The 94,336-nt window shown below is 60.7% G+C and carries 85 protein-coding genes; 55 read left to right on the forward strand and 30 right to left on the reverse strand.

Annotation, left to right across the window (positions count from 1 at the left end):
• Position 1: 1 nt before the first annotated feature.
• Positions 2-721, reverse strand: coding sequence for an AzlC family ABC transporter permease (locus LAT62_RS01955; RefSeq protein WP_293378125.1), 720 nt, complete (start codon positions 719-721; stop codon positions 2-4).
• 164 nt (positions 722-885) lie between these two features.
• Here LAT62_RS01955 and LAT62_RS01960 point away from each other — a divergent pair, with 164 nt between their 5' ends.
• From LAT62_RS01960 to LAT62_RS01990, 7 genes are all read left to right on the forward strand, one after another.
• Positions 886-1,506: a LysE family translocator gene (locus LAT62_RS01960; RefSeq protein WP_293378370.1), complete on the forward strand. Its 621-nt coding sequence runs from the start codon at positions 886-888 to the stop codon at positions 1,504-1,506.
• Positions 1,507-1,772: 266 nt separating this feature from the next.
• Positions 1,773-1,895: a hypothetical protein gene (locus LAT62_RS01965; protein WP_293378128.1), complete on the forward strand. Its 123-nt coding sequence runs from the start codon at positions 1,773-1,775 to the stop codon at positions 1,893-1,895.
• Positions 1,896-2,038: 143 nt separating this feature from the next.
• On the forward strand, positions 2,039-2,803 hold the full coding sequence (locus tag LAT62_RS01970) for an outer membrane lipoprotein-sorting protein (protein WP_293378131.1): 765 nt from the start codon (positions 2,039-2,041) through the stop codon (positions 2,801-2,803).
• 25 nt (positions 2,804-2,828) lie between these two features.
• The gene (locus LAT62_RS01975) at positions 2,829-4,073 is read left to right on the forward strand and encodes an ABC transporter permease (RefSeq protein WP_293378134.1); all 1,245 of its coding nucleotides are present in this window, start codon (positions 2,829-2,831) and stop codon (positions 4,071-4,073) included.
• A 5-nt stretch (positions 4,074-4,078) separates the two neighbouring features.
• On the forward strand, positions 4,079-5,302 hold the full coding sequence (locus LAT62_RS01980) for an FtsX-like permease family protein (RefSeq protein ID WP_293378137.1): 1,224 nt from the start codon (positions 4,079-4,081) through the stop codon (positions 5,300-5,302).
• Positions 5,303-5,313: 11 nt separating this feature from the next.
• Entirely contained in the window at positions 5,314-6,045 is a 732-nt protein-coding gene (locus tag LAT62_RS01985) for an ABC transporter ATP-binding protein (protein WP_293378140.1), read from the forward strand.
• Positions 6,042-7,196 carry a hypothetical protein gene (locus LAT62_RS01990; protein WP_293378143.1) on the forward strand — a complete coding sequence of 385 codons (1,155 nt, stop codon included), beginning with the start codon at positions 6,042-6,044 and terminating at the stop codon, positions 7,194-7,196. Before LAT62_RS01985 ends, LAT62_RS01990 begins: the two co-directional genes overlap by 4 nt.
• Here the strand turns inward: LAT62_RS01990 and LAT62_RS01995 are convergent.
• The 3 genes from LAT62_RS01995 to LAT62_RS02005 all read right to left on the reverse strand — a co-directional run bounded on the left by LAT62_RS01995 (position 7,174) and on the right by LAT62_RS02005 (position 10,116).
• On the reverse strand, positions 7,174-8,403 hold the full coding sequence (locus LAT62_RS01995; protein ID WP_293378146.1) for a CynX/NimT family MFS transporter: 1,230 nt from the start codon (positions 8,401-8,403) through the stop codon (positions 7,174-7,176). The genes LAT62_RS01990 and LAT62_RS01995 overlap by 23 nt on opposite strands.
• Before the next feature lie 79 nt (positions 8,404-8,482).
• Positions 8,483-9,055 carry a hypothetical protein gene (locus tag LAT62_RS02000; protein WP_293378149.1) on the reverse strand — a complete coding sequence of 191 codons (573 nt, stop codon included), beginning with the start codon at positions 9,053-9,055 and terminating at the stop codon, positions 8,483-8,485.
• Positions 9,055-10,116, reverse strand: a complete 1,062-nt coding sequence (locus LAT62_RS02005) for a DUF3179 domain-containing protein (RefSeq protein ID WP_293378152.1) — start codon at positions 10,114-10,116, stop codon at positions 9,055-9,057. Before LAT62_RS02005 ends, LAT62_RS02000 begins: the two co-directional genes overlap by 1 nt.
• A gap of 127 nt (positions 10,117-10,243) precedes the next feature.
• Between LAT62_RS02005 and LAT62_RS02010 the strand changes: the two genes are divergently transcribed.
• Together LAT62_RS02010 and LAT62_RS02015 are read left to right on the forward strand one after the other, a co-directional pair.
• A complete protein-coding gene (locus LAT62_RS02010; RefSeq protein ID WP_293378155.1) occupies positions 10,244-11,374 on the forward strand; it encodes an App1 family protein in 1,131 nt (376 codons plus the stop codon).
• A gap of 29 nt (positions 11,375-11,403) precedes the next feature.
• On the forward strand, positions 11,404-13,635 hold the full coding sequence (locus tag LAT62_RS02015) for a patatin-like phospholipase family protein (RefSeq protein WP_293378158.1): 2,232 nt from the start codon (positions 11,404-11,406) through the stop codon (positions 13,633-13,635).
• A 10-nt stretch (positions 13,636-13,645) separates the two neighbouring features.
• On the opposite strand, the gene LAT62_RS02020 is transcribed toward LAT62_RS02015, so the two are convergent.
• From LAT62_RS02020 to gluQRS, 4 genes are read right to left on the reverse strand one after another with little or no spacing between them, the layout of a single operon-like run.
• Positions 13,646-14,671, reverse strand: coding sequence for a histone deacetylase family protein (locus LAT62_RS02020; protein ID WP_293378161.1), 1,026 nt, complete (start codon positions 14,669-14,671; stop codon positions 13,646-13,648).
• A gap of 28 nt (positions 14,672-14,699) precedes the next feature.
• On the reverse strand, positions 14,700-16,094 hold the full coding sequence (locus LAT62_RS02025) for a sigma-54 dependent transcriptional regulator (protein ID WP_293378164.1): 1,395 nt from the start codon (positions 16,092-16,094) through the stop codon (positions 14,700-14,702).
• Positions 16,094-19,051: an ATP-binding protein gene (locus LAT62_RS02030; RefSeq protein ID WP_293378167.1), complete on the reverse strand. Its 2,958-nt coding sequence runs from the start codon at positions 19,049-19,051 to the stop codon at positions 16,094-16,096. Before LAT62_RS02030 ends, LAT62_RS02025 begins: the two co-directional genes overlap by 1 nt.
• Positions 19,051-19,956, reverse strand: coding sequence for a tRNA glutamyl-Q(34) synthetase GluQRS (gene gluQRS / locus LAT62_RS02035; RefSeq protein WP_293378170.1), 906 nt, complete (start codon positions 19,954-19,956; stop codon positions 19,051-19,053). The genes LAT62_RS02030 and gluQRS overlap by 1 nt, the downstream gene beginning before the upstream one ends.
• 119 nt (positions 19,957-20,075) lie before the next feature.
• On the opposite strand from gluQRS, the gene LAT62_RS02040 reads away from it, so the two are divergent.
• Positions 20,076-21,263: an aminotransferase class I/II-fold pyridoxal phosphate-dependent enzyme gene (locus tag LAT62_RS02040; protein WP_293378173.1), complete on the forward strand. Its 1,188-nt coding sequence runs from the start codon at positions 20,076-20,078 to the stop codon at positions 21,261-21,263.
• Here the strand turns inward: LAT62_RS02040 and LAT62_RS02045 are convergent.
• The gene (locus LAT62_RS02045) at positions 21,251-21,568 is read right to left on the reverse strand and encodes a Rieske (2Fe-2S) protein (protein ID WP_293378176.1); all 318 of its coding nucleotides are present in this window, start codon (positions 21,566-21,568) and stop codon (positions 21,251-21,253) included. The two genes, LAT62_RS02040 and LAT62_RS02045, sit on opposite strands and share 13 nt — an antisense overlap.
• A gap of 77 nt (positions 21,569-21,645) precedes the next feature.
• Entirely contained in the window at positions 21,646-22,977 is a 1,332-nt protein-coding gene (locus tag LAT62_RS02050) for a hypothetical protein (RefSeq protein ID WP_293378180.1), read from the reverse strand.
• 199 nt (positions 22,978-23,176) lie between these two features.
• Between LAT62_RS02050 and LAT62_RS02055 the strand changes: the two genes are divergently transcribed.
• Together LAT62_RS02055 and serB are read left to right on the forward strand one after the other, a co-directional pair.
• A complete protein-coding gene (locus LAT62_RS02055; protein ID WP_293378183.1) occupies positions 23,177-23,353 on the forward strand; it encodes a hypothetical protein in 177 nt (58 codons plus the stop codon).
• Entirely contained in the window at positions 23,353-24,600 is a 1,248-nt protein-coding gene (gene serB, locus LAT62_RS02060; RefSeq protein ID WP_293378186.1) for a phosphoserine phosphatase SerB, read from the forward strand. The genes LAT62_RS02055 and serB overlap by 1 nt, the downstream gene beginning before the upstream one ends.
• 9 nt (positions 24,601-24,609) lie before the next feature.
• On the opposite strand, the gene LAT62_RS02065 is transcribed toward serB, so the two are convergent.
• From LAT62_RS02065 to epmB, 3 genes are all read right to left on the reverse strand, one after another.
• Positions 24,610-26,700, reverse strand: coding sequence for an EAL domain-containing protein (locus LAT62_RS02065; RefSeq protein WP_293378189.1), 2,091 nt, complete (start codon positions 26,698-26,700; stop codon positions 24,610-24,612).
• 87 nt (positions 26,701-26,787) lie between these two features.
• Positions 26,788-28,527 carry a hypothetical protein gene (locus tag LAT62_RS02070; RefSeq protein ID WP_293378192.1) on the reverse strand — a complete coding sequence of 580 codons (1,740 nt, stop codon included), beginning with the start codon at positions 28,525-28,527 and terminating at the stop codon, positions 26,788-26,790.
• A gap of 80 nt (positions 28,528-28,607) precedes the next feature.
• The gene (gene epmB / locus LAT62_RS02075) at positions 28,608-29,648 is read right to left on the reverse strand and encodes an EF-P beta-lysylation protein EpmB (protein ID WP_293378195.1); all 1,041 of its coding nucleotides are present in this window, start codon (positions 29,646-29,648) and stop codon (positions 28,608-28,610) included.
• Positions 29,649-29,719: 71 nt separating this feature from the next.
• Here epmB and efp point away from each other — a divergent pair, with 71 nt between their 5' ends.
• The gene (gene efp, locus LAT62_RS02080; protein WP_293378198.1) at positions 29,720-30,289 is read left to right on the forward strand and encodes an elongation factor P; all 570 of its coding nucleotides are present in this window, start codon (positions 29,720-29,722) and stop codon (positions 30,287-30,289) included.
• 22 nt (positions 30,290-30,311) lie between these two features.
• Positions 30,312-31,280: an EF-P lysine aminoacylase EpmA gene (gene epmA, locus LAT62_RS02085; RefSeq protein ID WP_293378201.1), complete on the forward strand. Its 969-nt coding sequence runs from the start codon at positions 30,312-30,314 to the stop codon at positions 31,278-31,280.
• Between the two features lie 6 nt (positions 31,281-31,286).
• On the opposite strand, the gene LAT62_RS02090 is transcribed toward epmA, so the two are convergent.
• Both LAT62_RS02090 and asd read right to left on the reverse strand, forming a co-directional pair.
• Positions 31,287-31,922 carry a ProQ/FinO family protein gene (locus LAT62_RS02090; protein ID WP_293378204.1) on the reverse strand — a complete coding sequence of 212 codons (636 nt, stop codon included), beginning with the start codon at positions 31,920-31,922 and terminating at the stop codon, positions 31,287-31,289.
• 134 nt (positions 31,923-32,056) lie between these two features.
• A complete protein-coding gene (asd, locus tag LAT62_RS02095) occupies positions 32,057-32,923 on the reverse strand; it encodes an archaetidylserine decarboxylase (RefSeq protein WP_293378207.1) in 867 nt (288 codons plus the stop codon).
• 75 nt (positions 32,924-32,998) lie between these two features.
• Between asd and rsgA the strand changes: the two genes are divergently transcribed.
• Genes rsgA through orn form a run of 3 tightly spaced genes read left to right on the forward strand, consistent with a single transcriptional unit; the run spans position 32,999 to position 35,128 of the window.
• Entirely contained in the window at positions 32,999-34,027 is a 1,029-nt protein-coding gene (gene rsgA, locus LAT62_RS02100; RefSeq protein ID WP_293378210.1) for a small ribosomal subunit biogenesis GTPase RsgA, read from the forward strand.
• Between the two features lie 18 nt (positions 34,028-34,045).
• Positions 34,046-34,558: a hypothetical protein gene (locus tag LAT62_RS02105; RefSeq protein ID WP_293378213.1), complete on the forward strand. Its 513-nt coding sequence runs from the start codon at positions 34,046-34,048 to the stop codon at positions 34,556-34,558.
• A 27-nt stretch (positions 34,559-34,585) separates the two neighbouring features.
• On the forward strand, positions 34,586-35,128 hold the full coding sequence (gene orn / locus LAT62_RS02110; protein WP_293378216.1) for an oligoribonuclease: 543 nt from the start codon (positions 34,586-34,588) through the stop codon (positions 35,126-35,128).
• Positions 35,129-35,176: 48 nt separating this feature from the next.
• On the opposite strand, the gene LAT62_RS02115 is transcribed toward orn, so the two are convergent.
• A complete protein-coding gene (locus LAT62_RS02115; protein WP_293378219.1) occupies positions 35,177-36,517 on the reverse strand; it encodes a hypothetical protein in 1,341 nt (446 codons plus the stop codon).
• Positions 36,518-36,637: 120 nt separating this feature from the next.
• Positions 36,638-37,723 (reverse strand): tRNA epoxyqueuosine(34) reductase QueG, encoded by a 1,086-nt coding sequence (gene queG / locus LAT62_RS02120; protein WP_293378222.1) that lies wholly within the window; start codon positions 37,721-37,723, stop codon positions 36,638-36,640.
• Between the two features lie 99 nt (positions 37,724-37,822).
• On the opposite strand from queG, the gene tsaE reads away from it, so the two are divergent.
• The 19 genes from tsaE to LAT62_RS02215 all read left to right on the forward strand — a co-directional run bounded on the left by tsaE (position 37,823) and on the right by LAT62_RS02215 (position 58,228).
• Positions 37,823-38,353 carry a tRNA (adenosine(37)-N6)-threonylcarbamoyltransferase complex ATPase subunit type 1 TsaE gene (tsaE, locus tag LAT62_RS02125; protein WP_293378225.1) on the forward strand — a complete coding sequence of 177 codons (531 nt, stop codon included), beginning with the start codon at positions 37,823-37,825 and terminating at the stop codon, positions 38,351-38,353.
• On the forward strand, positions 38,350-39,678 hold the full coding sequence (locus LAT62_RS02130; protein WP_293378228.1) for an N-acetylmuramoyl-L-alanine amidase: 1,329 nt from the start codon (positions 38,350-38,352) through the stop codon (positions 39,676-39,678). Before tsaE ends, LAT62_RS02130 begins: the two co-directional genes overlap by 4 nt.
• Positions 39,671-41,560 (forward strand): DNA mismatch repair endonuclease MutL, encoded by a 1,890-nt coding sequence (mutL, locus tag LAT62_RS02135; RefSeq protein ID WP_293378230.1) that lies wholly within the window; start codon positions 39,671-39,673, stop codon positions 41,558-41,560. Before LAT62_RS02130 ends, mutL begins: the two co-directional genes overlap by 8 nt.
• Positions 41,561-42,508 (forward strand): tRNA (adenosine(37)-N6)-dimethylallyltransferase MiaA, encoded by a 948-nt coding sequence (gene miaA / locus LAT62_RS02140; protein WP_293378233.1) that lies wholly within the window; start codon positions 41,561-41,563, stop codon positions 42,506-42,508.
• Positions 42,509-42,786: 278 nt separating this feature from the next.
• A complete protein-coding gene (hfq, locus tag LAT62_RS02145) occupies positions 42,787-43,023 on the forward strand; it encodes an RNA chaperone Hfq (protein ID WP_293378236.1) in 237 nt (78 codons plus the stop codon).
• Between the two features lie 15 nt (positions 43,024-43,038).
• Positions 43,039-44,340: a ribosome rescue GTPase HflX gene (gene hflX / locus LAT62_RS02150; RefSeq protein ID WP_293378239.1), complete on the forward strand. Its 1,302-nt coding sequence runs from the start codon at positions 43,039-43,041 to the stop codon at positions 44,338-44,340.
• A 76-nt stretch (positions 44,341-44,416) separates the two neighbouring features.
• Positions 44,417-45,565: an FtsH protease activity modulator HflK gene (gene hflK / locus LAT62_RS02155; protein WP_293378242.1), complete on the forward strand. Its 1,149-nt coding sequence runs from the start codon at positions 44,417-44,419 to the stop codon at positions 45,563-45,565.
• Positions 45,566-45,577: 12 nt separating this feature from the next.
• Positions 45,578-46,471, forward strand: coding sequence for a protease modulator HflC (gene hflC, locus LAT62_RS02160; RefSeq protein WP_293378245.1), 894 nt, complete (start codon positions 45,578-45,580; stop codon positions 46,469-46,471).
• A 163-nt stretch (positions 46,472-46,634) separates the two neighbouring features.
• Complete coding sequence (locus LAT62_RS02165; RefSeq protein ID WP_293378248.1) at positions 46,635-47,819, forward strand: ATP phosphoribosyltransferase regulatory subunit; 1,185 nt, start codon at positions 46,635-46,637, stop codon at positions 47,817-47,819.
• Positions 47,820-47,853: 34 nt separating this feature from the next.
• Entirely contained in the window at positions 47,854-49,149 is a 1,296-nt protein-coding gene (locus LAT62_RS02170; RefSeq protein WP_293378251.1) for an adenylosuccinate synthase, read from the forward strand.
• An 83-nt stretch (positions 49,150-49,232) separates the two neighbouring features.
• Positions 49,233-51,581 (forward strand): ribonuclease R, encoded by a 2,349-nt coding sequence (gene rnr, locus LAT62_RS02175; protein ID WP_293378254.1) that lies wholly within the window; start codon positions 49,233-49,235, stop codon positions 51,579-51,581.
• A 44-nt stretch (positions 51,582-51,625) separates the two neighbouring features.
• Positions 51,626-52,396, forward strand: coding sequence for a 23S rRNA (guanosine(2251)-2'-O)-methyltransferase RlmB (rlmB, locus tag LAT62_RS02180; RefSeq protein ID WP_293378257.1), 771 nt, complete (start codon positions 51,626-51,628; stop codon positions 52,394-52,396).
• Between the two features lie 153 nt (positions 52,397-52,549).
• Positions 52,550-53,002, forward strand: a complete 453-nt coding sequence (gene rpsF / locus LAT62_RS02185) for a 30S ribosomal protein S6 (protein WP_293378260.1) — start codon at positions 52,550-52,552, stop codon at positions 53,000-53,002.
• A 26-nt stretch (positions 53,003-53,028) separates the two neighbouring features.
• Positions 53,029-53,256, forward strand: coding sequence for a 30S ribosomal protein S18 (gene rpsR, locus LAT62_RS02190; protein WP_293378262.1), 228 nt, complete (start codon positions 53,029-53,031; stop codon positions 53,254-53,256).
• Positions 53,257-53,322: 66 nt separating this feature from the next.
• Entirely contained in the window at positions 53,323-53,772 is a 450-nt protein-coding gene (rplI, locus tag LAT62_RS02195) for a 50S ribosomal protein L9 (RefSeq protein WP_293378265.1), read from the forward strand.
• A gap of 220 nt (positions 53,773-53,992) precedes the next feature.
• Positions 53,993-55,363, forward strand: coding sequence for a replicative DNA helicase (gene dnaB, locus LAT62_RS02200; RefSeq protein WP_293378268.1), 1,371 nt, complete (start codon positions 53,993-53,995; stop codon positions 55,361-55,363).
• The gene (gene alr / locus LAT62_RS02205) at positions 55,360-56,454 is read left to right on the forward strand and encodes an alanine racemase (RefSeq protein ID WP_293378270.1); all 1,095 of its coding nucleotides are present in this window, start codon (positions 55,360-55,362) and stop codon (positions 56,452-56,454) included. Before dnaB ends, alr begins: the two co-directional genes overlap by 4 nt.
• A 45-nt stretch (positions 56,455-56,499) precedes the next feature.
• Positions 56,500-57,624, forward strand: a complete 1,125-nt coding sequence (locus LAT62_RS02210) for a sensor histidine kinase (RefSeq protein ID WP_293378273.1) — start codon at positions 56,500-56,502, stop codon at positions 57,622-57,624.
• A complete protein-coding gene (locus LAT62_RS02215) occupies positions 57,617-58,228 on the forward strand; it encodes a DNA-binding response regulator (protein ID WP_293378276.1) in 612 nt (203 codons plus the stop codon). Before LAT62_RS02210 ends, LAT62_RS02215 begins: the two co-directional genes overlap by 8 nt.
• Positions 58,229-58,246: 18 nt before the next feature.
• Here the strand turns inward: LAT62_RS02215 and narL are convergent, their stop codons facing one another.
• Positions 58,247-58,897, reverse strand: coding sequence for a two-component system response regulator NarL (narL, locus tag LAT62_RS02220; protein WP_293378279.1), 651 nt, complete (start codon positions 58,895-58,897; stop codon positions 58,247-58,249).
• 10 nt (positions 58,898-58,907) lie between these two features.
• Positions 58,908-60,359: a histidine kinase gene (locus LAT62_RS02225; RefSeq protein WP_293378282.1), complete on the reverse strand. Its 1,452-nt coding sequence runs from the start codon at positions 60,357-60,359 to the stop codon at positions 58,908-58,910.
• Between the two features lie 183 nt (positions 60,360-60,542).
• Between LAT62_RS02225 and LAT62_RS02230 the strand changes: the two genes are divergently transcribed.
• The gene (locus tag LAT62_RS02230) at positions 60,543-60,845 is read left to right on the forward strand and encodes a hypothetical protein (protein ID WP_293378284.1); all 303 of its coding nucleotides are present in this window, start codon (positions 60,543-60,545) and stop codon (positions 60,843-60,845) included.
• A gap of 16 nt (positions 60,846-60,861) precedes the next feature.
• Here the strand turns inward: LAT62_RS02230 and dctP are convergent, their stop codons facing one another.
• The 4 genes from dctP to LAT62_RS02250 form a co-directional block, all read right to left on the reverse strand.
• Positions 60,862-62,358 carry a TRAP transporter substrate-binding protein DctP gene (dctP, locus tag LAT62_RS02235; RefSeq protein WP_293378287.1) on the reverse strand — a complete coding sequence of 499 codons (1,497 nt, stop codon included), beginning with the start codon at positions 62,356-62,358 and terminating at the stop codon, positions 60,862-60,864.
• Positions 62,359-62,693: 335 nt separating this feature from the next.
• On the reverse strand, positions 62,694-63,650 hold the full coding sequence (locus LAT62_RS02240; RefSeq protein WP_293378290.1) for a biotin-dependent carboxyltransferase family protein: 957 nt from the start codon (positions 63,648-63,650) through the stop codon (positions 62,694-62,696).
• Complete coding sequence (gene pxpB, locus LAT62_RS02245; RefSeq protein WP_293378293.1) at positions 63,647-64,336, reverse strand: 5-oxoprolinase subunit PxpB; 690 nt, start codon at positions 64,334-64,336, stop codon at positions 63,647-63,649. The genes LAT62_RS02240 and pxpB overlap by 4 nt, the downstream gene beginning before the upstream one ends.
• On the reverse strand, positions 64,333-65,070 hold the full coding sequence (locus tag LAT62_RS02250; protein WP_293378296.1) for a 5-oxoprolinase subunit PxpA: 738 nt from the start codon (positions 65,068-65,070) through the stop codon (positions 64,333-64,335). The genes pxpB and LAT62_RS02250 overlap by 4 nt, the downstream gene beginning before the upstream one ends.
• 239 nt (positions 65,071-65,309) lie before the next feature.
• On the opposite strand from LAT62_RS02250, the gene LAT62_RS02255 reads away from it, so the two are divergent.
• From LAT62_RS02255 to LAT62_RS02275, 5 genes are all read left to right on the forward strand, one after another.
• Positions 65,310-66,290 carry a TRAP transporter substrate-binding protein gene (locus tag LAT62_RS02255; RefSeq protein ID WP_293378299.1) on the forward strand — a complete coding sequence of 327 codons (981 nt, stop codon included), beginning with the start codon at positions 65,310-65,312 and terminating at the stop codon, positions 66,288-66,290.
• An 82-nt stretch (positions 66,291-66,372) separates the two neighbouring features.
• On the forward strand, positions 66,373-66,927 hold the full coding sequence (locus LAT62_RS02260; RefSeq protein ID WP_293378302.1) for a TRAP transporter small permease: 555 nt from the start codon (positions 66,373-66,375) through the stop codon (positions 66,925-66,927).
• Positions 66,927-68,231: a TRAP transporter large permease subunit gene (locus LAT62_RS02265; protein WP_293378305.1), complete on the forward strand. Its 1,305-nt coding sequence runs from the start codon at positions 66,927-66,929 to the stop codon at positions 68,229-68,231. Before LAT62_RS02260 ends, LAT62_RS02265 begins: the two co-directional genes overlap by 1 nt.
• Positions 68,232-68,241: 10 nt before the next feature.
• The gene (locus tag LAT62_RS02270) at positions 68,242-68,763 is read left to right on the forward strand and encodes a winged helix DNA-binding protein (protein WP_293378308.1); all 522 of its coding nucleotides are present in this window, start codon (positions 68,242-68,244) and stop codon (positions 68,761-68,763) included.
• 57 nt (positions 68,764-68,820) lie between these two features.
• Positions 68,821-70,713: a methyl-accepting chemotaxis protein gene (locus LAT62_RS02275; RefSeq protein ID WP_293378311.1), complete on the forward strand. Its 1,893-nt coding sequence runs from the start codon at positions 68,821-68,823 to the stop codon at positions 70,711-70,713.
• A gap of 281 nt (positions 70,714-70,994) precedes the next feature.
• On the opposite strand, the gene LAT62_RS02280 is transcribed toward LAT62_RS02275, so the two are convergent.
• From LAT62_RS02280 to LAT62_RS02295, 4 genes are all read right to left on the reverse strand, one after another.
• Entirely contained in the window at positions 70,995-72,275 is a 1,281-nt protein-coding gene (locus tag LAT62_RS02280; RefSeq protein WP_293378314.1) for a TRAP transporter large permease, read from the reverse strand.
• Positions 72,276-72,277: 2 nt separating this feature from the next.
• Positions 72,278-72,859, reverse strand: a complete 582-nt coding sequence (locus tag LAT62_RS02285) for a TRAP transporter small permease subunit (protein ID WP_293378317.1) — start codon at positions 72,857-72,859, stop codon at positions 72,278-72,280.
• A 27-nt stretch (positions 72,860-72,886) separates the two neighbouring features.
• Positions 72,887-73,936, reverse strand: a complete 1,050-nt coding sequence (locus LAT62_RS02290; protein ID WP_293378320.1) for a TRAP transporter substrate-binding protein — start codon at positions 73,934-73,936, stop codon at positions 72,887-72,889.
• 76 nt (positions 73,937-74,012) lie between these two features.
• A complete protein-coding gene (locus tag LAT62_RS02295; protein ID WP_293378323.1) occupies positions 74,013-74,795 on the reverse strand; it encodes a putative hydro-lyase in 783 nt (260 codons plus the stop codon).
• A gap of 114 nt (positions 74,796-74,909) precedes the next feature.
• Here LAT62_RS02295 and LAT62_RS02300 point away from each other — a divergent pair, with 114 nt between their 5' ends.
• From LAT62_RS02300 to LAT62_RS02310, 3 genes are read left to right on the forward strand one after another with little or no spacing between them, the layout of a single operon-like run.
• Positions 74,910-75,815: a LysR family transcriptional regulator gene (locus LAT62_RS02300; RefSeq protein WP_293378326.1), complete on the forward strand. Its 906-nt coding sequence runs from the start codon at positions 74,910-74,912 to the stop codon at positions 75,813-75,815.
• Positions 75,812-77,017, forward strand: a complete 1,206-nt coding sequence (locus tag LAT62_RS02305; RefSeq protein WP_293378329.1) for an NAD(P)/FAD-dependent oxidoreductase — start codon at positions 75,812-75,814, stop codon at positions 77,015-77,017. Before LAT62_RS02300 ends, LAT62_RS02305 begins: the two co-directional genes overlap by 4 nt.
• The gene (locus tag LAT62_RS02310; protein WP_293378332.1) at positions 77,017-78,078 is read left to right on the forward strand and encodes a sensor domain-containing diguanylate cyclase; all 1,062 of its coding nucleotides are present in this window, start codon (positions 77,017-77,019) and stop codon (positions 78,076-78,078) included. The genes LAT62_RS02305 and LAT62_RS02310 overlap by 1 nt, the downstream gene beginning before the upstream one ends.
• 31 nt (positions 78,079-78,109) lie before the next feature.
• On the opposite strand, the gene LAT62_RS02315 is transcribed toward LAT62_RS02310, so the two are convergent.
• Positions 78,110-78,499 (reverse strand): ectoine synthase, encoded by a 390-nt coding sequence (locus LAT62_RS02315; RefSeq protein ID WP_293378335.1) that lies wholly within the window; start codon positions 78,497-78,499, stop codon positions 78,110-78,112.
• A gap of 101 nt (positions 78,500-78,600) precedes the next feature.
• Complete coding sequence (locus tag LAT62_RS02320) at positions 78,601-79,545, reverse strand: Rho termination factor N-terminal domain-containing protein (protein ID WP_293378338.1); 945 nt, start codon at positions 79,543-79,545, stop codon at positions 78,601-78,603.
• Positions 79,546-79,697: 152 nt separating this feature from the next.
• Here LAT62_RS02320 and LAT62_RS02325 point away from each other — a divergent pair, with 152 nt between their 5' ends.
• The 10 genes from LAT62_RS02325 (at position 79,698) to LAT62_RS02370 (ending at position 91,711) form a co-directional block, all read left to right on the forward strand.
• On the forward strand, positions 79,698-80,693 hold the full coding sequence (locus LAT62_RS02325) for a serine/threonine protein kinase (RefSeq protein ID WP_293378341.1): 996 nt from the start codon (positions 79,698-79,700) through the stop codon (positions 80,691-80,693).
• Positions 80,694-80,825: 132 nt separating this feature from the next.
• A complete protein-coding gene (locus LAT62_RS02330; protein WP_293378343.1) occupies positions 80,826-82,052 on the forward strand; it encodes an efflux RND transporter periplasmic adaptor subunit in 1,227 nt (408 codons plus the stop codon).
• A 1-nt stretch (position 82,053) separates the two neighbouring features.
• Positions 82,054-85,155 carry an efflux RND transporter permease subunit gene (locus tag LAT62_RS02335; protein WP_293378346.1) on the forward strand — a complete coding sequence of 1,034 codons (3,102 nt, stop codon included), beginning with the start codon at positions 82,054-82,056 and terminating at the stop codon, positions 85,153-85,155.
• 111 nt (positions 85,156-85,266) lie between these two features.
• Complete coding sequence (locus tag LAT62_RS02340; RefSeq protein ID WP_293378349.1) at positions 85,267-85,977, forward strand: corrinoid protein; 711 nt, start codon at positions 85,267-85,269, stop codon at positions 85,975-85,977.
• Positions 85,974-86,597 carry a DUF1638 domain-containing protein gene (locus LAT62_RS02345; protein ID WP_293378352.1) on the forward strand — a complete coding sequence of 208 codons (624 nt, stop codon included), beginning with the start codon at positions 85,974-85,976 and terminating at the stop codon, positions 86,595-86,597. Before LAT62_RS02340 ends, LAT62_RS02345 begins: the two co-directional genes overlap by 4 nt.
• The gene (locus LAT62_RS02350; protein WP_293378355.1) at positions 86,597-86,935 is read left to right on the forward strand and encodes a virulence factor; all 339 of its coding nucleotides are present in this window, start codon (positions 86,597-86,599) and stop codon (positions 86,933-86,935) included. The genes LAT62_RS02345 and LAT62_RS02350 overlap by 1 nt, the downstream gene beginning before the upstream one ends.
• A 60-nt stretch (positions 86,936-86,995) precedes the next feature.
• A complete protein-coding gene (locus LAT62_RS02355; RefSeq protein ID WP_293378373.1) occupies positions 86,996-87,457 on the forward strand; it encodes a methylenetetrahydrofolate reductase C-terminal domain-containing protein in 462 nt (153 codons plus the stop codon).
• Positions 87,454-88,509: a methylenetetrahydrofolate reductase gene (locus LAT62_RS02360; protein ID WP_293378358.1), complete on the forward strand. Its 1,056-nt coding sequence runs from the start codon at positions 87,454-87,456 to the stop codon at positions 88,507-88,509. The genes LAT62_RS02355 and LAT62_RS02360 overlap by 4 nt, the downstream gene beginning before the upstream one ends.
• Positions 88,506-89,420, forward strand: coding sequence for a dihydropteroate synthase (locus LAT62_RS02365; protein ID WP_293378361.1), 915 nt, complete (start codon positions 88,506-88,508; stop codon positions 89,418-89,420). Before LAT62_RS02360 ends, LAT62_RS02365 begins: the two co-directional genes overlap by 4 nt.
• A 266-nt stretch (positions 89,421-89,686) precedes the next feature.
• Positions 89,687-91,711, forward strand: a complete 2,025-nt coding sequence (locus tag LAT62_RS02370; RefSeq protein WP_293378364.1) for an ASKHA domain-containing protein — start codon at positions 89,687-89,689, stop codon at positions 91,709-91,711.
• Positions 91,712-91,919: 208 nt separating this feature from the next.
• On the opposite strand, the gene LAT62_RS02375 is transcribed toward LAT62_RS02370, so the two are convergent.
• Positions 91,920-94,046: an alpha-galactosidase gene (locus tag LAT62_RS02375; RefSeq protein ID WP_293378367.1), complete on the reverse strand. Its 2,127-nt coding sequence runs from the start codon at positions 94,044-94,046 to the stop codon at positions 91,920-91,922.
• Between the last annotated feature and the right edge of the window lie 290 nt (positions 94,047-94,336).

Below are 94,336 nucleotides of genomic sequence, written 5' to 3' on the forward strand. Positions count from 1 at the left end.
GTCATGGTGCGGACTCTTCGCTGCGCAGGCGCAGCCAGGGACGGATCAGCGCGCCCGAGATCATACCCGTCATCATGGCAACATGCGCCGGGTAGAACAGGCTGCACAGCAGCGTCACGGCCGCAGCCAAGGCCACGACTGGCCACAGTGCTCGCTGGAACGCACTGGCCAGCAGCGCAATAAACAGACCCGGCAGCACGAAATCAAGCGCATGGCTTATCAGACTCTCCCCCTGGCCCAGTCCGACACCCAACCAGGCGCCCAGAGCTGTGCCGCCCACCCAGGCACCATAGGCCCCCATGGCCACGCCAAGCGTCCAGGCCGGGGAAACCGGTGCACGGGCTGACTTTGCCATGGCCGTAGCAAACACCTCATCGGTCAAACCAAACGCCAGCGCCGGCAGCAAGGGGCCGGGCCGATGCTGCAGCCGGGAGAGCAGAGCAGGGCCGTAGAACAGATGTCGCAGATTCAGTACCCAGACGGCGATCAGTGCAGCACCGGCGCCACTGCCGGCGGCGAGCATGCTGACCAGAATAAACTGGGCCGCACCGGCGAACACAATGAGGGAAATCAACAGCGTCTCCCAGGCCGTCAGGCCTGCCTGAATGCCGACAACCCCGAAGGAAAAGGCCATGGGCGCATAGCCGATGGCCAGTGGCAGGCTGGCACGAAGTCCGGTAAGCAGAGAGAAGGGCGCTGGAACCGCAGTAGAGTGAGTCATCGAGCGGATTATCAGAGATAGCACTGGCCACGGCAAGTCTCCGGTCAGCCTGTCAGCATGAGTTGACGGTGCTTTGCTGCTGGCGGTGATGAAAGCGCTTGTCGCAGCGCTCATGCGTGCGCATGATGCCACACCTATATCGCCCTTGGAGTTGCGCGCCCGTGCTGAACCCGGCTCTGTTGTCCGCTTTCATTCCCACCTTCTTCTTCGTCTCCATTACCCCGGGGCTGTGCATGACGCTGGCCATGACATTGGGTATTACCATCGGGGTGCGGCGTGCCTTCTGGATGATGTGGGGAGAAATGCTCGGGGTGGCGACGGTGGTCATTGCGGCGGTCGCGGGCATAGCGGCGCTGCTGCTCACCATGCCCGAACTGTTCACGGTCCTGCGTTGGGCCGGCGGGCTCTATCTGATGTGGCTGGGTGTGCAGATGTGGCGCTCGCGGGGTCGCCTGGCCATTCCTGAAGACCTGGGAGAAGCAAAACAGGCCTCCCGCTGGCAGCTGTTTCTTCAGGGCTATGTGACAGCGGTCGCCAACCCCAAGGGCTGGGCCTTCACCATAGCCCTGCTGCCCCCGTTTCTGGATGCCAATCACCCCCTGGTACCGCAACTGCTGATCTTGCTGGCGCTGATCCTGATCATCGAATTTGTCTGTCTGCTGATATACTCGAGTGGTGGCAAGATGATGCGGGTATTTCTGCTGCAGGCGACCAATGTCAGAGTCATGAACCGAATCGCCGGCTCCCTGATGCTGGGTGTAGGGGTCTGGTTGGCGCTGTTCTAGGAAACAGGGGTGCGCAATGCAAAGCATTCCGATGGCCTATCGGTTGCCTCCGGGCATCCGCATGGAACAGATCGAGAATGACAACGGGCTGACCATGGCCTGTCTGGAAGCCGGCGATGCCTAATGCCGACACAGTTGCGCGTTGTGACTGGTTGCCGGACAGGGACCTGGCGGTTTATGCAGGCTTGCGGATCCGCCAGCTCTGCTGCTTTATTGCCGACGCATAGGACTGGGGTATTCACCAGATCCCCGGCGCGCTGGGCACCATGTCAGAGATCGCCTGTGCGGATTTTCGCGGCACTCGCCTGATCCCTGGAGCCGGCTACTGGGTGCAGCAGGAAGCGCCCGATCAGGTGGTGGCTGAACTGTTCGAATTTCCGGGCCGCTGAGCCAAATGCTGACTGATATTTTGTAAAGTCGTGACAATACTCACTGTTGATGGCCTCACCTTTCTGGTTTATTGATTCAGGTCAGTGCACAGCCTCCAGAGCTATTGCTGAATGGAGGGGTGCTCGCAGAGGGAGCTTTCAACATGACCAGAGCCAACAGATTCGTTCATGCCATCAAGAGAGCCGGCAGCCCTTTTCTGCTGCTGGGCCTGTTGATAGTCGCCACAGCCGCAAAGGCGGACACTTCGGCAGAGTCGTTGCTGGAACACCTGGATCAGTTGTATCAGCAGGATTCGGCACAGGCCACCCTGCGCATGGAAATCATCAACCCCGATTACGAGCGCACCCTGCGCCTGGAGTCCTGGTCGCTGGGCATGGACTTTTCGCTGGTGCGGGTGCTGGAACCCGCGCGTGACCGAGGGGTCAGCACGCTCAAGCGCGAGAACGAGATGTGGAACTACCTGCCCCGGGTCAATCGCACCGTGCGCGTGCCACCCTCCATGATGATGGGCAGCTGGATGGGCTCCGACTTCACCAACGACGATCTGATGCGCGATACCTCCTGGGCGGAAGAATATGACGTCAGCTTGAGCACCACGGACACTACTTATGAACTGACACTGGTGCCGCGCGAGCAGACGGTCACCGTATGGGGGCGGATGGAATTCAGTGTCGATCGGGACAGTCTGTTGCCTCTGGAGCAGCGCTATTTCAACGAACGCGATGAACTGGCCCGGATCATGACCTTCAGCGACGTGCGCGACTTCAATGGCCGGAGTCTGCCCTCGCGTCTGACGCTGGAACCGGCAGACAAGGACGATCAGCGAACCACCGTGATTTATGAGTCACTGGCTTTTGATGTGGACCTGACGCCGGACTTTTTCTCTCTGCAGAACCTGCGTCGCTAGAATAACCGAGGGAGAAGGACCACCCATGCTCCTGCTCAGACTGGCCTGGCGCAATGTACTGCGCAATCGCAGAAGAACGATACTGACCCTGCTCAGCATGGTGGGGGGCTATATCATTGTTACTCTGGTGCTGTCGGTCAATTATGGCTCCTATGATCAGATGCTGGAGCAATACACACGCGACAGCATCGGTCATGTGCAGGTGACCGCCGATGAGTATCTGGACCGACCCCGCCTGCAACGCACCTTACCGGTAGACGAGTCACTGCGCGGGCAACTGGCGCAGGCTCAGGGCGTGCGGATGCTGACACCACGGCTGGAAAGCGGGGCGCTGGCCTATGGTGAAGAACGCAGCCTGCCGGTTGAGGTGCGCGGTGTGGAGCCCGACCAGGAAGACCGCCTGTCACGTCTGGGCAACCGGTTGAGTGCGGGGCGCTACCTGAATGCCGAGCCGGATGAGTACGGACAGCATGAAGCCTTGATCGGTGCCCGAGTAGCGCGGCAACTGGCCCTGGCGCCCGGGGATGACCTGGTACTGATTGCCCAGGGTGCTGACGGCTCTCTGGCCAATGAGCTGTATACCGTGGTAGGCATCCTCGGCGATACCGAGGCGGTGGAGAGCCGCTGGGTGGTGCTGCCGCTGGCCGCCGCACAGGATTTCTATGTATTGCCCGATCAGGCCCATCGCTGGATCATTCTGGGCGCTGACTTCCAGCGCGCCGAACGGCTGGCCGCCTCGGTCAGGGGCAGCCTGGCCACCGACGCCCAGTGGGCCGACAGTGCGCTGCAGGTCAGCCCCTGGCAGGTCGTGGCACGGGAATTCTATGAAACCATGAAGGCTGATCAGCAAGGCGGCATGATCGCCAGCTACATCATTATCTTCCTGGTCTGCATCGGCGTGCTCAATACCATCCTGATGTCGGTCATGGAGCGCATCGGCGAATTTGGCGTGCTGAAAGCCATCGGCACACCGCCGCATCGCCTGTTCGGTATGATTGTGCTGGAGGCGCTGGTGCTCGCCACTCTGGCCTGCGCTCTGGGCTTTCTGCTCGCCTGGCCGATCAACCTCTGGCTGACCCTGGTCGGTATTCCCATGAGCGAACCGATCGAAGTCTCTGGCCTGTATTTCAGCCATTTCCGCGGTCGCATGTCATGGGGCATGTTCGCCATCCCCACCGCTCTGGTGTGGTTCACAGCGTTGCTCGTAGCGTTGTATCCGGCCATCCGGGCCGCCCGGCTGTCACCCCTTGATGCGATGCGGAGGCTGTAATGCAAATGACCTGGCAACTGGCGGCCCGCAACCTGAACCGCAACCGACGCCGCACGCTGCTGACCGGCCTGATTATCAGTCTGAGCACGGCGGCACTGATTCTCACTGATGCCTTCATTCTCGGCTTCACCGATACGGCCGTGCGCTCGGCCACTCGCATGTTCCCGGGAGATGCCCAGATCCATCAGTTGGACTACCTGGCCGAACGGGACGAAGCGCTGGTGATCGAAGCGCCCCAAGCCCGATTGTCGCAACTGGCCAGCGACCCCGAGGTGGTGGGCTACAGTCCGCGCGTAATGGCCTTCGGCATGATTTCCAGCGCCGCCGACAACCGCGCCACCCAGGTCATCGGCATTGATCCGGCGCAGGAGCGCACCGTGTCCCGGCTGGCGGATGCGATGGCCGAAGGCGACTATTTGGCGGGAGACGGTGCCGAGACCCAGTTGCTGATGGGGCGCCGGCTGGCTGAGCTACTGGACGTCGAGCTGGGCGACCGCATCGTCATCTCGGTGCACAACCAGGAATGGGGCGGAGCCGAGCAGGCGCTGTTCCGGGTCAGCGGCCTCTATGACTTCAACGCCCGCATGCTGGACGAAGAGACCGTGTTTGTGCTGCAGGCGCCGTTGCAAACCATGCTCGGGGTCGATGATGCCGTGCACGAAATCGCGCTGGCCCTGCGCACGCCGGCCCTGGCCAGTGATCCGGACCTGCCTTTGTGGCAGCGCCTCAGTGATGAGCAGGTGAAAGCGCAGGGCTGGACTACCCTGATGCCGCAACTGGCCGCCATGCTGGACATGACCCGCGCCAGCATGGCCATCATCGGCATCATGCTGTTCTTGCTCGCCGCTCTGGGGGTCACCAATGGCATCTTCATGTCCATCTATGAACGCACCTGGGAGATCGGTGTTCTGCTGGCCATTGGCACGCGACGTCTGGCCGTGTTCCGGCTGATTCTGACGGAGACGCTGTTGCTGGCGCTGGGCGCCATTGCCGCCGGCCTGGTGCTGGGCTGGCTGGCAACACTGACGCTGGGGGCCATTGGCATCGATTATGGCAGCATGGAATTGGGTGGCGTGGCCATGGCCGAGCAGATCCGTCCCCGCGCCAGCTGGGCCCAGTACAGCCTTTATCCGCCGGTTGTGCTGGCGCTGACCCTGCTGGCCGCCATGTATCCAGCCGCCCACGCGGCGCGGATTGTGCCGTCCCGCGCCCTGCACAAGAGTCTTTGAGGAGAGCCGTCATGCATGCAACCAAGCAGCGCACTGCAAGCGCCGACCCGGCAACCGGTGTGGTGTTCGAGACCCGGGAATTGAGCCGACACTACGGCAGCGGCGATACGCTGGTCAAGGCGCTGGACAAGGTCAGCCTGACCATAGCCCCTGGTGAGTTTACCGCCATTGTCGGGCCCTCCGGGTCAGGCAAGTCCACTCTGCTGCAGCTGATGGGCGGACTGGAGGCGCCGACCGCCGGTGAGGTCTATCTGCGCGGACAGGCCATTTCGTCAATGAGTGGCCGCGAGTTGTCTGACTTCCGGCGCGATCACATCGGGTTCATCTTTCAGGCCTACAACCTGATTCCGGTGCTGACCGCCGCCGAAAACTGTGAATACATCATGTTGCTGCAGGGCCTGCCCAAAGCTGAGCGGCAGGCCCGCGTTGAAAGCATGCTGACTCGGGTCGGGTTGAGCGGCAAGGCCGACCGCCGACCGGCCCAGTTGTCCGGCGGGCAGCAGCAGCGGGTGGCCGTAGCCAGGGCCATGGTCAGTCAGCCCGATATCATTTTGGCCGACGAGCCCACGGCCAATCTGGACTCCCAGACCGGCAGCGACCTGCTGGACATGATGCATGAGCTGAACCGCCGCGAGGGTATGACCTTCGTCTTTTCCACTCATGATCCGATGATCATGGAGCGCGCCAGTCGGCTGATTCAGTTGCGCGACGGCCGCATCGAGAGCGATGAGGTTCGCTCATGACGCGCTGGACAGGACCCGCTCTGGCCGGGCTGCTGCTGGCAAGTCCTTTCGTCGCAGCCGACACCGATGTCTGGATTGATCTCAATCTGGGGGTCGAGACTCTGACCGAGCCCACCGACCCGCTGGCCAACCCGACGCTGCTGCAGACCGCCGGCAGCCGCTTCAACCTGCTGTACAGTGCCGGCCCTGATGTGCGCCTCAATCTGCAGTACGGGCTGGCGCAGCGCTATCGTCTGCGCCAGGGGGCGGTACCCGGTGCTGGTTCAGACACCGCACTCGGGGCTGACTACCGATGGGAGGACCTGCCGGACAATCTGTACAGCTCGCCCGACGATGATCTGGTGCTGGCGCAGAACCTGGACCGTCTGAACGTACAGTATTTCAGCAGCAGAGGTGAACTCATTGTCGGACGGCAAGCCATCAGCCTGGGTCTGTCGCCGCAATTCTCACCGGTGGATGTCATTATGCCGGCGCGCATCAGCGCGCAGGAACGCAGCTATCGCCCGGGTGTCGATGCCGTGCGCTGGCGCCAGCCCTGGGCTTTCTTCGGTGAACTGGATCTGGGTTGGGTGCAGGGGGTGGATCAGGCGCTGTTTGTGCGCGCCTATCAGCAGGTAGACCGCTGGACACTGGAAGCGACGGCGCTGACCGTCAATCGATCAGAACACCTGCTCGGTGTCGGGGCGCAGACGGCGGCGGGTGAATGGGGGCTGTGGCAGGAGTCTGCCTGGCTGTTCAATGAAGACGACAGCGGGCTGCGCCTGACGCTCGGCGCCGACCGGCAGATCTTCGGGGATGTCTATGTGGTCAGCGAGTATCACTACAATCAACTGGGTTCTCGGCAACCGGATATGGCGGCGTTGGCCAGCGACTTCTACCAGCAGGGCCTGGTGGTTCCCTTGGGTCGACACTATGTCGGTGTTCAGGCCTCCGCCCCGGTAAGCGCACTGACTGATCTGCAGGCCGGGACCGTGGTCAACCTGGGCGACGAGAGTGCCCTGCTGACGGCCGGTTTTCAGCACAGCCTGACCAACGACAGCCGGCTTGAAGGTAGGGTGGGTGTGCCGGTGGCAACGCGCAGCGACGCTCAGGCATCGGAATTCGGTCTCTACCCGCTGACGGCGGCGCTCAACTGGTCGGCGACCTTCTGACCGCTTGCTCTGCAAGCAGTCGAGCCCGGTGTCGCGCCAGCAGGGCTGTGGCCAGCAGACCCCCCAGAGTCATGGCCCCGGTCACGCCCCAGGTCCAGTGCCAGCCACCGACCTGACTCGCCACCAGGGCTACCATCGGCGGCCCGATGAACTGACCAATGGAAGACCATTGCTGCATCCAGCCAACGGTCGATGAAATCGATTGTTCATCCGCCGCCAGTCGAACGGCCAGATAGAAGAGTGCGCCGGGAATCAGTCCGCCGCAGGCAGAAAACAACAATACGGCCAGGAACTGTCCCCAGCCCGGTGTCAGCAGGCCGAATCCGACCCAGGCACAGAGGCCCAGGGCAACAAAACCGGCGGCCAGCAATGTTTGCGCATTGACTCCCCGGTGCAGGCACTGGCCCGCCACCAGGTTGCCGGCGATGTTGACCAGTGCCACCATGGCCGTCATCACGCCGATTAGCCCCGGGCCATATCCGGCCTCGGTATAGAGGGTGGGCAGGAAGCCGACAACCGCAATCCACTGCCCGGAGTATAGGGCAAAGGTGATGGCGACCAGCCAGGGGCCGGGCCGGGTCAGTGTGCGTTGAATGCGCGTGCCCCAGGTCTGCTCCGGAAGGCCGGTTGCCGGTGCGTTGTCGGCGCTCCGGGGCACCCGCTGCCAGACGGCCCAGGCCAGCAGCAGCGACAAGGCCCCCAGCAGCAGCCACCAACTCTGCCAGCCAAAGGCATCCAGCCACAAGGGCCCGACCAGTAAGGCAGAGCCGACCCCCAGGCCCATATAGCAGCTCCACAGTGCCAGACGACGACTGAGCAACTCTGCAGGCACCAGGCGGCGTACCAGACCTGGCGCCGGAAGAACCACCAGCAGAAAACCCAGCCCCTCAACCGCGCGCAGCCACAGCAGGTGAGACGGCTGGCTGGCCAGTGCGCCCAGCAGGCTGCCCGCACCCAGCAACACCAGGCCAGTGAGTAAGGCGCGGCGCAGACCCACTGAGTCCGCCGTGGTGCCCATGACAATGCCCAGCGTGACGCCGGCCAGCATAACCATCGACAGCAGGAAGCCGCCGGTCACCAGATCCAGGCTCATTGCCTGTTCCAGTACCGGAATGGCGGGCGGCAGCTTGCCGATATGCAGGGCGGCACTGATGCCGGCCACAATCACGATGATGTCGGGTGGGATGCGTCTTGTCGTCACTGCCACACAGCGCCTGCTTTCGTACTTGTTAGGTCAGACAGGCAGTGTCGGTGCTTGGCGCTCGCAACGCAACAGGCGCCTTGTCTCAGGCCGGACCCAGTTTAAGCAGCTCGACATTGGTCTTCTGGGCCACCCAGATCAGCGAGCCGATCAGCAGCACCAGGGCCAGCGGAATCATCCACTGTATGGCCGTGATCAGGGCTGCTGTGGCCTGTATACCCAGCACCAGCAGCAATGTGGGGGCGCAACAGGCGCCACCGGCGAGCAGGGCGGGGATAAGGCCCAGCGTGCCGGTGGACCCATTGACTCTGCACGCGCGGGGTTGGCGCCAGGCGATCCAGGACAGGACCAGGTTGAGGCCAACCAGCAGCGAAATGATCAGCCCCAGCAGCAGATTGAGCGGCGACAGCAGCCAGGTGAACAGCGGTGTATGGATCACCGCAATGGCATCAAAGAGCAGGTAGCCGGTGCGTCGGAACATCAGCGCCGGGTCGGCCCAGAGCACGGCAAAGTCGGTGCCGGTGGGCAGGGTCAGGTTCTGAATGGCGAACAGGAACGCCACCAGATAAACCAGCGTGACGGCGACCAGACCGGCGCGCAGCCGTCGAATCTGCACCAGCAGCAGACTCACCTGCAACGTTTGCCACAGCCACTGCATTACCAGCCCCGCTCACTGTCCGGATAAACCGCGTTCCAGGCGAACCAGAAGGCCTCGATGGCGATGACCGGCGCCAGCGGCAGCTCATCGGCCGCGAAGTGCTCTCCGGAGTCCGGGTGATAGGCCTGACCGTCCTGCCAGGTGAACGACTGATCGGCAGCGCGCCGATAGATCCGCGCATTACCCAGGTCGGCATCATGGACGCCGACAAAGTGGTCGGTCTTGATCAGGCCTTCTGCCGCCAGTACTTCAAGATCGAAAACCACGGCCTGGTCTCTGGTGCGCGCCCCGGACACCATGTGCTTGGGGTGCAGGCTGTCATCCTCGGTCATCAGCGGAAACATCACCCGGTCACTGTTGTAGTAGCCCTGGGTCGGGTTGTAGCGGCCGTACGGATCACGACGATAGTCGCGCGCGAAACCGGTGCGGTCGCTGAGCAGTTCGGTGTCGGGGTGTTGAGCATACCACTCGCCCCAGGTCGTCCAGGTCAGGTTGATCTCCTCCAGTGATTCGCCCTGGCGCTCACCGGCAATGGCGGTGGCCGAGATCTGGGGCCACAGGCTGCCGGTGTCCCGGTCATACATGACCAGATTGCTGTTGATCAGCCGCCCGGACACACCCAACGTGGTGCTGCCGGTCTTGAATCCCTGCGCGGTGGCGGTCAGCGGACAGTAGGTGACGGCAATGTTCTCGCCACCAATCTCGTGATTGACGATCTCGTGCAGCACCATGATGCTGTGTGGATAGGCACGGACCACACCCTTGTAGGCCAGCCCGATCACCCTGTCATCGGGGTTCATGCTGTGTTCTGCCGCGGCGAGGAACTGTGGTTCGTCTATCGACGGAATGCCATCAGGCGGCGGGCCACCGGACATCATGCTGTCGGCAAAGGCTTCAAGGGCATGATGCAGCACCAGTGTCTGATCATGGACCGGCAACTGACCTTCGCCGGTACGCAATCCGGAAAAGGCCGGACCACTGGCCAGAGAGGCGGCTGAAAAAGTCAGTCCAAGCAGGGCGGCGCCTGCCTTCAGCGTGCGCTGGGTAATAGGGTTCAGCATGATTCAAAGGCCTCGCTTCAGCCGAAATTGAGTCATTGGACATGCAAGCGCTGATGAGGTTCCCTGGTCAGGCAGAACACTGCACTGAATTTGACAGCGCGGCGTCTCTGGGCGAGCCTGTTGCGCAATGCGCCTATTACTCACTGTATTTTTCCTGCTGGCTCTGCCGGCAGTTGCCAGTAACGAGATCGCTGGTGACCCGCCTTTGGGCGACGGTCGGCACTTCCTGACCGCCTATAACACCTATGCCTATCGAGAAACCGAAGCAGATGACCAGGATGGCTGGGTTGCCCCAATGCGGCTTTACGTTCATGAGCGTCGCCTGGTCACCGAGCGGGCAATGACCGCCATGGCCCGAGTCGCCTTCTGGCTGGACTCGCAAGAGGCAGCCATATTTCGGTCTCGCACCCGGGATATTGCCGCAGACAGTGAGTCTGGCCTGCGCCCCGAGATTCGCTTTGACAACGACCCTGAAGAGCGGGTGTACAGCGTGCGGGATGCCGAGGGCAATGCGCGCAGAACCCGGCTGAGCGGCACGGTGGACGGGCTCCTGACATTGCCGGAAGACCATGCCGAAACCCTGCTCTACGCACAGGGCAGCGAGTCTGGCTGGTTGTCGTTCAGGGTTTCCGCGGGACGTCATGAGGGCCGAGGCCGCGTCCAGTTGATTGAGCCGGAGGGTGTTTCGGTGATCTCGGACATCGATGACACCGTCAAGGTGACCGAGATGCCGGCAGGCCGACGCACGGTGGTGCGCAATATGTTTTTCAAGGAATATGAGGCGGCGCCTGGTATGGCTGAGCTATACAGCGAGTGGGATGAGGCCGCCTTTCACTATGTCTCCGGATCACCCTGGCAGCTCTACAACTCACTGTCCGGTTTCCTGTTCTCCGAGGCAGTGGGCTTTCCCAGGGGCAGCTTGCATATGAAAACAGTGCGCAAGAACCCTTTCAGTATCAATACCTGGCGGGATCTGAGTGAGCTGGCGAGCAATGAGAACGTCACCTTTGACCAAAAACTCGGTCAGATTGAACAGATATTGCGCCACTTTCCGGAACGGGAGTTCATTCTGGTCGGTGATTCGGGAGAGCGGGACCCGGATATCTACCGAGTGGTCCGGGAGAACTTTCCGGAGCAGGTCAGGGCCATCTATATCCGCGATGTGGTCAATGATCGCGAATTGCGGCCCGAGCGGCTCGACGGCATGGAAATCATCCCTGCACCTACTGTTCTGCATCGAAGTCTGCAGATTGACTGACCGGACTACACCATGACCAGAGAATTGTAATGCTCCTGAACAACAACAGCCCATCAGCGCGCTGCCTCTGCTGCCTTCTGGGGCTGCTACTGGGTGGATTGGCAACTGCTGAAGAGCGTGCCGATCCAGATCGCCCAGTGGTCGGTCTGGTCCTCGGTGGTGGCGGCGCCAAGGGCCTGGTGCATGTCGGTGCGCTGCGCGCACTGGAAGAACTGCAGGTGCCGGTGGATCTGATCGTAGGTACCAGCATGGGCGCCATTACCGGCGGTCTCTATGCTCAGGGCAATACCGCCGAAGACCTGGCCGAGTTGGTGCTGACGACCGACTGGCAGGCCCTGTTTGTTGACCAGCCCTCGCGCCCGCTGCTGAGCTCTCGGCGGCGTGCCGAGTCACGCGATCTGCCGTTTCAAGGCACGGTAGGCCTTGACCGGGATGGCCCCCAGTTCAGGCTTGGTCTGCTTCGCGGTCAGCGATTGCTGCCGACTTTGCGTTCGCATGGTGCGAACAGACCAGTGCCCCACGATCTTGACGACTTGCCGGTTCCCTTCCGAGCCATGGCCGTGGATATCGAGACAGGACAGACGATCGCTCTAGCGGACGGCGATATCAACAAGGCGATGCGCGCCAGCATGGCTATTCCCGGGCTGTTTTCTCCGGTAGAGATTGATGATCGGTTTCTGGTTGATGGCGGTGTGGTCAACAACCTCCCGATCAATGTGGCTCGCGAGATGGGAGCGGATATCGTTATTGTGGTCGATGCGGTGGGCAATCTGAAGCCGCTCAGCGACCTCAACTCGCCTTTTTCGGTCGTGGAACAGGCGCTGAACATAGTGATCAGGCAGGGGCAGGCCAGTCAGATGGAGGTGTTACTAGAAGACGACATCATGATATTGCCCCAGATCACTGAAGCCGGCGTATCCGGTGTTGATTTCGACCAGGGCCAGGTGGCTATTTCAGTCGGGGAGGCGGCTGCCATGCTCGAGGAGTCGAGATTGCGCGAACTGTCGGTCGATGAGGCGGAATGGGACGCGTGGCGCAGCGAACTGACTGCCTATCGGCAGCCTTTTCAGCCCGATTTCCTGACCCTCGACAATCAGACTGCATTGCCGGACGAGAGGCTTTGGGCCACGCTGACCGCGGAACCGGGTGAACATTTCGATGAGGCCTTGTTTCAGGAAGACCTGGGTCGTCTATACGGGCTGGGCTATTTCGAACAGGTGGACTATCAGCCGATCGAGGTCGACGGGGAGCAGGGTGCGCAGATTGTGGCCCATCCAAGTACCACCGGGCCGGGCTATCTGCGCTTCGGGCTGTCGCTGGAAGAGGGTTTCGAGCGCTATTCACGGTATACCGCAGCCGTCAGCTACCTGGAAACCGAAGTCAATGGCATGGGCGCAGAGTGGCAGGTCGACTTGCAGGTTGGCCAGGAAGCATTGCTGGGCTTTTCCTGGTGGCAACCTTTGCGGCGCGATGGTCGGGTTCACCTGACCCCCAGTGTGGCATTGCAACAGGATAACCTGAATCTCTATGACAGCCGGGGTGAAGCCGGAGGACGCTATCGGATACTCAGGGGTTTAGCGGGCGTGGCTCTGGGGTTCAACTGGGGTAATCGTGTGGACTTGCAACTGGACTATGTGGGCGGTGCCGGCCATGCGCAGACACTGTCACCGGGGCCGGGCCTGCCGGATGAGGGGCGCTTCAGTGTGGGCGCGGTGGGTGCGCAGCTTCTGGCAGACAGTCTGGACAGTGTTGTGTTGCCCCGGAAGGGGCACCTGTTGAAACTGCGCTATGAAGTCAGTGATCCGACAGTGGGTGCCGAGGCAGGCTTCCAGACTCTGGACCTGCAGTGGCAGCAGGCCACGACGTGGCGTCGCAACACACTGGTATCCAAACTGCGCTACAGCACAACGCTGGATGGTGAGTTGCCCTTCTATGCCACCTGGAAGCAGGGTGGTCTGTTGCAATTGTCAGCTTACAGCCCCCAGGAGCTCAGCGGACAGGCCCGCGTGCTGGGGAAGCTTGCCTACTGGCGCCAGTTGAATGACCTGCAGCGGTTTGGTGATCTGCCGTTCTTTGTGGGTGTTGCCGCGGAGACCGGCCAGGTGTGGCAGCAAGTCGAGGACCAGCAACTGGATGACCTGGTGATGGCCGGCAGTGTGCTGGCGGCAACAGAAACGCCTTTGGGCACCGGAGTTGTCGCCTACAGTCGCAACAGCGATGACCGCTCGGCCCTGGTCGTGGCCCTCAACCGGCCTTTCTGATCAAGCGCAATCAGGATTCTGCACCGCGCAGCACGTTGACGGCATTCACCCCAATCTCCTCAACGGCATAGCCCCCTTCCATGACGAACAGGGTCGGCATTCCAGCCTGTCCGATCAGTTCGCCCATACGCAGATAATCGTCATGTTTCAGGCGGAACTGCGAGATGGGGTCGGACTCGAAGGTGTCGACCCCCAGAGAAATCACCAGCGCATCCGGCCCGTAGCCGTGCAGGGTGCGCAAGGCGTCCTGCAGGGCCTGTGACCACTGAGCCCATTCGGTACCCGCAGGCAGCGGGTAGTTGACGTTATAGCCGGTACCAGGGCCGGAGCCCCGCTCATCGGCATGCCCGGCGAAAAACGGGAATTCATGTCTGGGGTCTGCGTGCAGTGACATCACCAGAACATCAGGGCGCTGCCAGAAAATATCCTGGGTGCCATTGCCGTGGTGATAGTCAACGTCCAGAATCGCGACGCGACGAGCGCCATGATCGAGTAGATACTGCGCCGCTATGGCGGCATTGTTGAGGTAGCAGTAGCCGCCCATGAAGTCGATACCGGCATGATGGCCCGGCGGGCGGCACAGAGCGAAAGCCTGCTGATCTCCCTGTTGCAACTGGCGTGCTGCAGATACGCTGACCTGGGCGCCGCTGTAGATAGCCTGCCAGGTCGTAGCGGTCAGGGGTGCTCCGGCATCAAAGCTGTAGTAGCCCAGTTGGCCATCGATATCTTCGGGCCGTTTGGGGGTGGTTCGGCGTGACGGCCAGGCCAGGGGCAGCATGTCGTGCTCCCGACCCAGCGCCTGCCAGCGTTCCCAGGCGCCCTTGAGAAAGTCGATATAGTCTCCCGCATGAACGCGGCGCAGCGGTGCTTCTCCCCAGTCCTCGGGTTCAAAAACCGGGCCAAGATCTGCTGTCTGCACTTGCTGCAGAACCATGTCGGCCCGGGCCGGCTTCTCGAAGCACGGCATCAGCTGGCCGTCGTTCAATTCGGCATTGGCATGATGCAGCCGATGCTGTTCGCTGTAAAAGGTCTTCATGCGGTGTTCCTTCCTCCAATGGGCCAGTCTACTTGCCCTTGCGCCGTGGAATACCCAGTTTCTGCCGGCGTTCCCATAGACTCTTGCGGCTGATACCCAACTTCTGGGCCAGCTCTGTCTCGTTCATGTGCTCTTCGTGTTCCAGTACGAACTGTACAAAATAATCTTCCAGCGAGGGGTCATCGGCCGAGTCGGTGGTCTGGCCAGAGGGCCCCGCTCCACCGCTGCCATTGACGTCCTGGTTCTGACGAGAGCGCACCAGGCGTTCAGGCAGATTGAGCAGGTCAGCGGTGATCGGCTGATTGGGCTCGGCCAGGATCATGGCGCGCTGGATGGCATTTTCCAGTTCCCTTACATTGCCCGGCCAGTCGTAGCTCAAGATGCGCTCACGGGCGGTACCTTCTATCTCGGGCAGGTTGTCGCGTGACATCTCGCGCGAGAAACGCGACAGCAGATACTCGGCAATGAGCATGATGTCGTCTCCGCGTTCGCGCAATGGAGGAATAACCAGTTCAATCACCTGCAGCCGATAGTACAGATCTTCGCGAAAGCGTCCGGCTTCGACCAGAGCACGCAGATCGCGGTGGGTTGCGGCCACCAGACGGATATCGACTTGGCGGGAGTGCACTGTGCCGACCCGGCGTATTTCGCGCTCCTGAATGACCCGCAGCAGCCTGGCCTGTGCTTCGAGCGGCAGCTCACCAATCTCATCCAGAAACAGGGTGCCCCCTTCGGCGGCCTCTACCAGGCCTTGCCGGGCTGCCACGGCGCCGGTGAAGGCGCCGCGTTCATGGCCGAACAGTTCCGATTCGATCAGGCTTTCCGGGATGGCGGCACAGTTGACGGAAACGATCGGTGCCTTGGCGCGGGTACTGTGTTCGTGAATGGCGCGGGCAGCCAGTTCCTTCCCGGTACCCGACTCTCCGTGAATCAGCACGGTTACCGGTGTGGGTGCAATTTTGCGGATCTGCTGATACAGATGCTGCATCGCAGTGCAGTGGCCGACCATGCGCCCCATCTGCTCGCTGGCGGGGGTGTTCGCAGCACCCTCATCCCCGCCAGCCATGTCCCGGTCCGGGCTCTGGGCCAGTATCCGCTTGACCGTCTGTACCATTTCATCATGATCAAACGGCTTGGCGATATAGTCTCGCGCCCCCAGCTTCATCGCCTCCACAGCCGAGCGCATGCTGGCATAACTGGTCATGATCAGCACCGGCACACCCGGCGCCCGGGTAATCATTTCGGTGCCTTCGGCGCCGGGCAGGCGCAAATCACTGATGATCAGATCGAATCCGGTGGCATCGTGCTGGCAGGCTTCATCCACCGACCCGGCTTCCGTGACCTGGAATTCATGGCGCTCCAGCAGTCGCTTCAGGGCGCTGCGGATGATGACTTCATCTTCGACGATCAGAATGCTGGCCATTATGCGCTGTGTTCAACCTCTGTAATAAATCGGGGCAGGGTGATGATGATTCGGGTGCCGCGCCCCTCTAGCTGGAAGGCGGGGCTTTCGATATCCAGGCTTCCGTAGTGTTCCTCGATGATATTGCTCGCCAGAGACAGACCCAGCCCGGTGCCCTTGCCCACCTCCTTGGTGGTGAAAAACGGCTCCAGAATGCGATCCTGAACCTCTGCCGGAATGCCTTTGCCCTGGTCAACAACCTCAACCCTGACCCGGTGGGAATCCGCTTCGGCTGTGACCCGTATTTCATCGCCGTGCTGTGATGCATCCCGCGCATTGGTCAGCAGGTTGATGAACACCTGGCCCAGCCGCTGTGGGTCACAGGGTACCAGAATACCGTCTGGCACTTCATTGAGCAGAACAACGGGTCGGGCACCCTTGCTCAGCTGCAGCAGGTTGATGGCATCCTGCACCACGTCATGGAGCAGATGAGCACTATGGTCGTCCTGGCGCCGTGTCTGCCCGGCATGCGCATAGCTTACCAGAGACTGCACGATGGTAGTGACTCGCGACGCCTGATCACGGATCTGCTCCGCCACTTCCTTGATGTTGGGGTCATTGCTCAGGTAGCGCAGTTCCTGCGCCAGGCTGTCAATGCCGGTAATCGGGTTGCCGATTTCATGGGCGACCCCGGCGGAGAGGCTGCCGATCGCTGCCAGCCGCTCACTGTGGACCAGTTCCTCTTCCAGCAACTTGGTCTGGGTCTGGTCATCCACCAGCACCACCATGGAGGCCGGCTCTCCAAGGCCGCGGCTTTGTGGCGCCGAGGACTTGTGCAGACTGAGCCAGCGCCGCTGCTTGTCTTCGTCCAGTGGCAGCAGGGCAGCATCCTGCTGATTGTTGTCGATAAATCCTTCCAGTACCTGGCGCCAGGGATTGGGCAGCAGGTTGAGGCGCGCACCCAGGGCCTGTTCGGCGGGAATGCCGGTCAGTCTGGCCATCACCTGATTCCAGAGCAGTATTTCACCGTCCTGGGCCAGCGAGAAAACGCCAATCGGCAGGCGCATCAGGGTGTCACGATGAAAGCGGCGCAACTGGTCGAGTTCGCGCGCCATGCCCGTCAACTGGTTGTGCAGACCTTCCAGCCGGTTTTCCACCAGATACAGGTCTTCTGCGGCGGGCTCGATCTCTGTGGAATCAATCGCCAGATACCGCTCAACCAGCGTATTGGCAACACTCGGGCCCATCAGGCCGGACAGGTTGATCTCCAGTCGGTCGCGCAGGTTGCGCAGGGCAAAGGGACGATATTCGGCCAGCGTATAGCCCAGTTCCTTGAGGGCGCGCTCGACTTCCCGTTCTGCCGTGACCTGGCCCAGCGGGCCGGCCAACTGGGCAACGAATTCGCGTGCGTTCAGTGCTCTCAGAGCCCGCCGGCTGGGCGACATGGGCGCGTTCTGGCTGCAGGCCGACGCGGCGGCCTGTTCCGCCGGGGTGGGCGGAAACAGCAAAGAAAACACCACGAACAACACACTGTTGACGACCAGTGCCAGCAGCGTGGTCAGGAACCATTCGTTGGCCAGCGTCTCGAAATACAGCGGCAGGGCGGTTACCGCACGCGTGGCCTCGACGAGCAGAGGCAGGCCCAGCAACATCAGCCATAGCGCAAGACCGGCAATCAGACTCACCATGAAACCGGTGCGACTGGCGCGTTGCCAGTAGAGCAACCCGATCAACCCCGGTAGCAGTTGCAGTGCCGAGACGAAACTCAACATGCCAAGGGAGGTCAGGCTGTGCGAAGCCCGGAGGATGGCGTAAAACGCCAGGCCGCAGAGCAGTATCACCAGCGTCAGCACGCGCCGGGCACCCAGCAGCCAGCGGTAAATGTCGGCGGCTTCCCTGCGCGGCGGCGCATAGGGCAGCAGGCCATGGTTGATCCACATGGAGGCGAGAGCCAGGGTGCCGATCAGCATGGTGCCGATGGCCGCGGAGATGATCACGACAAACATCAGGGCGCTGAGCCAGGGTACCGAAAGCTGGATGCCGATACTCAGGGCAAAATATTCCGGCAAAGACGGGAACCCGAGGCGTATGCCACCCCAAAGAATGGGCAGGATGGGCAGCACGAACAACAGGGTATAGAGCGGCATGCCCAGTTGCAGCCAGAGGCTGGTCGGTTGGGTCGGATGCTCGCGCACCAGAACATGGAACAGGTGGGGCATGATCGCCGGCGTCAGCAGAAACACCAGCACCAGAGTCAGGCCGGACGTCAGCCCGAGGCTGTCACTGAACATGGCCAGGCGGTAACTGTTGTCAGCCTGCCACTGCCACATGTCAACCGGCCCCTGAAAGACCTGCCAACTGATAAAGGCGCCCAGCAGCCCGAACACCAGCAGTTTGACCAAACCATCCGTGGCCAGCGCCATCACCATGCCACCATGGTCCCGCCCCTGACCCAACTGGCTTGACCCGAGCAGCAGAGTGATCAACAGCACCATCAGCACAAAACCGAGCGCTACCTGCCAGTCACTGACCGGTTCCAGCAGCAGGCCGAGGCTGGCGGTAACCGCCTGAATCTGCAATGCGAAAAGCGGCATCATGACCAGGGTCAGGGTCAGCGTCACCAGAGTACCTGCCGACCGGGAGCGGAAGCGGAAAGCCATCAGGTCGGCCAGCGAGCTCAACTGATAATTCTGCGTGATCCGCAGCAGTGGCCTGAGCAGCAGCGGCAGGGCCAGAAACGCCATTGTGATGCCGAGCAGAAAAGTCAGAAACCCACCCTGGAACGCATAGGCCAGCCCGACGGTGCCGAAAAAGGTCCAGGTGCCGAAGAACAAACCCAGTGCCAGAATATAGGTCAGTGGGTGTCCACTGATGCGGCGCGATATCCAGCCGCGGTCAGCGGCAGAGCCAATACCGAAGAGCAGCGTCAGATAGGCCAGCGCAAGACCCAGCAGAAGAGGAAGGCTGAGCACGGGCATCAGACATCAGCTCCCGACAGTTCGCTGGGCTGGACGCTGTGCAGCCGGTGTTGCCGATTGACCCAGTGCTCTGTGCCCCAGGGCAGCAGTTCGGTAGGCAGCAGGTCGGCGGGCGGCGTCAGGCCCAGGGCCAGCAGAGCGGCGCGCAGGAGCCGGTCCGAGTCTCTGGCCCGTATCGCCGGCGCATGGTTCTGTTTGCTCAGCTTGCGCCCCTGTTGGTCCTGAATGACGGGCAGATGCAGGTAGTCGGGTGTGGGCAGGCCGAGACACTGTTGCAGCGCAACCTGCAACGGTGTGGTGTTCAGCAGGTCATTGCCGCGCACAACATGCGTAATGCCCTGGGCACCATCGTCGACCACAACAGCCAGTTGATAGGCCCAGAGACCATCCTTGCGCCGCAGTATCGGATCCGTACCCGTGTCTTTTGCCGCCAGAGTCAGGTCGCCCTGCATTCTGTCGCGAAACCCGGGCAGGGGCTCCGGGGTGCGCAGGCGCACAGCAGCGTGTTTCTCGTCAGGCGGTGCACGACGTGCATGGCAGGTGCCCGGGTAAACCCCTTTGGCGGCGCGCAGCTCGGCACGCGTACAGGTACACCAGAAAAGAAGCGGCTGCAGAGTCTGCAGAGCGGCGGCATAGGCCGCGCTGCGTTCGCTTTGCCAGGTTACCGGGCCATCCCAGTGCAGGCCGTAGGCCTCCAGCGTGCGCAGGATATCCTGTGCCGCCCCGGGCTGCTCGCGTGGCGGGTCTATGTCTTCCATGCGCAGCAGCCATTCACCACCGGCTGCACGCGCATCCAGCCAACTGCCCAGTGCCGCGACCAGAGAGCCGAGATGCAACGGTCCCGAGGGTGAAGGCGCAAAACGCCCCCGGTAGCGGGGTCTGGATTCGGGTGCCGGCCTGTTCATGGCGACAGTTTAACCGCTAAGTGGCTGTTAAGGTACAGCCAGAGGCCTGCGAGTGCTTGTCCTGGGCCCTGATTTAAGGGCACTCTATGCATCACTGAAGGCATTATGAGAGAGCGGGCATGGTAAGACTGGCCAGGCGAGAGCAGCAGGTAGGGGCATTCCAGGTGATGGATCTGATTGCCGAGGCCCAGCGTTTGATGGCGGCCGGCGCCGATGTGATTCACCTCGAGGTCGGAGAACCCGATTTTCCGACACCGGCACCGGTTGTCGAGGCGGCTCATCGCGCCCTTGATCAGGGGCACAATCGTTATACCGCCTCATCCGGCTTGCCCGGGCTGCAACAGGCCCTGTCCGACCTGTATCGCCGCCGCTATGACGTGAAACTGGCTCCCGAGCGCTTTATTCTGACCCCGGGTGCTTCCGGGGCGCTGCAGGTTGTACTCAGCCTGATGCTGGACGCTGGAGAAGAAATCCTGCTGCCCGAACCCGGCTATCCGTGCAATCGTCATATCAGCAGTGTGCTCAACATCAAACCACGCACGGCACCGCTGGAGGCCGCGCTGGGTTTTGATCTGACCCCCGGCTGGCTGGCGCGGCACTGGCATGCGGATACCCGCGCGCTGCTGGTCTCCAGTCCGGCCAACCCGACCGGCAAGGTGCTGGATGAGCGCTCCCTGTCAGTGCTGGTGGACTGGTGCCGGGAGCGTGACGCGCAGCTGCTGGTTGATGAAATCTATCATGGCCTCGGGCATGACCGGGCTCATACGCCGTCAGTGCTGGAAATCGAGCCGGATGAGGTCTGGGTTGTAAACAGCTTTTCCAAGTATTTCGGCATGACGGGATGGCGCCTGGGTTGGGCCGTGGTGCCGGAGGCTGCCGTGGATGCCGCCAACCGGCTGGTGCAGAACCTGTTTCTGGCGCCACCGACATTGTCCCAGCATGCCGCGTTGCGGGCACTGAAAAGCGATATGGAAGAAGAATACGAAGAGCGCCGGGCCGCCTTCCGCGGGCGCCGGGATGTTCTCTTGCAGGGGCTGGAAAAGCTGGGTTTCCACATGCCGGCTGGCGGAGAAGGGGCTTTCTATCTCTATGCCGACATCTCGCACACTGGCCTGAGCGCCATGGAGTTCAGCAATCGGCTGCTGCTGGAGGAGCACGTTGCGACAACACCGGGCAATGACTTTGGCGGAGCCGCCCCGCATCAGTTTGTCCGCTTTGCCTACACCTGTGAGGTGGACCGGTTGCAGGAGGCGCTGTCACGCCTGGAACGCTTTATGGCTTCCCTGCCGCGCGCTCAGAGCAAATAGACTCGCCCGTCGTCCATCTTCCAGGGCAGAGGCTGCAGCGCCTCTCCCTGACAGGGGCCGGCGATGCAGTGGCCGTCGGTGATCTGGAACAGTGCACCATGCATGGAGCACTCGATCAGATCACCGTCCAAGTCCAGAAACTGGTCTTCCTGCCATTCCAGATTCACGCCCAGGTGCGGGCATTCGTTCTTGTAGAGATAGAGCTCGGCATCCTTCTTGACTGCAAACAGAGCGAGACCGTCGACGGTAAACCCTTTGGATTCACCTTCGGGGATGTCATTGAAATGGCACAGTTCGGTTGGCATGGGTGGTTACCTGGCAACTCCTTATTGATTGGGACAAGCAAACTACTGTCCCTCGGGCAAGCAAGTCAAGTGCGGGCTTAAAGTCGCTCGCGCAGCGCCTGCACCTGACGTTCAAGAACTTTCAACCAGTTGTCGGCAAAGCCGGTCAGACGCCAGACCTCCAGCATCTCCGAGCCGGGCAACGAAATGTCCCGGTAGATCTCGGCCTCGACCACAGTGCCCAGGGCGGCATACTGGAACACCGGCTCACCGATCAGAATCTGGGCATCCCGGTTGTGGGAACTGAGTGCTTCCAACTGTGCCAGGGTCTGGCCGAATACCGTCAGCACGGGCAAGCCTCCGCCTGTCTGTATGCCAATATACAGCGGGCCGGCCATGATGGAGACACAGAATTCCGGGTGTGGCCTTACCGTCCAGTCGTCGCTTTCCTGCAGCATGCGATTCAGCACATAGCCTGCACACAGGGTGCGCTGGATAAAGTCTCCTTCATCGGTATGGTCACGCACCAGGAACAGCCAGGGGTCCTGCGTCGTCTCTCCATGGTAGAGCCGCATCACATCCTCGCAACGCTGGCGCGTGCTGTCGAGCAGTTGCTTGATGGTGTCGGCCGTCAGTTGCCCTTCCAGATCATCCAGGTTCAGCAGATCGATTTTCAGCAGCGCGCCTTCCACAATCTCGCCGGCTCGCTGGCTGGCCAGGAAGCGCTCGTGGATGTCGGACAGTTGAAAGTCTTCCAGGTGCTGCTGCAGATCATTGATTACCAGCAGACTGTGCTGATAGTGCTGCTCCAGTTGACTGAGCAGGGCTTCTGCCTGCGCCGCCGGCTCATCAGCCGTGTTCACGTGCAACCCGGGGAAATGCGTCTGCAGGTGCTTGTTGAGCCGCAACTGGGCCTGTTGCTGACGGCTGACGAAGCGCCGCCACAGCAGCACACCCAAGGCTGACATCAGCACGGCAGACAGCCCCAACAGGGCCAGGCCCCGCCAGCGTGCCTGGTTCAGCAGCGCCTGATCCTGCCAGAGGCTGAGGGTGCCCAGCAGCGACTCTTCATAATTCAGCGGTGCCGAAAACTCCGCGTCGGGTGTGCCGCCCGACTGCCCGGATTGCGCAATGGTGCGGCCTTGCGGATCTATGATCTCGACGCCGGTAATGCCGCCCTGACGGGCCCAGCGCTGCACTTCGACCGTCAGGCTGATGCGGTCGTCAAGGGTCAGCAGATTGGTTGCGCGATGGGCATATTCAGTGGCCAGGCGTTCGCCCTGCTGTGTCCACTGCGCCTGCAACTGGCTCTGTGTCGGCCAGAACAGCAGGCTCGCGTTCAGCGCGATGAGCAACAGCAGGCTGCCCACCGCCATCATCAGGGTGGGTGAGCGGAGGAATTGACGCACAACATCTAGCACAGGCCACATCGAAAGTTGTTCCGGATTCGGTCCAGGTCTTGCCGGTTCGCGTCCTGCCGGATGCGTCCCCGGTGTCCTTGTGGTTTACCGGCCCGATTGCCGGTACAATGGCGCCCGATTTCAGTCGGTCGGGAGCCAGCATTAGAGCCGCACCAGTCTATCGACTGAAGGTCATTGACACCACCCCATTTGCCGCCTCAGAGGATAAATGATGAACGATCAACAGCGACAGTTGAAAGAAGAACTGGAAGCCATCGGCCATGGTTTGTTCATGATCAGCCCGGATTGCATTCGTGCCCTGTCAACGCATGAAGAAGAGGAGCTGATAGAGCAATTGCGTGCTCGGGTCGAGAAGGCCATCAAGCTGCTGGACAAGGCTGGCTGATGACTTCCCGGAAACAAGTGCCAGCCTCAGAGGTAATCCTGCTGCGCGTGGCCGGCTCTGATCGCCGGGGGCTGACACTGGCCTTTTCGGAACTGCTGGCACAGCATGAAATCGCCATTCTCGATATTGGCCAGTCGGTCATTCATGACCAGTTGAACCTTGGCATGCTGCTGGAGATGCCGCGTGAGGGTATGGCCAGCGTGGTGCTCAAGGACCTGCTGTACAAGGGTCATGAGATGGGGGTCAGTGTGCAGTTTACGCCGGTCACGGCGGACGACTATGACCACTGGGTCAGCGGGCAGGGCAAGAAGCGGTATATCGTCACGCTGCTGGCGCGCAAGATTACCGCCATGCACTTTGCCCGGATGGCAGAGGTGGTGGCCGAACAGGGCCTCAATATAGACGATATCGTGCGTCTGTCAGGTCGGGTACCGCTGGGCCAGGCAACGGCAGACAGCCGGGCCTGCGTGGAAATCTCGCTGCGCGGCGATCCGGTTGATGGCAGTATCATGCGCTCACGGCTGGTGCAGGCCGCTGGCGACCTGGATGTGGATATAGCCTTTCAGGAAGACACTCTGTATCGGCGTAATCGCCGGCTGATCTGTTTCGATATGGATTCAACGCTGATCGAAACAGAGGTGATTGACGAACTGGCCGCCGCTGCCGGAGTGGGCGAGCAGGTGGCTGCCATTACCGAACGGGCCATGCAGGGCGAACTCGATTTCCAGGAAAGCTTCCGCGCCCGCATGGCTCTGCTCAAGGGGCTCGATGAATCCGTATTGTCAGAGGTGGCAAAGCGCCTGCCGATCACAGAGGGGGCTGAGCGGCTGATTCGCCACGTCAAAGCGCTGGGTTACAAAACGGCCATTCTGTCAGGCGGTTTCACCTACTTTGGTGAATACCTGCAACAGCGTCTCGGCATCGACTTTGTCTACGCCAATCAACTGACCTTTGACGCCAACGGCAAGCTGACCGGTGAAGTGGTGCCACCCATTGTCGACGGGGCCCGCAAGGCAGAACTACTGCGTGAAATCGCAGCGCGGGAGAATATCTCGCTGGAGCAGGTGATCGCGGTAGGTGATGGCGCGAACGACCTGCCCATGCTCAACACGGCCGGGTTGGGTATTGCCTTCAGGGCCAAGCCGATTGTGCAGCAGAATGCCAAGCAGGCACTGAGCACCATGGGTCTGGACGGAATACTCTACCTGCTGGGGTTCAAGGAGCAGCACCAGTTGGACGATGATTGAGCCGAAGGCTTAATCATCGTCGTCCTCAAACGCAAAGTCCATGCTCTGCGCGGGTGCCTGCAGGTAATACCCCTGAACATAGTGGACACCCAGCGGCCAGAGATTGCCCAATATGGATGCGGTCTCGATATGCGGCACAATGGAGGCCGCTTCCTGCTCGTGAATTACGGACAGCAACTTGCCAAGCCGGTCCATATTGCTGTCCTGACTCAGGTCCTGCACGAAACCTGGATCCACTTTGACATAATCGATCTTGAGGTGACGGAACAGGGTGTTGCTGTCGCCCTGATTGCCGAAGTGCACAATGGCCAGACCGGCATGCAGCACGCCAATGCCCTTGGTAAAGGCTTTCATCATCTTTAGATAACTCTGCGCAATGCGCTCCGAGACCTGAAACACGATGGCGTCTCCGGGCAGCTTGGCTTCGCGAAGCACCTTGTTGGCCCAGGGCAGAAAGGTGGGGTCCTGAACGCTGGCCGCTGTCAGGTGCACGAAGGCCCGCGTGCGAGATGATTTGCCCCGGCGATGTCTGGCCAACTGTGCAACGGTATGTTGCAGCACCCAACGGTCAAGACGACTGCTCAGATCGGCAACATCGGCCGCATCCAGAAAGTGCTGTGGCTCGATCAGATCATCGTTGTCGACCAGGCGAACCAGTACCTCGTAATTCTCTTCACTGCCTCGGCGCAGATTCAAAATGGGCTGGAACAGTATCCGCAGGCCATCATTGTCCAGGGCTTCGCGCACCTGGCTGCTGATGGTGTTTTCCTCCGACGAAGCCGCCCCGGGCTGCCATACCTGCACCGGCCGCTTTTCACGGCTGGCCAATTGACAGGTTTCATGGGCGCGGGTCACGACCTCCGAGGCTGTCGCCGAGGTTTCGTCAATGTTAACCAGGCCGGCATGGAGGCGAACCTGGGCGGTCTTGCCGCCAACGTCAAACAGGTGGTCATTGATGCGCTTTACGGTTTTCTCGCAGGCTGTTGCAGATTCTGCCAGCGGACCGGTGCAGATCAGGGTGAATACGTCGTCCAGAAAGCGGGCAACAACCCGGGCTTCCTGATAAGCCTCGCGCAGCATGTCGGCAACCTGTGCCAGTGCCAGGTCTGCCCCTGCTATGCCCAGTTCGGTTTTCAGGTCAGCAAAGTTGGTGACCTGCAGAAAGCCGAGTACCGGTGTCGGGCCATCCGCGCCGGTTTCACCCATGATGGCATCCAGTTTGCTGTCGAAGTAGGCCCGGTTGTGCAGGTTGGTATGCGCATCATAGCTGGCCATTTCCTGCACCTTGGCCTGTAATGCCGCCGCATCGACCCCCGACTTGCGAATGACAATCTGCAGACAGGGCTCGCCTTCCCAGGAGGCTGCACTCAAATCCAGTACGGCCTCGAATGACTCGCCACTTTCATGCTGGCCATTGGCCTGAAAGTGGGCTTGCTCTCCCTTGCTGACTTTCTTCAACTCATTCTTGAGTTGCTGCGGCTTCTCGGTCTGCACCAGATCAACCAGGGGCATGCAGGACAACTCTTCCATGTCGTCATAGCCAAAGAGTTCCCGGTAAGCCTCGTTGGCGTAGATGTGCATGCCTTCGTGGACATAGGCAATGGCATCGCGCGAGCCTTCCAGCAGCAACTGACAGCGGCGCTCTGATTCGTTCAGCATATGCTCCAGTTCGCGACGTCGGCGGCGCACCAGCAACTGACGGTGGGCGCGCAGAATCGCATGGCGAAAGTGGGGCATGAAGTCTTCAGCCACCACATCCTCCACGCCGAGGGCGATAGCCTGCTCGACGGTGGCGCGCTGGGTGATATCGCTGGTGATGGCAACAATGGGTATATCGCGCCCCTGCGACTGCAGGTGCCTGATGGCTTCCTGGGCGGGAACGTTTTCAGACTCGAGGTGAACACAGGCCACATCGAACACCTGGCTGGTCAGAAGCTTTTCCAACTCCTCCGGTGAAGCCACAAACTGGCTGTGCGTCGCCTGGCCGGCATTGCGCAACTCGCTGATGAGCGGCTCTGCCTCATTCTGGCTGTGGTGCAGCATCAGCAGCGTCAGGGCTGCCTTTTTGCTGGTTTGACTGATACTGGCGTCGGCATTCATTGTTACCGGAGCATCTCCATGTCTTCTTGGACGGGTGGATCAGGCCCGCTCTGTTGTCTGCTGCCAGGTCAATCCGTCAGCGACCCTTCAGAACTGTCTCCAGAGTGGGTCATTCTGCAAATCCAGCCCCGGCTGTGTGGACGGTTTTTCCGCTTCTGCGGTGCCGACCAGAGTGATTGCGAACTGCCCAACCGCGCTGGTTTCCGTGATCTTGCGCACCAGGCGATAGGCCTGCTGCTTGCCTCTGCGATAAAGCATTATCTTTTGCCCTGCCTGGGCACGTAACCGAGGCAGTATAACAGATTCCGGCTGGGCAACGGCCTTGATCTCGGGCAGCACTATGGCGCGCAGAAAACTGCTGTGCTGACCCGTTTTGTTGAGTATCCGGGCCGCGCAGGCCTCGGCCTGGGGAGACAGCAATTCGACACCGCCGCGCACACCCGAGCCTCGATACTGGCGCAACCAGCGTAACAGGCCAATGGTCCGGTGTGAGGCATTCTCGGGTTTTACACTGATAACCTCGCCCATCACCAGCGATTCCGGCGCCGGTTCAGGCCAGTGCAGACAGAAGCCGCGCGGGCTCATGTTGATGGCTGCGGCGGGATATTCCGGTACCTGGATATATTCTTCCTCAATGGCTGCCGCTTCTTCTTGCTCTGGAGCAGGGATATCGGGCAACCGATTGTCACCGGCGTCAAACGAATATTCCCAGACATCCCGAGAGCGGATGGTTTCCATGGTATCTCTGGCCTGGAAACGATCTTCACGGCTGCCCTGTTCAATCAGGTAGCCTTCGTAGGGCGTCAGAAAACTATCGAAACTCTTGCCATGGCAAAGCTGGCTGTGCACGGCAGACAACCCCAGAGTCACCGACACCTGCCCTTCGGACGGCTTGCGCCGGAAGCGGCGAGGCTGCGCCCGGTCCCAGGCCAGGCTCAGGTGCTCGCGCAGGCGGTCGGTGACGCCGCGCACGTCGGGCAGTGTTTCCGGCTTCTGCAGCGCCTTGACCAGCTTGTCGGTGTGCAGGCTCATGCTGCCGGCGTGCAGGGTGGTCTGTGGCGTCAGGTAGGCAGGCCCATAGTCCTGGGACAGGTCAACCACATAGATGCCGCCCTGACTCGCCTTTTCAAGTTTGGAGAAGGAGGACCAGGACAGACAGGCGCGATACAACGGCTCTAGCTCATGGCGCTGCAACTGAAAGGGCTGCGCGATGCTGAACAGCAAAGCAGCCTTGTAGGACTGGGCCAACGTGGTCGATTCTCCCAGCCAATCATGCTTGTGCTCGGCATTGCCTTCCTTCAGGCCATGCTGATACAGACCGTGCAGTTCCAGCCAGAAGCCCTTGGGGGCGGGCAGGTACAGCGAAAACATGCGGCGCAGGTTGGGCAGGATGGCACAGATGCAGTGGTGCAGTGCTCGCGAGGTGATTTCCTTGCGCCCCAGCCCCCAGCCGGAGGTGGCGGCAAAGGCCACACCCTTGTAGCCGGTGCCCAGTTCCGTGGCCAGGCCGTGGGTCAGACTGAGGACCTTGCGCTCCAGTTCGTCCAGTGCGAAAGGCCTTTCCAGGTATTTGCGAAACAGGCCGTCGGCGGCATATTCGATTTCGGGGGCCAGAATATCCAGCAATTCCAGCTTGTCTGCGGGGCTTATCTTCAGTTGATTGATTTCGCGCAGCGCACCAAAGAGCTTACGGCTGGTTTCCGTATGATTGACCTTGGGCAATTGCTCGACCCACTGCTCAATACTGCGCGGTTTGGCATTACTGAAGGAGAGCGCCTTGCGTGAGGGCTCAGGCGGGTTCAGATATGTATTCGATCGTTGCGACATCCACTATCCTTCACGCCAGCGGAACAGCCTGTCTCAATATTGTCATCAAGCCGCATACTGAGCAAGTTTGGCGCCCGTTGTCAGGCCAAATCATTCAGCCCGCGCTTACTGACGTCACCTGGAACTTCCCTGACCAGTCGCGGTACCAGAAACCCGGGTAAAAGCCCCTGAATTTCCCTGTAAAGCGCTTTGGCCTCGCCATCCCCCACAGTGAAGTGAGCGGTGCCGGCGACCGCGTCTGTCTGATGAAGATAGTAGGGTAGCACGCCGATTGCAAAAAGTCGTTCACTGAGCGCCGCGAGCACCGCACTATCTGCGTTGACGCCACGCAGCAGAACAGCCTGATTGAGCAGTGTGACAGGTGACATGCGCCAGGGTTCCATACGCTTTGCCAGTCGAGTGTCCAGTTCCCGGGCATGGTTGGCGTGCAGCACGAGAATCGGCTGCAGACGACTGCCGGTCAGCGTGTCGAGCAGGGTGCGGGTCAGGCGGTCCGGAAGCACCACCGGCAGGCGGCTGTGCAGCCTGACCCGGCGCAGATGCGGAATGTCTGCCAGCGCATCAAGCCAGCCTGCCAGCACCTTGTCGGGCAACATCAGCGGGTCGCCACCACTGAAAATCACCTCATTGATGCTGCTGTCGGATCTCAGGTACTCCAGAATGTGCTGTCGCTCCGTTGCTGACAGCCGGTGTTCGGAATAGGGAAAGTGGCGGCGAAAACAGTAGCGGCAATGAATGGCGCAGGCACTGGTCGGCACAATCAGCACCCGAGAGCGATACTTGTGAATCAGTCCGGGCATGACCGTGGCCACCTCTTCGGCCAGTGGGTCGGTGACATAGCCGGCTGTGGGTTCCGCTTCCCGGGCCCAGGGGAGCACCTGGTGCAGCAGCGGGTCTGCCCAGTCGCCCGGCTGCATCAGGCTGGCAAAATGACGGGTTACCCGCACCGGGAACCCATTCTGTGCCATGTCGGCCAGCTCTGCCGGCGGATTGGAGAGTTGCAGATGAGCCAGCAGCTCGGGCAGAGTGGTGATCATGTCGGTCAGTTGTGCCTGCCAGGCATCTTTTTCCGGGGTGTCGACGGGTCTGAACTGCAACGGCTGGTGGTTTCCGGTTATCATAGCGACCTGTAAATGAGTAGTGAGGGTCCGCCGTGTCGCGGGCCAGACTGAAAACGACGGACGAGAGCATTATGGCAACCTATTCTACCAACGAATTCAAAGGCGGTCTCAAGGTGCTGCTGGATGGCGATCCCTGCACCATAGTCGACAACGAATTCGTCAAACCCGGCAAGGGCCAGGCGTTCAACCGGGTGAGGCTCAAGAACCTCAAGACCGGCCGGGTCTGGGAGCGTACCTTCAAATCGGGTGAATCCATCGAATCTGCTGATGTGATGGACCTGGATATGGAATACGTTTATACCGATGGTGAGTTCTGGCATTTCATGAAAACAGATGGCTCTTTCGAACAGTATGGGGCCAGCGGCGAAGCCGTGCGTGAAGCCCAGGACTGGCTCAAGGAGCAGGAAGTCTACACCGTCACCTTGTGGAATGATGCTGTGCTGACGGTAACCCCCCCCAATTTCGTCGAACTGCAGATCGTGGAAACAGACCCGGGTGTGCGTGGTGACACTGCCACCGGCGGTACCAAGCCCGCTACACTGAGCACGGGTGCCGTGGTCAAGGTACCTCTGTTTATCGACAATAACGAGGTCATCCGGGTCGACACCCGCAGCGGCGAATACGTATCGCGCGCCAAGTAGCGCCGGCTGTCCGGAGCGGACCATGACCGATGCCGAGCCCCTCGACGCCTGGAAGCCCGCAGCCTCTTTTGAGGCGCTGCGGCGCCGGGCTTCCCTCTATGCAGATATCCGGCAGTTTTTCGCTGACCGTGAAGTGCTGGAAGTCGATACGCCGATGCTCAGCGGGGCCATGAATCCGGACCACCAGATCGAATCACTGGCGGTTAATCATGCTGACTCGCCACGTTACCTGCATACCTCGCCCGAGTTTCCCATGAAACGTCTGCTGGCGGCTGGCAGCGGTCCGATCTGGCAGCTTTGCCGGGTGTTCCGCAAGGGCGAAATCGGGCGTCGCCACAACCCCGAGTTCACCATGCTGGAATGGTATCGGCCAGGCTTTGACGAGCATCAGCTGATGCAGGAAGTGACGGCGTTGCTCGAAGCGGTACAGGGAGGCCCCGTGGCCACTCAGGTAGTGAGCTATCGTGAGGCGTTTCGGCAACAGGCCGGATTTGATCCCTTGGCGATCGACCTGGCAGAGCTGCGTCGGCTGACCCGGACGCGCTTTGACTGGTCCGATGACGAAAGGGATTCGATGCTGGACCTGTGGCTGGCCGAGGTAGTTGAGCCTGGCTTGCCACCCGATGTGCTGACCTACATTCACGCCTGGCCGGACAGCATGGCCGCCCTCGCCCGTATCGAGCCGGACAGAGACAGCGGTGTTCCGGTGGCACGGCGGTTCGAGGCTTTCTGGCAGGGAATGGAGTTGGCCAATGGCTACTTTGAACTGACGGATGCTGCCGAGCAGACGCAGCGTTTCGAGCGCGAACATCGCCTGCGCGCCCGGGGTCGACAGCATGTCGCCCCCATGGATCGCTACCTGCAGGCAGCTCTGGTTGCCGGGATGCCCGAATGCGCCGGAGTGGCGCTGGGTGTGGATCGTCTGCTGATGGCATTGACCGGAGAAAAGGACATCCGTCGAGTTTTGGCCTTTCCGGAAGACCGGGCGTGAAAACGGTCAGTCGCTGTTGAAGCGACGCGCCAGGTGTTCCAGCTTGGCATTGAGTCGTTCTTCCGGATTGCCGCTCTGCACTTCTTTCTCGGCCCCCTGCCATTGCTTGTCCGCTTTGCGGGGCTCGCTTTTGGCTTTGGGCTTGTCCTTGTCTTTGCCGGAAGCAGAGGCTCCCTTGCCTGATTTCGCCCGCGGCGGCTTGCGGCGCTGTTGCTGGCGTTCCTGGCGACGTGCGGCGCGACGCGCTTCGATGTCTTCGACTCTCTTTTTCGCGTGCTCGGCATCTTCAGCCGACACTTCTCCCGCTTCGCCATTCAGATCAAAGCGCTTGCCGCCGCCGGCCACGGCACGAATGTAGGCCAACTGGCGAACGTAAAAGTTCAGTGCCCGACGAATCTTGGTTTTGGACAGCTTGCCATCCTCGGCCAGACTCACGTGAATACCGATTTTCAGCGGCTTGGGGGCCTGCAGGTTGAACAAGTCCGGATAGGTCTCGGACAACAGGGCGAAAGCCGCCTTGTTGGGATGTACCTTGGGCTCGGCAGGGGCTGCAGAGGCCTGCTGCGGGGCTTCAGCGTTCTCGGAAGTATCCTGAACGGTCTGTTCGGCTTGCGCTGCAGCCTCTGTTTTCGTTTCTGTCACGGGCCTGTTTGCTCGCTTTTGTGGCTCTGGGATGCGGTATCAGTGCAGGATGGCGGCGCCAGCCTACACAGACAGGCCGCATTCTGCGGGTATCGCTCTGGCCCGTCAACCTCAGTCGTGCAAGAAAGCACCGTTCATCTGGTGTCCTGGGCAGACAGTGGTTCGCCTACCTGAACCGGTTTGCCGGGCGCAAGGGTGTCAGTCCAGGGGTGATCACTGTCCGCGGTCAGCATGACGACGGTGGAGCCGAGCAGGAAGCGCCCCATCTCGTCACCGCGGCTGAACACCGGCGCATCCTGCGTATAGTCCCAGCGGGCGATCCCGCCCTTGCGCGGCGCCACAGTGCCCGCCCAGGTCGTGGCGATACTGGCCACGATCATGGCGCCGACCAGCACCAGGGCCGCAGGGCCCTGGGCGGTGTCAAATTCGCAGACCACCCGCTCATTTCGTGCAAACAGTGCCGGCACCCGCTCTGTGGTGGTCGGATTCACGCTGAACAGCCGACCCGGGACGAAAGTCATGCGGCGCAGCGTTCCGGCAAACGGCATGTGGATACGGTGATAATCGCGCGGCGACAGATACAGGGTGGCAAATCGGCCCTGGTCATACTCCGTCGGACCGGTCGGGCTGCGACCGAGCAGAGCAGCCGTGGTGAACTGGTGGCCCTTGGCCTGAAAGATCGTCCCCTGGTCAATCCGGCCCGCCTGGCTGACGGCACCATCCACCGGACAGATCATTGTGTCCGCGGGCCACTGGGCAGCTTGGGCCAGCGGCCGCACCTCGGGGCGCAGCGGGCGGGTGAAAAATTCGTTGAAACTGCTGTAGGCCTCGGGTTCGGGCTGCACGGCTTCACTCATGTCGACCTTGAAGCGGCGGGCAAAGCCGCGGATCAGCCATTGGGCGAGCCAGCGCCGTTCGCTGTGGGCAAGGCGTCCGACAAGACGACTCAAACCATGATGAGGTAGACTGTATTGCAGGGCAACGAAGAGCGACTTGAGCATGGGGTCGTCCCGATAATCGATTGGTAACAAAACGCGGGGGATAGCCTACAGGGTCGCCCGAATACAGGCAATTGCATGGCTAAAAGAAACCTCTCCAGGCGCCAGTTGGCGCGTATCCGGCACACCCAGCATGAGCGGCAGCGACGCTCCGAAAAACGTGCTGATGATATCGAGAAAGCGCTCAGTGCCGGAGAACTGGGTGAGGAGCGCCGGGGGCGTGTGCATGCCCATTATGGCGCTACCCTGGATATCGAGGACACCGGTACGGGTGACCTGGTCCGCTGTCACCAGCGGGCCAACCTGCCGGCGCTGGTGACCGGCGACTGGGTGACCTGGCGTCCCGGCAGCGGTGAAACCGGCATTGTCGTGGCTCAGGAGTCGCGCACCAGTCTGCTGGCGCGTCCGGATCTGCGTGGCAATATGCGCCCGGTGGCGGCCAACATCGACCAGATGATGGTTGTGTTTTCCTGCTCTCCGGCGACCCCGGTGGCGTTGCTCGACCGCTATCTGGTGGCAGCGGCGCTGTCCGACATCCAGCCGGTGTTGCTGCTGAACAAATCGGATCTGCTGTCGGCCGATGATCCCTACCAGCAGTTTCTGCGCGACTACGAAGCGCTGGGTTATCCTACTTTGCTGCTCAGCGCGCTGGAACCGCTGGACGAGACGCTGGTGCCGCATCTGCAGGAGCGCACCAGTGTGTTTGTCGGCCAGTCCGGGGTTGGCAAGTCCTCGCTGATCAATCAACTGCTCGGAGAATCCATCTCCGTGCAGACCGTGTCGGAAGCCACCGGCAAGGGCCGCCATACGACCACCCGGGCGGAGCTCTACCATATGCCGGGCGGCGGCGCCCTGATCGATTCACCGGGTATCCGGGAATTCGGCCTGTGGCATATTCCGCCCGAAGACGTGGTGGCCGGTTTCCCCGAGTTTCATCCCTGGCTTGGCCAATGTCGTTTTCGGGACTGTCGCCACCTGGAGGAGCCGGGCTGCGCGCTGCGCCAGGCAGTGACAGAGGGCAAGGTGCTGGCGCGACGACTGAAGAGCTACCACACTATCCTGGCGTCGCTGGGCGAAGCCAACCCGTTTCAGCAATTTGCCGAATAGAACAGGGAGCGTGAAACCATGTCCGAGGACGACAAGCCGCAATCAGAGTCAGGCACCCGCCGTTTCGAGTCAATTGAAGGCGCGCGAGACCAACTGTTGGACGTGATGGCTCGCGCCCGGGATACCCTCTGGATCATGACGCCGAATCTCTGGCCAGCGCTGTTCGATGAGGTTGAGGTTGTCACTGCCATCAAGGATCTGGCGCTGCGCCATCAGCGCGTGCAGATCAACATCCAGGTTGCCGAGGTGCGCCACTGGCAGTCGGACGGGCATCGCTGGCTGCCGCTGATCCAGCGCTTGCCAAGCCGCTTTGACGTACGTCAGTATCAGCGCGACTACTGGGAGCGCAATGGCTACAGTGAGCACCGCGTATTTGCCGATCGACAACTGGCCTGGTGCGCCCAGTCCGAAGCGCCCCCTGCAGGCTTCAGTCATCTGGACGACGCCGGCCTGGTCAGGGTCTGGCAGGGCGAGTTTACCCAGCATCACAAATTCACGCAGGAGCCCAGCCGCCTGCGCCGGCTCACTTGAACCCCCAATGCAGTTACAGGAAGACACATGAACAAAGACACCAACCTGGTCTGGATCGATTTGGAGATGACCGGTCTGGACCCGGAGAAAGAGCGCATCATCGAGATCGCCACCATCGTCACCGATGACCAATTGAACATTCTCGCCGAAGGCCCGGAGCTGGTCATTCATCAGCCCCAGGGCCTGCTTGATGCCATGGATGAATGGTGTGTACGCCATCACGGCGAATCCGGGCTGACGCAACGGGTTATCGAAAGCCGGGTGACCGAAGCCGAGGCGGAAGCGGCAACGCTGAAGTTCCTGCAGAAGTGGGTCACACCCGGGCGCTCACCGCTGGCCGGCAACACCATCGGTCAGGATCGGCGCTTTCTGGTCAAGTACATGCCGAAGCTCGAAGCCTTTGTGCATTACCGGAACCTTGATGTGTCCACGCTGAAAATTCTGGCCAAGCTTTGGAAGCCGGAGATTGTTGACGGTTTCAAGAAGAAGAACGCGCATCGTGCACTGGATGATATCAAGGAGAGCATCGAAGAGCTGCGCTACTATCGCACACACTTTATCGATGCCTGAGAAAGCGAAAACGGAGGCCCCGAATGGGGCCTCCGAGGGTTTCAGTCCTCAGAAATCGTATGAAATCTGGGCATGAGTCGTCAGTGCATTGTTCACACCGGCGGTGAACAGGGCCTGGTTGACCACAAAGCGCGCGTGCAGACGATCCACCACTTCGCGCTCAAAGCCGATTCTGGCTTGCGGGTTGCTGATACCCCAGTTGGTACTGGCGTTGGTGATTTCCTCGGCTTCTTCTTCGCCGGCATTCCAGGAGTAATTGGCCTGACTGTTGTGGCTGAATAGGTTGTCCGAGACGCTGGCCGCCCAGGAAGTCCGGTCGGAACTGGAGAACTCCAGACCCATGGCGAACGGCATACGATACCGCACATAGTCGACGTAATCTTCAGACTCGTTACCGTCCAGTTGATTCTCGAAGCCGATAGTGGCTGAGGTCCGGGTCAGACCGAGCGATGTGGTGATTCGGGTGCGATTGTTGACAAACCGCTCATGGGAACCCACCAGGCCGAAAGACAGCCGGGTTTGAATATTCACCTGATCGGTAAATTCATTGTCATCATCTTCAGCTTCGGTCAGAAAAGAGGCGGCGGTGCGGCCGATGAAACCCGACACCATGGTGGCCGAATCCGAGTCTTCCAGCGCCGTATACTTGCCGGTGGCCCCGAAGCGCAGGCCGCTGTCGTGACTGAAGGTGCCCTCGAGATCATTGTTGCCTTCATCGATGGCATTGAAGGACCCGAACGGCATGCCTACCGTGGCCGTTACTTCCAGCGGCATGTTGTTGAAAATGAAGCCGGTCGTGATGTTGGTCTCATAGAAACCGCCGGAAAACTCGTCGTCATCATCGCCCTGAACATCGAAGTCATTGCTGCGGCTGGTGGCGCGCAGATTGAAACGAAGGCCAAGGTCGCCGGCATCCAGTGAGCTGGCCCAGTAGATGTCCGCAATGTTGGTTGGTGCAAAGCTGCCACCCACGTCGGGTATTGCGCTGCTGTCCAGGGTGCCGTCGCCGTCGGTGTCGCGCCGGTAGAGGTCGCCGTCAGCGGTCGGGCGCCCCAGGTAGATGCCCATGTTCTGGCCGAACACCGAGGTCCAGCCACCACCGCTGAAAGCGGCGGTGCCGAACCCGGTCTGGTTGAGTTCGGCACTGTCCTGCAGGTCCAGGCTGTAGGCCGGGTTGATGATGTGGTTTCTCGAATTGGACAGGGTCAGATAACCCTGCCCCAGCACGGCGCCTTGATAATAGAAAGCATCGCTGTTCCAACCATCCAGTCCCAGGCCGGGCCCAGGGGTGCCGCCGCCGGCATTTACCCCACCGGGGAGAAAAACATTGGCGTGTGCAGTCGTGGCCAGGGTGGCCAGTGCAATAGAGGTGGCAAGTAGTCGCTTCATCGAAACAATCCCTTAAGATGTTGATAAGTGTGATCAGACTATCTTCCTTGAATCGGCTCTGAGAGTGCGCAGGGTCCTTCTGCTTCTCCGGGCCGCAGACTGGCATAAAACAGGATCAGGCTACTTCCCGGCCGCCATTGGCTGTTTTTTGTCCAGCTGCTTGAGTGCCCAGTTTATATGCTCCTTTACCATTTCGCTACAATCAATGCGCCGTTGGTGCAGGGCGGCCACTGCCTCGGGTCGGGCGGAACCGTTGCCCAGGGCCACGGCCAGATTGCGCAGCCAGTTCTCATAGCCGGTGCGTCGAATGGCCATGCCTTCGGTGCGCTGCAGGAAGGTCGCTTCATCCCATAGAAAAAGGTCAATCAGGTCGGCCTCATCCAATTGGTGGCGCGGCGTAAAGTCGGCTTCCCGGGTGTGCGGGGTGAATTTGGTCCAGGGGCAGAAAATCTGGCAGTCGTCACAGCCGAACACGCGGTTGCCCATGGGTTGGCGCAGATCTTCCGGAATCGGGCCGTCATGCTCGATGGTCAGATAGCTGATGCAGCGCCGCGCATCCAGTTCCCAGGCGCGGGTAAAGGCATTGGTCGGGCAGACATCCAGGCAGCGGGTGCAACTGCCGCAGTGCTGCGTTTCCTGCGGCGGGTCGGGGGGCAGTTCGAGATCGGTGAACAGCTCGCCGAGAAAAAACCAGGAACCGGCATGCTGATTGAGTACCAGCGTGTGCTTGCCAACCCAGCCCAGTCCGGCATTGCGCGCCATCGCACGCTCCAGTACCGGCGCACTGTCGGCAAAAGCCCGATAGCCGAAAGGCCCGATTTCACCTTCCAGCCAGCGTGCCAGTTGCACCAGCCGTTTGCGCATCAGCTTGTGGTAGTCCCGGCCCAGGGCATAGCGCGCTATGTAGGCCTTCTCGGGATGGTCCAGCAGTTCGGTTGTGCGCACATCCGGCAGATAGTCCAGACGCACGGAAATCACGCTGCGGGTGCCCGGCACCAGTTGATCGGCATGAAAACGCTTGTCGCCATGCTCGGACAGGAACGCTATGGTGCCGTGCAGGCCCCGGTCCAGCCAGCTCTGAAAGCGCGGCTTTTCAGCACTGACATCGGTGCCGGTCACTCCGGCGTCAGCGAAACCGAGCTGCTCTGCTTGCTGGCGCAAACGGACCTTGAGGTGTTCGGTATCGAGCGCCGCGAGGCGTTTCATAAGCGTAAAATACCTGTCCTGTTATTGGATCGTCGGGCTGTTTGACAGTAAAACTAATGATACACTCCGCTCGATAATGGAGCGACCTACACGTCCGAAATGCCAGATTTTCCGGTTAAAACAGATCCGATACGCCTGGGGGGTGAATCCGCCACGCTGGCGCTGGGCGAATGCCTGGCCATTGGCGTCAGGGCTCAGCCGCCACAGGAACGGGGTATTCTGGTGTACCTTGACGGTGATCTGGGCGCCGGCAAGACCACGTTGATGCGCAGCTACCTGCAGGGCCTGGGCTGGCGTGGCCGGGTCAAGAGCCCCACCTACACACTGGTTGAGCCCTATGAGTTTGACGGTTTTCAGGTGTATCATTTCGATCTGTACCGTTTGGGTTCGCCGGAAGAGCTGGAATTCATGGGTGTGCGAGACTATCTGGCCGCAGACAGCCAGTGCTTTGTTGAGTGGCCCGCACAGGGGCGGGGTGTTCTTCCCCCTGCTGATCTGGTTCTGCATCTGGAGCCTGCCGGTGAGGCAGAGCAGGACCGGTTGCTGACGGCAACCGCCATGGATGTCAGGGCACAGCCCTGGCTGGAGTCGCTCAACACCTGGATGCAGGGAGGCGTTGCAGCGTCATGATGAAACGCCTGTCGGTTGTCCTTGTATTGCTGGTCTTCTCTGCTGCAGCGCTGGCCAACTCCGTCACCAATGTCAGGCTCTGGCAGGCACCCGATCACACACGGATCGTGTTTGACCTGAGCAACGAAGTGGACCACCGGGTATTCACCCTGAGCAACCCCGACCGCGTCGTGGTCGACATGACCGGCACTACGCTCGGCGGCTCCTATGCCGACCTTGAGCTGGACGACAGCGGCGTCAGCAGCATCCGCTCTGCCCAGCGTGACGATGGCAGCCTGCGCGTGGTGCTGGATCTGGACAGTGAACTCACACCGCGCAGCTTCGTGCTGCAACCCAACGAACAGTATGGCCATCGCCTGGTGGTGGACCTGCAGCGCGACGACCGAACCTCCCCCACTATCGAGGCGGCGCGCGAGGTGCGGCGGGCCGAAACCGACGGTCAGCGTGATATCGTCATCGCCATTGATGCCGGTCATGGCGGTGAAGATCCGGGTGCCATTGGCGTGCGCGGCACCTACGAAAAGCATGTGGCCATGGCCATATCGCGTGAAATGGAACGGCTGATCGAAGACGCCGAAGGCTACACGCCCTTCATGGTGCGTACCGGTGACTACTACATATCACTGGTCCGGCGTCGGCAACTGGCGCGCGAGGCCAATGCCGACTTTTTCGTATCGGTGCATGCCGATGCCTTTACCAGTTCCCAGCCCTCCGGCGCCTCGGTCTATGCGCTCTCGGATGGCGGCGCCACCTCTACCATGGCGGAATTTCTGGCCAGCAGCGAGAACCAGGCCGACCGGGTCGGGGGTGTCAGCGGTGTCGACATGCAGGATATGGATGCCATGGTGCGGGAAGTGATCGTGGATCTCGCCATGACCCATTCCATGCAGGAAGGGTTGTCCATCGGCGAGCAGGTACTGCAACGCATGGGTCAGGTCACCAACCTGCACCGCAGGCGCGTCGAGCAGGCGGGCTTTGCGGTGCTGAAATCGCCTGACGTGCCCTCGATTCTGGTCGAGGCCGGCTTCATGTCCAATCCGCGTGATGAGGCGAATCTGGGGTCACAGGCCTATCGACAGCGCCTGGCCAGGGCCGTGTTCGACGGCATCAAGGATTACTTTGACGACAATCCGCCGCCCGGTACCTGGGTCTATACCCAGCGGCGCAATGCCAACAGTTTTGACAGCTACACCGTGCGCACGGGTGATACCCTTTCCGGTATCGCCACCCGCCATGGTATCTCGGTCAACCGACTGCGTGAAATCAACAACATGAATTCCGATGTAATCCGCGTCGGCCAGACACTGCGGGTACCCAATGGCTGACGGGGATTCGCATCAGTCACGTCGCATTCAGGTATTGTCTCCTCGCCTGGCCAACCAGATTGCCGCAGGGGAGGTGGTTGAGCGTCCGGCCTCCGTGGTCAAAGAGTTGATGGAAAACAGCCTTGATGCAAAAGCCGACCGCATTCAGGTTGAACTGGAGCAGGGCGGCGTCAAACGGCTGCTGGTACGCGACAATGGTCGCGGCATCCCGGAGGACGACCTGGCGCTGGCGCTCAGCCGTCATGCCACCAGCAAGATTCACAGTCTCGACGACCTGGAATCAGTGCAGTCCATGGGCTTCCGGGGGGAGGCGCTGGCCTCGGTCAGTTCGGTCTCCCGCCTGACGCTGACCAGTCGTCATGAGGCGGCTGAGCAGGCCTGGCAGGCCCGCACCAGTGGGCGGGACATGGTGCCCGAAGTGGCCCCCGCGGCGCATCCGGTGGGTACCAGCGTTGAAGTCCATGATCTCTTCTTCAATACCCCGGCCCGCCGCCGCTTTCTCAAGACCGAGAAAACCGAATTCAATCACGTCGAAGAAGCCTTCAAACGCATTGCCCTGGGTCAGTGGGGCTGTTTTCTGAGCCTGAAACACAATGGCCGGGTGGTACACAGCCTCAAGGCCTGCCATTCGCGCCCCGAGCAGGAAAAGCGGGTAGCCGACCTTTGCTCCCCGGAGCTGATGCAACAGTGTGTGTTCATGGAAATGGAGCACCTGGGCATGCGCCTCTGGGGCTGGCTCGGACTGCCGACGTTCAATCGGCGTCAGGCCGACATGCAGTATTTCTTCGTCAACGGGCGTCCGGTGCGTGACCGGGTGGTCAGCCATGCGGTCAGGCAGGCCTACCGCGACGTGCTGTTCCATGGCCGGCATCCGGCCTATGTGCTGTATCTGGAACTGGACCCCGCGGGCGTTGACGTCAATGTCCACCCGACCAAGCACGAAGTGCGTTTTCGCGAGTCGCGGCAGGTGCATGATTTTCTGTTTCGTACCCTGCATCGGGCGCTCGCCGAGGTCTCTCCGGATACCCATCAGCCGGCGGCCAATTTGTCGGCGGCCACCCGAGAGCCGGAGATCAGGCCGGAACAGGGCAGTATGCCTCTGCGCGATCCTGGGTCGCAGTTTTCTGCTTCGGCGCCTGATCAGGGTGCCAGTGGGGGCGCTTCTGCCGGAATGGCACAGCCCACAGCCTTTGACAGCCCGGCCGCCCGCCACTGGCAACAGTCCAGAGCCCGCCCGGGCGTGGTGGCGGACCAGTTGGCCGCCTACCGGCAGTTGCATGCTGACGACGCCCGGGAGGCGCCGCCAATGGGATACGCGCTGGCACAGCTGCACGGTGTATACATTCTGGCGCAGAACCAGCACGGCCTGGTACTGGTCGACATGCATGCGGCTCATGAGCGGATTACCTACGAGCGCATGAAACAGGCGATGGATGACAGTCGTATCGCAGGGCAGCCGGTACTGGTGCCGCCGGTGGTGCATGTGTCGCAGCGGGAGGCGGACGCCGCCGAAAACTTCAATGACAGCTTCCGTGCTTTCGGGTTTGATGTGCGGCGCACCGGGCCGGAGCAGATTTCGGTCTATGAGGTGCCGGTGTTTCTGCCTGCCCAGCAGGTCGAGGATCTGGTGCGTGATGTGCTGGCGGAACTGGTCCAGTTCGACACCAGTGATGCGATACTGGCCGCCCGTGATGGCATCCTGTCGACCATGGCCTGCCATGGTTCGGTGCGCGCCAACCGCAAGCTGACGGTGCCGGAAATGAATGCCCTGCTGCGTGACATGGAGATTACCGAACGCAGTGGCCAGTGCAATCACGGTCGCCCGACCTGGGTGCAACTGAGCATGTCAGAACTGGACCGGCTGTTTTTGCGAGGCCAGTAGATGACGCTGCCGGTGATCTGTCTGATGGGGCCGACGGCCTCCGGCAAGACGGGCTTGAGCATAGAGTTGGCGCAGGCCCTGAATGGCGAAATTGTCTCGGTGGACTCGGCGCTGATCTATCGCCAGATGAATATCGGCACGGCCAAACCGGACCTACACGAGCGGGCCGGTGTACCGCATCACTTGATTGACATCCTGGACCCGGTCGAAAGCTATTCCGCACAGGATTTCCGCGACGACGCGCTGGCGCTGATCGACACCATCAGGCAGCGCGGGCGTACCCCCATTCTGGTGGGAGGCACCATGCTGTATTTCCGCATCCTGCTGTCGCCCATGGCCCACTTGCCGCCCGCTGATCCGAACCTCAGAGCCGAACTGGACGCACAGTTCCGGACGCAGGGGCCCACGGCCCTGCATGGCGAACTGCAGCGCCTCGACTCCGAAGCGGCGGCGGCCATTCATCCGCACAACCGGCAGCGCCTGATTCGTGCCGTCGAAGTGTGCCGGCTGACCGGTCAGCCGATGACGGCGCTTTGGCGACGTGATCAGGTCTTGCCTGCGGCGGGCACGGTGAGCAATGACTTTCCCGGGCCGACCATACAACTGGCCGTGGCGCCTCGTGAACGCAAGACGCTGCACGGGCGGATAGAGAAGCGCTTTGACCGGATGCTCGCAAGCGGATTCGAGGACGAGGTGCGGGCGCTTTACGAGCGTGGCGACCTCACCGCCGAACATGCCTCGATGCGCTGCGTCGGGTACCGACAGATGTGGGATTATCTGTCCGGTCATTTGCCGTGGAGCGCCATGCGTGAGCGCGGCATTATCGCCACCCGGCAACTGGCCAAACGACAATTGACCTGGCTGCGAGGCTGGCGGAATGTCGAGCACTTTGATACTCTTGCGCCGGATTTGGCACGGCAGGTGCTAGAGGCCATTCGGCGCTCTTGAGCACTGAATTTGAGGTTCAGCATCTGCTTCAGACAAAACATCGATGTCGGCTGTCCAGCAGGCAAATTACCAACCGCCGCAAAGGCCCGTGAAAAACGCTGTGGCCCTTGCGTCACTTTGCTATAGTAGTGCAGGTATGGAGTAACAGAGCCCAAGTTGTTGTGCGGGCAGAGTCTTTGGAGGCTTGAAAAAGCATCCGGTACGGCTCTGTCAGGTGCTCTGCCGAGGTTGCTGAGAACAGCATCCTGATAACTACTAGAAGAATTGAGGAGTGAACCATGTCCAAAGGACAAAGCCTTCAGGACCCCTATCTTAACTTTTTGCGCAAAGAGCGCATCCCTGTGTCTATTTTCCTGGTCAACGGGATCAAGCTGCAAGGCCAGATAGAGTCCTTTGATCAGTTCGTGATTCTGTTGAAAAACACAGTATCCCAGATGGTGTACAAGCATGCCATCTCCACCGTTGTTCCTTCGCGGCCGGTCAAGTTGCCGCAGCCCGAGGAGGACGAAGCCTGATTGTGGAGAACCTGATTGCTCTTTGAACGCGCCCAGGGCGGCGACCGGGCCATACTGGTCCATATCGACTTTCCAGAGGGTGATGAGCGCGAGGACGCCGCCGAATTCGTTGAATTGGTGAATTCGGCTGGCGCCGAACCCATGACGTTGATCACCACCCGTCGCAATACACCGCATCCCAAGCTCTTTATCGGCTCCGGCAAGGTACAGGAGATCAAGGACGCCATCAGCGAATATGAAGCCGATGTCGTGCTGTTCAATCACAGCCTGTCACCTAGCCAGGAACGCAACATAGAACGGGAAGTGGAGTGTCGTGTGCTGGATCGCACCGGCCTGATTCTGGACATCTTTGCCCAGCGGGCACGCACCCATGAGGGCAAGCTTCAGGTTGAGCTGGCCCAGTTGCAGTACCAGTCGACCCGACTGGTGCGAGGCTGGACGCACCTGGAGCGCCAAAAGGGCGGTATCGGGCTGCGCGGACCGGGTGAAACCCAACTGGAAACGGACCGCCGCCTGCTGCGGGATCGGATCGTCCATATCCAGCGCCGACTGGGCAAGGTGGAAAAACAGCGTAATCAGGGGCGACGTTATCGGCAGCGCTCCGACACGCCGACAGTCGCGCTGGTGGGCTATACCAACGCCGGCAAGAGCACCCTGTTCAACGCGCTGACTGCTTCCAATGTGTATGCGGCAGACCAGTTGTTTGCCACGCTCGACCCGACGCTGCGCCGTCTGCAGGTCAAGGACCTGGGGCCGGTTGTACTGGCTGATACCGTGGGCTTTATCCGACACTTGCCGCACAAGCTGGTGGAGGCGTTCAAGGCGACTTTACAGGAAACAGCAGAAGCTGACCTTCTTTTACACGTCGTGGATTGCGCCGCCAGCGAGCGGGATGCGAACATAGAGCAGGTAAATGAAGTGTTAAGTGAACTCGGGGTTGCTGAAAAGCCGACTCTTCTGGTGTTCAATAAGGCGGATTTGCTCGGCAAACCCGCCAATATTGACTTCACCGAGGACGGAGAGCCAGAACGGGTCTGGCTGTCCGCGCTGACTGGTGAAGGGTTCTCCCTGCTGCAAGACGCGATTGCGACGCGGCTCGGTGGTGATCTGTTCGCCGAGACGATCAGTGTGCCGCCCGCCTGGTCCGCATTGCGTGCGCAACTCTACAGCCTGGAGGCCGTGCAATCCGAGCGCTTTGACGACGAGGGGAACAGCCTGCTGGCCGTGCGCCTGCAGCGCAAGGACCTCCGTCGAGTACTGGGTCAGTGTGGTATTCCCGCCGGACATTATCTTGCAGAGCCGGAAACACTATACTAATCGGGATTTCAAACAAACAGGCCCCGGGTGGCGGGGTAACGAACAATCAACCTGAACCTTAGAACTGGAGAAAACCATGGCGTGGAATGAACCGCCTGATAACAGAAACAAAGATCAGGACCCCTGGGGACGACGCCCTAATGGAAATGGCAATCAGGGTGGCGGCCCACCTGACCTGGACCAGATTCTGGGTGAGTGGGGCAAAAAGCTGAACAGCATCCTGGGTGGCGGCAAGCGCTCTGGCGGTGGCGGGGGCGGCAGCTCCAGCGGCGGCGCTGGCCCTCAGAACATCAAGGGATTGGTGCTGGCAGCACTGATCGTCGTGCTGGGTGTGGGCCTCTACAATTCTTTCTACACCCTGGACGAACAGGAGCGGGGTGTGGTTCTGCGCTTTGGTACCTTCCACAAGCTGGAGATGCCCGGTCTGCGCTTCAAGCTGCCGCTGATCGATCAGGTGGAAAAGGTCAATGTCACCAACCTGCGGTCCTACAGCTATCAGGATCTGATGCTGACCGAGGACGAGAACATCGTGGATATCTCCATGACAGTGCAGTTCCTGGCTACTGATGCGCGGGCGTTCGCGCTCAATGTTCGTTCGCCTGAACGCAGCCTTGAAGATGCCGCCGACTCTGCACTGCGCCATGAAATGGGTGGTGTGATCATGGATGAGGTGTTGACCGCCGGTCGAGCGCAGCTTGCGCTGAATGTGCGGGATCGCCTGCAGCGGTACCTGGATAACTATGGTGCCGGCATCGAGATTAGTGCGGTCAATATCCGTGAAGCCCGAGCCCCGCAGGAAGTCCAGGACGCCTATGATGATGTCATCCGGGCGCGTGAGGACGAACAGCGGTTGATCAACCAGGCGCAGTCCTACGCCAATGAGGTCGTGCCGCTGGCACGCGGTCAGGCGCAGCGGCAATTGGAAGAAGCGGAAGCCTACCGGGCCGAGCTGGTGGCTACGGCAGAAGGTGATGCCTCGCGCTTCACCCAGTTGGCTGTCGAATATGCCAATGCACCCGAAGTGACCCGCGAGCGCCTGTATCTGGAGACCGTGTCCCGTATCTACAGCGAGGTCAACAAGGTCATGCTGGACGTGCGTGAGGGCAGTAACAATCTGATGTATCTGCCATTGGACCGCCTGTCCAATGGAGCAAGCCGAATGAGCGACGATGATATCGATCGTCTGAGTGAGCGGCTTGAACAGCGTTCACGCAACCGGAACTGAGGGGAATAACCAATGAGCACACGTAGCGTTACCATACTGGTTGTCCTGGGTCTGGTTGTTTTGCTGCTAAGCCAGACACTGTACATCGTGACCGAGAAAGAGCGCGCCATTCAGCTGCGCTTCGGTGAAGTGGTGGTTGATGACGTGCCTTCCGGTCTGCACTGGAAGGTGCCGTTTATCGACACCGTGGCCAAGTTCGACAGCCGCGTACTGACCAACAACTCGCAACCCGAGCGCTTCCTGACGGTTGGGCGTGAGAATCTGATCGTGGATGCCTTCGTCAAGTGGCGGGTGGATCGTCCGCGTGACTTTTATCGTGCCACGGCAGGTGATGAGTTTGCTGCCTCAGAGCGCCTGACCGCCATTGCCAACGATGCATTGCGCGCCGCCTTCGGTGTGCGCACCATCTTCGAGGTGGTTTCCGGCGATCGTGACGAACTGATCCGAGAAGTGACGCGTCAGGTCGACGAGGCGGGCAGTTCTGCACTGGGTGTTGAGGTCGTGGACGTCCGGATCAAGCGGATCGACCTTCCGCAGGAAGTCAGCGCGGCGGTATTCAGCCGGATGGAATCGGACCGGGAGCGTGAAGCCCGTGAGATTCGTTCGCGTGGTGAAGAGCAGGCCGAAGGGATCCGCGCCAACGCTGATCGTCAGCGTACGGAAATCATCGCCAACGCCTATCGCCAGGCGCAGTTCGTCCGCGGTGAAGGTGATGCCGAGGCGGCACAGACCTATGCCCAGGCTTTCGAGACTGACCGGGATTTCTATTCCTTCTGGCGCAGTCTGCAGGCCTACAACGATGCCTTCAGCAGTGACGACCTGTTCGTCATTGAGCCCGACAATGCGTTCTTCAGGTTCATGCATGATGCCAATGCAACAACGGGCATTACGCTGAGTGTTGAGTAAGCACGAAAACGGGTGAGACTTGATCGCATAAGCGGTATACTCCGGAAACCGGGCCAAACGGCCCGGTTTTTTGTTGTCTGTGATCCGGGCTTTCGGGTCAGATGCGGTGAAATTCGTCGCGCTATGACATGAGTACCAAACTGAGATCAGTATTCGATTCCCTATGAGTCAGACCGACCGCTGGCTGTTGCCAGACGCCATTGAGGAGGTACAGCCTCCGCTGGCCGGACATGTCGAGCGCCTGCGCCGACGCAGCCTCGATTATTTCGCCCGCTGGGGCTATGAGCTGGTGATGCCACCCCAGGCCGAGTTTCTGGAAAGTCTGCTGGCCGGCATGGCCAGTGACCTGGACCTTTTGACCTTCAAGGTAACCGACCAGCTGTCGGGCCGATTGCTGGGCATCAGCCCTGACCTGACGCAACAGGTGGCGCGCATGGACGCCCATAGTATCGGGCGTCAGGGGGTGGCACGGTACTGCTATTGCGCCCCGGTTCTGAATGCGCGCAAGGCCTCTCTGCTGAGTTCCCGCAATCCGCTGCAATTGGGTGCCGAGCTCTATGGCAGTGCCAATGCTGCGGCCGACCTGGAGATCATCTGCTTGATGGTCGGCCTGGCCGAAGATGTGGGACTGGATCAACTGACGCTGGATGTGGGTCATGTCGGCATCTACCGGGCTTTGGTGGAGCCTCTGGAGTTGCGTCCGCAGCAGCGCGCGGAACTGTTTGATTTGATGCGCCAGCGGGCCTTGCCGGAACTGGAAGCCTGGTTGCACCGGGAAGTCGATGACGAAGACGCGCGCTCGGTGCTTTTGGCGCTGCCTGGCTGGTCCGGTGGCCCGGAAGTGCTGTCCGGCCTTCAGGAGCGTCTGGCGCGGTTCGCGGTTGCGGAGCCTCTGGCAGCGCTGCAGCAGTTGATTGCAACCCTGCAGGTCAGGTTGCCCGAAGTGTCGCTGCATGTTGACCTGGCCGAACTGCGCGACTTCAACTATCACACCGGTCTGGTGTTTTCGCTGTTCCATCGGCAACACGGGCATGCGATTGCCAAGGGTGGGCGCTACGACGACACGGGCGCAGCTTATGGCCGCTCGAGACCGGCGACCGGTTTTTCGGCCGATCTGAAGACGCTGGCCGGGCTGACGGCAGAGCGACGCAGTCGTCAGCCGCGCCGTATATTTGTCCCGGCTCAGGACGATGCCGGGCTGCAGTCTACAGTGCGCCAGTTGCGCGCTGAAGGCGAGGTGCTGATACAGGGATTTGGTGATGTCGAGGCCGAAGCCCGGTCTCTGGATTGTACCCATCGGCTGGCCGAGCACTCCGGTGCCTGGCATATCATGCCGTTGGAAGACTGAATGCAACGCTAACTGGAAGGGTTGAACACAACAGATGGGTAAGAACGTCATTGTGCTGGGCACTCAGTGGGGCGACGAAGGCAAAGGCAAGATCGTCGACCTGCTAACCGATGAAGCAGAAGCCGTGGTGCGTTTTCAGGGTGGCCACAATGCGGGTCATACGCTGGTCATCAACGGCGAGAAAACGGTTCTGCACCTGATTCCTTCCGGAATCCTGCGTGACCACGTCACCTGCGTGATTGGCAATGGCGTTGTGCTGGCGCCGGATGCGTTGCTGGAAGAGATCCACATGCTGGAGGCGCGCAATGTGCCGGTGCGCGAGCGGCTGAAAGTCAGCCTGGCCTGCCCGTTGATCCTGCCCAACCATGTGGCCCTGGACAAGGCGCGTGAAGTGCGGCGTGGCAAGAAGGCCATCGGCACCACCGGGCGGGGCATTGGCCCGGCCTATGAAGACAAGGTGGCCCGTCGGGCCGTCAAACTGGGTGACCTTTATCGCCCGGAGATCTTCCGCGAGAAACTGGCCGAACTACTGGACTATCACAACTTTATTCTGACCGGCTATTTCGGTCAGCCGGCCCTGGAACTGAACGCCGTATTTGATCAGGTGGTCGAGCAAGGTGAGCAGATCCGCGACTTGGCCGATGATACGGTCGAATATGTGCACGGTGTGCGCATGCGCGGTGGCAACATCATGTTTGAAGGCGCACAGGGGTCGATGCTGGACATTGATCACGGCACCTATCCCTATGTGACCTCATCCAGTACCACGGCGGGTGGCGTATCTACCGGCTCGGGTTTTGGTCCACTGTATCTCGACTATGTGCTCGGAATTACCAAAGCCTACACCACGCGCGTCGGCGCCGGTCCTTTCCCGACTGAGCTGTTTGATGATGTCGGTATGGGTCTCGCCAGGCGGGGCAACGAATTTGGTTCAACCACGGGGCGTCCGCGTCGTTGTGGCTGGTTTGATGCCGTTGCCGTCCGTCACGCCATCCAGATCAATTCAATTTCCGGCCTGTGCCTGACCAAACTCGATGTGCTTGATGGCATGGATGAGGTTCGGGTCTGCGTCGGTTACGAAGACGAACAAGGCAGGAAAGTGCCGGTCCCGGCAGAAGCTGAAGGCTTCGAGCGCGTGAAACCGGTGTATGACACCTTGCCGGGGTGGCAGGAAAGCACCATGGGTGCCAAGTCGCTGGAGGACTTGCCGGAAAACGCCCGGAACTATATTCGTTATCTTGAGACTGCGGTTGGCGCGCCTGTGGACATCATTTCCACCGGGCCCGACCGTAGCGAAACCATTACATTGCGCCACGCCTTCTGTGACTGAAGACGTGTTGTGCCGAGGCGTAAGACGCCTCAGCATGACCCGCTCAGTCCCCGGGCCGGCGAGGCGCGCGAGAGGAGTCATTTTTGAGTAGGAAGAACAACCGCAAGCAGGATGCACCACAACAGGATCCCTTTCTGGAGCGCGAAGCCGGCAAATACGAGACGCCGGTGCCCAGTCGGGAATTTCTGCTGCAATATCTGGCCGAGCGCCAGGGGCCTGCGACACATGCTGAACTGGTCGTTGAACTGGACCTGCAGTCAGAGGAAGAAATCGAAGGTCTGCGCCGGCGGCTGATCGCCATGACCCGCGACGGTCAGGTGCTGTGCTCGCGTCAGGGCGCTTATGCCCTAGTCGATCGCATGAGCCTGATCCGTGGCCGTGTGCAAGGTCACCCTGATGGTCATGGGCTGCTTATTCCGGACGACGGCGGAGAGGCTCTGGCCTTGTCACATCGCCAGATGAAGACCTGTTTCCACGGCGACCGGGTACTTGCCCGGCGCCTGGATACCAGCCAGCGCGGCCGACCGGAAGGCAAAATCGTTGAAGTGCTCGAGCGCAACACGGCACAGGTCGTGGGGCGCTATCACAGTGAATCCGGGGTGGCCTATGTGATCCCGGAAAATCCGCGTGTAGCGCATGATGTACTGGTGCCCGAGGGCAAGTCTGCTGGTGCCAGTGCCGGTGATATCGTGACCGTCAAGATCACCATCCAGCCCGACAGCCGCCGGCAGCCGGTCGGCGAGGTCATCGAAGTGCTGGGACGCTCAATGGCGCCCGGCATGGAAATCGACATTGCCCTGCGCAGTCATGATATTCCCTGGGAATGGCCGGATGACATCGACGCGCAACTGCGCTCGATTCCTGATGAAGTGCAGGAAAAGGATCTGGACAACCGCTTTGACCTGCGTGACCGACCCTTTGTCACGATAGACGGCGCCGACGCCCGCGATTTCGATGACGCTCTCTGCGCCAGTCGCAAGGTCAGCGGTGGCTGGCGGCTCTGGGTAGCCATTGCTGATGTCAGCCACTATATCCGGCCGGGTACACCGCTTGACCAGGAAGCCGAGCGGCGCGCCACCTCGGTCTACTTCCCGGAGCGGGTGGTGCCGATGTTGCCGGAGAAGCTCTCCAATGGGCTGTGCTCGCTGAACCCGGCCGTCGACAGACTGGTCATGGTCTGTGAGATGAACATAGGCCGCAATGGTGAGGTTGATGATTACCAGTTCTATGAAGCCGTTATTCACAGCCATGCGCGCCTGACCTATGAACAGGTGTGGCAGTGGATGCAGGGCAGCCGGGAAGCCGTGCGCGACCAGGTGGTGATGGATGAACAGAAGGTTGAACGCACACTCAAGCATCTGGTGCAGATGCACAAGGTGTTCCGCAAGGCACGTGCTGTGCGCGGAGCTATGGACATCGAGACCATCGAGCCGCGCATCGTGTTCGGCGCGGACAAGAAAATCGAAAAGATCGTGCCCTATCAACGCAATGATGCCCACCGCATCATCGAAGAATGCATGCTGGCGGCCAACACCTGCACTGGCGACCTGTTGGAGGCTTCGGAGCTGCCTGCCCTGTATCGGGTCCATGACGGCCCGACAATAGAAAAGCTGGAGGCGCTGCGCGGCTATCTGGGCGAACTGGGGCTGGTATTGCCTGGTGGCGATGACCCGGAACCCGAAGACTATCGCCATCTGATGAATCAGATTCAGGGGCGCCAGGACCGTGAGGCCATTCAGGGGATGATTCTGCGCAGCCTGTCTCAGGCCGTCTACCAGCCGGACAACCTGGGCCACTTTGGCCTGGCGTATGACGCCTATGCCCATTTCACTTCACCGATCCGGCGCTACCCCGATCTGCTGGTGCACCGGGCGATCAGGGCCCTGATCCGCAGCGGCCGACGCGGTGCCAGTGTGAAGCGCCCGCGCGGCATGGCGAAAGAGAATCTGGCCACCTATTATCCCTACGACGAGGGTCGCATGAACGCGCTGGGCGAGCACTGTTCGCACTGTGAGCGACGGGCCGACGATGCCACGCGGGATGTGCTGGCCTGGCTGAAGTGCGAATTCATGCAGGATCACATCGGTGACGTCTTCAATGGCAAGATCACGTCGGTACTGGGCTTCGGCCTGTTTGTACAGCTGGAAGAATACTGGATTGACGGTCTGATCCATGTCACCGCCCTGTCGCGCGACTATTATGTGTTCGATGCGGCGCGTCAGCGCCTGGTCGGCGAGCGCACCCGGGTGGTTCACCGCCTGGGCGATCCGGTACAGGTGCGGGTTGTGCGCGTCTCGCTCGACGATCGCAAGATCGACTTCGAGCTGGTGCCCGAGAAAAAGCCCAAGCAGGCGGATGATGACGCGCCGCTGCCCGGTGAAGGGCGCACCCGCAAGAAGCGGGCGCGCAAGAGCCGCAGACGACCCTATTGATCTGCCCTCCGGGGCAGCATTAAAGGGAGCAGAGGAGTCACATCATGTCAGACGATTCGGAAGCCATTGCCGGGCTACATGCGGTTCAGGCGGCGTTGAGTGAGCGGCCGGAACGGCTGCGCCAGGTTATGGTCAATGGCGAACGTCATGATCGCAGACTCGAGAGTATTCTGGATGCCGCCCGCCATGCGGGTGTGCCTTTCGAGAAGCTTGGCAGCAAGGCCTTTCAGCAACGGGTACAGAAGCTGGGTCTGGGTGATCTGCGTCATCAGGGTGTGCTGGCATTGGTGCAGGCCATCGTGCCGTTGGATGAACAGGACCTCTGGCCCTTGCTGGAATCGTCTACGGCACCGCTGCTGCTGGTGCTCGATGGCGTGACCGATCCGCACAATCTCGGCGCCTGTCTCAGAGTCGCTGATGCCGCCGGCGTCCACGCCGTCGTGGTGCCGCGCAAACGGTCCGCCGGCCTGACGGCGACGGTCGTCAAGGTGGCCAGTGGTGCTGCCGAATCCGTCCCCCTGATTCAGGTCACCAATCTGGCTCGGGTTTTACGCGGGCTGCAGGAGGCCGGGGTCTGGATCGTCGGTACGGCTGGTGAGGCGGACGCCAGCCTGTATCAGGCCGACCTGACCGGACCGGTTGCACTGGTCATGGGTGCAGAAGGCGCGGGTATGCGTCGCCTGACGCGAGAGCACTGTGATCAGTTGGTCCATTTGCCCATGCAAGGCCAGGTCAGTAGTGTGAATGTCTCGGTAGCCACTGGCATTTGCCTGTTCGAGGCGGTCCGTCAGCGTACAGCCATAAAACCTGCCTGAAGCCCTTCGCCTCTTGCCCTGCCGGTCGTGCTGAGGTACACTCGCGCGCCCCGGTAGCTGGGTTCACCAGCACCCTGATTATGAACTTCCGAGTTCTCCTTACCTTACCTCGGGCCGGGCCGCAGGAAGGTTGATAACCCGAAAGGAGCGAACATGCGTCATTACGAGATTGTGTTGCTTTTCCATCCGGACCAGAGCGAACAGGTTCCCGCGATGGTGGAGCGCTACACCTCCACGGTCACCGAGAAAGGTGGCAAGATTCACCGTCAGGAAGACTGGGGCCGTCGACAGCTGGCCTATTCTATCCAGAAGGTGCACAAGGCACACTATGTGCTGCTTAACGTCGAATGCGACGACGAAACGATTGAAGATCTGAAGTCGACCTTCCGCTTCAACGATGCCGTTATCCGCAATCTGGTAACGCGTTGCAAGGAGGCGGTCACTGAAGCGTCTCCAATGATGAAGGAAGTGGAAGCCAAGGAAGCGCGCAAGGCATACGACAAGCCGGCGCGTGACGAGTCTGCCGCGCGGGATGATCAGGACAGCGAAGACGAGGCAGATGATTCCGCCGAGACCGAGCAGTCCGAGAACACCAGCGAAGCCTAATTCAGATCTGATCAGGAGCAAATATCATGGCCCGTTTTTTTCGTCGCCGTAAGTTCTGCCGCTTTACTGCCGAAGGCGTTACCGAGATTGACTACAAAGATGTGGATACGCTGAAAGGCTATGTCACAGAATCCGGCAAGATTGTACCCAGCCGTATTACCGGCACCCGCGCACGTTACCAGCGTCAGTTGGGCACTGCCATCAAGCGGGCGCGTTATCTGGCCCTGCTGCCGTACTCTGATCGCCACGAGTAAGCAGCCCGGTATTGTAGAGATCCAGGAGGCCTTCGATGCGGCCTCCCGACAGTAGAGGAATTCAAGATGGAAGTTATCCTGCTCGATAAAGTAGGCAAAATCGGTGACCTGGGTGACAAGGTCAACGTGAAGGCCGGTTATGGCCGCAATTACCTGATTCCGCAGGGCAAGGCGGTACCGGCAACCAAGGACAATCTGGAAACGTTTGAAGCCCGCCGCGCGGAGCTTGAAGCGGAAGCCAAGACACGCCTGACGACTGCCGAAGCACGTGCTGCGCAGCTGGCCGACCTGGAACTGACCATCGCCGTGCGCGCTGGTGATGAAGGCAAGCTGTTCGGCTCCATTGGTACTCGTGATCTGGCCGACGTCATTTCGTCTGCCGGCGTGGAAGTGAACAAGAGTGAAGTCAAGTTGCCGGCTGGCCCGTTGCGCCAGACCGGTGAGTACGAAATTGACCTGCAGCTGCACCCCGAAGTGCTGGCCTCAGTCACGGTTATTGTTGTACCGGAAGAGTAAGACTTCACCGATACCCGCACACCCGTTGTACCGGTGAGTGCAGCAACCCCCTGCGGGCAACCGCAGGGGGTTTTTTTACGCCTGTCAGAGCGGCGGATTCTGCTGCCACTGTCCGGTTCAGTAACAAGTTGCTCCTCGCCGGGGTCTGCCTCCGGCTTCATTTCAGGTGTATGATAAGGCGCTCAGACTATGCCACGGAACAATCAGACGCAGTTGCCCAATGACTGAAGACCTCCTGCTGAAAACACCGCCGCACTCCCTGGAAGCCGAGCAAAGTCTGCTCGGCGCGCTGATGCTGGACAACAGCCGCTGGGATACGGTGGCAGAAAAGGTACAGGCCGACGACTTCTATCGCCCTGAGCATCGCGCCATCTATCAGACCATGGCCCGTCAGGTTGAAGTGCAACAGCCAATCGACGTCATTACTCTGACCGAGGCCCTGGAGCAGTCCGGGGACCTCGAGATAGCCGGGGATGTCATCTATCTGACCGAACTGGTGGAAAATGCCTCCGGGGTCGGGCACCTGGAAGCCTATGCCAGCATTGTTCGTGAGCGCGCCCTGCTGCGCCGCCTGATCGAAGTCGCCGGCCGGATTCAGAGCAGTGCCTATGAACCGGAAGGGCGTTCGGCAGAAGAACTGGTGGATGAGGCAGAGCGCGCGGTATTCTCCATCGCGGAAGATCGCCCCAGCGAGGGCGGCCCGCAGGACCTGAAGTCCATCCTCAAGCGCACCCTGCAGCGCATTGATGAACTGTCCGGGCTGGAAGGCAATCTCACCGGTCTCAGTACCGGCTTTGAAAAGCTGGATGACATGACCTCCGGCCTGCAGCGCGGTGATCTGGTGATCGTGGCCGCCCGTCCTTCCATGGGCAAAACGGCTTTTGCCATGAACCTGGTGGAAGCCGGCCTCATGTACAGTGACGAGCCGGTGATTGTCTTTTCGCTCGAAATGCCCGCCGAACAACTGGCCCAGCGGATGCTGTCGTCGCTCGGGCGTATCAACCAGACCCGGGTGCGCACCGGCAGCCTGCAGCAGGATGACTGGCAACGCCTGACCAATGCCGTCAACAAGATTCACGACCGGCCGCTGTTCATAGATGATACCCCCGGCATTTCACCCTCCGAAATGCGGGCCCGCACACGTCGACTGGTGCGCGAGCACGGTCGGCCGGCAGTGATCATGGTGGATTATCTGCAATTGATGTCGATCAAGGGCTTCAGCGAAGGGCGGACCAACGAGATTTCCGAGATCAGTCGCTCGCTCAAGGGCATGGCCAAGGAATTCGACTGCCCGGTGGTGGCCCTGTCGCAGCTCAACCGGAGTCTGGAGCAGCGCCCCAACAAGCGGCCGGTCAACTCGGATCTGCGCGAATCGGGCGCCATCGAGCAGGACGCGGACATCATCGCCTTCATCTATCGTGACGTGGTGTACAACCCCGACACACCCGACCAGAATGTGTCCGAGATCATCATCGGCAAGCAGCGTAACGGTCCGATCGGCACCTGCTATCTGTCCTTCATCGGCGAATATACGCGCTTCGAGAACCTGTCCCCGGATTATCAGATGAGCGGCTCAGAGGGTGCGGAATGAGTCGGGGCACATGTGTCACGGTGCATCTGGACAACCTGCGCCACAACCTGCGCACGGCACAGGCCCATGCACCCGACAGCCGGGTTTGGGCCGTGGTCAAGGCGAATGCCTATGGCCATGGTCTGGTGCCGGTGGCACGCACGCTGGCGCCGTTGTCTGACGGATTGGCCGTGGCCACTCTGGACGAGGCTCTGTGTCTTCGGGAAGCCGGCTTGAGCGGCCCTGTCATGCTTCTGGAGGGTACGGTATCGGCGACTCAGACAGAGCAGGCGCTGGCCCGGAATCTGGAACTGGTGCTGCACCATCCGGAGCAAATCGCCTGGCTGGCGGCCTGTCAGGTACCTGCACCGGTGCGGGTCTGGCTCAAGATCGACACCGGTATGCACCGTCTTGGCGTGATGCCGGACCAGGCCCCCGACCTGATTCGACAGTTGCAGTCCTTGTCGCAAGTGGAACAGGTCGCGACCATGACCCATTTCGCCCGCGCTGATGACCCTGAACATGACATGACCATCACGCAGGCCGAACTCCTGAACAACGCAACTCTTCCGGGCTGTGCCACCAGCCTCGCCAACTCCGCCGGCGTCCTGTTCTGGCCGGGGCGCCAGGGCGACTGGGTACGCCCCGGAATCATGCTGTATGGCGCCACTCCGGCACCCGGTCGCAGCGCGGCTGAACTGGGGCTGCGCGCCGGCATGACCCTGACCGCCCCCATCATTGCGCTGCGTGACCTGCAGCCGGGTGAGGCGGTCGGCTATGGCGGGGCTTTCAAGGTTGAAAAACCGATGCGCCTTGCCACCGTGGCCATGGGCTATGCCGATGGTTATCCGCGCCATGCTCCCAATGGCACGCCCGCCGCGGTGCGCGGGCAGCCGGTGACGCTGGCCGGACGCGTGTCGATGGATATGCTGACCGTGGATGTCACCTCGGTACCTGAGGCTGCGCTGGGCGACCCGGTCGAGCTCTGGGGCGAGCAGGTGCCGGTGGATGAGGTGGCACAGGCCAGCGGTACCATCGGCTATGAACTGCTGGCCCGATTGTCCGTGCGCGGCGAGGTCGGCTATTCCGAAACCCGGACAGTGCAGTCGTGACAAAGTTCACTGTTGCTTCCCGGTCAGCGTGACACAATCCCGAGTATGAAAGATTTCCCCCTTTGGCATTACCGCCGCTGGCTACCCACCGAGCATCCGCTGCCGGAAGACCGGTTGGTGGTGTACGGTATTCTGTTTTATCTGTCGGTGTTCTGGCTGGGCATGCTATGGCCCGGCCTGGCGCCGGAGCGGATTCTGGTGGCGCTGCTGGTGTCTCTGGTATTCACCGGTCTGGTGTTCCGTGGCTACTGGCATGCGGACTGGGGCGTCTATGTCTACATGAGCGCTGTAGCCAGCCTCTGCTATCTCACATTGCCGTTCAGTCAGGCCAGTATCATCTTTCTTTTCAGCCCCGGGTTCGAGCTGAAGCATGGTCGACTGTGGTTGTCTCTGCTGGTTCAGACGTTGCTGGCCTTTGGGGTTGCCCTGCAGGCCTGGTGGATGGATGCACTGCTGTTCGATGGGCTGTTTCTGGCCATTATCCTGTTGCTGGTGCTGATCCGCTGTGCGGGGGACTTCTTCTGGACACGCTATATGGACCAGCAGAAAGCGCTGCTCAAGTCACAGGACGAAGCCGAGCACCTGGCCCGAACGGCAGAGCGCGAGCGAATTGCACGTGATCTGCATGATCTGCTGGGACATACACTGTCAGGCATTCGGATCAAGGCAGAGCTGGCCAACAGACTGATGGCGGATCGACCCGAGCAGGCGGCCAACGAGGTACGCGAAATAGAAAAACTGGCTCGCGACAGCCTGCAGCAGGTGCGGGCCACGGTCAGTGGCTACCATGAAGGCGGTATTGCGCTGGAAATCAATGCTGCACGCAGTCTGCTGTCATCGGCAGGCATTCATTTTCGCCCGGTGACCACCGATGCCGTGCCGGCGCGCCTGGAATCAACTCTGGCGGCCGTATTGCGTGAAGGGGTGACCAATATTGTGCGCCATGCCCATGCCACCGAGGTTGATCTGTCGCTGGTTCGTGACCGGTCGGCAATGACCCTGCGTCTGGATGACAATGGTCAGGGCCGGCGGGGCGGCAGCCCCGGTAATGGCATGCATGGCATACAGGCCCGTGCCCGGGCAGTCGGTGGTCTGGCGACCTGGCAGGATCTGAAACCCGGCACGCGCCTGCAAATGGTGCTGCCCCTGCAGGAGGGTGACTATGAGTGAGCCCAAGCGACTGATACTGGTGGAAGACCAGACCCTGATTCTGGGTGCTCTGGCGACCCTGCTGAATATGGAAGATGACTTTGTCGTGGTGGGTCAGGCCTCTGATGCGGAACAGGCGCTCCAGTTGCTCGCCTCTCAACCGGTCGATGTGGTGCTGACCGACATCGAAATGCCCGGCATGGGGGGGCTGGAACTGGCGCGCCGCCTGCGGGCCGCTCAGCCTGACCTGGTGATCGGCATCATTACCACCTTTGCCCGCAAGGGCTATCTGCGCCAGGCGCTGGATGCCGGTGTACAGGGTTATCTGCTCAAGGACACCTCGGCCAACGATCTGGCCAGTGCCATCCGGCGCATGTGTCTGGGCGAAAAGGTGATTGACCCGGAACTGGCTGCCGCTGCGCGCGGGGGAAACAACCCGCTGAGTGAGCGGGAGAGGGAAGTATTGCGCCTGGCCGCGGAGGGCTTGACCACAGAGATGATTGCGCAGCGTGTCCACCGCTCCGAAGGTACGGTACGCAATTACCTCAGTGAAGCCATCAGCAAGCTGAACGCGCGCAATCGGGTGGAGGCCGCCCGCATCGCCCGCGACCAGGGCTTTCTCTGACCCCGCCGGCGGTTCGGGTCAGTAGCCGACGTGACGGGCCAGCCAGAGCGCCGCTTCCACTCTGGAGCGCATGCCCAGCTTGGCCAGCAGACGTTTTACATGGACCTTGACCGTCCCTTCCGCAATTTCCAGCTCCTGGGCGATCAGCTTGTTGCTCAGCCCCTGCGCAATCAGTTCCAGTACCGCTCTTTCACGCGGCGTGAGATTCTCCATCTGGCGTGACACGTCATCAACCGGCACGCGCTCCAGCACATAGTCACGAACCCGGGGGCTCAGCGTGGTCTGGCCACGAACCGCGCTGTCGAGTGCGGCGATCAGGTCCTCCGGTTCGGTATCCTTGAGCAGATAACCATCGGCGCCCATGCGCATGGCTGCCGCTATGTCGCCCTGGTCGTCCGACACCGTGAATATGACGACGCGAGCATCCGAGCCGCTGGCACGCAGCGATTGCAGTACTTTCAGTCCATGCATGTCCGGCAGATTCAGGTCCAGCAGGATAAGGTCGGGTTCGAGTCGTTCGGCTTCCTGCAAGGCAAGCTCTCCGGTACCCGCCGTACCTACCAGGCGAAGCTGTGGTCGCAGTGCCATGATCTGTTCCAGACCGGAGCGCAGCAGCGGGTGGTCATCCACGATAAGAACATCGGCAATAATATCGGCAGCGGTTGTCATGATAGTGCTTCTACTCCTGTGCCATGAAGCGTAACCGGACCTCTGTGCCATGGCGGTCTGCGTCGGACTGAATGGTCAGATCCCCCTGCAGCTGTGCGGCCCGTTCATACAGTATACGCAGGCCCAGGTGGCCAAAGCCATCCTCGATGGCCTGGCTGCTGGCCAGCCCGACGCCATCATCGGCAATGCTGACGGACACCTGCCGGCCTGAGCGTTCAATGGTGACACTGGCCTGTGAGGCCGCCGCATGCTTGATCACATTGGTCAGCGCTTCGCGCATGATGTGCAGCACATGGATTTCGTGCTGCGGCGCCAGGCGCAGTGCCCCGAATCGACCGTTGATCTCAAGCCGGGTGCGCGTATTGGGTTGGAACTCCCGCACCGTGGCGGCCAGCGCTTCGTCCAGTGAGGTATAGTTCAGTTGCAGGCGAAAGGTGGACAGGAGTTCGCGCAGCTTGCGATACCCCTCGTTCACATTGCTGCGCAGGGTGCCGATGGACTCGCGCCATATCGAATCGCCCGGTAGCTGCTGCTCCAGATGGGCCTGCAGCAGCGCCAGTTGCATTTTCTGGTAGGTCAGAGCCTGCGCCAGCGAGTCGTGCAGTTCTCGTGCAATCACGGAACGTTCTTCCTGCAAGGCGCTGCTGGCCCTTTCCTGGACCAGCGTCTGGGTGCGCTCGTCAATCTGGGCCTGCATATCGGCATAGACTGACTCCAGTTCGGCTGCCATCTGGTCGAGACTGTGACTGAGCATGGCCAGTTCATGGCGACCCTTCAGTCTGCTGCGCACATGCAGCTGTGTTTTTTCGAGCGCAGTTGCCTGTTCGGTCAGTGTGTTCAGCGGCCGGATCACCTGACGCCAGAGCCAGACACCCAGCATGACCACGGCCAGAGCAGCCAGCGTCGCAAAGCCCCACAGGGTCACGCGGATCAGAGCCAGTTTGCTGTCGCTGTGAGACTCGAGTGCCAGCACAAAGGCATCTATGTCATCGACCAATTTCCCGGCGTCTTCCGGGGTCGAAACGCGGTCATCTGCCAGCGGTGACTGTTCCCAGGCCATGAGGACCTGCTGAAATGCCTGATTGACGGGATGGCCGCTGCTGTCTGGTAGCGCCGACAGCAGGCCGTCGCTGTTCAGTCGTTGCCGGAAGTCTTCACGCCAGTAAGCACTGTCCTGCTGTTGTTCCCGGTCGGCACTGCCGGCCAGACGCTGGTCCTGCTCGGTGGCCAGCATTCGGTAGGTGCTCATGCGCAGAGCGCCTGCCTCGTTGATGGCCCTGGCGTCGCCCTCGATGCTGGCCGCCAGCCAGAGCGTCGCCGCCATGCTGGCGAACGCCAGCGCAGCCAGGATGGCCAGACCGGCGACCAGGCTGAAGGCAATGGGATGTCGAAGCAGGGTGTTGTTCAAGAGCGTCTGCAGACCGGGCTGCGGGAAAAGAATGTGAAAGGCATGTTTGATCAAAAGGCGTGGCTTGTCCAGTCGTGCAGGTTTTGCTAATCTTGCACCCCTAAACCGCTGATTTAAGAGCAACTTGCTGGCGGTATACAAATGACGCTAAAGCGCTTGCTGGTGTTCTTATTTGTATCCCCTCCTGTGCTTCTTGATCGGCCTGTCCATTTCCGAAACGGAGAGGCAAGCTGACCGATGGAAACACTCAACCACCATTATCTGACACGAAATCAGGTGCATTCCTCTGCGCCTTCGAGTCGCGTTCCGGATACCGGATTGCGTTACAGAATCTATCTGCGCGCGCATCTGGAATCGGGCTATCGAACCCCGAAAGAGCATTTGCGGCAGGACATCACGGGCGATGTGCCGGGCCTGGCCACACTGAGCTATCAGGCTCATGTTGTGCCGCTGGCGAAGGCGCTGCAGCTCAGACTCGAGCAGCACCTGGGTGTTCTGGTCCGTTCGGTCGACGTCGAGGTTCAATACGAACCGGCCTGAAGGATCTGCCCGTACGCTACGGCAATGACCGCACCGGCAGGGCATAGTGCCGATAGCCATAGGTACCCAACGGAAAGACATGACCGGCCCGGAAATAGAGCCCATGGTGTTCCGCCGGGTTGTCATCGACCTCCGAGGCACTCCAGTACCAACTGGATACCAGTGTCTCGAAGCCGTCCTGCACCGTGGGTACAGAGAAGTTGCCCTGACAGGGGCCGGCGTCGATGTGCCAGTTTCCCGGTGAGTTGGACGTGCAGCGCACCAGCGTGCCCAGCTCTTCAATGCTGGGCAGCCGCCAGTCGCCGCTGCCATTGCTCTGGCCATTCAGGGTGGCAATGGCCTCTTCGGTGCCGCTCAGATTACGCCGCAGGGGTCGGCCGCTGCAGGCATTGCCGTTCCATTGCTGGCCCAGGCTGCAGCGGGCCCACTCAAGGCCGTGCTCCTGATCAATCAGGGTGTCGCCCTCGGGGCCGGGTTCAAGGTGGCCTGCCAGAGTGCCGGACAATTCCCGACTCGGATTCTCCTGCGTCTGCAGCAGGTACTGATTCAATGTATCCTCGACCGAGGCGCCGGCCCGGCTGACCCACTCGGCCGCCATGGCAATACCGATCGCTTCCAGTTCCGCCGTCAGTTCGGCTCCGGGCTCGTGCAGCGTCATGCCGGCATCGGCCAGACTCTGGGTGTCTTCCCGCGTGGTCTCCTCGGACAGTTGCCAGCCCCGACGTTCAGCGGTTGCTGCCGCCTCCATGATCAGTGTGCGGTCTTCGGGGTCCAGGTCGAGAAACAACCGCTTGTTCATCATGACTATGTTCTTGGGAATCCAGGCTTGTACATCGGTGTAGTGGTCAAGATACCGCCAGATCTCGGAACTGACACCAGTGGTGGGCGACGTGATCATCGCATCTATAGTGCCAGCGGCCAGTGCCGGCTCCAGGTCGGCAGTCTCGATATTGACCGGCGTGGCGCCCATCAGTTCGGCCAGGCGGGCCGTGGTTGGCGAATAGGTGCGCATGCGCACACCCGCCAGATCCTCCAGGCTGTTGACCGGCTCGCGGGTATAGAGGCTCTGCGGTGGCCAGGGCACCGCATACAGCAGCACCATGCCGTCGCGGTGATCCAGACTGAGGTCGATGACCGGCCGTGAGGTGTCCCAGAGGGTGCGCGCGGCGTCAAGGTCCGTGGCAATGAACGGCAGATTGTCGAGAGCATAAATCGGATCGCTCTGCACCAGCGTCCCCATCAGGATTTCTCCCATCTCTGCCCGTCCTGTGCGCACGGCGCGCGGTATTTCGCGCTGGCTGAAGCGCTGGGCGCCTGGTTCCACAGTGATCTGGATGCGTCCGTCACTGGCGTTGGCGACATCGTCGGCGAAGGCCTGCAGGTTGCGAGTCTGGAACACGCCCTCCCAGTAGGGGGAGACAAGAGTCCATTGGTGGTCCTGAGCGGCCAATCCGGGTGCGATAGCACACAGCAGGCCACTGAAGGCAAGAATACGGCGAACAGAACAGGTCATGGCGGGCTCCTCAACACATATCGGAATGCCAGGGTCTCTATTCAAGTATGGCAATCAATAACTAAACGTCAACGAAAAGTTGATAAAAGTAATATAAATGCTTATTGTATTGTTGTGGTTGCTGGCAGGCGGGTCCTTGGACAAGTGCCCGACGCCCTGATCAGTGATTGCGTTTCCTTGTTGTCAGTTTTGCCTGGATAGGGCAAAGCCCTCTGCGTGAAGGTCATTGGCCCTCGGCAGACAGAAAATCGGCGTTGCTCCGCCCGAATAAAGGGATTTGCTGAAGTTATCCAGGATTCACCCATGGCCGAAAGGCCATGGGTTTTTTTCTTGCATCAGGGCCAGACGACGGTCTGGCCGGCAGGGTGCCATTGGCTGGCAGCGAAGAAACGATTGAACACCAGTCGCTCCGACTGTGCCTGTTCAAGATTGATGAATTCAAACCGGACCATGGTTCCCGGGCCACGCTGGCTCAGCTGACTGCAGCCCAGAGAGGTCACACAGCCAATCTTGGGGTAGCCGCCAATGGTCTGGCGATCGCGCAGCAGCACAATGGGCTGTCCGTCCCGGGGTACCTGAATCGCACCCAGAGCAATACCCTCCGAGATGACTCCGGAATTCTCGGGCACAATCCGTGGGCCTTCAAGACGATAGCCCATGCGATCAATTCGCTGGGACACCTCGTACTCACCGGTAGTGAACCGCCGGCGGTCGGTGGCCCCGAATTGCAGACACTGATAGCCCGGTACCACTTTCAGGGTCAGTGGTCGCGAATAGTCGGGAATATAGCGCGGTGCCAGCTGCCTCTTGTGTTGCCGCTCAGCGGGTTTGAAGGGCAGGCGGTCGTCAGCGACCAGAGGCCCGCCATTGAACCCCCCCAGCCCTTCGCGCACCACCACTGAGCGGCTGCCGAAACAGGTGGGTGTCAACCAGCCGCCGGCCACACCGAGATAGGCCCGCATCCCGTTGCGAGGGCCGGTAAAGGCAATTCTGTCTCCACCCTGAAGAAAATGTGTCGACCAGTTATCGGCCGGCTGATCATTGATGCGGAAGTCCAGGTCGGCCCCGGTGACCGCAATCAGGGCATCATCGGTCAGGGTGGCAGAAAAGTTGCCCATCAGCACTTCAACACAGGCGGCGTTCATCGGATTGTCGAGCAGCTTGTTGGCCCAGCGGTAGGCGTGTTCATCCGCTGCGCCACCCTCTGTGAGGCCACTGCGCTGGGCGCCGCGGCGACCGCTGTCCTGAATCACCGAAAACCAGCCCGGCTTGTTGATGCGCAGCACACTCACAGGACACCTCCCAGTTCCAGAAAGGTTTCCCGATCCACCGCGCGGAAGCTCACTTCGTCACCCACCTGCAGCAGGGAGGCGTGTGCCGGGTCCTGATCGGGGTCGAACATGGCCTGGGGTGTCCGGCCGATAATCTGCCAGCCACCCGGTGACTGCCGCGGGTAGATGGCGGTTTGTACATCGGCTATACCGACGCTGCCCGGCGGCACGGCATCGCGCGGCGACTTGTGGCGGGGCGAGGCTATCCGCCGGTCAACGCGGCCCAGAAAGGCAAAGCCCGGGTTGAAGCCGATGGCAAACACCTGATAAGGCTTGCCGGTGTGGTAGTGGATGACATCCTCCACCGACAGGCTGTTGCGCTCGGCCAGTGCTTCCAGGTCGAACCCCACAGAGGGGTCATACCAGACGGGTATGGTCACAGTTCGACCTGTCGGCGCGTCACTCAGGTGAGCCTCCAGTTCCTGACCGATCTCCCGCAGCAGGCGAGTGATCTGCCGATGATCTGCCCGATCAAGATCATAGATCACCAGCAGTGTGGTATAGGAAGGCACCAGGTCCACCAGAGCATTACCCAGCCGCTCTTCGACCATCCGCTCCATGGTCACAATGAACGGGATGTGCGCTTCGCTGATCTCCTCGCCAAACTGAATCAGTACTGCATCCTCTGATACAGGCTGTATCTTCATGCGCAGGACTCCAATGCTGCCTTGATGTCGGCGACCGCCTGCACGGACTCGGGGTTGTCACCATGTACACAGAGTGACTCGGCCGGCAGTTGCAACCACTGGCCGTCGATGGAGTAGAGCCCTCCTTTCTCGGCCAGAATGGTGGCCTGGGCGACAATGCGATCACTGTCGTGGTGTACCGCTCCGGCTTCGCTGCGTGGCACCAGCAGGCCATTCTGGTCGTAGGCCCGGTCAGCAAAGGCTTCCAGAATCAGCTCCAGATCGAGTTCCGCCGCCATTTTGCGATGCTGCTGCCAGTTGTTGGTTACCGGAATCATCAGACGCAGGCCATTGCCGTAGGCGGAAACGGCTTTCATGATGGTGGCGAGCTGCTCCTCGGAGCGCATCATGTCATTGTTCAGTGCACCATGGGGCTTTACATAGCTGACCTGCACGCCGTGCGCCCGGGCAACGCCATCCAGCGCACCAATCTGGTACCAGATGAGTGCCTGAAGCTCTTCGTTGGTGCATTTCATGGAGCGCCGACCGAAGCCCACCAGGTCCGGATAGGCGGGATGGGCGCCGATTTCAACGTCATATTTGACCGCCAGCGCCAGTGTCCGATTCATGGTCACCGGGTCGGAAGCGTGGAACCCGCAGGCGATATTGGCCTGATTGATCAAGGGCATGACAGCCTCGTCCATACCCATTGTCCAGGCACCAAAACTCTCACCAAGATCACAGTTCAGCTTCATTATTGACCTCCACAAAGCACCGGGGGCGCTACAGTAACAGATTCTGTTTTCCGACTGGCCGTTGATGCAGACATCGACATTGGCCTGTCTCTTGCTTGCTTTAATTTGTCGACAAAACGTTAATGAATAGTTGACAACTGATCCACATATTATACTTTTAAAGAGCGTGATACAAAAAAATGAGTGCAATCACGCAGACAAAAAAAAATACCTACTCATGAATGCGAGGCGAGAGAGAAATGAAAAAGAGTATTGCAGCGGTCACTACCGCAGTCCTTCTGAGTGCCGGGTTGGCAACCACCAGCCAGGCACAGACACGCTGGGACCTGGCCACAGGCTATGGCGACGGCGTTCACCACACCATCAACATCCGCCAGTTTGCCGATGATGTGCGTGAAGCCACCGATGGCGAACTGGACATTACCGTGCACTCGGGTGCTTCACTCTTCCCGCAGGGTGAAATCCACCGGGCCGTGCGTACCGGACAGGCGCAGGCAGGCGAGATTCTGATGGCCAACCTGGGTAACTCCAACCCGATCTTTGAAATCGACAACATTCCCTTCCTGGCCAGTGACTGGGACTCGTCCGAGCGTCTGTGGGAAGTCACCCGTCCAGCCGTAGAAGAACACCTGGCGGGTGAAGGCATGCGCCTGCTGTTTGCCGTGCCCTGGCCGCCTCAGGGGTTCTATACCCGTGAACCCATTGCTGATATCGACGACCTGCGTGGTATTCGCATGCGGTCCTACTCACCGATGACCACTGAGCTGGCGGTGCAGTTTCAGGCCGCACCGACCACGGTGCAAGAGCCCGAAATTCCCCAGGCGTTTTCAACAGGCATGATCAATGCCATGGTCACGTCGCCGGCTACCGGTGTGTCCAGCCAGGCGTGGGATTTTGTTGATCACTACACCGATGTACAGGCGTGGATTCCCAAGAACATGGTCTTCGTCAATGAGCGGGCCTTCAACAGCCTGAGTGAAGAGCATCAGGCGGCCGTGCTGGAGATTGCTGCACAGGCTGAAGCGCGCGGCTGGGAAAAGGGTATCCAGGAAACCGAAGATGCCACCAACCGTCTGCGTGACGAGGGCATGACGGTCAGTGAGCCGACAGCAGAGCTGCGCTCGGCGCTGGAAGAGATCGGTCAGGAAATGGCCGCGCAATGGGCTGCCGATGCCGGAGAAGTGGGTCAGGACCTGTTGGAGACGTTCTTCAACGAGTAACCCCAGTCTCCGCTGATGCGGATGTATCGGCAGGCATAAAACCCGGCACTGTCGGGTTTTATGCCCTGTCATGGAGTCAATTATGCGTAGAAGTCTTGATCTGCTCTACACCGGGGCAGGCTTTCTGGCCGGTCTCTTCATAGTCGCTATTGTTGTTCTGATCATGGCCCAGATAGTGGGTCGCTGGTTCGGCATCATGGTGCCTTCCACTGAAGATTTTTCCGGCTGGTTCCTGGGCGCTTCCAGTTTCATGGCGCTGGCCTACACCCTGCGCAGCGGGGGGCATATCCGGGTCAATATCCTGATTCGAAACCTGCGCGGCCGGGCCCGTCATGGCCAGGAGGTCGCCGTGCTGGTATTGGGCCTGGCGCTGGCGACCTTCATGGCCTGGTGGCTGGTACACATGGTCTGGGAAAGCTATGTGTTCAATGAACGCAGCCGGGGCTATATCTCGGTCGACATCTGGATTGTGCAGATTCCCGTTGCCGTGGGTGCCGTCATATTCAATATCGCCATGCTGGATGAACTGATTCATACCATCCGCACCGGCAAGCCGACCTATCACGGACAGGATGACGAGATGGAAGAACTCGAGGAAATTCTCAAGGACAGCCCGACACAGTCAGGAGACCGCTGATGGACAGTATTACCATTGCAATCATTCTGGCCGTGCTGATGCTGTCACTGCTGGCCTTCGGCTTCTGGGTGTCCATGTCCCTGATGACGGTCGCCCTGGTGGGCATCATCATGTACGGCTCGGAAACCTATGGGCTGATCTTTGCGTCCAGTGCCTGGAGCAGCTCCACAAGCTGGTCGCTCGCCGCACTGCCGCTGTTTATCTGGATGGGGGAGATTCTGTTTCGTACCCGTCTGGCTTCTGACCTTTTCAAGGGTCTGACCCCCTGGCTCAGTGCCTTGCCGGGCAAGCTGTTGCACGTCAACATATTGAGCTGCGGTCTGTTTGCCGCCGTGTCCGGCTCTTCTGCGGCCACAGCCGCCACCGTGGGCAAGATGACGCTGCCGGAACTGCGCGAGCGCGGCTACAGCGAGAAGATGTCCATTGCCACCCTGGCCGGCTCGGGCACCCTGGGCTTTCTGATACCCCCCAGCATCATTCTGATCGTCTATGGTGTTGCCGCCGAAGTGAGCATCGCCAGACTCTTCATTGCCGGTGCGGTGCCGGGCCTGCTGCTGATTGTGCTGTTCATGGCCTACACCATAATCTGGTCCTTGCTCAACAAGGAAGAGGTTGAGCCGGGCCATGACCTGCGCTTCAGTTGGAAAGAGCGTTTGGTGGCCCTGCGCTACCTGTTGCCGGTGCTGGGTCTGATCGGGTTCGTACTCGGGTCCATCTACGGCGGTTTCGCCACCACCACGGAAGCGGCGGCAGTCGGCGTTACCGGCGCCCTGATACTGGCGTTTCTGTCCGGCGGTCTGAACCGACAGACCTTCTTTGACAGCCTGATGGGCGCCGTTCGCACCTCCTGCATGATCGCACTTATTCTGGTGGCCGCCCACTTCCTGACTGTGACCATGGCCTTTCTGGGCATACCGCGGATGCTGGTGGGCATGATTGATGCGCTGGAGCTGTCGCCGATGATGTTGCTGGTCTATCTGACCATACTGTTCATCATTCTCGGCTGCTTCCTGGACGGCATTTCCGTGGTGCTGCTGACCACGTCCATCATGCTGCCCATGGTAGCTGCGGCCGGCATTGATTTGCTCTGGTTCGGCATATACATTGTGTTGGTCGTCGAGATGGCCCAGATAACCCCGCCTGTCGGGTTCAATCTGTTTGTGCTGCAATCTCTGACCGGGAAAAACATTCTCTATGTCGCCCGGGCGGCGCTGCCCTTCTTCCTGCTGATTGGTCTGGCCATCGTGCTGGTCTCTCTGTTTCCGGAGATCGTGACGGCGCTGCCCGCGCAAATGTCACGATAGGAGCTTCAGCATGACCCCCAATGATGCGCCACCCGTCCCCATCGTCTCCTCGTCCCACCTGGTATCGGAAAAAGGTGGGGCGCTCAGCGAGTACGAGTTCGGACTGATCATCGCCAACAACGCGTTCAATCGCTGGATGATGCACTGCGCCAAAGCCAGTGGGGTGGACGCTCTGGCGCCGCTCGATGTGCTGGTGGTGCACAATATCAATCATCGGGACAGGGCCAAACGGGTGGCCGACATCTGCTTTGTGCTCAATGTCGAAGACACCCACACGGTCAATTACTCGGTGAAGAAACTGGTCAAGCTGGGTCTGGTCACTGGCAAAAAGAAGGGCAAGGAGATTTTCTATTCGACGAGTGACGAAGGGCAGGCGTTCTGCACACGGTACAAGGAAAACCGGGAGCGCTGCCTCGTCAACTCATTGAAGCAACTCAATCTTGAACGAGAGACCCTGACCGAGATCGCATCCACACTGCGCACTCTGTCGGGGCTCTATGATCAGGCTTCCCGGGCAGCGGCGTCTCTGTAGCCGCCTCCGGGTGGCTGGCATGGCGCTGCTTCGTGAAGCATTACGGAGTATGTCGCCATGTTGTTGTCCCGTCTCAAATTCAGAGTCCGCCTGGTCCTGCTGCTGATTGTAGTCGTAGCCGGCCTGGTCGGGCTGTCCGTGGTGGCCTTTTCCGGTGTGCAGCATCAGGAACAGGCCAACCGTACCTACCAGACACTGTCGTCGGTCAATACCGAACTGGACCAGTTGGCGCTCACCCTGATGGGGTGGGCGGAAGAGGTTCGTACACTGAATGATGTCAGCGTCGGCCCTTTTCTGCTTGATCTGGAAGAGGGGTCTGCCGCCTTTCGCGATCAGTTGGTGCGCGCCGGTGATGCGATGGACAGTGCGCAGGGAGAAGCCCTGCTGGAGACCCTCGCCGGGCAACTGGACCAGTATCGCGAGCGCCTGCAACTGATGCTGGCCGTGCAGCAACGGGCCGGGTTCACCTCCGGCTCCGGTCTGCGCGGAGAAATCGACCGGCAGGGCAGCGAGTTGCTGGACGCCGTGTCTTTCCTGGCTGTGGTGCGGCAGGCCGTGGTCGGTGTTCGCGAAGCGGAGCGCAGCTATCTGTTCGAGCCGACCCAGGTCAATCTGGCGCTGTTTGAAGAGCGGTTCGAACAACTGGAAGAGCGGGTGGAAAGCCTCAATCTGGTCGACCGGGTGGGCGACCAGGTCGAGGCCTATCGGACCTCGGTGGATGAATACGGCCAGGTGGCTGATCAGCTTGCCAGCCGGCAGGACGAGTTTCGAGCCGCCTACCAGTCCTTCGATGAGACCCGCCGGCAGGTGTCGGAATACGTCAATGCCCGCGTGGATACCGCGCAGCGCGAGGCCCAGCGTTCCGGCCAGCAGGCCAGAGTCATGCTGGGCGGCATGAGTGTGGGCATTCTGCTGGCAGTGATCGGGTTGATGGTGGGCACCGGGCTGACCGTGGACCGCACCCTCAAGCAGATCATGGCAGACCTGCAGGTGGTCCGGTCCGGAGACCTGACGGCCAGGCTGCCCGTGGACCAGCGGCGCAATGATGAGTTTGATGCCCTGAGCGGGAGCGTCAACAGCATGACCGAAGGGCTGGGCCAGGTGGTAGGCGATGTGTCGAAAGTCAGTCGCGAGACCCGCGCCATGATGGGCGAACTCGACAGCACCATTGCCGAGATCGCCACCAGCAACAATTCCATCAGCGAGCAGACGGTGTCGCTGGCCGCCGCCACCGAAGAAATCTCCACCACCATCGAACGCATTGCGGAAAACACCCAGGACCTGAGCCGCCAGTCGGAAGAAACACACGGCGCCGCTGAAACCGGCGGCAGCACCATTCGCGAATTGCTGGCAAGACTGACCGACACCCTGCAACGGGTGACCGAAACCGGCCAGGAACTGGATCAACTGGGTGACCTGTCGCGCAGCATCGACTCGGTGGTCGAAACCATCAACGGGCTGGCCGAACAGACCAATCTGCTGGCGCTCAATGCCGCCATCGAAGCCGCCCGCGCCGGCGATGCCGGGCGCGGGTTTTCCGTGGTGGCCGATGAGGTCAGAACCCTGGCAGAACGCACCGTGAACGCCACCGGGCGCATAGAGCAGGACGTGCTGGCCATCCAGAAATCAACCCAGTCCGTGATCGGCGCCATGAGCGACAGCCTGGAACAGTTGCACCAACTGGAGAGCCAAGGCAAGACCGCCGGTGACGCCATCAGTGCCATCGAAGCGCACGCCCGGGCAAGCTCCCGGGCATCGACCGAAATGGCGGAATCCGTGCGTGACGTGGCAGCGACAGCGCGTCACATGAGCCGCGACATGGATGACATTGCCCAGCGCCTGGAGCGGGATTCCTCGGCCATCAGCCTGATCAGTGAGCGCTCGCGCACCATCACCGGACAGGTCAAAGAACTGGACCTGCGAATGAGCGGCTTTCGCCTGGCTGAATAGGGCCACCGCGCCGTTAATGCCCTGGCGGTGGAGGGTGGCACCGTCTATGCCGGGGTGCTTTACCAGCGCTGGCGGCGGCACACTCAATCGCCTGTCAGCCTTTGACGAAGGCGATGAATGGCTTGGCCGATAGACAACCACCGTAAGCCAGTCTCAGCACCATACTGTTGACCACAAAACGGGAAAGCCATGGCTTTCCCGTTTCGCTTTGCGGCTGACACAAAAAAACCCGGCTGACCGGAGAGTGCACCGGCAGCCAGGCAAGGCGAGAAAGGTTGGCGTCAGAGTCTGTCGGGCAGCCAGAGCGCAATCTGCGGGTAGGCGATCAGCAGCGCGGCCATCAGCAGCATGACGATGATGTAGGGAATGACCCCCACCAGCACATCATTGAAGGGTTCACCCTTGCGGGCGGCCTGCACAATGTAGAGGTTGAGGCCCACCGGCGGCGTAATCAGCGCCAGCTCCACGAAGATGATCATCAGGATGCCGAACCACACCGGGTCGAACCCGACCGCAAACAGGATGGGCGTCACAATCGGAATCATGATCACCATCAGTGACAGGGTCTCGATGAAGAAGCCCAGAATGATGAACAGCAGCAGAATGAACAGCAGCAACTGGAAGTCGGTCAGGTCATAGGCATTGATCAGCCCCACCAACTGTTGCGACAGCCCGGAGGCGCTCATGGCAAAGTTCAGGAAAGACGCCGCCATGATGATGAACAGGATCATGGTAGTGGTCTTGATGGTGCCATCCAGCGCCGACAGCAGATTGCTCCAGGTGAGCTTGCGGTAGCAGGCGGCCAGGACCAGGGCACCGATCACACCAACGGCTGCCGACTCCGAGGGCGTGGCCAGTCCGGCATAGATGGAGCCGATGATGACCACGAACAGGAACAGCAGCGGCAGCAGGTGGAGCAGACTGAAGAAGCGCTGCCCCCAGGTGGCCGTGCGCTTGGGCCCGCCGAGTTCGGGTTTGTACCAGCAGATCAGCGCAGAGGCCACGACGAACAGCCCGGCCATCAGCAGGCCCGGTATCAAGCCCGCCATGAACAGTCGTGGTATCGATGTTTCGGTCAGAAACCCGTAGACAATCAGATTGACCGAGGGCGGAATGATGATGCCCAGGGTGCCACCGGCGGCGATCGTGCCGACAAAGAGCCTCGGGTCGTATTTCAAAGCTCTTTGCTGCGGCAGTGCCACGGTGGAAATGGTGGCGGCGGTGGCCACCGAGGAACCGGAAGTGGCGGAGAACAGGGTGGACGTCAGCACATTGGAGTGCAGCAGGCCACCGGGCAGCCAGGACAACCAGTTGTCGAGGGCTTCATATGCACGGTGGGCAATGCCGCTTTTGACAATCAACTGGCCCATCAGCACAAACAGCGGGATGGCCAGCAAGAGGAAGGAGTTGGCCGAAGACCAGAAGGTCTGGCCCAGGGCGCGGGTCAGCGGGAAATTGGAGAAAAACAGGTCCAGACCGAGCGCCAGTATCAGCAGCGTGACCGCCACCGGAATACTCAGCAGCAACAGGACCAGGATGCCAATAGACAGATAATACAGCATGATCAGAGGCCCTCTATCTCGGTGGTTTCGCTGCCATGGGCAGAGAAATGCTCGTCAAAGGCGCTCATGTCGCGCGCCAGCAGGGCAATGACGGCGCGCAGCACCAGCACCACACACACCAGTGAGAACCAGACATAACCGGCAAACCAGATCATGTGGGGTATCCACATGGGGGTCGACAGGGAGGTGTTCGAGGTCGACTGGTTGGCCAGTGACCGCCCCAGTACCGACCAGGCAAACCAGGCAATGGCCAGGCCGGCGCCTGCCATGGCTGCGATCGCCAGCAGGTCGAGCGCTCTGCGCATCGGCATCGGTGCTTTCGTGTAAGCGATGTCGATCCGGATATGCGCCTTTTCGAACAAGGTATGAGCCAGGCCCCAGGACGTGAATATCGCCAGCATGTAGCCGGAATACTCATGAACAAAGCGGAAGGAAAAACCAAACAGCTTGCGGGTAGCCACCTCGGCGACGATGAAAAAGATGGTTACCAGGAGCATTGCCCCCAGTAACCATGCAATCACCCGGGAAGTGGCTCTGGCATACTGCGACAGTCTTTCAAGCAGGTTGTTGGCCAGAGCTAACATGGATGTATCTCCTCTCCCGAAGGAGTATTAACGGGAGGCCGTCAGGTCCAGTTGCGAACCAATGGCGTCGTTCCACATATCGACGATGTCCTGATCGACGCGCCGCGCCCAGTTGGGCAGTACGATCTCCTGAAGAATCTCCATGGAGCGCTCCAGATCCGCTTCGGATGGTTCTACCAGTACCATATTCTGCGCATCGCCGGCATTACATTCGCCGCCCTGACCGGTAAGACAGGCGACACCGCGCTGGGTATCCACCACGGCATTCGCCCAAACCTTGTCCGTGAACTCGGTCTGAATGGTGGACTGCAGGATGTCCTGCTGTTCTGCGCTCAGGTTGTTCCAGGTGTCATTGCGAATGGCCGTGACCACATAGTCCCAGCCACCGGCGGGCAAGGTGTAGAGATACGACGCCATTTCATACCAGGCCGAGCTGTAACCGGACATGGAGCCGGTAACGGCACAATCGATCACGCCGCGGCTGAGTGCACCGGGTACTTCACCGAAGTCTATGTTGAGGCTGTTGGCACCCACGCCGTCCAGAAACTCTGCCGTGGTGCGTCCGCTGGCACGGATGTTCCGTCCTGCCAGATCTTCCAGGCCGTCTACAGAATCGCGGCAGAACACGATCTGCTGCGGGTAGGGCACAATGGCCAGTACCTTGGCATCATAGCGCCGCTCCATGCCGATGTCGGCAATGGGCATGTAGGCTTCGGTCAGACTGCGGGCGGTTTCGACATCCAGTGAAATCATCGGCAGATCCAGTGCCTCCATTTCCGGGGCGTCCTGCACGGCGTAGTTCATGACCGTCATGCCTACGTCGTAAAGCCCCTCGGACAGCATGTTGTAGACATCCGCGCCGTCAAGGCCCATCTGATCATGTGTTGTGAGACTGACTGTGAGTCCACCGCCACTGGCTTCCGGCAATACTTCAGACCAGTAGGGGTTCTCGAATACCCGGTGCAGTTCGAGACCGCTCCAGCTACCGACCACGCTGAGTTCATTGGCGTTGACCGACGCGGTAGCGGCCATCAGGCCGGCTATCAGCCCTGTGCGAAGTGCAGTTCTGGTTTTCATGGTGTAGTCCTCTCGTTGTTTTTTAGGTTATAGAGCCCGGTGGTCAATCAATCGCGGTCACCTCCGGGCCGGGTCGTCAGGAGAAGTGCAGGTCCGCATTCACGATGTCGGTAACCAGCATTTTCCCCGGTGCGTGAGTAATCGCTATCGGAATTTTCGAGTTGTAGATGGCCTGCTGGGTGGTAACCCCGCAGGCCCAGAATGTGGGCAACATGCCGTCTGTCAGCGCAGGCGGATCACCGAATTCCGGTGCCTCCAGGTTGTGGATGCCGATCTGGGTCGGATCTCCGATATGCACCGGAGCGCCATGCACGCGATGCATGCTGGAAGTGATCTGGACCGCCTTGACGACATCCCGGCTGGCCAGTGCACGCATCGAGACCACCAGATGACCGGAGAAAACGCCGGCCGGGGTCAATTCACGATCGGTCAGATACATGGGTACATTCTGCCCGGCCGTGATATGGGGCATATTGATGCCGTGCGACATCAGGCTTTCTTCAAACGAGAACGAGCAGCCGATGTAGAAGGTGACAAAGTCGTCCTGCCAATAGTCGGCGATACTGCTGCTCTCGAGCTCTGCAGTTCCGTTGCGGATGATGTGGTAGCCATGCAGGTCGGTTCTGATATCAATGTCTTCACCCAGCGATGCGGCTGATGTTTCTCCGGCCTCGCTCACATAGAGCAACGGACAGGCTTTCGGATGCAGGGTGCAGAAGCGATAGAAGTCCAGGGCATACTCTTTCGGCACAATCACGATATTGGCTTGTGCATAACCCAGGCTCATGCCACTGGTCGTCGCGATCGTCTGGTTGGCTCGAGCATTGAGCCTGGCCTGTCTGGGCGAAAGATGCTGCATGGTTTACCGTCCGCAGATGAAGTCTGGTAAACACTATTGCTCTGGCTGTATGATAAATCAAATCAGAAATTTAGATGATCAACGATCGGAGAAACCTATCATGAGGTCGAAATCATGATCGATTTCCGGGAGCTTGAAGCCCTGGTATGGATTGTCAGACTGGGCTCATTCCGCAAGGCAGCAGACCATCTGCACATTACCCAGCCGTCGATTTCAGAGCGCCTGGCAAGGCTCGAGGACTACCTGGGCGAGCAGGTGGTGTTGCGCGACCACCGGCCGGTAATGCCCACCCTGAAGGGGCGCGAGCTGTTCCGCCAGGCCGAGCAGATGCTCGAGGAGCGGCAGGCAGCCGTAGACCGGTTTCGCAATCCTTCGGATTATCGGGGCGTGTTTCGCCTGGGCGTTGTGGAGACCATTGCACAAAGCTGGTTGCCGGACTATCTGACTGAAATTTCCCAGTGCTATCCGGCCATGACCATTGAAATGGAAGTCGATGGCACACCGGGGCTGCAGCACAAACTGCTTGATCATGAGCTGGATCTGGCCCTGTTGATGGGCCCGGTGGATTCGGACTACATCATCAACCGCCACCTTTGCCGCTACCCGATGTCTTTTGTTGCCCACCCGGACCTGCTCGAGCAGGCATCCGGACAGGTGATGGACCTGTTGCGGAGCACCGTGCTGCTGAGTTTCTCGCGTGGCTCCATACCCTATCGCGACCTGCGGTTTCAACTGGACGAGCATGGCCTGGACGGTGCCCGTATTCACTGTTCAAGCTCCATCTGGACCCTGGCGCGCCTGGCCATGGCCAAAACCGGCATCAGTGTCATGCCGCCGATCATTGTGCGGGAATTTCTCGAACGCGGCGAACTGCTGGAACTGGACGTGCCGATTCCACTGCCGGACCTGCAATTCACGGCGTCCTGGCCGGCCAGCTATGATGCAGCACTGGCCTCCAGTCTGGCTGACCTGGCGATCGCCCGCAGTGCTGCCGACACATGGGCCGAGGAACTGGCATGAGCGCCGGCAAGGCAGAGGGCCGCAGTGTGCGGCATGTGGATGTCCTGATCCTTGGCGCCGGTGCAGCCGGGCTCATGTGCGCCCGGGTTGCGGGTCAGCGCGGGCGCACTGTGGCGCTGCTGGAGCGGGCCAACAAGCCGGGCAAGAAGATACTGATGTCCGGCGGTGGGCGGTGCAATTTCACCAATCTGGAGGTGGAGCCCCGGCATTTTCTGTCGCAGAACCCGCATTTCTGCAAATCGGCGCTGAAGCGCTATACACAGTGGGACTTTATCAGCCTGGTGTCCGAGCACGGGATACCCTGGCATGAGAAAGCCGATGGCCAGTTGTTCTGTGACCACAGCAGCAAGGATATTCTGCAGATGCTGCTGAATGAAACAGAGTCATCCGGGGTGTCTCTGCACCTGAACTGTGAGCCGCAGGACATCCGCCAGACTGCAAGCGGCTGGGAGGTGGGCACAACCGAGGGGCTTTGGCGCTGCGAGTCACTGGTGATAGCCACCGGCGGGCCCAGCATCCCCACGCTGGGCGCCACCGACTGGGGCATGCAGTGGGCCGAAAGCATGGGCTATCCGCTGGTCACCTACCGCGCCTCACTGGTGCCCTTTACCGCCAGCCCGGAAGACCGGGCACACTGGGCTGACCTGTCAGGTGTTGCCCTGCCGGTGACCCTGAACGTGAAGGCGCGCCAGTGGACCGGCGACCTGCTGTTCACCCACCGCGGTCTCAGCGGGCCTGTGGTGCTGCAGATTTCCAACTACTGGCAGCCCGGTGAGCGCCTGCGGATCAACTGGTGGCCGGCGGGAGATATCCTGACAGACTGGCCCGACGCCCGCCGGGAAAACGGCAGTCAGACCTGGGCAGCCTGGCTGGCGCAGCGCCTGCCACGGCGGGTGGCCGAATGGCTGGCTGGAGATATGGGTACTGTTCGCCTGGCGGATATCCGGCGTGGCGATCTCGAGCGGCTGGCAGCCCGGGTGCACGCCTACGATTTTCAGCCGGCGGGTACGGAGGGCTACCGAACCGCCGAAGTCACTCTGGGGGGTATCGACACCCGCAGCGTCTCCTCACAGACGTTCGAGAGCCAGATTCATCCCGGTTTGTACTTTGTTGGCGAAGTTCTTGATGTCACCGGCCACCTGGGCGGCTACAATTTCCAGTGGGCCTGGTCGTCGGGTCATGCCGCAGGAGAAGCAGTCTGATGCAAGACAGAAGGCAACAGCCACGAACGTCACTCGCATCAGGGTCGGATGCCGATCTGTTTGTCTCGGTGTCGCATGCCGCGCGAAAACTTTGCCAGCATACCCACTGGCGCGAAGGGATCAGCGATTTCCTGTCGGCGCTGGGTGCTCATACCGGCGCCAGTCGGGTCTGGATCTTCCGCACTCTCGAGTATGGGCCTGACTATTATGTCACCCGCTATATCAGCGAGTGGGCAGCCCGCCCCGACCTGTCCAACATTGACGACCCGGTGTTGCACAGCCAAAGGGTTGAGGTTGCTGATGACTTTTCCCGGCAAGTGTACGAGGCCCGTCTGCGCGGCGAACTGCTGGCCCATCAGGTGGATGATCTGCCGGGCCGCTTCGGTAAAGAACTGAGGCGCCAGGGTGTGCGCTCCATGTTGACGGTGCCCATCATGCTGAAGCAGGAGTGGTGGGGCATCCTGGGTTTCGATTTCTGCGATTACCCCAGAGCGTTTCCCGAAAGCTATCGGGCCGCCCTGGAGATCGCCAGCTTGCTGCTGACCAATGCGGTGATGCAGGAAAGGCTGCACTGGCAGGCCAACCACGACCCTCTGACCGGGCTTTACAACCGGCGCTATCTGATGGAAACCGTGGACTCTGATTTGACTGACGGTACGGCAGGCGCCCTGATCATTCTGGATCTGGACTGGTTCAAGGCAGTCAATGACCACCATGGGCATCAGGCGGGCGATCAGGCCCTGGTCAGGGTGGCTGATGTGCTGCAGCGCAAGGTGCCAAGGCAGAGTGTATCGGCTCGCCTGGGGGGTGAGGAGTTCGCCATCTGGGTGACGGCAGAGAATATTCCGGCAGATGAGCTTGCCGAACGCATTCGCGCGAGTATAGAAGCGGTTACGCTGGAATTTTCTAGCGGGGTGGCCGCCCTGACCATCAGTGTGGGTGTGGCCAGTAGCGGCCCGGACGACGTGGAAGACAGTTTTTCAGCCTTGTTCGCCCGTGCCGACAGAGCCTTGTTCATCGCCAAGGAGGCGGGTCGCAATCAGGTCGTCTGTGCCGACTGAGTGCTGACCAGCCCCGGCGGTTCTTGTGCCGTCAGTCTGTGACCAGCGTGTAGGAGCCGTCTTCATCATGCACTTCGCGACCGGTGACCGGCGGGTTGAACGCGCAGATCAGACGCATGTCTTCGGTGCCGCCACGCAGAATATGCTGGTCGTGCTTGTCCAGGGCGTACAGGGTGCCGTCCTTGATCTCGTGCACTTCACCGGTAGCCTTGTCTTCGATGCTGCCGTTACCGGCCACGCAATACACGGCTTCCAGGTGATTCTTGTACCACAGATGCAGCTCTTCACCGGCGGGGATAATGGTTTCGTGAAACGAAAACCCCATGCCGTCTTTTTTCAGCAACAGGCGGCGGCTGGTCCAGCCCGGTCCTTCCACTTCCTTGTCGGTACCAATAATGTCTTCCAGGCGTACGATCTTCATGCTGAAATCTCCGAAACTATGAAACAGGGACGCCTAGCCTACCACAACAGGTATCGATATAGGCGCCAGACGCGGATTCCAGTCGTCTCAGGCTGCGCGCTTCAGAAGAACAGCCAGCCCAGCACCAGCAAGGCGACAGCCAGCCACATCACGGCAGCATCGCGGTCGTCACGGGCAACCGCAGGCTCCCAGGCACCTACGGCGGGACGCGGTTCGGCGCGCAGTGTGGCGTTGTCTTCAGGCTCTTCCGCCCCTTCCTCGGGCTCTGTGTCTTCTATTTCGGCAGACAGTACGGCCCAGTACTCCAGTTCGAGGGCTCGGCGCAGGGCGTCGATCGAGGCCTGATCAATGGCCTGCCGCCAGACCGCTTCCTTGAAGCGTCTCGGGTACACAGAGTGGTCGAGACTGACTTTCAGCGTGCGCACATACTGTTGTATCAGGCCTTCCAGCCAGCCGTGCAAGGGCGGGGCGGGCGAAATGTCCCCCAGCGGCAATTCGATTTCGCCGTTGTCTTCCGCAGCCACCAGCGCATCGATCAGTTCCGCCTTGCGCAGGCGCTGAGGAATGCGCTCGGACTGTTTGGCCAGCGTCTGCAAATCCGACACGGTCAGTTCCTGCAGGCTTTCGCGCACATCATGGTCGTGGCCGGAGGTTTCTATATTGGCCAGCCCGTCACTGAGCAGGGCGAGTCGCGCCGGGAAGGGCAGTGTGGTCAGTATTTCGCCGCGTGCCAGGGCAAAAATGGACTCACTGAAGCCCTTGAGGTTGGCCGCTTCACCGAGACAGTTTTCACGGTTGTGATCAATCATGTCGGCCAGGGTATCGACCGCCACGCTGATCTGCTCGGCTGGCATGAGGCGACGCCAGGTATCCGTCCACTCATCCACATCCCGGACGGATGCGGCAGCGCGGCGCAATTCGGACAGGTCGCTGACATCATGAATGTGCACTGCGCCCTGAGTGACCGCGGGCCAGTGACGGATGTGTGGCTTCTGCTTGTCGAAATCCCACAGCCATTCCAGGCTGGCAGAGGACAATTGAGTCATCTGATTGTTCCTTGGTCGGAGCTCTGTAGTCACTATAGCGATCAGCCGGACAGGTTGCCAACGTTGTAACCACTGCCATGGATGATTGTCAGTGTTCCCGCCATACCGTACTCTCTGCTCAGGATTTCCAACCGCTCTGGCCTGAAACGACCATGAATGAAGCAACGCTTGTCCAGCATCCCTACAGCAGCCTGACACCGGATGTCGTTCTGGATGCGGTCGAGAGCCTGGGTTTTGTCTGTGATGCCCGTATTTTTCCGCTCAACAGCTATGAAAACCGGGTGTATCAGGTTGGAATCGAAGACGAGGCCCCGCTGATCGTGAAGTTCTACCGACCGGGTCGGTGGCAGGCAGAGCAGATTCAGGAGGAACATGATTTCTCCGCTGAACTGGACGCTCTGGACGTGCCCGTGGTGGCGCCCTGGCGGGACAATGACAACCGGTCCCTGTTTGAGCACGAAGGATTCATGTTCGCGCTCTATCCGCGACGCGGCGGACGGGCCCCCGACCTGGAAGCCGCTGACGATCTCGAAGTGCTGGGCCGCCTGATGGGGCGCCTGCATGCGGTGGGCACGCAACGCACCTTCCAGCACCGACCCACCCTGTCGGTACAGAGCTTTGGCACAGACAGCGTGTCGTTTCTGGTGCAGTCCGGTGCGGTGCCCGAGTCGCTGCTGCCGTCCTACGAAGCCGTGGCCATGCCATTGCTGGAAGGCATCGAGGCCGCATTTGCCGCCGTGTCCTTTACCCCCATAAGACTGCATGGCGATTGCCATCCGGGAAACATTCTCTGGCGCGACGGTGCCGCCCATTTCGTGGATCTGGACGATGCGCGCAATGGCCCCGCCATTCAGGACCTCTGGATGCTGCTGACGGGTGATCGGGCACACCAGACAGGGGCGCTGTCGGATGTGATGGAAGGCTATCAGCAGTTCCATGACTTCAACTTTGCCGAATTGGCGCTGATTGAGCCACTGCGCGCCCTGCGCAGCCTGCACTACGCCGCCTGGCTGGCAAGGCGCTGGGAAGACCCGAGCTTCCCCATGCACTTCCCCTGGTTTGGCGACGAACGCTACTGGGGAGAGCACATCATGACACTGCGCGAGCATGTCGAGGCGCTGCAGGAGCCACCGCTCACACTCTGGTAGGCTGTACCGACATTTTGTAAACAAATTGTATGGAGGACAAACGTCACTTATCTGGTGAGGTGCAGACGGCACACTGCTGCACTCGCCGGATTGGGCTGGCAGATTGAGATTGGAACGGACATCGAGGGATTCATGTTGAAACGCATTGTGCGCATTGTGCTGGCGCTGCTGATTCTTGGCGCAGCAGTCGGGCTGGCCGTCTGGATGGTCAATGGAGGTCCGGAAACGGAAGAGGATGCCGAAGCCGCGCCCCCGCCGGAAGTGACTGCCCTTGAAATAGAGCCGGGCAGCTATCGGCCGCAGATGGACTGGGTCGGACAGGTGGTGACGCGTCAGCGCGTTGAACTGACGGCACCGATCGCCGCCGATGTGCTGGCGCTGCCGGTCGCCGAAGGTGACAGGGTGACCGCCGGAGAATCGCTGATTGGTCTGGATACACGCGAGCTGGACTGGGATCTGGCGCAGAATGAAACCGAATTGCGCGAGCTTGAACTGTCGCGGGCACAGATTCGTGACCAGATAGCCGCCGACGAGGCGCTGCTGGTGCTGGAGCGGGAGCTGCTGGCTCAGGCGGAACGGGCGCTGGAGCGTGAGCGCGGCCTGCGGGGGCGGGGCGCCTCCACCGAAGCGGCGCTGGAAGAAGCCGAGTCGCGCGCTATTCAGGCTCGCCAGTCTTTGCGCCAGACGGAAAGTGCCCTGAGCCAGCAGCCGCTGGAACTGGAGCGCCTCGAACTCCAGGAAGCGCGCCTGCAACTCAACCTCGAGCGGCTGCAGGACCGCCAGCAGCGGACCGCTTTGGCAGCCCCGTTCGATGGCATTGTGGAATCAGTGGATACGTCCATCGGGCAGCAGGTCAGTGCCGGCCAGCCACTGGTCACCCTGTATGCACCTGAAAGCCGGGTATGGCGTGTTCCGGCGCCTGATCGGGACAGTGCCGAGCTGGAGGCCAGGCTGGCCGAGCAGTGGGTTAGTCTGTCGCGCCGCGCCGCCCATGTCACAGACGGGTCGGCCAGTCGCTATGTCGAGTTTCCACTGCCGCAAGCGCTCAACTGGGCCCCGGGCGAGACCCGCTCGGCCCGAGTGCAGCGGCCCGCGCTGGACAATGTACAACCGGTGCCCGCCTCGTCCCTGTATGCGGGCAACCGTGTCTTCCTGATCACCGAGGAGGAAGAACTGTCGTCAGTGGTCATTGAGCCGCAGGGCACCACCTGGCTGAACGGCAGTGAATACTGGCTGATCAGTGCCGGGGATCTGCCTGCATCCGGGCGCATTCTGGTCACGCGGCTGCCCAGCGCGCTGAACGGTCAGTCCGTCAGTGTGAGTGAGGTGATCAGCCCGTCAGGTGTCGAGGAGCCGTAATATGACTCGACTCATTGAAGCCCTGCGGGAAGCACCGCTGCTGGCCTATTTTGCCCGCCACCGGGTCGCCGCCAATCTATTGATGCTGTTTGTTGTGCTGATGGGGATTCTCGGCATGACCCGACTGCCGATGCAGTTGTTCCCCGACATCACACCGGGTGCCGCCGCCGTGACGGTGGCCTGGGACGGGGCCGGTGCACAGGCGGTGGCAGACCGCATTACCGAGCCCCTCGAACAGGACATCATGGACCTGGACGAGGTCGACCGCGTGACGTCGGACACCCGGGACGGCTATGCCGCGCTAAGTGTCTACTTCGATGTCGGCATTGACATGGAGGCTGCCATGCGCGAACTGCGCAGCACGGTAGATGGCGCTTCCTTGCCCAGCGGGGCCGATCGGCCGACGATCCGCGAATACGAATTTCAGGAACCGGTTATCTTCACCATCCTGTCCTACGACGGGGCGGTTTCGGATCTGCGGCCCTTTATCGACCAGATGGAAACCGACCTCAAGCGTCGCGGCATACCGGATATTCAGGTTGAAGGCCTGGAAGACCCGATCATCCGTCTCGAGGTGACGCCGGAAACCCTGTCGCGCCATGGGTGGACACTGGATGATCTGGCCAGCGAGATTCGTCAGGTCAATGACCGCTTTACTGCCGGTCAGGCCGGTGAAGACGAGAGCCGGCGCAGCCTGATCACCGGCGAGCGCCGGATGACCGGACTTGAACTGACCCGGATTCCGGTGGGTGACAACCTGACCCTGGGTGACGTGACGACAGTCCGTGACCAGGCTGATGACCCCCGGAAGCGACTGGTCTTCGATGACAGCAATGCCGTTCTGGTGCAGGTATTCCGCTCGGCTGGCATGGACTCGATGGAGACATCGGAGATTTATCATGCCTGGCACAACGAGGCGGTGGCCGACCTGCCCGGCGGGGTGGATGTCTATGTGTTCGGCGACAACTCCGAGTTCGTCGGCGACAACGTCGAACTGCTGCTGACCAACGGCTTCTATGGCCTGCTGCTGGTGCTGGGCACACTGTTTATCCTGCTCAATCTGCGCGTTGCCTTTTGGACGGCCATGGGCATTCCGGTGGCACTGCTGGGGACTCTCGCTCTGCTGTACCTGTCCGGCGGGTCGCTGAACTTCTTCTCCATGTTCGCCATGATGATGGCCTTGGGCATTATCGTGGACAACGCCATTGTGGTGGGTGAAGAAACCCAGTCCATGCTGGAGCGCGGGGTAGCCCGCGAGGATGCGGCCAGTCTGGCCGTTAGTCGCATGTATGCACCCATCGTGGCGTCTTCGCTGACCACGATTGCGGCCTTTTCGCCGCTGCTGTTTGTGCCCGGCATGTTCGGTGAGCTGTTGCGGCCCATCCCGCTGGTCATCATCATGGTGATCACCGCAGCGCTGATCGAGTGTTTTCTGATCTTGCCCGGGCATCTGCACATGAGTTTCGCGCGGGCCAGCGGGCGCACGGAAACAAGGCTGCGCCAGCGCATCAATGCCCTGGAGCATCGGGTCAGAGAACAGTACTACCGTCCCTTTATCAACTTCATGCTGCGCCAGCGCCTGATCAGTGTCAGCCTGGCGCTTGGCCTGCTGATCGTCTCGCTGGGCATGGTGGCCGGCGGGGTGGTGCAGTTCTCCGAGGAACTGGATGTGGAGGCGGAAGAAGTATTCGCTGAAGTCCGGTTTGTCGAGGGTGCGACAGAGCAGGATATTCTGGCGTTTATCGAACAGATGCGCAGTGGCCTGGCGGGCGCCGACGAGGCATTGCGCCAGCAGCATGACCTGGGCATGTCCACCCTGATTCGTGATCTCTACTATGAATATGATCTGGATTCGGGGGATGCCTTTTTCATGGCCAGGCTGCCCTCACCGGATGACCGTCCGTTCAGCAACAACCGTTTCCTGGCGGAATGGGAGCAGCGGGTGGAGCGCCCGCAGTCGGTCGATCGACTGCGTATCGAAAGTGAAAGCGGAGGCGGCGCCTCGTCCAGTCAGTTGACGCTGCGTCTGGCCGGGGATGATGCCGAACAGTTGCGCGCCGGCACCCAGGTGCTGACCGCCGTTCTGGCCGACTTCTCCGAACTGCGCAACATCAGCGACACACTGCCGCCCACCACCCGGCAGGTACGCCTCGATCTGTTGCCGGAGGCAAGAGCCCAGGGCATCAGTGAGCAGGCCCTGGCCGGACAACTGGCCGCCACCCTGGATGGGGCTCTGGTGCAGAGTTTTACCCAGTTTGGCGAAGACGTGGATGTGCGGCTGCAACTGGATGAAGCGTCCCGGCGGCAACTCGATTATATTGCCTGGCTGCCGGTCAGGCTGGGCAATGGCACGACTCTGCCGCTCAGCGAGGTGGCCCGCTTCACGGAGCAGGAAGAACCCGCGTCCATTGCGCGCGAGAATGGACGCCAGGCCGTCTCCGTGACGGCTGACCCTGCCGACGAAGGCGTCGACATGGGCAGTATCCAGGCGACCATCGAGTCGACCATCATGCCTCCACTTCTCGCCCAGTATGGCCTCACGGCCGACTATGAAACGGGTCAGGATGCCGCCGAACTGCTGGACAATCTGGTGGTTGCAGCCTATGCCGCCATGGCGCTGATATTCCTTATTCTCGCCTGGATGTTCCAGTCCTATACCTGGCCGCTGGCCGTCATGACATCGATTCCCTTTGCCATGACCGGGGCCATCTTCGGCCACTGGATACTGGGACTGGATCTGAACTTCCTGTCGCTGTTCGGGTTGTTCGGGCTGGCGGGTATAGTCATCAACGGGTCCATCATTCTGATTTCCCGTTATCGGGAACTGCTGGCCGATGGCTGGGACCGGCGCGAGGCCATCGTCGAAGCCAGTTGTCAGCGTTTTCGCCCGGTCATCCTGACCACGCTGACCACGGTGATGGGGCTGGTGCCGATCCTGTCGGAAACCTCGGTACAGGCGCAACTGGTGCGCAGCATGGCGACCTCACTGGCGTTTGGCCTGGGCTATGGTGCGATTCTGGTTCTGCTGGTCATTCCCTGCATTCTGAGCTACCTGCAGAGTGCCACCGAGGGTACACAGCGCTTTGTGCGCTGGGTGTCGTGAATCGGCAAGGTTAGGTCGCTGGCAAATCATCCTGCAGCAGGGGTGCGGGATACGCTTCGCTCATAACTGGTAAATCCGGTGCGCCGGATAACCTGGACAGGAGCGAAGCCCATGACCGACGATTACGAAGAAGACGATCTGGACCTCAGTACATTGCCCGACGATGAACTGGTCGAGCAGATGCATGATGATCTCTACAACGGTTTGCGTGAAGAGATTGTGGAAGGTACCGAGATTCTCCTCGAACGTGGCTGGTCAGCCAATCGGGTGCTGGATGAGGCTCTGGTCGAAGGCATGCGCATCGTGGGCGTCGACTTCCGCGATGGCATTCTCTTCGTCCCCGAGGTGCTGATGTCGGCCAATGCCATGAAGGGCGGCATGGAGTTGCTGCGCCCACTGCTGGCAGAGACTGGCGTGGAGCGTATCGGCAAGATCGTCATCGGCACCGTCAAGGGCGACATTCACGATATCGGCAAGAATCTGGTCTCCATGATGCTGGAGGGCGCCGGCTTCGAAGTGGTCGATATCGGCATCAACATCCCCGTCGAAACCTATCTGGAAGCTCTCGAAGAGCACAAGCCGGACATCCTTGGCATGTCGGCCCTGCTCACCACCACCATGCCCTACATGAAAGTTGTGATCGACACCATGGTGGAGCAGGGCATCCGCGACAACTACATCGTGCTGGTTGGCGGCGCACCGCTCAATGAAGAGTTCGGCGATGCCATCGGTGCCGACGCCTATTGCCGCGATGCCGGTGTGGCGGTGGAAACGGCCAAGGCCCTGATTCAGCAGCGTCGGGCCAGTCGAGCGACAGCATGAGCGCCCGCTCGCTGATCATCGCCTGTGGTGCTCTGGCCCGCGAAATTGCCGGGCTGAAGCAGGCCAATGGCTGGACCTGGGTGGAGATTCAGTGTCTGCCCGCCGACCTGCACAACCGGCCGGAGCGTATTCCGGCAGCCGTGCGCTCTGCCATTCAGCAGGCGCGCGGTCACTACAGTGCCCTGTTCGTCGCTTATGGTGACTGTGGTACTGGCGGCGCACTGGATCGCGTGCTGGCCGAAGAGCAGGTAGAGCGCCTGCCAGGTGCTCACTGCTATGCCTTCTATGCCGGGCCGGAACAGTTTGCGGAACTGGCCGCCGAGGAGCCGGGCACCTTCTACCTTACCGATTTTCTGGCGCGCCACTTCGAGCGCCTGGTCATGCAGGAACTGGGGCTGCGCGCCCATCCCGAGCTGCGCGACCTCTATTTTGGTCATTATCGCCGTCTGCTCTGGCTGACGCAGAGTGCAGATCCGGCGCTGGAGCCTCTGGCCCGCGCTGCGGCAGAGTCTCTTGGCCTTGAATACAGACAGCAATATACCGGACTGGGCGACCTATCCACCTCGTTGCTGCGCTTCGTCAATGCAACTTCCGACCGTCCTACCGCGGAGACTTTCTAATGGCTCATCTCATAACCGTCATGTGGCGCGATATTCCCGCCCAGATCATCTGCAAGAAGGGCCGACAGAGCGCCCGCGTGCAACTGTCGGATCGTTTTCAGTGGGCCATCGACCGGGCCGCCATGCGTGCCGGGAAGGGCGGTTCCGAGGCCTACCTGTCAGACTGGCAGCGCACCCAGCCACGCCCCTGCGGAGAAGACCTGGAAGCGGAAGCCGGCGCCGAAGCCGAGCGGCTGGAAGCGCTGTACTCCGACGATGATCTGAAGCGCATGATTCGCAACAAGGGCCTCTATGAGCCGGCAGACGGTGACGTCCCGGCCAATGCCGGCCACTGCTGAAGCGCGGGGGTAATTGCCATGTATTCGGTCAGACGCTGGGCAGTAAGACATTCTCGCTTGATGGAGTGGACCTACAACCTGTTCGAACCGATCGTAACCCGACTTGACCCGGTATGGCGGCTGTTCGGTTATCAGCGTGTCGAGAAGCCGATGGCGGCCGTGGAACGCGGCGTCAAGGGCCTGCTGTTTGACTGCCAGATGTGCGGCCAGTGTGCGCTTAGCAGTACCGGCATGTCCTGTCCGATGAACTGCCCGAAACAACTGCGCAACGGCCCGTGCGGCGGTGTGCGCCAGAACGGCAACTGCGAGGTCGAGCCGGACATGAAGTGTGTCTGGGTGGAGGCCTGGGAAGGCAGCCAGCGCATGTCCAGCGATGGCGGCGCTCGGATCCATGAAGTCCAGCCAGCGGTCGATTTTCAACTGGAAGGCACGTCATCCTGGCTGCGTGTGGCTCGCCAGAAGCGGGAAGAGCGGATTATCGCGCGCTCGGGTGACAGTGCGCAACAGGAGACACGGGTATGAAATTTGATGATGAACCCATCCCCGGATACTCGCTGCCCATCCTGCCTGGCCACTATTCCCCCGGCCGACTTGAGCGCGTGCTGCGCGCCGGCAAGTTTGCCGTTACCACCGAAATGGACCCACCGGATTCTGCCGACCCGGCCGAGGTTCTGAAACGAGCGGCCATTTTTGACGGCTATGTGGATGCAATCAATGCCACCGATGGTTCGGGTGCAAATTGCCATATGTCCAGTGTCGGCGTCTGCTCTCTGCTGACCCGGGTCGGCTACGCAACCATTTTGCAGATCTCCTGTCGCGACCGGAATCGCATCGCCATTCAGGGTGAAATACTGGGTGCGGCCGCCATGGGCGCCTGCAACATCCTCTGTCTGACCGGTGACGGTGTGCAGGCCGGCGATCATCCGGGCGCCAAGCCGGTGTTCGATCTGGACAGCATGTCGCTGCTCGAGATTGCACGCACCATGCGTGACGAGTCGCGTTTTCAGAGTGGTCGCAAGCTGGACCTGCCGCCCCGGGTGTTTCTCGGCGCCGCGGAGAATCCCTTCGTGCCGCCGCTGGATTTTCGACCGCATCGGCTGGCCAAGAAGGTCGCGGCCGGTGCCCAGTTCTTCCAGACGCAGTACTGCTTTGACATCGACCTGTTGCGTAACTTCATGCTCAAGGTCAATGACCTGGGGCTGCTGGAAGGTCCGAATCGGGCATTTATCCTGGTGGGTGTCGGGCCGCTGGCCTCAGCCCGGGCGGCGCGCTGGATCAGAGCCAATGTGCCCGGCGTGCACATCCCCGATGCCATCATCGAGCGCATTGAAGGCGCGCAGGACCAGAAAGCCGAGGGTGTTGCCATCTGCAAGGACCTGATTCACCAGATCCGCGAGATTCCCGGGGTCAGCGGTGTACATGTCATGGCCTACCGGCAGGAACACACGGTGGCCGAGATCATTGAACAGACCGGAGTACTGGAAGGCCGTGTGCCCTGGTATCCCGGCCGTGACAACCCGGAAGAACTCAATCCCGAATCCCCGGACGCTGTGCAGGAGGAGACCACCGCATGACCGATACCATTATCAGTTCGCACAAGAAGGAAGTCGTAATCGGCTTCGATCGCCCCTTTGTAGTGATTGGTGAGCGCATCAATCCGACGGGCCGCAAGCAACTGGCGGCTGAAATGGCGGCCGGAGACTTTTCCCGGGTAGAGCAGGATGTGCGCGATCAGATTGCCGCGGGCGCCCACATGCTGGACGTCAACGCAGGTATTCCGCTGGCCGATGAGCCGGCGATTCTGGCCCAGACCATCAAGCTGGTGCAGTCACTGACCGATGTGCCGCTGTCGATCGATTCCTCGGTGCGCGATGCGCTCAAGTCTGGCCTGGAAGTCTATCAGGGCAAGGCGCTGGTGAACTCGGTGACCGGTGAAGAAGAGAGCATGGAAGCCGTCTTGCCGCTGATCAAGAAGTATGGTGCGGCGGTAGTGGCGATCAGCAATGACGAAACCGGCATTTCGGAAGACCCGGAAGTGCGTTTTTCGATCGCCAAGAGAATTGTGGAGCGCGCGGCCGACTATGGCATCCCAGCCAGTGATGTGGTGGTGGACCCGCTGGTGATGCCCATCGGTGCGGTGCGCACAGCCGGGCGGCAGGTGTTCGAGCTGTGCTACCGGTTGCAGCGGGAGCTCAAGGTGAACACCACCTGTGGGGCGTCCAATGTGAGCTTTGGCCTGCCCAACCGCAATGGCATCAATGCGTCCTTCATGAGCATGGCTATTGCCTCGGGCATGACGTCGGCGATCACCAATCCGCTGCATGCTGAAATCATGACATCGATCATGGGAGCCGATGTGCTGATGGGACACGACCCGGATTGCGGGCGCTGGATTCAGAAATTCCGCGAACCACCGGCCGCCAATGCCGACGGCAGCGCCGGCCGTGGCCGCCGCCAGACCCGCCGCCGGCGGGCGGCGGTTTAGAATTTCGAAGTTTGGGAGCTGTGAGTCGAAAGTCGAAAGTACACAGAGGACAGTCGACAGGGAACAGCGTTCTGGCCGGTGGCCTCACCACCGGTGGCTATTTTGATTGGGCGGCTGACGCCGCCGAGCGCAGCTAAAGCAGCGCCTACAAAAGTGCCACCCTGTAGGCGCGTGCCTTGGCCGCGCCAGGCCGCGAAGTGGCCCATTGGCTGGCTGACCGAATGGACCCACCAGGCACCAAACCAAAAAGGGCAGGAGATACACGCATGTCGGAACAGGAAGCTCTGGTTGTATTTACCCCATCCGGCCGGCGAGGGCGCTTTCCGGTGGGCACGCCCCTGTTGCAGGCAGCGCGCGCCCTGGGCGTCGACATTGATTCCGTTTGTGGCGGCCGCGGTCTCTGTGGCCGCTGTCAGGTTACCGTCTGCGAGGGCGAATTTTCCAAACACGGCATTGCCTCCAGCGCCGACAGCCTGACCCCGAGCGCCGAAAACGAACAGCAGTTCATCCGCCGCCGCGGCCCGCTGAAACCCGGACGCCGCCTCAGTTGCTCTTCGCAACTGCTCGACAACTGCGTCATCGACGTGCCCGCCGAAAGCCAGGTACACCGCCAGATCGTGCGCAAGCGGGCCGAAGTGTTCGACATCGAACTCGACCCCATCGTGCGGCTCTATTATGTCGAAGTGCAGCAGCCCGACATGCACCTGCCTACCTCCGACCTGCGCCGCCTCAAGGACGCACTCGATTTCGAATGGCGGCTGAAGGAGCTTTGGTCGGATATCCGTGTCGTGCAGGAGGTCCAGGGGGCCTTGCGCAGCGGCGACTGGAAAGTGACTGCCGCTATCTATGATGACCAGCGCATCATCGCCGTCTGGCCCGGCTTTCAGAGCCGTATCTTCGGCATGGCGGTCGATATCGGCTCCACCACCATTGCGGCTCATCTGTGCAACCTGCAAAGTGGCGAAGTGGTCGCCTCTTCCGGGCGCATGAACCCGCAGATCCGCTTTGGTGAAGACCTGATGAGTCGGGTGTCCTATATCATGATGAAGCCGGGCGGCGACGAAGAAATGACCCGCGCGGTGCGCCAGGCGCTGAATGACATGGCGTTCGAACTGGCGAACGAGGCAGGCATTGATCTTACCGAGATCATCGAGGTGACCTTTGTCGGCAATCCGATCATGCACCATCTGCTGCTGGGCGTGAATCCGATCGAACTGGGCGGTGCGCCCTTTGCGCTGGCCACTGGCGAAAGCGTGTCCGGACTCTGGGCCACCGAGATCGACCTCTTCATCCACCCCAATGCTCGCATCTATGTGCTGCCCTGTATTGCCGGCCATGTCGGCGCCGATACCGCGGCCATCATTCTTTCCGAAACCCCCTATCTGAACGAGGAGCTGACGCTGCTGGTCGATGTGGGTACCAATGCCGAAATTGTACTGGGCAACCGCGAGCGGCTGCTCGCCTGTTCCAGCCCCACCGGCCCTGCTTTCGAGGGCGCGCAGATCAGTTGCGGCCAGCGCGCGGCCAATGGCGCCATCGAGCGGGTGCGTATCGACCCGGAAACTCTTGAGCCGCGTTTCAAGGTGATCGGCTCCGACCTCTGGTCCAATGAGGAGGGCTTTGCCGAGGAAACAAAGGCCTGGGGCATTACCGGCATCTGCGGCTCCGGCATTATCGAGGTGATGGCCGAGATGTATCTGGCCGGCATCATTACCCAGGACGGCATTGTTGATGGCGGCCTGGCAGCGCGCAGCGAGCGCATCGTGGCCGACGGCCGCACCTGGTCCTATGTACTGGACCACAATGAAGAGCGCACCCTGAGCATTACCCAGAACGATGTACGGGCCATTCAACTGGCCAAGGCAGCCCTCTATGCGGGGATTCGTCTGCTGATGGACAAGCTGGGTGTCGACTCGGTGGAGCGCATCGGCCTGGCGGGTGCTTTTGGCAGCCATATCGACGTCAAATATGCCATGGTTCTGGGCATGATTCCGGACTGCCCGCTGGAGAATGTGCGGTCAGTCGGCAACGCGGCCAGCACCGGCGCGCGCATTGCGCTGTTGAACAAGAAGGCCCGGCACGAAATAGAAGATCAGGTACAGCAGGTCGAGAAGATAGAAACGGCCGTGGAAGCGCGCTTTCAGGAGCATTTCATCAATGCCATGGCGATACCGCACAAGACCGATGCCTTTCCCCACCTGCGCGGCAGGTTCACCCTGCCCGAACCCCGATTCATCGAACGGGACGACGACGGCAGTCGCCGCCGGCGCAGACGCAAGCGCGTGGCTTGATAGCACCACCCTGTAGGCTGTGGCCCTCGGCCACGCACGGGGCCCGTCAGGGCGGCTTCGCCGCAGAGCGCAGCTAAAGCAGCGCCTACAACAGTGCCACCCTGTAGGCGGTGCGGTCCGACGGTTCGAGTCTCGCTCACGCATGCGTGGCCAAGGGCCACTGCCTACAACTGTCTTCTGTGCACTGTCGACTCACAACTTCCAACTCTCAAACTTCCTTCAAAGCCAACAACAAAGCACTCTCCGGATTGAGAATCGGCAACTGCACCCCCGCCTGCATCAGCAGCTCGGCACTGAAGCGCCCGCCGCCGGCCTGCTCGAGCTCGGACTGCCCGGTGCGCGGGCCAAGTGCCCCGTCCGGTATCCAGAAGGACAGCTCATAGTCGGTGCCCGGCTTGAGCCCCTGCAGCCGGAGTGGTGGCAGCAGCATCTGCTTCTGCAGCTCCAGCGTGGTTGCCGCAAACAGTGCCGACCTGCCATCGCCGGACACCACGCCATAGGCCTGCAGCGCCGGGTCGGCGGTATCCAGCCGCCAGAAGGTGCCGGTGTGCAGCAGGCTGCGATGCTGCTTGTACAGATCCACCAGCGCTCTGACCTGAGCTTTTTCGGCGTCCGACATCTCGGTCACATTCAGCTCCAGACCCATGTGGCCGAACATGGCGGTAATCAGTCGATAGCCCAGATTCAGGCTGCGCCCGGTGGTGTGGCTCGGATTGGCGCTGATATGCGAGCCGTTGATCTCCGGCGGTAGAAACAGTGAATAGCCGTATTGAATGCGCTGGCGCTCGCGGGCGTCGATGCAGTCCGAGGTCCAGATGCGCTGGGTATGGCGCAGTATCTCGAAGTCGATCCGGCCGCCGCCCGAGGCGCAGGTCTCGATCTCGACGCTCGGGTGGCGCTGCCGCAGTTCGGCCAGCAGGCGATACAGCGCCTGGGTCTGTTCATGCACACCGGCAATGCCGTTGCTGCCGGGCTGAACCAGATCACGGTTCATGTCCCACTTGATGTAGTCGATGGCGTACTCGGTAAGAAAGCTGTCCAGGCGCTCCAGCAGATAGGCAAACACCTCGGGTTTGGCGATATCCAGCACATACTGATGGCGGCCCAACGGCTGATCGTAGCCCTCGACCTGCAGAATCCAGTCCGGGTGGGCGCGATACAGATCCGAGTCCGGGTTGACCATCTCCGGTTCGAACCAGAGGCCGAAGGTCATGCCCTGTTGGTGCACGGCCTCGATCAGATAGCCCAGCCCGCCGGGATGCTTGCGTTCATCCACGAACCAGTCGCCCAGCCCGGCGTGATCGTCGTCGCGGCGGCCGAACCAGCCATCATCGAGAATGAAACGCTCCACCCCGACATCGGCGGCGTGGCGTACCATGGCCTTGAGCTGTTCCGGTTTATGGTCGAAATAGATGCCTTCCCAGGTATTCAGGTGCACCGGTCTGGGCCTTTTCGTGACATCAAGGTCCAGTATCTGTTCCCGCACAAAGGCATGGAACTGCTGCGACAGGCCGTTGAGCCCGCGCCCTGACCATGTGCCGAAGGTCTCGGGGGTACGGTAGGTCTGCCCGGCTGACAGTTCGATTTCACCGGGATAGAGCCATTCGCCCAGTTGAATATGCCGGTTGCCATCCAGCAGCTTCTCGGCCACCAGCCGGTGATTGCCGCTGTAGCCCAGATGCAGGCCCCAGACCTGGCCACGGTTTTCGGAAAAGTGCGGCTCGCCGGCTATCATCGCCGGGAAGCTGGCATGGGACGTCCTGCCCCGCCGATTTTCGCGCAGCACCGGGCTCAGTGGCCAGGGCTGGCGTTCGGTCAGAAATTCCTGAATCCAGCGGCCGTGGAAGGTGAGCAGTTCGTCGGCTTCCCAGGGCAGGCGCACGGACAGGCCCAGATGGTCCAGTTGATAAGGGGTATCACCGGTATTGGTCAGTTCGGCGGACAGGCGAACAACCTCGGTTTGCTGATTCAGACTGACCCGGATATCCAGTTGCAGGCCGGCCTGCGGGTCGACACAGCGCAGCCGGTGGGTGCCGTCTTCGTCGACGTCGACCTGGTCCAGTTGCATCTGGCCCGCCCAGTCGCGACGCTTGCGCTGACCGAGCAGGCCGGCCTGGCCGTGAAAACCGCGGCCCATTTCCGGCACCAGACTGAGTGGCGGAATGCTGTCGAGAAAGCCGGCAGGGTGAGGCAGGGACTGCAGCAGGCCAAGCTGGGCGTGGTCCAGCGCATCGGGCAGGGCTTCGCCCCAGTACAATACCGTCGGCACACCGCCGTTCGGCGCACCGATGATCAGGCTGCTGTGCTGGCCTTTGAGGTGATACACATCCTGCATGCTGTGGCTCCGGGTTCCAGGCTGAATCTGTCATTCATCCTAACCCGAAACCAGAGCTTTGAGAACGTTTTCATAGAGGTTGGTGCCCCAATTTTCGGGTGGAGCCAGTGCCGCCTGATGGGGGCACCCTTGTCGGTAGGAGCGCACCCCGTGCGCGATTATCCGCCGTTGCCTCTGTGCCACGGGCCCGACCGGTCAGCCACCCTTTAGTTACAGCCCCGCGGACCGTCGCCAAGCTCGGGTACATACCTGTGAGACACGCAAAAAACGTCATCCCTGACAGCTCGACC

It is taken from the genome of Natronospirillum sp. (assembly GCF_022565775.1).
Taxonomy (GTDB): Bacteria; Pseudomonadota; Gammaproteobacteria; order Pseudomonadales; family Natronospirillaceae; genus Natronospirillum.

Coding starts and splice junctions, on each gene's coding strand:
- LAT62_RS01955 (WP_293378125.1), bottom strand. CDS start 721: ATGACTCACTCTACTGCGGTTCCAGCGCCCTTCTCTCTGCTTACCGGA.
- LAT62_RS01965 (WP_293378128.1), top strand. CDS start 1,773: ATGTCAGAGATCGCCTGTGCGGATTTTCGCGGCACTCGCCTGATCCCT.
- LAT62_RS01970 (WP_293378131.1), top strand. CDS start 2,039: ATGACCAGAGCCAACAGATTCGTTCATGCCATCAAGAGAGCCGGCAGC.
- LAT62_RS01975 (WP_293378134.1), top strand. CDS start 2,829: ATGCTCCTGCTCAGACTGGCCTGGCGCAATGTACTGCGCAATCGCAGA.
- LAT62_RS01980 (WP_293378137.1), top strand. CDS start 4,079: ATGACCTGGCAACTGGCGGCCCGCAACCTGAACCGCAACCGACGCCGC.
- LAT62_RS01985 (WP_293378140.1), top strand. CDS start 5,314: ATGCATGCAACCAAGCAGCGCACTGCAAGCGCCGACCCGGCAACCGGT.
- LAT62_RS01990 (WP_293378143.1), top strand. CDS start 6,042: ATGACGCGCTGGACAGGACCCGCTCTGGCCGGGCTGCTGCTGGCAAGT.
- LAT62_RS02000 (WP_293378149.1), bottom strand. CDS start 9,055: ATGCAGTGGCTGTGGCAAACGTTGCAGGTGAGTCTGCTGCTGGTGCAG.
- LAT62_RS02005 (WP_293378152.1), bottom strand. CDS start 10,116: ATGCTGAACCCTATTACCCAGCGCACGCTGAAGGCAGGCGCCGCCCTG.
- LAT62_RS02010 (WP_293378155.1), top strand. CDS start 10,244: ATGCGCCTATTACTCACTGTATTTTTCCTGCTGGCTCTGCCGGCAGTT.
- LAT62_RS02015 (WP_293378158.1), top strand. CDS start 11,404: ATGCTCCTGAACAACAACAGCCCATCAGCGCGCTGCCTCTGCTGCCTT.
- LAT62_RS02020 (WP_293378161.1), bottom strand. CDS start 14,671: ATGAAGACCTTTTACAGCGAACAGCATCGGCTGCATCATGCCAATGCC.
- LAT62_RS02025 (WP_293378164.1), bottom strand. CDS start 16,094: ATGGCCAGCATTCTGATCGTCGAAGATGAAGTCATCATCCGCAGCGCC.
- LAT62_RS02030 (WP_293378167.1), bottom strand. CDS start 19,051: ATGCCCGTGCTCAGCCTTCCTCTTCTGCTGGGTCTTGCGCTGGCCTAT.
- gluQRS (WP_293378170.1), bottom strand. CDS start 19,956: ATGAACAGGCCGGCACCCGAATCCAGACCCCGCTACCGGGGGCGTTTT.
- LAT62_RS02040 (WP_293378173.1), top strand. CDS start 20,076: ATGGTAAGACTGGCCAGGCGAGAGCAGCAGGTAGGGGCATTCCAGGTG.
- LAT62_RS02045 (WP_293378176.1), bottom strand. CDS start 21,568: ATGCCAACCGAACTGTGCCATTTCAATGACATCCCCGAAGGTGAATCC.
- LAT62_RS02050 (WP_293378180.1), bottom strand. CDS start 22,977: ATGTGGCCTGTGCTAGATGTTGTGCGTCAATTCCTCCGCTCACCCACC.
- LAT62_RS02055 (WP_293378183.1), top strand. CDS start 23,177: ATGATGAACGATCAACAGCGACAGTTGAAAGAAGAACTGGAAGCCATC.
- serB (WP_293378186.1), top strand. CDS start 23,353: ATGACTTCCCGGAAACAAGTGCCAGCCTCAGAGGTAATCCTGCTGCGC.
- LAT62_RS02065 (WP_293378189.1), bottom strand. CDS start 26,700: ATGAATGCCGACGCCAGTATCAGTCAAACCAGCAAAAAGGCAGCCCTG.
- LAT62_RS02070 (WP_293378192.1), bottom strand. CDS start 28,527: ATGTCGCAACGATCGAATACATATCTGAACCCGCCTGAGCCCTCACGC.
- epmB (WP_293378195.1), bottom strand. CDS start 29,648: ATGATAACCGGAAACCACCAGCCGTTGCAGTTCAGACCCGTCGACACC.
- efp (WP_293378198.1), top strand. CDS start 29,720: ATGGCAACCTATTCTACCAACGAATTCAAAGGCGGTCTCAAGGTGCTG.
- epmA (WP_293378201.1), top strand. CDS start 30,312: ATGACCGATGCCGAGCCCCTCGACGCCTGGAAGCCCGCAGCCTCTTTT.
- asd (WP_293378207.1), bottom strand. CDS start 32,923: ATGCTCAAGTCGCTCTTCGTTGCCCTGCAATACAGTCTACCTCATCAT.
- rsgA (WP_293378210.1), top strand. CDS start 32,999: ATGGCTAAAAGAAACCTCTCCAGGCGCCAGTTGGCGCGTATCCGGCAC.
- LAT62_RS02105 (WP_293378213.1), top strand. CDS start 34,046: ATGTCCGAGGACGACAAGCCGCAATCAGAGTCAGGCACCCGCCGTTTC.
- orn (WP_293378216.1), top strand. CDS start 34,586: ATGAACAAAGACACCAACCTGGTCTGGATCGATTTGGAGATGACCGGT.
- LAT62_RS02115 (WP_293378219.1), bottom strand. CDS start 36,517: ATGAAGCGACTACTTGCCACCTCTATTGCACTGGCCACCCTGGCCACG.
- queG (WP_293378222.1), bottom strand. CDS start 37,723: ATGAAACGCCTCGCGGCGCTCGATACCGAACACCTCAAGGTCCGTTTG.
- tsaE (WP_293378225.1), top strand. CDS start 37,823: ATGCCAGATTTTCCGGTTAAAACAGATCCGATACGCCTGGGGGGTGAA.
- LAT62_RS02130 (WP_293378228.1), top strand. CDS start 38,350: ATGATGAAACGCCTGTCGGTTGTCCTTGTATTGCTGGTCTTCTCTGCT.
- mutL (WP_293378230.1), top strand. CDS start 39,671: ATGGCTGACGGGGATTCGCATCAGTCACGTCGCATTCAGGTATTGTCT.
- miaA (WP_293378233.1), top strand. CDS start 41,561: ATGACGCTGCCGGTGATCTGTCTGATGGGGCCGACGGCCTCCGGCAAG.
- hfq (WP_293378236.1), top strand. CDS start 42,787: ATGTCCAAAGGACAAAGCCTTCAGGACCCCTATCTTAACTTTTTGCGC.
- hflK (WP_293378242.1), top strand. CDS start 44,417: ATGGCGTGGAATGAACCGCCTGATAACAGAAACAAAGATCAGGACCCC.
- hflC (WP_293378245.1), top strand. CDS start 45,578: ATGAGCACACGTAGCGTTACCATACTGGTTGTCCTGGGTCTGGTTGTT.
- LAT62_RS02165 (WP_293378248.1), top strand. CDS start 46,635: ATGAGTCAGACCGACCGCTGGCTGTTGCCAGACGCCATTGAGGAGGTA.
- LAT62_RS02170 (WP_293378251.1), top strand. CDS start 47,854: ATGGGTAAGAACGTCATTGTGCTGGGCACTCAGTGGGGCGACGAAGGC.
- rlmB (WP_293378257.1), top strand. CDS start 51,626: ATGTCAGACGATTCGGAAGCCATTGCCGGGCTACATGCGGTTCAGGCG.
- rpsF (WP_293378260.1), top strand. CDS start 52,550: ATGCGTCATTACGAGATTGTGTTGCTTTTCCATCCGGACCAGAGCGAA.
- rpsR (WP_293378262.1), top strand. CDS start 53,029: ATGGCCCGTTTTTTTCGTCGCCGTAAGTTCTGCCGCTTTACTGCCGAA.
- rplI (WP_293378265.1), top strand. CDS start 53,323: ATGGAAGTTATCCTGCTCGATAAAGTAGGCAAAATCGGTGACCTGGGT.
- dnaB (WP_293378268.1), top strand. CDS start 53,993: ATGACTGAAGACCTCCTGCTGAAAACACCGCCGCACTCCCTGGAAGCC.
- alr (WP_293378270.1), top strand. CDS start 55,360: ATGAGTCGGGGCACATGTGTCACGGTGCATCTGGACAACCTGCGCCAC.
- LAT62_RS02210 (WP_293378273.1), top strand. CDS start 56,500: ATGAAAGATTTCCCCCTTTGGCATTACCGCCGCTGGCTACCCACCGAG.
- LAT62_RS02215 (WP_293378276.1), top strand. CDS start 57,617: ATGAGTGAGCCCAAGCGACTGATACTGGTGGAAGACCAGACCCTGATT.
- narL (WP_293378279.1), bottom strand. CDS start 58,897: ATGACAACCGCTGCCGATATTATTGCCGATGTTCTTATCGTGGATGAC.
- LAT62_RS02230 (WP_293378284.1), top strand. CDS start 60,543: ATGGAAACACTCAACCACCATTATCTGACACGAAATCAGGTGCATTCC.
- dctP (WP_293378287.1), bottom strand. CDS start 62,358: ATGACCTGTTCTGTTCGCCGTATTCTTGCCTTCAGTGGCCTGCTGTGT.
- pxpB (WP_293378293.1), bottom strand. CDS start 64,336: ATGAAGATACAGCCTGTATCAGAGGATGCAGTACTGATTCAGTTTGGC.
- LAT62_RS02250 (WP_293378296.1), bottom strand. CDS start 65,070: ATGAAGCTGAACTGTGATCTTGGTGAGAGTTTTGGTGCCTGGACAATG.
- LAT62_RS02255 (WP_293378299.1), top strand. CDS start 65,310: ATGAAAAAGAGTATTGCAGCGGTCACTACCGCAGTCCTTCTGAGTGCC.
- LAT62_RS02260 (WP_293378302.1), top strand. CDS start 66,373: ATGCGTAGAAGTCTTGATCTGCTCTACACCGGGGCAGGCTTTCTGGCC.
- LAT62_RS02265 (WP_293378305.1), top strand. CDS start 66,927: ATGGACAGTATTACCATTGCAATCATTCTGGCCGTGCTGATGCTGTCA.
- LAT62_RS02270 (WP_293378308.1), top strand. CDS start 68,242: ATGACCCCCAATGATGCGCCACCCGTCCCCATCGTCTCCTCGTCCCAC.
- LAT62_RS02275 (WP_293378311.1), top strand. CDS start 68,821: ATGTTGTTGTCCCGTCTCAAATTCAGAGTCCGCCTGGTCCTGCTGCTG.
- LAT62_RS02280 (WP_293378314.1), bottom strand. CDS start 72,275: ATGCTGTATTATCTGTCTATTGGCATCCTGGTCCTGTTGCTGCTGAGT.
- LAT62_RS02285 (WP_293378317.1), bottom strand. CDS start 72,859: ATGTTAGCTCTGGCCAACAACCTGCTTGAAAGACTGTCGCAGTATGCC.
- LAT62_RS02290 (WP_293378320.1), bottom strand. CDS start 73,936: ATGAAAACCAGAACTGCACTTCGCACAGGGCTGATAGCCGGCCTGATG.
- LAT62_RS02295 (WP_293378323.1), bottom strand. CDS start 74,795: ATGCAGCATCTTTCGCCCAGACAGGCCAGGCTCAATGCTCGAGCCAAC.
- LAT62_RS02300 (WP_293378326.1), top strand. CDS start 74,910: ATGATCGATTTCCGGGAGCTTGAAGCCCTGGTATGGATTGTCAGACTG.
- LAT62_RS02305 (WP_293378329.1), top strand. CDS start 75,812: ATGAGCGCCGGCAAGGCAGAGGGCCGCAGTGTGCGGCATGTGGATGTC.
- LAT62_RS02310 (WP_293378332.1), top strand. CDS start 77,017: ATGCAAGACAGAAGGCAACAGCCACGAACGTCACTCGCATCAGGGTCG.
- LAT62_RS02315 (WP_293378335.1), bottom strand. CDS start 78,499: ATGAAGATCGTACGCCTGGAAGACATTATTGGTACCGACAAGGAAGTG.
- LAT62_RS02320 (WP_293378338.1), bottom strand. CDS start 79,545: ATGACTCAATTGTCCTCTGCCAGCCTGGAATGGCTGTGGGATTTCGAC.
- LAT62_RS02325 (WP_293378341.1), top strand. CDS start 79,698: ATGAATGAAGCAACGCTTGTCCAGCATCCCTACAGCAGCCTGACACCG.
- LAT62_RS02330 (WP_293378343.1), top strand. CDS start 80,826: ATGTTGAAACGCATTGTGCGCATTGTGCTGGCGCTGCTGATTCTTGGC.
- LAT62_RS02335 (WP_293378346.1), top strand. CDS start 82,054: ATGACTCGACTCATTGAAGCCCTGCGGGAAGCACCGCTGCTGGCCTAT.
- LAT62_RS02340 (WP_293378349.1), top strand. CDS start 85,267: ATGACCGACGATTACGAAGAAGACGATCTGGACCTCAGTACATTGCCC.
- LAT62_RS02345 (WP_293378352.1), top strand. CDS start 85,974: ATGAGCGCCCGCTCGCTGATCATCGCCTGTGGTGCTCTGGCCCGCGAA.
- LAT62_RS02350 (WP_293378355.1), top strand. CDS start 86,597: ATGGCTCATCTCATAACCGTCATGTGGCGCGATATTCCCGCCCAGATC.
- LAT62_RS02355 (WP_293378373.1), top strand. CDS start 86,996: ATGGAGTGGACCTACAACCTGTTCGAACCGATCGTAACCCGACTTGAC.
- LAT62_RS02360 (WP_293378358.1), top strand. CDS start 87,454: ATGAAATTTGATGATGAACCCATCCCCGGATACTCGCTGCCCATCCTG.
- LAT62_RS02365 (WP_293378361.1), top strand. CDS start 88,506: ATGACCGATACCATTATCAGTTCGCACAAGAAGGAAGTCGTAATCGGC.
- LAT62_RS02370 (WP_293378364.1), top strand. CDS start 89,687: ATGTCGGAACAGGAAGCTCTGGTTGTATTTACCCCATCCGGCCGGCGA.
- LAT62_RS02375 (WP_293378367.1), bottom strand. CDS start 94,046: ATGCAGGATGTGTATCACCTCAAAGGCCAGCACAGCAGCCTGATCATC.